Origin of the sequence: Actinophytocola xanthii (assembly GCF_001921205.1) — a bacterium.
Taxonomy (GTDB): Bacteria; Actinomycetota; Actinomycetes; order Mycobacteriales; family Pseudonocardiaceae; genus Actinophytocola; species Actinophytocola xanthii.
Window position 1 is genome coordinate 55,483 of record NZ_MSIE01000007.1, and the last position, 115,343, is coordinate 170,825.

Genomic DNA, 115,343 nt, shown 5'->3' on the forward strand with positions numbered 1-115,343 from the left:
CCGGTGGCGCTGGCCCAGCCGATCTCCACGTGCGTACCGGGCGAGACCGGCACGCCCGGGTAGCCGACCCACAGGTCGGCCGCGCCGATCTCCTCGTAGTCGAGCTTGGTGCAGACGTCCGCGGTGAGGAACTCCTTGCCCCAGGCCTCGCGCCGATGGGCGTTGTAGACCTTGCAGCCGGCCTGCTCGAAGTAGTCGATCAGCATGCTGATGCGGGACTGGGCGCTGTCGTCCATCACACCGGTCTTCTCGTCGACCAGGCCGTAGAACGGTCCGGCCACGAACACCGACCTGATGCCCTTCTGGGCGAGGAACTCGGCTGCGTCCTTGGACATGGGTGTCTCCTCTTGTTGTGGTTTACCGGTCACGCCGCGGAGTTGGCCGCGTCGGACACGAACTGGGGCCACCGGACGGCGACGAGGTCGCCGAAGACCGGCGGCAGGCCGCCGACGACGTCCGGGTCGAGCCGGGTGCGGTGGCGCAGCTGGCGCTGGAGCTCCAACAGTCCGACCACGGCCCGCCAGTACTCCGGGAGGTCCACATGGGACAGCGCCTCCGCGTCGAGTCGCAGCCGGTCGGTGCGCAGCAGCTCCTCGAGGCGCAGCACCTCCCGCACGTGCGGCCAGTTGTCCCCGGCCGGCATGCGGGGGAACGCCGGTGGCTCCTCCGCCGCGGCCTCCGCCTCGCGGAGGACCTCGTGCGCCCAACCCGCGTCGGACTCGTAGACGTGGAAGGACCCGACCTGGTGGGTGTAGGTGCCGACGGACAGGCCGAGCTGGCCGGCCAGCAGCTCGAGCATGAACGTGAACGAGAAGATGTCGCTCACCACGCCCCGGAACGCGTCGTTGGCCCGCATGAACCCCACGCAGTGCAGCGCGTTCTCGCGGATCATGAACTGCAGGGCGAGGGTGCAGGCCACGTCGATGTTGTCTGGGACGGTCAGCTCGTAGGCCTCGAAGATCTGGATCACCGCGCGCTTGCTGTCGGGGTCCTCGCGCAGGGTGCGGATGATGTTCTGCCACTGGTCGACCCGGCCCATGTGTCGGAAGACCCGCGGCCCGTACGCGGTGCCGTCGAGCGTGCGCCCGTTGGCCGAGTAGTTGGCGATGCTCGGCGCGTAGTACTTGATGAAGTCCAGGCTGTCGGAGCCGGCGAGGTACCAGAGGGCCTCGGCGAAGTTGAAGATGATGTTGGTGCGCCGGGACGGGACGGCGACGTGGCGTCGCACGGGGTCGGCGATGGTGAAGGTGACGCCGAGCCGCTCCCGGCTGAGGTTGCCCCGGGGGGAGTTGACGAACTCGGGCTCGTCGAAGGTGCGGCGCAGCTCGGCCAGGTACGCCGCCTGGAAATGGGGGTATGACTCAGGCATCGATGCCCTCCTCGAGTTCTTTCGCCCGCAGCGCACCCAGCAACCGGGACGGGGACAGCGGCAGACCGGTCAGATGGCGGTTCAGCTCGGGCATCGCGGAGGCGACCGCGGAGGCCACCGCGGCGCCCGCCGCGGCGATTCCGGCCTCGCCGATTCCCTTGACACCCAGCGGGTTCTCCTCCGCGGGGTGGTCGTTCGTGAGTAGCACGCGGACGTCGGGAACGTCCGCGGCCAGCGGCAGCAGGTAGCCGTCGAGACCGGCGGCGAGCGGGCGCGCCTGCGCGTCGTAGGCGATCTCCTCCAGCAGGGCACCGCCGACGCCCTGCACGACGCCGCCGGTGAGCTGCCCGACCACCAGCCGCTCCTCGATGAGGTTCCCCGCGTCGCAGAGGATGGTGAGCTCCTCCACGCGCACGGTGAGCAGCTCCGGGTCGACCGCGACCGTGCAGGCCAGCGCGCCGTAGGGGCAGGTGTGGTCGTCGTTGGTGAAGGTCCCCTCGACGACCGTGCCGCCCTCGGCCACCAGGCGCCCCGCGGCGGCGGCCACCGCGTTGCCGACCATCACCGCGCTGCGGCTGGCGAACGTGCCGAGACCGTCGCCACCGTCGTCGGTGTCACCGCAGCACACGTCGACCAGCGCGGGGTCGACGTCGAGCACGTCGGCGGCGACCCGTGCCCAGGCCGTCTGGTGGCCCTGGCCCGACGGCGCGGACGCGGTCTCGAGGCGGTACCGCCCGCCCGGCAACGCCGACAGCCGGACCCGCTCGGTGCCGCCGAGGCTGGACAGCTCGACGAACGGCACCACCGCCCGGCCCCGCCGCAACCCGTCCTCGACGGCCGCCGGCGCCGGCAGCGCGAGCACCCTGGCGAACGCCCCGCGGAAGTCGCCGGCCGGGTAGCGCACCGGCCCCTCGCCGAAGGTGCCCGCGTCGTACGGGAGGTCCTCCGGGCCGAGCAGGTTGCGCCGGCGCAGCTCCGCGGGGTCCAGGCCGACCCGCTCGGCGAGCAGGTCCAGCGCCCGCTCCCGGACGAAGTTCGCCTCGAACCGACCCGGTGCGCGCACGGTCCCGGACGGGGTCTTGTTGGTGAGCACGCAGTTCGCAGTGGCGTGGTAGGCGCCGAAGCGGTACGGGCCCGGGAACGTGGCGCTCGCCTCGTCCGCGACCAGAGTCGTCAGTGGACGGACGTAGGCGCCGGCGTCGCTGACCAGGTCCACCTCCGCGCCGAGGAGGCGGCCGTCGACAGCCGCGGCCAACCGGACGTGCCAGACCTGCTCGCGTGAGTGGTTGATGGCCACCAGATGCTCGTCGCGGTCCTCCACCCACTTGACCGGCCGGCCCAGCAGCGTCGCGGCGAGCGGGACGAGGACGTCCTCCGGGTAGAGCTCGCCCTTGACCCCGAACGCGCCGCCGACGTCGCTGGGCGCCATCCGGACCTTGTTCTCCCCCAGCCCGAGCGCCTTGGCCGTGGCAGCCCGGTTGGCCAGCGGGTGTTTCGTGGAACCCCAGACGGTCAGGCGCCCGCCCGACCAGCCGGCGAGCAACCGCCGCGGCTCCATGGGCAGGCCGGTCTGCCTCGGCACGGTGAACCGCTCGTCGAGCACGACGTCGGCCCCGTCGAACACCGCGGTGACCGGATCCCCCTGGGTGCGGGCGGCGACGACGTGCGGCGCGCCCTCGGTCCTGGCTTCCGTCCATACGGGACGCGGCGTGTAGTCGACCAGGACCAGCTCCGCGGCGTCCTCGGCGGTGCCGGGCGTCTCGGCGAGGACCAGCGCGATCGGCTGGCCGACGTAACGCACCTCGGTACGGGCCAGCGTCGGCTCGGCGATGCCCAGTACCTCCGGCAGGTACGCGGCGTCCTCGGGGAGGTCGGCCGCGGTCAGCACGGCGACCACCCGCGGGTGGGCCGCGGCGATCGAGGTGTCCACGGTGATCCCGGCGTGGCCGTGGGTCGAGCGCACGAACCGGGCCCACAGCTGACCGGGCAACCGCCGGTCGGCGACGAAGTCCCCCCGTCCGCCGAGCAACCGCGCGTCCTCGGCACGGCACAGGCGACCCGGGGTGCTCGGTCCGGCGGTCGCCGCGGCGGCGAGACCGGTGTAGCCGGTGCACCGGCAGGTGACCTCGGACAGGCCCACCCGCGGGGCGGTCGGGTCGACCTCGCCCATCACGAGGAGGAAGGCCGGACTGCAGAATCCACATTGGACCGCGTTGTGCTCGCTCATCGACCGTCGCTCGCCGTCGAGGGCCAGCCCGCGCGCGGTGTGCACCGAGCGGCCGTCGGCCTGGACGGCGAGCACCGCACAGGAACGAACCGCCTGCCCGTCCAGCCGTACCAGGCAGACGCCGCACGAACCCGTCTCGCAGCCGACGTTGACCGGTTCTCCGTTGTGACACAGGAAGTCCGCCAGCGAGGTACGCGGGGACGCCGAGGCGCCAACGGTTCTGCCGTCGACCGAACAGCGGATCTCCTTCACCGGCTGACACCGTCCTCTGCTCGGGCTCGTGTCATGGTCGAGAGAGGTTGCCTAGTCTCGGTGACATGACGCGTGCACTGCTGTACGACTTCGACGGCCTGCTGATCGACAGCGAGGTGGCGGGACTGCGGTCCTGGCACGCGCTCTACGAGTCGTTCGGCCAGACCCTGGACCGCGAGCACTGGCTCGGCGAGATCGCCGCCGGTCGCGGTCCCTGCATGCCGATCGCCCAGCTCGAGGAGGCGCTCGGCCGCGCCCTGGACTGGGAGGAGCTCGAGCCACGGCGCAGGACCCACCGCGACGAGCTGATCGTGGCCCGGCCCGGCGTGCGCGACCACCTCGCCCGTGCCGCCGAGCTCGGCCTCCGCTGCGCGATCGTGTCCAACGCGCCGGGCTGGTGGATCGACGAGCAGCTCGCCAACACCGGTCTGGACCGCGCGCACTTCGCGGTGGTCGTCTGCAAGGACGGCAAGCGTGCGGGCAAACCCGCTCCCGACGCCTACCTCGCCGCGCTGGACGCCCTGGGGCTGCGGGCCGAGGACGCGCTGGCCTTCGAGGACTCGCCGGTGGGCGTCGCGGCGGCGAAGGCCGCCGGGCTGCGCTGCGTGGCCGTGCCCAACGAGGTCACCGCCGAGCTGGCGCTGGACGCGGCCGACCAGGTGATCCCGTCGCTGGACGCGGTGACGCTCGACGAGTTGCTCGAGCATCACGGCTCCAGCACGATGCGGCCGACCGTCCCCCCGCCGGCCAACTCGGCCAGCACCCGGTCCGCGTCGGCCAGCGGGTAGCGCCCGGAGACGACCGCGCGGAGGTGGCCGTCGGCGAGCAGCCGGACGGCCTCCCGCGCGTCGTCCAGGGTGGCCCCGACCGACCCGCGGACGACGACCTCCTTGGTGACGATCCGGGAGACGTCGACCGGCGCCGGGCGGTCCGTGTACCCGATCAGCACCAGGCGACCCCCGGTGCGGAGCAGGTCCACACAGACCGCCGGGGTGCTCTCGTTACCGACCGTGTCGACCGCGACGTCCGCGCCGCGGCCGCTGGTCAGCTCGCGGACCGCCGCGGCGACGTCGACCGAGCCCAGCACGACGTCGGTGGCACCGACCTGCTTGGCCTTCTCGAGGCTCGCCTCGTGCACGTCGACCGCGATCACGCTCGCGCCGTCCAGGACCGCCGCCTGGGTCACGGCGAGCCCGATGCCGCCGACGCCCATCACCACCACGGTCTCGCCCGCCCGCACGCCGGCGACCCGCCGACCGGCGTGCAGGGCTGTGGTGCCGGAGCAGCCCATCACCGCGGCGTCGGCGTACCCCACCGAGTCCGGCAGCGGCACGCAGCAGCGCGCGGCGACCAGCATGTACTCGGCGTACCCGCCGTCGGTGTCGAAGCCGTACTTCGCCTTCGGGGCGGGGCAGAGGTTCTCCAGCCCGTCCGCGCAGGCCGGGCAGCGCCCGCACCCGTCGTAGTAGTAGACGAGCACCCGTGTTCCGAGTGCGATGTCCACATCGGACGCGACGGCGACGACGTCCCCGGCCACCTCGTGCCCGGGAACCAGCGGCAGTGGCGGGGAGCTGGGTACGGCGTCGCGCAGGTGCAGGTCGGTGTGGCAGACGCCGGCGGCCCGGACGGCCACCACCACCTGTCCGGGGCCCGGCTCCGGGCGCGGTCGCTCGCCCACCCGCAGCGGGGCGTGGGTGGCCTCGATCCAGGCGGCCCTCACGCCGCCGCCTCCTCGTCCCGGACCGTCCCCGGCCAGTCGACCTCGAGGTGCCAGGCCGAGTCGAACACGTCGACCTGGTGCTGGACGCTGCGCAGGTACAGCAGTTTCATCCGGGCCCGGCCCGCCTCGTCGGTGGCCCTGGCCCGGGCCTCCATCATGGCCGCGTGGGCCTCCGCCATCCGATGCACGGCACGCTGCACGTAGATGTCGGCCCATTTCTGGTAAGGGGCGGGGCCGTCGATCCGGACGCCCCGGAACCGCTCGCCGATGACCTTGGTGAACATCGCGCAGGGCAGCAGCGCCGATGCGATGTCGCCGATGTCGCCCTCCAGCGCGGTGCGCACCAGGTGGTTGGCGTACGCCTCCCGGGCGGGGGTGTACCTGCCGGGGTCGATCCGGAGCGTCTCGGTGTAGCCGAGCTCGTCGAGCAGCTCCTGCTTGGCCTGGATCTCGTTGAGCACCCAGACGTCGTCCAGCACCGTGGTCGCCGCCTTCGTCCACGCCGAGCCGGGCGGTGCCTTCGCGACGCCGAGAGCAAGCGTGCGATGTAGGTCCACAATGTACGGTGCGTCGTTGACCTGGAAGGAGACGAACTTCTCCACCGGTAGCTCGCCCGCTGCCATCGCCTCGATCCAGGGGTGGTGGCGGTAGGCGCGCCAGGCATCCGCGGCGCCCTGCTCGCACTCGGCGACGAAGGACTCGGTCATCGGCTCTCCTGTTCGGTTCGTCGGACGCTGTCGGCCACCCGCCGCGCCCGCCAGGACGCGACGCGCTCGCCGACCTCCGGATGTGCGGTGGCGATGATCTGCGCGGCCAGCAGGCCGGCGTTGACCCCGCCGTCGACGGCGACCGTGGCCACCGGGTAGCCGTTGGGCATCTGGACTGTCGAGTAGAGCGAGTCGACGCCGCCGAGCGGACCACCGCCCAGCGGCACGCCGATCACCGGCAACGTCGTGTACGCGGCCACCATCCCGGCGACGTGCGCGGCCTGCCCGGCGCCGCAGATCAGCACCGCGTACCCGCGGTCGGCGGCGGTCCTCGCGAACTCGGCGGTCTCGTCGGGTGTTCGGTGGGCCGACAGCACGTGGGTCGTCACCGGCACGCCGAGCTCGGTGAGGACCGCCGCCGCCTTGTCCATGCGGTCCGCGTAGACCCGGGAGGCCATCAGCACGCCCACGGTCGGCAGCCCCACGTCCGGCAGGCTCACGAGGCCGCTCCCACGGCGGTGGCCAGCGCGCGCCGGACCACCACGCGAACGAGGTGCGTGCGGTAGTCGGCGGAGGCGATCGCGTCCGCCGCGACCGGAACCGCGTCGGCGGCGAGGGCCGCCGCCCGCGCCAGGTCCCGGTCGTCCAGAGCCGTACCGACCAGGGTCTCGGCGACCACCTCGAGCCGGGAACCGTCGTGGCCGTGGACGAACGGCGCCACGTCGGCGCGGACGCAGGTGCCGTCCCGATCCCGCCGGACCCGGACCGCGACGCCGCCGATCGTGGCACCCACCGCGCGCCGGCCGACCTGGACGAAGGCGTGCCCGTCGCCGTGGTGCCAGGCCGGGAACTCCACGCCCGCGAGCAACGCCGGTCCGGCCAGCCCGCCGTTCGCGAACAGGTCGGCCGCGGGGCGGCGGTGTTCGCCCGCACCGTCGTGGACCACGGCCGTCGCGTCGAGCACCGCGCACACGGCCGCGAGCTGCGTTGCCGGATCGCCGTTGGCGACGATGCCCGCGACGGTCCCCCGCGCCCGGGTCTGGGCGGTGCCGACCTGGGTGAGCGCGTCCGCCAGCAGGGGGGAGCGACCACGGGCCCACCGCCGGAGCGTCTCCTGCCGGCAGGTCGCGCCGACGGCGACCCCGCGGTCGTTCTCGACGAGCGTGTCCAGCTCCCCGGCCGGGTTGATGTCCACGAGGTGCGCCGGTCGCCGTCGGCGGCGGCGCATGGCGGGCACCAGGGTCAGCCCGCCGGCCAGCACGACGGCGCCGGGCAACGCGCCGAGCAGTTCGACGGCCTCCCGGGCGGACCGCACCGCGTGGTACTCACAGGGCGCCGGCCACATGCCGACACCTCCCGGGACGGGGAATTCGCCTCGACAATTGGTGCGTTAGCGCACTCATCAAAGTGATCGCTCTCTTCGCTGAGATCAATTTCTTCCCGGAATAGAGTTTTACGGGAGATCGCTCAAACCCCCCTCAAGCACGACTCGACTTTTCGCCTACCAGTGGTAACGAAGATTTCCACGAAGATCACTTTTGCGCAGGTCACAGCCTTGTTGACAGCGGAGAACAGGAAGAATTCTCTTATCTCGTCGAGCGCCGGACGCGCACGAGGAGAACTATTTTTCGGTCACGATCATTTTGTGAATGTTAACGTGAACCATATTCTTCCGAAGTGGACAGGGCCGGACCCGCGCGTTCACCGGGAAACGAACACCGCGACGGTCCTGGCCGGCACGGCGAACGACCCGTCGGCGCGGTACTCGGACGTGCGCACGACCGGGTCCGCTCCCCCGGCCTGGACCGGGTGCAGCCGGTACCGGGCGCCGGCGAGGGCGGGAACCGCCTGGGTGGTCGCCCGGCCCGAGGCGTTGAGGACCACGACGACGCTCTCCCACCGGGGGTCCAGATCCGGACCGGTGCGGTCGTCGAGGTGCATGACGATCACGCCGGGCGTCTGGTCCGGTCCGCCGGTCGGGAAGCCCACCCGGCGCCGCACCAGCTCGGCCGACCCCAGCCGGAACAGCGGCGAGGAGAACCTGATGCGCAACAGGTCCACCGCCTGCCGGTGGGCGGTCCGCAGCTCCCGCTCCCCCGGCTCCAGTGCCGGGTCGGCCAGCAGCGGGCGCATGTAGGCCCACTTGGCGGCGTTCTCGCCGCGTGGCGGCAGGCCCGAGCCCCAGGTCGACTCGCGGTAGGTCCAGTCGATCCGGTTGAACCAGTCCCCGGAGTTGAAGCTGTTGCGGTCCAACGACTTCGACCGAAGCAGGTCGGTACCGGCATGCCAGAACGCCGGCCCCTGGGCGAGCGCGGCGGTGGCCAACGCGACCGTGTTGGCCCGCACCCGGTCCGACATCCCGGTGCCTCGCGGCAGCTTGTACTGCAGGACGTCGAACAGCGTCTCGTTGTCGTGGGCGTCCACGTGGGTGATGGTCTCGGCCGGGTCGGCGTAGCCGGCGGGCTGGCCGTTGTAGTCGACCTGGGCGCCGGTCACGAGCTCGCCCTCGCGGTCGACAAACCGGTAGTCACGCAGGTTGCCGGCCAGCCCCACCTTGATCTGGTCCTGGTGGAGCAGCAGCCGCGCACGCTGCCGCTCCGGCGTCCCGTTCACCTCCCTCGCCTCCCGCGCGACCGGGCGCGTCGTGCGCATGGCCGACCGGGGCGACGCGGTCGCCGTGACGCTCGCCCCGATCCAGCTCCAGGAGCTGATCCGCGACGGGGACCTAGGTACCCCTGTGCAGCGCCTGATCATCCTCCTCGTGGACTCCTGCTGACCGCCGCCTGCTCGGGCCCGACCGCGGGACCGACCGCGGAACCGGCTCCCCCGCCGCCACCCCAGGCGGCCCCGCCCTCCGCGCCGCCGGACCAGCCGGCCGCTCTCCCGCCGGCGTGCCCGCTGTTGCCCAAGCCGGAGGCCGAGGCGCTCGCCGGCACCCCGCTGGTCGACGGTGTCGAGTCCAACCCGGCGAGCCCGCAGTGCCTCTACGCGGGTCCCACCAGCGGCCCGGTCGCCCAGGTGGAGGTCTTCGTGGGCGACGGCGCGAAGAAGTTCCTCGACATCGACCGGGAGCACGCGCACGAGTTCACCGAGGTACCCGGCATCGGCGAGGAGGCACACGCCGAGGACAACGCGATCTTCGCCCGCGTCGGTCGGACCTGGTTCGCCGTGCGCCTGGTCCGACTCAACGATCCGGCGCGCAACGCACCCGCGCTCGTCACCGCCGCCACAGCCGTCGCGGGCCGGCTGTAGGAGGTCAGGCCCGGCCGGGCACGCGACCCACCCCGCCGTAGCCGAGCAGGCGGGCCGGGGAGGTCGACGCGCTGTTCTCGGGTCGCCACGCGTCGAGCAGCACCACGCCCGGCTCGACCAGCTCGGTGCCGGCGAACCAGCTCTCGATGGTGGCCCGGTCGCGCGGATGGACCTGCTCGTCGGCGGCCTCGTAGAGGCGCAGCAACCCGGCCAGCTGCTCGGCGGTCCGCGGGTCGGCCTCGTCCTGGCTCATGGTCGAGATGGCCAGGAGGCTCCCTGGCGGGCAGGCCTCGCGGTAGGTGCGGATCATGTCGGCCGGGCCGTGCTCGTCGCCGATGAACAGCATCAGGCCGGCGATCAGCAGGCCCACCGGGCGGTCGAAGTCGACCAAGCGGTTGACGTCGGGGTTCTCCAGGACCGAACGGGTGTCGCGGACGTCCGCCTCGACCACGGCGGTGTTCTCGTCCTCCGCGAGCAGCTCGCGGCCGTGGTGCACGGCGACCGGCTCGTAGTCCACGTACACCACCCGCGTCGCGGGGTCCACGCGCCGGGCGATCTCGTGCACGTTGCCCACGGTGGGAATCCCGGAGCCGAGGTCGAGGAACTGACGGATTCCCTGGTCCATCAGGTAGAGCACCACCCGGCGCAACCACGCGCGGTTGATCCGCGCGACGTGCCGCACCCAGGGTGCGACCTGCTCGACCTGGCCGGCCAGCAGCCGGTCCGGCTCGAAGTTGTTCACCCCGCCCAGGTAGTGGTCGTACATGCGAGCCGCGTTGGGCTTGTTTATGTCGATCCTGCCGAGGTTCATCGCCGGTTGCTGGGCCGTCACATGCTCTCCGATCGGGGTGGCGGGACGCGGCCGGCAGCATACTGCCCGAGCGGCCGAGCTCAGCCAGACTCCGCCGTCGGTGCCGCCGTCGGTGCCCCCGTCGGCGCCGGGGTCGGGCGCACGGACTCCGCCACGACCGTGCCGGCCAGCACCAGCGCCGCGACGGCGAGCTCCAGCCAGCCTCCCACCAGCAGGCCGGCGGGAACGCAGAGCCAGACCGCCGCCGCGGCGGCCAGCCGGGGCCAGGGCCAGCTCGGGGTGAGGCTGCGGCGGAACGCGGCCAGCCCCAGGAGGTAGCCGGTCAGGCCGATCGGCAGCAGCCAGGGCTCGAGGTCGTGCAGCGGCGAGCCGAGGTAGCTGACCGCCTTCTTCATGCCGACCGCGGCGACCGTGACGCCGGCGATCATCACCAGGTACGCGTACCCGAAGGAGAGCAGGGCGGCCAGCCCTCGGCGCCGCGCCGGCATCGCGTCCAGGGCGTGCTCGCCGGCCGCGTCCTCGTGGTCGAAGTACAGCCACCACATCGCCGCGCTCACCGCCAGCGCGAGCAGGGAGCCGACCACGACGGTGGTCACGCTCCCCTTCGCGGTCGCCGCGGCGCCGACGGCGATGATCGACTCACCGAGCAGGATGATCAACGCGAGCCCGTGGCGTTCCACGAAGTGGCCGGCGCCGACCACGAACCCGCTGATGCCCACGACGTGCGGGGTCGCGTAGTGCAGCACCACCACGGCCAGCGCCAGCCAGAGCCGGACGTCCGGCGGCAGGAACCCGGCGACGACCAGCACCGCCGCGCCGAGGAGGTTGAGCGGCCCCAGCCGCAGGATGGCCCCGCGCCCGGAGGTGCCGAGGAACCCGGCGGTGTGCACGACCACCACGACGAGGTAGGCGATCCCCAGGACGAGCCCGAACGGCCCCTCCTCGAAGTAGCGCGGCACCGCCAGCGACATGACGAAGTACGCGGCCATCCCGGCGAGCAGGAGCAGGCGGGGCCGGGTGCGGTCGAGGTCCAGCGCGTTGGTCAGCCAGGCGTAGCCGCCGTACATCCACCAGACCACGGCCAGCAGCACCGTGACCCGGGCGAGCCCGGTGCCGGTGGGCGCGGCCGTGAGCACGGCGGCGATCTGGGTGATCGCGAAGACGAAGACGAGGTCGAAGAACAGCTCGAGCGACCGGACCTTCTCGGCCGGCCCCGTCGGAACGCGGGTCGTCGTCACAGCGCGGTCCCTCTCCCGCTCACCCGGTCCGCCGGGTGCGGACCGCCTCACGTGACCGCCCGGCGGCCACGTGACTCCCCCCAACACCGCGACCGCCGACGATCTTCCCGCGGCACCGACGCGGTTCGCGACCACAGCGGTCCTCAGTGGTCACGCACACCGTAGGGCACGTCCGCACCGGCTCAGCCGCTGCCGAAGCAGACGAGGGGTGTCAGCGGCTCGGTGAGCGTGGCGTCGGCCAGGGCTCTGGCGGGGGCGGCCCCGCGGGCCAGGGCGCGGTGGTAGGCGGTCATCACGCCCACCGCGGCGTGGTCGTTCATGCGCGCCACGCTGGAGACCACGGTGCGGGTGCCGCTGTAGAGCAGGGCCGCGGTGAAGCCGAGCATCTCGTCGCCCGCGCGCACGACGGTCTTGCCCACGTCGCAGGACGCGAGGATCACGTGTTCGGGCGCGGCACCGAGCCGGTGGATGTCGTAGGCCAGCAGCGGTCCGTCGGCGAGGTCGAGCCGGGAGAACAGCACGCTGTCCTGCTCGTGGTGGCCGTGCGCGGCGAAGTGGGCGATGCCGCAGCCGTCGAGTGCCTTGATCGCCGACTCGACGGTGGCGTCCGCGCCGACCAGGGTCTCCCCCTCGGGGTAGATGCGGGCCAGCTGCTCGACCTCGTCCGCGGCGTGCTCGAGGTCGGGGCCGGCGACGAGGAGCGTGCCGGCGGGCGGCGCGAGCGCGGCGCGCCGGGCGGAGAGCCACACGGTCGCCGAGGGCGACACGGTCACCGGGCGGCCCCGCAGGTCCGGCAGCAGCGCCCACGGCACGCCCGACAGCGGTCCGGTCGGCACCACGACCAGGTCCTCGTCGCCCAGGCTCGGCCGCAGCGGCGCCAGCAGGTGCTCGGTCAGCACGCCCAGCTGGCGCCGGGCCGAGGTGCGCACCGCGGCGTCGAGCGGGGCCGGCAGCGCGCGACCGGACAGCACGTCCAGGTCGCTGCGCAACCGCATGATCGACTCGGTCACCGTGGGCAGGTCGCCGAGCGCGACGATCCGCGCGACCCGGTCGCCGGCCAGGAAGGCGTGGATCCGCGTGCCCACGGTGAAGAAGCTGACCAGTGCCGTGCCGGCCGCCGCGAGCTCGGCGCGGACCTCGGCCAGCTCGGCCTGGGCGTCGTGCTCGCCGGTGCCGCTGGTCTGCCAGCTCTGCGCGCGGATCTGGCGTTCCAGCTCCGCGCAGCGCCGTGCCGCCACCGGATCGCGGCGGCCCTCGAGCTCGCTGGCCCGCGCCACGCGGGACAGCTGCCGCAGCTCGGCGACGGCGTCGACGGTGGCCGGGTCGTCGGTGGGGTGCACGGCACGCGAGCGGAACGCCTGCGCCCGCGAGTGCTCCAGCCAGCGGAACACCGTCGCCGGCCGGCCCACGGCCAGCGCGGCGTCGAGCCCGGCCCTGGCGAGCTCGGCACCGAGGGTGGCCACGCCGGTCTGGAGGTCGATGCTGCCGAAGTGGCTGCGGTGCTCGGCGAGACGGACCAGTCCGGCCCGGGCGTGCCGGAAGGTGGCCGGGTGGTCGCCGCGGGCGCTCGCGATCCGGGCCCGGACGACGTGCCGCTGCAACCGGGTGTCCAGCCTGGACCGTCGACCGGGTTGTCGCCGGACCCGCTCGGCCGCCAGGTCGACCTGGCCACGGCTCAGGTGCGCGCGAGCGGCGAGCAGCTCGGCGGCCTCGGCGTCGTTGTCCAACCCCAGCGCGCGGAGTCGCTCGGCGAGCTCGCTGGCGGTGCCGGCGGCGGCGACCGCGCGCCGGCCGTCGGCGAACTCGGCACGCAGCCGGGTCAGCGCGGCGACCGCCGCCCAGGCCTCGTTGCGCCGCCGGCGGAACCGGCGCCGCGCCCGGGCCGCCCAGCGGGTTGCCGCGGCGTGGTCGCCGACCGCCAGGGCGATCTGCGCACGGGTCAGCTCGGCCTCGGCCTGCTCCTGGGTCATCCCCAGACCGGCGAACCCGGGCAGGGCGGCGTCGAGCACCTCGGCCGCGTCCACCGCGAGCCCGGCGGCGAGCAGGGCCCTGGCCTTCTCCACCGCGAGCACGACCAGCATCCCGTCCGCGTTCTCCGCGTACCCCTGCTCGGCCTGGTCGAAGGCACGCAGCGCCCCGGGGACGTCCCCGGCGAGCAGCAGGCAGGAACCGCGGCCGTGGAAGGACTTCGCCACCTGGACGGTCATCCCGAGCTCCCGGCTGAGCTGCTCGCTGCGGGCCAGGTCGGCCAGCGCCGGGCGCACCTGGCCGGCGATCTGGTGGATGAACGCCCTGTTCAGCAGGGTCCGCGCGAGCGCGACCCGCTCCCCCGCCCGCTCGAGCAGCGGCACCGCCGCGTCGAAGCTGCGCACCGCCTCCTCGACCCGCCCGGTCATGGTCAGCAGCAGACCGCGTTGGAGCAGCAGCACCCCCCGGTTGTGCTCGGCGATGAGCGCGCCGGTTCCGTCCAGCAGCGCGAACCCCCGGTCGCTGTTGCCGCACGCGACCTCGGCGGCGGCGAGCGAGCCGAGCAGGCGGAAGGTCAGCTCGCGGTGCTCCGGCCAGCGTCCCGCCGGCTCGGGCCAGCCGAGCAGGCGCAGGCCCGCCCGCAACGACCTGGCACCGAGCAGCGGTCGACCCCGGTTGAGCGCCTCGAGCCCACGCCGGTGCAGCTCGCGTGCGCGGGCTTCCACGGCCTCCTCGGCCGGCTCACGGGGCATTCGGCCAGTATCCGTGCGGCGTCCACGATGACCAACAACGTTTAGGGTGACAAACCCCCTTTTCCGATCTCGATCGGCGGCGTGACGACGCGGTGCGACCCGGCGACGTCGTGCACGACGAGCTGCGCCGGTCCCGCCGGCACCTCCGCCAGCGCGAACCGGCCGGCGTCGTCGCTCTCGGTCGACATGGCGCGGGTGGGGCAGCGCAGCTCGACCCGGTGGCACGCGCCGGGCGAGAGCCAGCCGTCGACCCTGGTGGTGCCGTCGACGCGGGTGTCGAGCGTGATCATGATCGTCAGGTTGTCGCTCTGGAACGTGACGAGCCGGGTGAACTCGTCCGACCGCGCCGCCACCAGCCGCGACTCCTCGACGAGCCGCGCGAGCTCGGCGTCGAGGAGGTCACAGCCGTCGAGGCCGGCGAGGTCGACCGCGAACCGCACCCGCTCGACGAGACCGTCCGGCATGGGGTCGGCCTTCTCCAACATCGTCCGCAGCGCGTCGAGCAGCTCCGTCGGCTCCTGGGCGTCCTCGGGGCTCACCGGGCCGCCTCCCCGCGAGCGACGCCGGTTCTCGCGTCGCGGCCCGACATCAACAACCGGCGTGGCATGGCGGGGACCAGTGCACCGGAGAAAGGTTCACGACGCCGGGTCGCAGGCCGTGCAGGCGTCGACGGCGAGACGGGCTCGCTCGCGCATCGCCTCCTGGCTGACCAGCCCCATCCGCAGCCGACCGGGGTCGGACTCCGCGTGCTCGACCAGGCGGTTGGCCAGTACCGCCGCGGCGTGTGGACCCGCGAACGAGGTGCCGTGCCACATGGCGAACCCGCTGCTGAAGTCGTCCGGGTCGAGCGACTCCCGGTCCAGCTCCCGGATGGCGTTGGCCGGCCCGGTGCTCCCCCGCATGGTGGGGAACGTGCTCACCACCGCGGCACCGGTCGCCCAGGCATGCACCCACGGCGCCTGGTTGCTGAAGAAGGCCTTGGTGCCGTTGGGGTTCAGCGCCCCCACGCTGATCACCGGCTGCCCGCCGCCGACCGGGGGGATGGTGGCGAGCGCGGCCGGGAAGAACGGGCGCGTGGTGGCGTCGTTGCCGGCCGCCGCGACGACCAGCACGCCGAGGTCGCTCAACGTGTGGAGGAGCCGGGCGAACTCGGTCGTCTCGGCCTCGTCGTCGAGCGTCTCGCAGTAGTAGCCGATGGAGATCGACAGCACGTCGACCATGTCGGCGGGGTCGCCCCCCGGTGCCTGCGCCGCCCGGACCTGCTCCACCAGCCGCTCGAGGGCGGCCAGCACGTCGCTCTCGTAGGCGACCCCGTCGCCGGCCATCACCCGGGCGACACCGACCTCGGCGTCCGGCGCGACCTGGCGGATGATGCCGGCGATGAACGTGCCGTGCCCGGTGTGCCGGTCGAGCTCGCCGGTCAGCGGGTTCGCCGGGACGTCGGCGTCCCAGTGGTCCTCGATGACCCTGGCCGCCGTGCCCGCGGCGCGGCTGCTCGCGGTGATGGCGTCCTGAACCTCCTTGAGGACGCGGATGAACCCGCCCGGCGGGAAGCCGGCGTCGCGGTCGGTCGCCCCGAACCACTCGTGCGGGGAGATCCCCGTGTCCAGCACGGCGACCACCGGCCGCCGGTCGAACCCGCCGCCGGGAACCAGCTGCCGCGGCGTCGGCGGCCGCAGGCCGACGCTGACCGGGACCGGTCCGCCGCGTGCCGACCGCAGGTAGGAGTCCCTGCCGAACAGGCCGTGGGAGTCCCAGGGTGCCGGGTCGATGCCGTGGGAGTCCCACGGCGCGGGGTCCAGGCCCAGGAACAGCAGGTGTTCCAGCGTCACCGGATCCGGCGCCTGGACGGTGCGGGCGAGTTCCGGGGCCGGTTCGGCGGCCGCCGCCTGCCGCAGGTGCCAGAGCGCGAACCAGGCGTCGACGGTCGCGGGCCGCGCCGGGTCGAGCGCCTCGAGCCGGGCCACCGGCCGGGGGTGCCCGTTGGACGGTCCCACCAGCCGCAGGTTGATGCCGGCGAGAACCCGGTCGATCGCGTCCCGGTCCGCGTCCACCGGTAAGCGCAGGACATCGGTGCGGTAACCGGTCGCCGTGGGGGCGGGACCGGTCACCTCGCACATCGGGTCCGTGCGCTTGAGGACCCGCGCACCATGTCTGGCCAGGAGTCTCCCCGGGACGTCGGGTACGTCGGTACCGAGACCTTCGTCGCGTGGGTTGCGCCGGACGTAGAAGTGCATTGGGACCTCCATGCGGGGGTGGACACACGGCTTCTCGAACTGGAGCCGGGCCAGAGCCGGCAGATACGTCCATCAACATCACGAGTCGGTAACGCCGTCCGGGCACTAGTCTCGTCGCGGGGGACGGAACGGAGGCGGGCGCACGTGAGCGACACCGATCCGCACATCCACGTCGAGCGGAACGTCGTCCAGGCGGGCGCCGACTTCCGCAACGCGATCACGTTGACGTTGGGCCTGGTGACCGACGCGCCGAGCACGGTCACCACCGGCTGCGGCCGCCATGTGCCCTACGCGATGACCTCCACCCGGCCGGAGAGCGTCACCTGCCTGCCGTGCCGGGAGCACGCCCACCAGGAGTACCTGAAGCTCGCCGACCAGATCGAGCGACTGAGCCGACCGCCCCAGGTCAACATCACCGCCGAGCAGGCGGCCCAGGCCGTCGCCCGGCTCCGGGAGCTCGCCGAAAGGTTCGCCGCGTAGCGCTGTTTCCCCTCGTCTGTGCGGGTACCCCTGCATGCGCGCGACGCGCGACGAGATGCAGGCAGGTACGGAGAAGAGACGTCATGACCGACACCGCTCAGCCGAAGAACCACGAACGGCCGCCGGAGAAGCCCACGTCCATGGACCGCGGATCCTGGTGGCAGGTGCTCAAACGCACCGCCAAGGAGTTCAACGAGGACAACCTGACCGACTGGGCCGCCGCCCTCACCTACTACGCGGTCCTGTCCATCTTCCCGGGTCTGCTGGTCGTCGTCTCCCTGCTCGGTCTCTTCGGCCAGGACACGGTCAACACCGTCATCAACGACCTCGGGTCGGCCGCTCCGGACGCGGTGCGCGACATCCTCGTCAACGCCACCCGCAACCTACAGAACTCCCAGGGCACCGCGGGTCTGCTGGCCATCGTCGGTCTGGCCGGCGGGCTCTGGTCGGCGTCCAACTACGTGGCCGGGTTCATGCGTGCCTCCAACGACATCTACGACGTCCCGGAAGGCCGGCCGATCTGGAAGACGTTGCCGATCAGGATCGGCGTCACGCTCGTGATCGCGATCCTGCTGACGGTGAGCGTGCTCATCGTGGTGCTGACCGGTGGCGTCGCCGAGTACGTCGGTGAGCTGATCGGCGCCGGCGAGACGTTCGTGACCATCTGGCAGTACGCGAAGTGGCCGGTCCTGGTGATCATCATCAGCCAGATCCTCGCCCTGCTGTACTGGGCCGCCCCCAACGCCAAGCAGGCCGGCGCACGCTGGGTCAGCCCCGGCGGGATCCTCGCCGTGGTCGTGTGGATCATCGCGTCGGCGGGTTTCGCCTTCTACGTCGCGAACTTCGGGTCCTACAACAAGACCTACGGCACCCTCGCCGGTGTGATCATCTTCCTGGTCTGGCTCTGGATCTCGAACATCGCGGTGCTCCTCGGTGCCGAGTTCGACGCCGAGATGCACCGCGGCCGGGCCATCGAGGCCGGTCACCCCGAGGAGAAGGAGCCGTTCGTCGGCCTGCGGGACGATCGCGCCCTCGACGAGGACGAGAAGAAGGCGACGTAACCGCCTTACGACTACCTGCGCGCCTCGGTCTCCGGAGCGGTGTCGGGGGCCGAGGCGGCGGGGGTCGGAACGGGGCGCAGGATCCCCGCGGTGCAGACGGCGAGCACACAGAAGGCCACGACCAGCAGGAACGCCACGTTCAGCGGCATCAGCTCGGTCATCGGACCGATGATCGCGGGTCCGGCCAGGATGCCGAGGTAGCCGAGGCCGGCGACGCGGGAGACGTTCGCTCCCGCGTTGGCCCGGTCGGCGTGCCCGGCGGCGCTGAACAGCTGCGGTACGGAGCCGGACAGCCCGATGCCGAACAACGTCCAGCCCGCCAGCGCCAGGGGAACCCAGGGGGCGAGCGAGGCCGTCAGCAGCCCGACGGCCGCGATCGCCGACCCGTACCGGACGACCGCGACCGGGCCGACCCGCCGGACCACCGGGTCGGTGATCAGGCGGCCCACAGTCATGGCGGCGGCGAACGCGCCGTAGGCGAACGCGGCGGTGGCCTCGGGCGCGTCGAGGACCGTGCTCAGGTGCAGCACGCTCCAGTCGTTCGCGACGCCTTCGGCGAGCATCAGCAGCACGGCGAGGCCGGCCATGGCCCAGATACGACCGGGCGTCCTGCGCCGGCCCCGCTTCGCGGGCCGCTCCCCCGGCGGCGCCGGTGCGCGGCGCAGCAGCGCGGGTGTCGCGGCGAGGGCGATCGCCACGGCGATCCCGCCGGTCGCGGCGAGCGTCGTCGCCGGGTCCCAGCCCCAGCTCAGCGTGCGGGCGCCGACCACCGCGGCGGCGAACCCGCCGATCGACCAGGCGGCGTGGAAGGCCGACATCACCGCCCGGCCGTAGCCGTGCTCCACCTCGACCGCGTGGGCGTTCATGCTGACGTCCAGGCAGCCGTTGCCGAAGCCGAGCACGAACAGCCCCGCGCCCAACGCGAGACCGTTCGTCGCCAGTCCGGGCAGGACCAGCGCGGACGAGCAGAAGACGGCGCTCAGCGGCACGACGAGGCGCGGTCCGAACCGGTCGGTGAGCGGACCCGCGAGCTGCATGCCGCCGAACGCGCCGCCGCCGAGGAGCAGCAGGAGCAGGCCGAGCGTGGCGTGGTCGACGCCAGTCCGCTGCTCGACGGCGGGGATGTGGACGAACCACATGCCGACGGCCAACCCGTTCAGGCCGAAGAACGCGAAGGTGGCCACGCGGGCCGCGCGAAGTCTCTCCACACTTCGAACATAACTTACGTTCGCTGCCTGGCACTACGAACACGACAGGTGTTCAATGTCATGGTGAGTACCGAGCGGCTGCGGCGGATCGCCGACGCGACCCGCGAGGCGGGCGAGATGACGGTGGCCCGGCTCGCCGAGCTGACCGGCACCTCGGAGATGACCATCCGGCGGGACCTGGAGGTGTTGGCCGCCCAGGGCGTGATCGAGCGGTACCGGGGCGGGGCCAGGAGCCTGCTGCTGCGTGGGGAGGAGCCGCCGTTCGCGCTCCGGGCGAACGAGGGCGTCAAGGCCAAGCGGCGGATCGCGCACGCGGTGGCCGACCTGCTCGCCGACGGCGAGTCGGTGGTACTGGACAGCGGGACGACATGCCTGGAGGTCGCACACGTCCTGCGCGACCGGCGGCTGACCGTGCTGCCGCTGTCCCTGCACGCGGCCAACGCCCTGGTGGGGGCGCCGGCGCTGACGCTGTTGTTCCCGGGCGGCGCGCCCCGACCGGGAGAGCTGGCGTTGACCGGGCCGCTCGCCGAGGCCTCGCTGGCGGCTCTGCGGTTCGACACCGCGGTCATCGGCTGCTGCGGGCTGACCCCGGCGCACGGGATCACCGGCTACGACCTGGCGGACGCGGCCGTCAAGCGGGCCGCCATGCGCTCGGCCGCGCGGGTCATCGCGGTCGCCGACGCGGCGAAGCTCACCCGGACCGCCCTCGCCGTGGTGGCTCCGGTGTCCGAACTGGACGTCGTGGTGACCGATACCGGGGCACCGGCCGACGCGGTGGCCGCGCTCGAGGCGGCCGGTGCGGTCGTGCGCCGGGTGTGACCGGCGGCTACCGGCTGAGCCCCGCGCTGACGGCGCGCGCGGCGTGGCGGACCGCGGCGCTGAGCGATCCGGGTCTACCGCCACCGACGGCGGCGGCGAGCATGGCGATGTCGCGCCCGGTCGGCGCCAGGACCGGAGTGCTGACGAACTCCATTCCGCGCGGTACGAGGCCGCCGGGGCTCAGCAGCAGCACGTCCTCCGCCCTGGTCAGGCTGGCCGCCGCGATCAGGTCGTCGTTCTGGCACCGGACGGTGAGCACGGCGCTGGTTCTCGTGGTCGCGGCGAGCTCGTTGAGCGGCCGGCGAACCGCGGTGAGCAGCTGGGGGTAGGGCTCCCAGGCCCTGGCGAGCCGGAAGACCCGCGAACCCACCCGGTACAGCCCCTCCGCGCGCGCCACGACGCCGAGCGCCTCCATCTGCCCCAGCAACCGGTGCGTCGTCGCCTTGGGGATACCGCAGGAATGTGCGATCCAGGTAATCCCAACTCCATCCGAATGGCTGGCAAGTGCATTCAACAGAGTGAATGACCTGCCAAGCACACTGCTTTCCAACTGCACCTGGTCCATGTCTTCGCACCTCCAGGGGTGGCGATCAGCCGAAGGAATATCTCGGGTCCATTCAGTGGAACAAACGGTTTTGAGACTCCGGCTCGGGCAGGACACTGCTCGACATGAGCAATATCAGGAACAAAGTAGCGGTTCTGGCCACGGTGGCCGCGACGCTCGTCGTCGGTTCACCCGCTGGATTCGCCGACATCGCCCCGAGGTCGTCCGCGGCCGCGGGCGGTCTGGTGCCGCAGCGGTTGGCGGGGGATTTCAACGGGGACGGTGTGGACGACGTCGCGGTCTGGCGGCCGAGCAACGGCACGTGGTACGTCCAGAACCAGTTCACCGTTTCCTGGGGTACTGCCGGTGACATTCCGGTGCCGGGGGACTACAACGGGGACAACATCACCGACATCGCGGTATGGCGACCCAGCAACGGCTACTGGTACGTCCGCAACCAGTCCACCACCCAATGGGGAGTCGGCGGCGACATTCCCGTACCCGGCGACTACAACGGGGACAACACCACCGACATCGCGGTATGGCGACCCAGCAACGGCTACTGGTACGTCCGCAACCAGTCCACCACCCAATGGGGAGTCGGCGGCGACATCCCCGTACCCGGCGACTACAACGGGGACAACACCACCGACCTCACCGTCTGGCGACCCAGCAACGGCTACTGGTACGTCCGCAACCAGTCCACCACCCAATGGGGAGTCGGCGGCGACATCCCCGTACCCGGCGACTTCAACGGGGACAACCGGACGGACCTGACCGTGTGGCGACCCAGCAACGGCTATTGGTGGGTCCGCGACCAGTTCACCACCCAGTGGGGCGTGGGGGGAGACGTCCCGGTCTAGCTTTGAGGACACTCTAGGGCGACGGACCGCCGGTGGGCCCAGGACGCCGTGGCCCACCGGCGGTGCGCGTCAGCGTTCGTTCGCCGTGCCGTCGGCGCCCTCGAACGCGGCGACCACGGCGGCGATCGCGTGCTGGAGGTCCGCGCCCGCGGCCCTGGCTGCGGCCGCGTAGGCCGCCGCGGCGGATCCCAACGGCTGGAGCCGCGGCCCGGGAGGTGCCGCGGCCACCTCGGTGCCGTTCCGGCCGGCGGTCCGCAGCACCCCGACGCTCTCGAGCTCGCGATAGGCGCGGGCGACCGTGCCGGGGGCGAGGCCGAGGTCGCGGGCGAGCTGTCGGACGGTGGGCAGCCGGGCGCCGACCGGGAGGCGCCCGGCGCCGACGAGCCACCGGAGCTGGTCGTGCACCTGACGCCAGGCCGCCAGCCCGCTGTCCGGGTCGACGGTGATCCGCGGCGCGACGTTCACGCGACCCGCGCGAGGTGGCCGGCGCGCCGCGGCGGCGTCGCCACCCAGACCCACGCCGGCCCCGCGACGACGAACAGCACGACGACGACGATCTCGCTCGCCGAGTCCACGACGAGGACCCAGCCCGGCGGCGGCAGCGGGTCGGGCCCGAACGACAGGCTGCTCAGCAGGCTCAACCGGTTGTTGGCCAGCACCACCAGGTGCGTCAGCAGACCGATCCCCGCCCCGACGACCACCCGGGCCGTCCTGGCTCGCAGGACGGTGTCCACCACCGGGTCGGCGACCGTCTGACGCCGCACGGCGAGCCGCACCACCCCGAGCACCGCGGCCAGGCACAGCACGGTCCCGGAGACGACGAGCCACCCCGGCGAGCTGCCGATCTCCGCCCGGACGTCGTCGGAGACGAACGAGGTCCAGCCGCCCGGTTGCGGGACACCGTTGGGCGGCAGCCCGGCCACGACCCGGTCGGCCCACGGCTGCGCGGCAAGACCGACGCCCGCGAGGACCAGGGCCAGTGCGGCCGCCCCGAGCAGCAGCGCCATCGGCCACCGGGGTACGAGGTCGCGCCAGCTCCGCCGGGCCAGCACGGCGACCCGCACACCACGGATCTGCCGCACCGCCGCCGCGGTCTCGGCCAGCAACAACGCCGCGACCAGCGACATGACCAGGCGGAACAGACCGGGTACCGCGATCGGCTCCCCGAACCAGCCGAACACCATGCCCACGGCCGGCGCCAGGACCAGGAACGTTCCGAGCCACAGCAGGCGCCGGACCAGCAGGTGCCGGGCCGCGACGTGACACTGCTCCGGGCTCGGGTCGGCGATCCCCCATCGCCGCAGGAGACGCTTCCCCACCCGGCACCTCCGAGTTTGTATCAATGCATTGATACAAACTATGCCAGCCGCCGGTGGCGATGGGAAGGCGAACGGCGCCCTGCCAACGGGCTGGGCCCCTGGCGCTACGCGAGCGCGTCGCGCAGGAAGGCGGTCTGGTCGGCGATGACCTCGTCCTGGGTGGGGCCGTAGTAGATCTCGAAGTGCGTGCCGGGATAGCGGCGCAGCTCGCCCCTCGGCGCCCGCGCCACCGCCGCCCGCAGGAAGTCGACTGGGATGTCCGTGTCGCCTTCGGTGGCGCAGACGAGAAGCGGCGCGGTGAGCCGCTCGAGGTGGCGACCGGGCTCGTAGCGGGCGAGGGAGAGCGCCGCGCGCGGGGTGAACTCGTTGCGCCACAGGACGTTCTCCAGGCCGGCGGCGTCGACAGCTCGCCGTGCCGAGGGGTCGGTGAACATGGCCCCGCTGCCGGGCTCGCCGACGACGGGCACCAGCAGCGGCGGCGCCCCGCGCCGTGCCCCGCGCGCGTCGCGGACCGCGGCGACGGTCAGCTTCACCGAGTTCCACCGCAGCGCGTGGCTTAGCCTGCGCCCCCACGGCCGGCCGTCGCCCAGCCACGGAACCTGCGCGACCACGGCGGCTACCGCGGGGTCCTCCGCGGCCACCGTCACGACATGGCCACCGCCCAACGACGACCCCCACAGCGCGATCCGCCGCTCGTCGACGGCCGCGTGCCCCCGCGCGTACCGGATGGCGGCGCGCCAGTCGTCCAGTTGTGCGGGGATGTCCAGCAGCTGCCGGGGCCGGCCCTCACTCGCCCCGAAGTAGCGGTAGTCGAACACCAAGGCCGCGAAACCGGCCTCGGCGAAGCGCTGGGCGCGGTACAGCAGGAACTCCATCGTCCCGGCGAAACCGTGTGCCATGACCACGCAGGACAGCGGTCCACCTGCCGGTGCGGGCGGCTCGTACAGGTAGCCGGCGCAGTCGACACCACCCGACCCGAACGCGACCTTCGTCCGTCGTACACCCTCGTCCACGCGCCCTCCCACCGTTACTTTACCAAGGGTCAACACACTAGCTGGATGACCGACCGGCGGTAAAGTGGGCTGGTGCCCGCCGCGGAGAAGCCATCGAGGGAGGACGTGCCCGGCCGGATCCTGGCCGCGGCACGGGAGCTGTTCGCGGCGGTGGGATACCGGGCGACGTCCATGCAGCGGGTCGCGGAGGCGGTGGGTATCACCAAACCCGGCCTCTACTACCACTTCCCGGCCAAGGACGAGATCCTCCGCCAGCTCACCGAGCCCCTGCTCGACGAGCTGGAGGCAGCCCTCGCCGACGCGGAGCGCCACCCCGACCCCGAGACCGTCCGGTGGCAGGCGCTCGAGGGCTACCTCGACGTCTGCATCCGGCACCGGGAGACCCTGCTGATGCTGGTCCGGGACATGTCGTTGCTGGTGGAAGCCCCGGTCGCGCACCGCTTCCGAAGCGCCGTGGCCCTGGCCAACGACCTCGTGGCCGGACCGACCCGGGACCTCGCCACCCGCGTGCGGGCAGCCCAGGCGGTAGCCGGCCTGGGTGACGCGGTCATCCTCTTCGCCGAGGAGGACCCCGGCGAGCTGCGCGAGCACGTCCTCGCCGGGGTCCGGGCACTGCTGGCACCGGCGCGTCCGGCCCCGCCGAGCGCGCCGGACCGGGGACGACCACGCGGCCGCCGAGGAGGCCGACCGCGACTGCTCGACCAGGAGCAGGTGGACCACATCCGGCGGCGCTACGCGACCGACGGGCACACCGTCGAGCACATCGCCCGGGAGCTCGGCGTGTCCCGCGCGACCGTGTACCGGTCCCTGAACTCCTCTTCTGAGACATAGATTTCAAAACATCGGGTCGACAAGCGACACCGAAAATTCCGCCACCTGATCTTCCTCGTCGACGCCCTGACCGCAACGAGCTTAGAGCGAACGACAGACCGAACCATCTACCAGGAAAAACACAGGTATGAATATTCCACCGGCGACCAATACTTCCGAAAGTTTACCGAAAGTCGTTGACAGCAGAGCGCAGTTGAACCAACACTGGCGGTACCGACAGGGCGCCTCACTGTCCATCGCTCGTGCCGCACGAGGAAGGACTCCGCGATGCGAAACACGTCACTGCTGCCGAAACGCGCACTCACGGGACTGGCCGTCGCCGCGATGGCCATGGCCGGTGCGGCCGCCCCGGCGGCGGGAGCCGCCGGGACACCCGGCGCGGCCTGCAACGGGTACGTCGGCCTCACCTTCGACGACGGCCCGTCCAACAACACCCCGGCCCTGCTCAGCGCGCTGCAGCAGAACGGGCTGCGGGCCACGATGTTCAACCAGGGCCAGTACGCGGCGTCCTATCCCCAGCACGTCCGCGCCCAGGTCAGCGCCGGTATGTGGGTCGCGAACCACAGCTACACCCACCCCCACCTGACCCAGCAGAGCCCGGCCCAGATCGAGTCGGAGATCACCCGCACCCAGCAGGCCATCGCCAACGCCGGCGGCGGCACGCCCAGGCTGTTCCGGCCCCCGTACGGCGAGACCAACTCCACCGTGCAGTCCATCGCCGCCCGGCACGGCCTGACCCAGATCATCTGGGACGTCGACTCCCAGGACTGGAACAACGCCAGCGTCGACGCGATCGTCGCGGCCAACGCCCGCCTCACCAACGGTCAGGTCATCCTCATGCACGAGTGGCCGGCGAACACGCGTGCCGCGATCCCGCGAATCGCGCAGGTACTGGCCAGCCGCAACCTGTGCGCGGGCATGATCTCGCCCCAGACCGGCCGGGCAGTCGCCCCGAGCTGAGCCGGCGAACCGCGGCCAGCGCCGGACGCGGTTCCACATGGACGGTGGTGGCCCCGTCGCGACACCGGGGCCACCACCTTCTCGATGTTTGCGCTCACATGATCGGCTCCGCTCCCGTGCTGAGCGATGGGCCACGGTTTCTCTTGCCACAGCCGTTCGGCAGCCGTCATAGTGTTAACGCTCACTCCGGTTTCACTTCCAACGACGCAAGGAGCCGGACATGCGTTGGCGTGCCCGGCGACGCTTCGCGCTCGCCGCCCTGACCGCGCTCGCCGCGACCGCCGTGCTGGTCGTGAACCCGCCTGGCGCCCAGGCCGCCGGCCCCGTTCCGCACTACGTGATGACGGCGTTCACCAACAGCAGCGAGTCGAACATGTACGTCTACGACTCCGCGAACGCCACGAACTTCAGCCTGGTCCGGGCCAACGCGTTCACCCCGCCGTCCGGGCTGATCCGCGACCCCAGCGTCATGCGCCACACCGACGGCTACTACTACGTCGTCTACACCACCGGCTGGACCGGTGACACCATCGGCTTCGCGCGCAGTGCCGACTACGTGACCTGGACGTTCCTGCGCAACGTGCGGGTAGGGCTGAACGGGGCGACCGGCAGCACCTGGGCCCCGGAGTGGTTCAGGGACAGCGACGGCAGCGTCCACGTCGTCTACTCGGCCTCCACCACGGGCACCGCCGGCCAGTTCCGCCCCCACCGGGTGACCGCGACCAGCGGCGACCTGTCCACCTGGTCCTCCCCCGTCGCGCTGGGCATACCGGCGAACTACATCGACAGCTTCCTGGTCAGGATCGGCGGGACCTACCACAACTTCCTCAAGAACGAGACCACCAAGTACATCGAGCACGCCACCGCGACCTCCCTCGACGGCCCGTGGACGTTCCGGGGCACCGGCAACTGGGCCGGCTGGGGCTCGGGCCTGGAAGGGCCGGCGGTCGTGCAGCTGCCGGACGGCCGGTGGCGTGTCTACTTCGACCAGTACGGGCAGCAACGGTACTACTACGCCGACAGCACCGACCTGTTCTCGTTCGGGGCCAAGGTCGAGCTTCCCGGTCTGTCCGGCACCGCGCGGCACTTCACCGTGCTGCGCGAGACCTCGGGCGACAGCACCACCGTGCCCACCGGGAACCGCTCCCTGCGGTCGGCCGATGTCGCCGAGGGCTACCTGCGCCACCGCGACTACCTGGCCTACGTCGAACCGGTCGGCACGGCGGCCGACCGGCAGGATGCCACGTTCACCGTCGTCGCCGGTCTGGCGAACGCGGCCTGTGTCTCGTTCCGCTCGCTGAACTTCCCCGACCGCTACCTGCGCCACTACGCCTTCCGCGGGCGGCTGGACGTGAACTCCGGCGACGCGACCTTCGCCAGGGACGCGACCTTCTGCGGCAGAGCGGGCCTGGCCGGCGGGGTGTCGTTCGAGTCCTACAGCCACCCCGGCCGGTACCTGCGCCATGTGGGTGGCGAGGTGCGTGTGGACCTGTACACGCCGGGATCCGCGTTCGCGGGAAGCGCGTCGTTCACCGTCACCGTGCCCCTCGCCCCCTGACTCTCCCGAAAGGACGGACGATGAGGACGATCCTCGCCCGCGTGGCGGCAGTGCTGGTGGTCGCACTGGCGGTGGCGCTCCCGACCCCGCCCGCTACGGCCTCGCCCGCTGCCAGGTACACCAACCCGATCGCGGAGCGGCGCGCCGATCCGCACATCGTCAAGCACACCGACGGGTACTACTACCTCACCGCGACCGTCCCCGAGTACGACCGGATCGTGCTGCGCAGGGCCACCACCATCCAGGGCCTGGCCTCGGCCCAGGAGACGGTGATCTGGCGCAGGCACACCAGTGGCGAGATGGCCGCGCACATCTGGGCGCCGGAGATCCACTTCATCAACGGCCGGTGGTACGTCTACTTCGCCGCGGGCCGCTCGGACGACGTCTGGCGGATCCGCATGTACGTCCTGGAGAGCTCGGCGGCGAACCCGCTCACCGGCTCGTGGGTCGAGCGCGGGCGGATCAGCACTCCCTGGGACACCTTCGCGCTCGACGCCTCGACCTTCGTCGTGGGCGGCGTGCGGTACCTGGTCTGGGCCCAGCAGGAGCCGGGGATCTCGACGAACTCCAACCTCTACCTCGCCCGGACGGGATCCACGCCGTGGACCATCACGGGGACGGTGACCAGGCTGTCGGTGCCAACGCTGGCCTGGGAGACCCGCGGGTACAAGGTGAACGAGGGCCCGAGCGTGATCCAGCGCGGCGGGCGCGTGTTCCTCACCTACTCCGCGAGCGCGACCGATGCCAACTACTGCCTGGGCATGCTCACCGCGTCGGCGAGCGCGGACCTGCTGAACGCGGGATCCTGGACGAAGAGCCAGAACCCCGTGTTCGCGTCCAACGACGCGACCGGCCAGTACGGACCCGGCCACAACTCGTTCACCGTGTCCGAGGACGGCCAGAGCGACATCCTCGTCTACCACGACCGCAACTACCGCGACATCAGCGGCGACCCCCTGAACGACCCGAACCGGCGGACGAGGGTGCAGAAGGTGTACTGGAACGCCGACGGCACGCCGAACTTCGGCATCCCGGTCCCGGACGGCCCGACACCCGTCCGGCTGCGCTCCTACGATCTGCCCGACCGTTTCGTCCGCCACTACGACTACCGCGCCCGGGTGGACGCCAACGTGAACCCGCTGGCGGACTCGCAGTTCCGGGTGGTGCCGGGGCTGACGGGTTCCGGGACCGTGTCGCTGGAGTCGGTCAACTTCCCCGGCCACTACCTGCGCCACCGCGACTTCGAACTGTGGGTCGACCGCGACGACGGCGGTGCGGTGTTCCGCGGGGACGCCAGTTTCGTCCAACGTCCGGGCCTGGCCAGCGCGTCCGGGGTGTCGTTCGAGGCGCAGAACTCGGCGGGCCGGTACATCCGGCATTCCGGCGGCATGCTGTCTCTCCAGCCGGTCACCGACGCGGCCGGCCAGGCAGCGGCTACGTTCGTCCTGGAGTAGCGGCGACAGGCGGTCCGCGAAAGTCCCCGCCCGGTGGGACGGTTGACGGTGTGGTGTTCACGCGCTTAGCTGCGATGTGCGGATCTCACGGTTGATCTCGGTCCTGCTGTTGCTCGCCGTGGCGCTGGGGGTGCCGGTGCCGGCCGGGGCGGTGGCTGGGGTAGGGCGGCCGGCGCTCGACCTCGACGGGATGACGATTCCGGAGCTGCAGGCGCTGATGGACCGGGGCCGGCTGTCCTCGGTCCGGCTCACGCGGGCCTACCTGGACCGGATCCGCACCGTCGACCGGAAGGTGCACGCGGTCCTCGCCCTCGATCCGACGGCGCTCGCGCAGGCGGCGGCCAGCGACCTACGCCGACGCACCGGGCACACCCGCGGTCCGCTGGACGGGATCCCGATCCTGCTCAAGGACAACATCGACACCCGCAGGCTCACCACGACGGCCGGCTCGCGGGCGTTGCTGGCGGCCCCGCCGCGCGCGGACGCGACGCTGGTCCGCAGGCTGCGCGCCGCCGGCGCGGTCATCCTCGGCAAGGCGAACCTCTCCGAGTGGGCCAACTTCCGCAGCACCAACGCGACCTCCGGCTGGTCTGGCGTCGGGCTCCAGACGAACAACCCCTACGTCCTGGACCGCAACCCGTGCGGGTCCTCGTCGGGCTCGGGGGCAGGGGTGGCGGCGGCACTGGCCCAGGTCGCGATCGGCACCGAGACCGACGGGTCGATCGTCTGCCCGGCCGGCGCCACCGGCGTCGTCGGTCACAAGCCCACGCTCGGGCTGGTCAGCCGCACCGGAATCGCGCCGATCTCGGCCGAGCAGGACACCGCCGGGCCCATGGCACGCAACGTCGTCGACGTGGCGATCACGCTCTCCGTGCTCCAGGGGCGCGACCCGGCGGACCCGGCCACCTCCGCCTCCCCCGACGACCAGCCGAGCGACTACGCCCGGCTGCTGCGACCCGGCGCGCTGCGCGGCGCGCGCATCGGCGTCTGGCGACAGGCCGGCGCCGACCCCGACGTCGACCGGATCGTCAGCCGGTCGGTCGCCACCCTGCGGTCCAGGGGAGCGACCGTGGTCGAGGTCGAGATCCCCTACCGCGAGGAGGTCAACGCGGCCGAGTTCCCCGCCCTGCTGACCGAGTTCGCCCGCGACCTGCCCGCCTACCTCGCCGGGCGGCCCGGCGTCCCGCACACGATCGCCGAGCTCGTCGAGTTCAACCGGCGGGACCCCGTCGAGCTGAGCCGGTTCGGCCAGGAGCTGTTCGAGCAGGCGTTGACCGCGCCCGGCACCGACGACCCGACCTACCAGCGGCAGCGGGCGACGGCCACCTCGCTGGCCCGGCGGTCCATCGACGAGACGATGGCCGCCCACGACCTGGACGCGATCGTCTCGCCCACCAACGGCCCGGCCTGGCGCACCACCTACGGCAGCGGCGACGAGGGTTTCCTGCTCTCCTCCTCCGGCCCGGCCGCCGTGTCCGGGTACCCCAACATCACCGTGCCCGCGGGCTACGCGGGTGAGCTGCCGATCGGCCTCTCGTTCTTCTCCGCGCGCTGGGCCGACGCCACCGTGCTCGCCCTGGCCGCCGCCTACGAGTCCGCCAACCCCGTGCGCCGCCCGCCGAGGTTCCTTCCGACCACCTGAGACCCTGTCCCCACCGACGTTGGGAGAGCCGTGCGTACCCCTGTCCTCCACGCCGCGCTCATCGCCACGGCCCTGGTCACCACCCTCGCCGCCACGCCGGCCAGCGCCCACCCGGGGCGCCTGCCGATCGTGTTCGTGCACGGCAACGCCGGCTCGGCCGCGCAGTTCGAGACGCAGTTCCAGCGGTTCGCCAGCAACGGGTACCCGACCGAGCTGATGTTCGCCTACGAGTACGACACCAGCGTGCCCGACAACACCGCGGCGGTCGCCGACCTGGAGCCGTTCGTCGACGACGTGCTCGCGCGCACCGGGGCGTCCGCCGTTCTGCTCGCCGCACACTCGCGGGGCACCGGGGTGAGCCAGGCCTACCTCGCCGACCCGGCCCACGCGAGGGAGGTCGCGAAGTACGTCAACCTCGACGGCCGGAGCGCCGCCGCCCCACCCGGTGGCGTGCCGACGCTCGCCGTCTGGGGTGAGTGGCAGTCGCCGCCGGACCCCGTTCTCGGCACGGTCGGCTTGGTCGAGGGCGCCCAGAACGTCTACAACAGACAGTTCGGTCACACCGAGACGGTGACCGCGGCGAAGACGTTCGTCGACATCTACCGCTTCTGGTTCGGCCGCTCCCCGGCCACGACGCGGGTCCTGCCCGAGCGGCGGATCGAGGTCGCCGGCCGGGTCGTGCTGTTCCAGCAGAACGCCGGCTATGCCGGGGCGCGGCTCGAGGTGTGGCCGGTCGACGCCGCCACCGGCCGGCGCCGCGGGCCCACCCCGGTAACCACCACCGTGATCGACGACGGCGGCGCCTTCGGCCCGCTGCGCGTCCGGCCCCACCAGGCCTACGAGTTCGCCGTCACCCGCGAGGACGGGTCGGTGGACCACTTCTACCAGCGCCCGTTCATCCGGGACGACTACTTCCTGCGCCTGAACACCGCCCGGCCCGGCACCGGCCTCGAGGCGTTCACCAAGCACGACCCTCGCCACGTGAACCTCACGATCGTGCGGGGGCGCGAGCTGTGGGGCGACCAGCCCGACAGCGACGTGCTGACCGTGGACACCCTCGGCGACGGCGTGCCGCCGCTGAACGTGCTCACTCCCGGGGTGGCGCCCAGGACGGGTCCTGGTGGCCCCGGCGGTAACACGGGCGAGGTCAACGCGCTGTTCCTGACCGACGTCGGCGCCCGCACCGCCACCGGCTACGCCGACCCCGACCAGCGCACCGACCTCGGCAAGAACCAGCTCTTCCCGTTCGACAACCTGACCTTCCTCGCCGCCGCGGACGTGTATGTAGCGGCCGACCCCGGCGCGCACCGGACCGTCCGCCTGGTCATGGTCCCCCGCGGCGACCGGCCGACGACGGTGCTCAACGTCCCCAACTGGCCCTCGGACACCCACCGCGTCTCGGTCGCCCTCCCGGACTGAGTGCACTACCGTCCACATCGGAGGAGAGGCCGATGGCCAGCACGGAACGGGTACCGGACTACGACATCACCAGGGCGGCGGGCTGCCCGCTCGACCCGGCCCCGGCCCTGCGGCAGGTCCCGGGCCCGCTGTCCCGGGTCCGGCTCTGGGACGGCAGCACCGCCTGGCTGGTGACCGGGCACGCCGAGCACCGGGCACTGCTCGCCGACCCCCGGGTCAGCGTCGACCGCACCCGGCCCGGCATGCCGAGGGTCACCGAGGGCGCCGACGGCGCGATGACCGACGCCGAGGCCAGGCGGATGGCGGAGCTGGCGAAGCAGCGGTCCGTCCCCGGGCTCAGCTTCATCCTCAAGGACGACCCCGAACATGCCCGCCTGCGGCGGATGGTCACCGGGGCGTTCTCGATCAGGCGGGTCGAGGCCATGCGGCCGGCCGTGCGGACGATCGTGGACCGGTTCCTGGACGAGCTGACCGCCGGCCCCAGACCCGTGGACCTGGTCGAGGCGTTCGCGCTCCCGGTGCCCTCGCTGGTGATCTGCGAGCTGCTCGGCGTTCCCTACACCGACCACGGGTTCTTCCAGGAGAACAGCACGACCATCATCAGCCGGAGCTCGACCGCCCTGCAGCGGTTCGAGGCGATGGGCAACCTGGGCGAGTACCTGGACGAGATGGTCGGTCGGCGACTCGTCGAGCCCGGCGGGGACCTGCTCTCCACGGTGGCCGAACGGGTCAGGACCGGTGAGCTGCCCCGCCAGGAGGCCGTCGGGATGGCCGTGCTGATGCTGTTCGCCGGGCACGAGACCACGGCCAACATGATCGCGCTCGGCACGCTGGCGTTGCTGGAGCACCCCGACCAGCTGGCCGTGCTGCGCGACACCGACGACCCGCGGCTGGTCGCGTCGGCGGTGGAGGAGCTGCTGCGCTACCTGACGATCACGCACGGCGGGCTGATGCGGGTGGCCGTCGCCGACCTCGAGCTGGCCGGCCAGCTGATCCGGGCGGGCGAGGGAATCATCGTGGTCAGCGAGACCGCCAACCGGGACCCCGCCGTCTTCCCCGACCCGGACCGGCTCGACCTGCGGCGCGACGCCCGCCAGCAGGTGGGCTTCGGGTACGGGCCGCACGCGTGTGTGGGCCAGCCCCTGGCCAGGATGGAGCTGCAGGTCGCCTACCCCGCCCTCCTCCGGCGCGTCCCCACCCTCCGGCTGGCCACCACGCTGGACCAGATCCCGTTCAAGCAGGACGGTTTCGTCTACGGCGTCCACCACCTGCCCGTGACCTGGTGAACCGGGTTCCAAGTGGACCGAACGAGCGGGGTCGCGCCGGGTAGGGTTCGGGAGACCCACCGGCGGACGGGAGGACGCACGTGACGACCACGAGGCCGGCCCCGGAGGAGCGAGCGGCACGCGTTCTGACCCACCTGGGCACCCGCGCGGGCGAGGTGACCAGGCCGTTGGTGCGGTGGGGGTTGATGCACGGTCTCCCACGGACCGCGCTGCGGCTCGCGGCCCGCCGGGGCGACCCCCAGGCACGGCTGTTCGTCGCGGCCGGTGCCTCTCCCACTCGGGCGATGGGCGGGCTCTTCGACGAGATCCGCGACCTCGGCCCGCTCCCCGGCGGCGTGTTCTCCCGCGTCACCGCCGACTACGCGGTCGTCCGCGAGGTGCTGACCAGCAACGACTTCCGTACCGGGGTAGGACCGGGAGGAGGGCTGTGGGGCCGGTTGGCGCGATGGTCGGCCGCGGACTTCCTGCACCCGGTGGCGCCGCCGTCGTTGCTCGTGACCGAGCCGCCGGACCACACCCGCTACCGCAAGCTGGTCACCCGCGTGTTCACCGTGCGCGCGGTGGAGAACCTGCGGGAACGGACCGAGCAGATCGCCAACGAGCTGCTCGACAGCCTCGACCCGACCGGCCCGGTCGACCTCGCCGCCACGTACTGCAGCCTCCTCCCGGTCACCGTGATCGCGGAGATCCTCGGGGTGCCGGCCGAACAGCGCACCCGCGTCCTGCGGCTGGGCTCGGCCGCCGCGCCCAGCCTGGACATGGGGCTGCCCTGGCGGCAGTTCCGCGCGGTGGAGAGCGCGTTGCGCGCGTTCGACAGCTGGCTGAGCGAACACCTCGACCAGCTCCGGACCAAGCCGGGCGACAACCTGCTCAGCCAGCTGGTCGCGGCCCGCGAGGACGGCGTCGGTCTCACCGACCTCGAACTGCGGGCAACGGCCGGCCTGGTGCTCGCGGCCGGCTTCGAGACCACGGTCAACCTGCTCGGCAACGGCACGGCCCTGCTGCACGACAACCCCGAGGAGCTGGCCGCGCTCCGAGCGGACCCGACCCTGTGGCCGAACGCGGTCGAGGAGATCCTCCGGGCGGACCCGCCGGTCATGCTCACCGGCAGGACGTGCGTACGCGCCACCGAGGTGGCCGGCGTCGCCGTGCCGGCGGGAACGTTGGTCACGACCATCCTCGCCGGCGCCAACCGCGACCCGGCGGTCTTCACCGAGCCCGCCCGCTTCGACGTGCGCCGCGGCAACGCCCGCGACCACATCTCGTTCTCCACTGGGCGGCACTACTGCCTGGGTGCCGCCCTGGCCAGAATGGAGGGCGAGGTGGGCCTGCGCACCCTCTTCGAGCGCTTCCCCGATTTGCGCCTCACCCCGGGCGCCACCTACCGCGACACCCGCATCCTGCGCGGCTACGAGCACCTACCCGCGATCCTCACCTAGTCGTCCTGCGGGTCGCAGTGCTCGCACCGGCACGCCCCGCTACTGCTGCTCCACCACGCCGAACATCTCGCAGACCGCGGTGTCGACGGCGGCGTCGAACAGGGGCCCGGTCCTCGGGTCGAGGTCTGTGGACAGGAGCAGGACGGCGCTCCGGCGGCCGGAGCGGTCCTGGTAGGCGATGCTGGTGTAGCCCGGGAAACTGCCCGAGTGGCCCCACACCGTGCCGCAGCGGGTGTCGACGAAGAAGATGCCCAGCCCGTATCCGCCGTCCCGTTCCTCGACGGGCACCGTGGTGAGCAGCTCACGGGTCAACGCCGGGGACAGCAGCCGCCCGGACAGCAGGGCACGGTAGAACCGGGCCAGGTCCGGGGCGGTGGACACCAGGGCGCCGGACGCCCCCGCGGCGCTCGGGTGCCAGCCGACCGTGTCGACGTAGCCGCCGCCGGTCAGCGCGGGTGGTCGGTAACCGTGCACGTGGCCGGGCCGCACGCGCGGGCTGGTCGCGAGGAAGGTGTCGGTCAGCCGCAGGGGGCGGGTGATCCGCTCGGCCACCAGCCGCGGCAGCGGCCGGCCCGTTGCCGCTTCCGCGATGAGGCCGACGAGCAGGTAGTTGGTGTTGCTGTAGGACCAGTCCGTGCCCGGCGGGAACGTCGGCGGGTGCGAGGTGGCCCAGGCGACCAGCTCCTCGGCCGACCACTCCCGGCCCGGGTCGGCGAGGAAGGCCGCGCGCCACGCGGGGTCGGCGGTGATGTCGAAGATTCCGCTGGTGTGGTTGAGCAGTTGTCGCACGGTGATCGCGGACCCGCCGGGAACGAGGCCGGGCAGCCAGCGCTCGACCGGGTCGGACAGCCGCAGCCGCCGCTCCCCCACCAGCTGCAGCACCACCGTCGCCACGAACGACTTGGTGATGCTCGCGACCCGGAAACCCCCGTCGGCGTGGATCGGGGTCGGCGGGTCGAGCACGGCGACGCCCCTGGCGACGGTCCGCACCCGCCGGCCGTCGTCGACCCTGGCCACCACGCCCGGCGCACCGGCGGCGACCAGCGCGTCGAGCGACCGGTTCAACGGGTCCCCGGAACCCCGAACTGGTGCGGCCGCCGCCGCGGACGGCGCGGCGGTCAGCGCCGCCGCCACCAGAACAACAAGCCACCTGCGCATCTGCCAGTCCCCCTCGTGTGCCGGTCGGTGCCCACAACACACCCCGGGACGGGCCAGGCGGACATCGGGGACCTCCCGGAGATGTCCCCGACCCGCGCCCTGGCCGCCCGCTCCGGCCCGGCCCGGCCCGCGCGAACACCTCCGCACACCCGCGTGACACCTGACACGTGAAGGTCCACTCAGCTCGTCGGGTGGAAGTCCGATGCTCACAGGCGGTCTAATCATCTGACGAGGAGCGAAATGTCCCTCCGTAACATCAGCGTCGGCAAGCGGCTGGGCGGTTCCTTCACCGTGCTCGTCGTCCTCATCGTGGTCGCGGCGAGTGTCGGGTGGTGGGGTACGCAGCGCCAGGCCGACGTCGAGGAGCGCATGGACCAGCTGCGCCTGGTCCAGGACGACCTGCAGGCGAGCCGCTACGACGCCGCCGACATCACCGGCTGGCAGGGCCTGGTCGTGGCCGACGCCGCCACCTACGGGCCCGACGCCGCACTCGGTTCCGAGGGCCACAACCGGCAGGGCGAGCTCGAGGCGAAAAAGACGCTGTACGCGAACCTGGAGAACGCCCACGTCACGTACATGACCGACGAGGAGCGGACCGAGTTCGAGAAGCTGCGCCCGGCCTGGGACGAGTGGTTCGAGTGGGACGACAAGGTCGTGGCGTGGCTCGCTGAGGGCACCCTCGCGGCCCGCACGCTCGCGCTGGACGCCATCAACGAGGGCGACGCGAGCGCTGCCTGGTCCACGGCACTGGAGGTCACCGAGAAGGTGACCACTTCGGTCGACGCGCGGATGGCCGTGCTCAAGGACGAGGCCAACTCCGTGCGCGCGGCCAGCCAACTGATGCTGCTCGCCGCGCTCGTGCTGGCCGTGCTGGCCGGCGTCGTACTCGCCGTGTGGGCCACCCGTTCGGTGGTCCGCCCGCTGGCGTCGGTGCGCCGCGCCCTGGAACGACTCGAGCAGGGTGACCTGACCGTCGAGGTCGGCCTGGACACCCGGGACGAGCTCGGCCAGGTGGGCCGGGCCGTGGACAACACCGTCGCGTCGCTGCGGGGCACGGTGTCCCGCCTGAGTGAGCACGCCGAGTCGCTGGCCACCTCTTCCGACGAGCTGTCCCGGGTCTCCTCCGGGATCGCCTCCTCCACCGAGGATGCCAACGCCCAGGCCGGCCGGGTCGCGGAGGCCGCCGCGCAGGTGTCGCGGAACGTGGAGACGGTCGCCAGTGGCGGCAACGAGATGGTGGCGGCCATCGGCGAGATCGCCAGCAATGCGGGCGAGGCGTCCGGGGTGGCCGCGCAGGCGGTCGCGGTGGCGGAGGCGACCAACGCCACGGTCACCAAGCTCGGCGTCTCGTCCTCGGAGATCGGCAGCGTGGTCCGCACCATCACCTCCATCGCCGAGCAGACCAACCTGCTCGCGCTGAACGCGACTATCGAGGCCGCCAGGGCGGGCGAGGCGGGCGCCGGGTTCGCGGTCGTGGCGGGCGAGGTCAAGGAGCTGGCCCAGGAGACCGCCCGGGCGACCGAGGACATCGTCGGGCGGGTGGAGGCCATCCAGGCCGACACCTCGAACGCGATCAACGCCATCGAGGAGATCGTCACGACCGTCAGCCGCATCAGCGACTACCAGATCGTCATCGCCGCCGCCGTGGAGGAGCAGACCGCCACGACGAACGAGATGAACCGCAACGTCGCCGAGGCGGCGGACGGCAGCCGCTCGATCGCCGAGAACATCGGCGGGGTCGCGGCCACCACCGACACCACGACCACGGCCGTGCGGCAGTGGCAACAGGCGGCCACCGAGCTGGCCGGGATGAGCGGTGAACTGCACGAGCTGGTTGGTGGGTTCCGGCTGTAGCAGGGTGATGACGTACGCCGCCGCTCCGTAGGGTGTCCGCCTGGCCCGCCAGCGGGCGGTGATCGGGGAGGAACACCAGCTCCTCGCGCCCGCCCTGCTCCGGTCGCACATGCTGTCCCTGCAGTACGGGCAGGTGCGCGCGGGCGAGACGACCAAGAAGGTCGGTGCGACCACCGGTGGGCTGATCGGCGCGTCGGGGTTTCGACTCCAGGTCCTATCCCGACGCTGGGTTGTCGAACGAACCCTGGCCTGGATCACCCGCCACCGCCGCTGCGCCCGCGACTACGAGGGACTCCCCCGCATACCACGGTTCGAAACAGGCTCTCAGCCGTAGTGGCGGCACTCCCCCGGCAGAACGCCCGCCAGCGCACGCTCCAACTCGGCCAGCACGACCGGCGCGGGCAGCGCCGGGTCGAGGTAGGTGTGCAGGCCGAGCCCCTCGACGAGGGCGAGCAGCCCCACCGCCGCCGACCGGGCGTCGGTCTCGGCGGGGACCTCCCCGCACTCCTTCCCGTTGGTGATGGCCTGGGCGAGCTGGTCGCGGATGGCGGCCTCGGTCCGGTTGCGCACGGCGGCGAGGTCGGGCAGGTCCACGGCGCGGGCGGCGAACGCGAACGCGACGCGCCACTCCGCGCGCCGCGCCTCGTCCAGCGGCAGTCGCTCGGCGAGGCTCTCCCGCAGCGCCAGGCGGATGCTGCCGCGGTGCGCGGCGAGCTCCTCCGCCCGGTGCAGAGCGCGCGCCAGCATCCGCTCGGTGACCCGGGTGTACGCGTACCGGAGCAGGTCGTCCTTGCTGGAGAAGTAGTGCTGCACCAGGCCGACCGACACGCCCGCCTCGGCCGCCGCCCTGGCCATCGTCACCCCCTCGAAGCCGCGCTCGGCGATCAGCCGTTCGACCGCGTCGGCCACCTGGCGGCGCCGCGCCAGGTGGTACTCCTCGGTGGCCATCGGTCACTCCAGGAACTCGACCAACAGGGGGCAATATTGTCATATTAGACGCAATATGATCATATTGCGCCATGTTCACTCGCTACCTGGGCGTCGCGCTGGTGCTGGGCGCCCTCCTGCTGGCCGGCGTGCCGGCCCAGGCCTCGACCACCCGGACCGACGTCGAGGCCTTCCTCGTGGAGCGCATGCGGGACATCGAGTCGCCCGGCCTGTCCTACGCCCTGGTCCAGCGGGACCGGGTCGTGCGCTCCGGCGCCTGGGGCACCGACGGGTTCGGCCGGCCGATGACCCCGCACACGCCGGTCGGGTTCGGCTCGGTGTCCAAGCCGGTGACCGCGACCGGCGTACTGCGCCTGGTCGACGCCGGCGTGGTCGGGCTCGACGACCCCGTCGTCCGCCACCTCCCCTGGTTCCGGCTCGCCGACCAGCGGGCCGCCGACCGGATCACGGTGCGCCACCTGCTGGAGCAGACCAGTGGCATCTCCGCTCGCGACGGGTACGACCGCTCGGACGTCGACGACAACGCACCGGGCGCGACCCGCCGCTGGGTCGAGAGCCTGGCCGAGGTGACGCCGACCGCCGCGCCGGGAGAGCGCCACCAGTACAGCCCGGCCAACGCGGTCGTCCTCGCCGCGCTGGTCGAGGAGACCACCGGGCTGTCCTTGCCGACGTACCTGCGGCGGGAGGTGTTCACGCCGCTGGACATGGCCGACACGATCGCCGACGCCCGCGACGCCGAGCGGATGCCGCCGGGGCACGAGTTCTACTTCGGCACCGTGCGCGACGCCGAGCGCACGTTCGACACCTCCGGCCTCGCCTACGGCTACCTCGGCGGCAGCGTCACCGACCTCGCCCACCTCGCCGTCCCGCTGCTGACCGACGGCCGCTACGGCGGCGGCCGGTTCCTGAGCGAGCGGCTCGTCGACGCCCTGCGGCGCGGTGGTCCCCCGGCCGCGGGCGGGCACTACCCGCTCGGCTGGCGGACCGGAACCCTCCGCCAGACCGACACGCCGATCGTCTGGCACGCCGGCGGGGCGCCGGGCTACCACAGCATCCTCATCACGGCGCCGACCGCCGGCTGGGCGATCGCCGTCCAGCAGAACGTCTACTCGCCGCTCCACGACGCGGCGCTGAACTCCGCCGCCTTCGGTGCGCTGGCCATCACCCTCGGTGGCGCCCCGGATCCGCTCCCCGAGGACCCCACGGAGACCGCGGCGCTCGTCGGACTGGTCGCGCTCACCCTGGCACTGGCCGCCGGGCTCGCCTGGCAGCTCCGCCGACTGGTCCGGCGACAACCCGCTCCCGCCCGCCGAGCACGAGCCAGGACGGCGCTGAGCACGGCCGCGTGGTGCGGGCTGGGCATCGTGTCCGCCCTCGCCGTCTGGCTGTGGCTGCCCGGCTCGTTCGACCTGCGCCTGCGGCACATCCTGCGGTTCATGCCCGACATCGGCCAGCTCGCGGTCACGGTGCTGGTGATCGGTCCGGCGCTGACCGCCGCGCGGCTTGCGGTACTGCTGGCCGAGACGCGCCGCCAAGGCGCAGCGCGGCGAGCGGGGGTGTGAAGAGGTGCCCGAGGGCTGTGCGGACGCGCCCTACCACCGTGTGGTGCCGGTGCGCGGGACGCAGGGGACGCGCTCCAGGTAGGCCTTGCGCAGCCCCTTCCCGGGCCCGGTGGGCCAGGGTCGCCACCGCCTCGGGCGTCATGCCGACCAGCGGCGCGACCTCGGCCGGCGACTCGTTCATCACCTCCAGGTGCCACAGGACGAACCGCCACCGCTCCGGCAGGGTCGCGAACGCGTCGTCCGCCAACGACGGGTGCGCTTCTCGGTCCATCGGAAGCCCCTCCCACTCCGATCGCCCTCGACCATGCATCTGCACGTGCATTATGTCGTGCAACTGCGTGACGAGTGTTACACGCTCCGAGATTTGTGGCGCGCCGAAAGCGGGATGTGGGTGAGGCCTCAGGTGACCTGGAGGCCGACGACGCACGTGTCGTCGTCGGTGTTGGAGGCGTTGCCGTGGAGCAGGGCATCGAGGCGGTCCTCGAGCGGACCCTCGTACTCGGCCGACTTCCGCAGCAGCCGGGCGACGCACTCGTCCCAGTGCGCGTCGCGGCGTTCGATCAGGCCGTCGGTGTACAGCAGGAGCGTGTCGTCCTGCTCCAGCCGCACCTGGTCCTCGGTGTAGGTCGCGTTCTCCGACGCGCCGAGCAGCACGCCCCGCAGGGCGGGCAACGCCATCGCGTCGTGCCCACGCACCAGGACCGGGGTGGGGTGCCCGGCGCGTGCCCAGCGCAGGACCCGCGTGTCCGGCTCGTAGATGCCGCAGACCGCGGTCGCGAAGATCCGGTCGGCGAGGTGGCGGGCGACGAGGTTCAACCAGGTCAACAGCTGTCCGGGCCCGGCGCCCGTGGCCGCGAGCCCGCGCAGGGCGTTGCGCAGGACCACCATCCCGGTGGCCGCGGTGATCCCGTGGCCGGCGATGTCGCCGACCGAGATGAGCACCTGCTTGGTCGGCAGCACCAACGCGTCGTACCAGTCGCCGCCGACCGAGTGGTGCTGCTCGGTGGGCCGGTAGCGCACGGCGATGCGGAGCCCGGACGCCTCGATCGAGGGCTGGGCCGGCATGATCGCCTGCTGGAGCTGGAGGGCCAGCCGGTTCTGTTCGGCGATGTGCTGCTCGCTGTGCGCGAGCTGGTCCCGGGTCGCCGACAGCGCGACCTCGGTCCAGTGCTGCGCGGAGATGTCCTGGTACACCCCGCGGACCATGAGCAGGTGGCCCGCCGCGTCGAGCACCGGTTCGGCGATGACCCGGATATGGCGCGTGATGCCGTTCGGGCGGACCAGGCGGAACGCGACCGAGCCCGAACGACGGCGGTGCAGGACCGTGCGCAGGAAGGACGTGATGGCCCTGGCGTCGTCGTCGTGGGCGTAGCGGGTCAGCTGGGCCAGCGGCACGGGGTCGGCCGTCGGCTCGAGCCCGTAGAGCGAGTACAGCTGCGCGCTCCAGGTGATCTCGCCGGTGGCGGTGTTCTCCTCGAAACCGCCGACCCGCCCCAGCCGCTGCGCGTGCTGGAGCAGCGTCGCCAACCGCGCCGCCTTGTCCTCGACCCGCCAGACCAGGAGCACGCCGTCGCCGTGGCGGCTGATGCTCACGCTCGCGACGACGGTCAGCGGCACCTGGTCCACCAGCTCGGTGAACCGCATCCGGTCGGCTCGGAAGGGCTCACCGGTGGCGTGGACGTGCTCCACCTTCTCGAACAGCTGCCCCGGCCCCGAGGCCATCGGATAGGCCTCCAGCAGCAGCGCACCGTTGATGAGCCCGCGGGGCCTGCCGGCCGGGTCGACGAACGCGGTGTTGGCGTGGTGGATCCGGAAGTCCATCAACGCGCCGGTCGCGCTCAGCTGGGGCCGCAGCACGAGGGCGGAGTCGAACAGCCCGTCGGCCAGGGTCACCAGATCGGCCACGTCCGGCCGGGAGCCCCCGGGACCGGTGCCCGTGCCACCGTCCAGGGTGTGCGAGCACAGCTCGGCCAGCGCCTCGAGCTGGCGCTGGACCTGGGGGGTCTGCGGCTCCAGCGGGTAGGGCCAGCACACCTCCAGCACGCCGAGCAGCCGCCCGCCGGTTCCCGCGGGGATGGCGACGCGCCCGCCGGACCGGCCGATCGAGGGCAGCCCCGAGCTCTGCAGGTCCTCCACCCAGACCGTCGCCCGTTCCGCCAGGGCCCGGCGGGCGAGGGTGGCCACCCCCGGCGGGACGTGCCGCCACCGGGTCGCCTCGTCGGGGGCGATACCGGCGAACCCGGCCAGGGACAGCGACGAGTCCGCGGCCGCGGCCCAGATCGCGACCGCACTCGCCCCGAGCGGAGCGACCGCGTGGGCCAGCATCGACTCGGCGACCCGCTGGGAGTCGCCGCCGGCGAGGACGGCGCTCTCCGCCGTGCGCAGCCGCACCGCGGTCGTCGGCGTCTCGCGGGCCGTCTGCATCATGAACTCGTCGACGACCTCGGTGATCCTGTCCCGGGCCGCCTGGTTGACCAGGTCGGCCGCAAGCTCGAGCGGCGTGATCCCGGCCTGCTCGGCGAGCGACCCCAGCTGTCGCGCGGCCTGCGCCGGCCCGAGGTGCAGCCGCTCGACCAGCACGCCCTTGGCCATCTCGATCAGTGCGCGACCCTCCGCGGCCGCGTGCGCCTCCGCGACCTCGCCGCGCAGCTTCTCCACGGTCGCGGCGAGCCGGGACAGCGTGGTGGCCGAGGGCGGTACCGGGGCGTCCGGCTCGGTCACCGTACCGGTCCCGGCGTTGGCCTCGGGGCCGTCGATCACTGGCCGAACCACCGCTTCACGCAGGCGACCAGGTGGTCGGCGTCGACCGGCTTGGTCACGTAGTCGTTCGCGCCGGACGCGAGGCTCTTCTCCCGGTCCCCCAGCATCGCCTTGGCGGTGACCGCGATGATCGGCAGCGACGCGTGCTCAGGCATCGCCCGGATGGCGGCGGTGGCGGCGTAACCGTCCATCTCCGGCATCATCACGTCCATCAGCACGAGGTCGATCTCCGGGTGCGCGGTGAGGGTCTCGATGCCCTCCCTGCCGTTCTCCGCGTGCAGGACGTGCACGCCGTGCAGCTCGAGGATGCTGCTCAGGGCGAAGAGGTTCCTGGCGTCGTCGTCGACGATCAGCACCGTGCGGCCCGCGAGCTTCCCGTCGATCTCCTGCGGGACCGGTCGGGGCGCCTCCTCGCGGCGGACCAGGGGCACCACGTCGCCGGGTGCCTTCGCGGCGAGGTGCAGCGCGATCCGCTCCCGCAGCTCGTCCAGGCTGGACAGCATCTCCAGGGGCTGGCTGCCGATCCTGGCCTGGAGCAGGCGCTCCTGCTCGGGGTCCACCCGCCGGCTGTTGTGGGCGAGGACCGGCACCGTGCGCAGGGCCGAGTCGCCGTCCATGGTCTCCAGGAGCTGCACCGCGGACTTGCCGAGGATGTCCAGCTCCAGCACGACGCAGTGGAACGCCTCGGCGGCGAGGGCCTCGGCTGCCTCCTGGGCACCCACGACCGACACGACCTGCACCGGACCCCGCGGGTCGTGGCTGCCCGCGACGTCGGCCGCGGCACTCTCCGCGACCAGCGAGAGCAGGCCCTGCGGCCGTTCCTCCACGACCAGCAGCCTGCGCCGCGGGGCCGAGCCGTCCTCGGCCGGGGTGCCCGCGGCCGAGTCCGACGCGGTGAGCTGCCCGTTGCCCGCGCCACGGGGCTCCTCGGCCTGGCCGCCGTCGGAGAAGTCCGGTCGCACGACCGGCAGGTAGAGGGTGAAGGTGCTGCCGGCGCCGAGCGCGCTGTCGGCGGTGATGGCACCGCCGAGCAGGTAGGCGATCTCCCGGCTGATCGACAGGCCGAGCCCGGTTCCGCCGTACTTGCGGCTGGTCGTGCCGTCCGCCTGCTGGAACGCACCGAAGATCGACTCCAGCTGGTGCTCGGCGATGCCGATACCGGTGTCGATGACGCGGAAGGCGATGGCCGGCCCGTGCCGCCGGACGGCCGCCGGGACCTCCTTCGGGGAGGCGGGCTCGATGTGCAGCTCCACCCCGCCGGTCTCGGTGAACTTCACCGCGTTGGACAGCAGGTTGCCCAGCACCTGCCGCAGCCGCGAGTCGTCGGTGACGATCTCGGTGGCGACGTCGGGAGCGGTCGTGACCGTGAAACCCAGGCTCTTCTGGGTCGTCATCGGGCGGAACGTGGCCTCCACGTAGTCCAGCAACCGGTGCAGCGGCACCTTCTCCGGGTTGATGTCCATCTTGCCGGCCTCGACCTTGGAGAGGTCGAGGATGTCGTTGATCAGCTGGAGCAGGTCGGACCCGGCGGAGTGGATGATGCCCGCGTACTCCACCTGCTTGGGGGTGAGGTTGCGGTTGGGGTTCTGCGCGAGCAGCTGGGCCAGGATCAGCAGGCTGTTGAGCGGGGTGCGCAGCTCGTGGCTCATGTTGGCCAGGAACTCCGACTTGTACTTGGAGGCCAGCGCGAGCTGCTGGGCTCGGGCCTCCAGCTCCTGCCGCGCCTGCTCGATCTCCAGGTTCTTGGTCTCGATGTCCCGGTTCTGGGTGGCCAGCAGCGCCGCCTTCTCCTCGAGCTCGGCGTTGGAGAGCTGGAGCTCCTCCTGCCTGGCCTGCAGCTCCTCGGACCGGGCCTGCAGCTCGGTGGCCAGCCGCTGGGACTCGACCAGGAGCTCGTCGGTCCGGGCGTTGGCGATGATCGTGTTGACGTTCACCCCCACCGTCTCCATCAGCTGCTCGAGGAAGTCGCGGTGGATGCTGGTGAACGGCTGCACCGAGGCCAGCTCGATCACCCCGAGCACCTGCTCCTCCACCACCATCGGGAGCAGGATCAGGTTGACCGGCGCGACCCGGCCGAGGCCGGAGGAGATCGTGAGGTAGTCGGCGGGGATGTCGCCGACCAGGATGGGCCGGCGGCTGCGCGCGGCCTGCCCGACCAGCGACTGGCCGAAGACGAACCGGGGTGCCGTGCCGACCGGGTCCGGGCTGCCGTAGGAGCCGATCAGCTTCAGCTCCGGCGTCTCCGAGGCGTCATCGGCCAGGTAGAACGCGCCGTACTGGGCCGAGACGAGCGGGGTCAGCTCATCCATGATCAGCTCGGCGACCACGCCGAGGTCGCGGCGCCCCTGCATCAGGCTGGAGATGTGGGCGAGGTTGGTCTTGAGCCAGTCCTGGTCCTGGTTGGCCTTGGTGGTCTCGCGCAGCGACTCCACCATCGAGTTGATGTTGTCCTTCAGCTCGGCCACCTCGCCGGAGGCCTCCACGGTGATCGACCGGGTGAGGTCGCCCTCGGCGACGGCGCTGGTCACCCCGGCGATGGCCCGGACCTGCCGGGTGAGGTTGCCGGCGAGCTCGTTCACGTTCTCGGTGAGGCGCTTCCAGGTGCCCGAGACACCCTCCACCTCGGCCTGCCCACCCAGCCGGCCCTCGCTGCCGACCTCGCGCGCCACGCGGGTGACCTCGGCGGCGAACGCGGAGAGCTGGTCGACCATCGTGTTGATCGTGGTCTTGAGGGCCAGGATCTCGCCGCGGGCGTCGACGTCGATCTTGCGCGTGAGGTCGCCCTGCGCGACCGCCGTGGTCACCTGGGCGATGTTGCGCACCTGGTTGGTCAGGTTGTTCGCCATCGAGTTGACGTTGTCGGTGAGGTCCTTCCAGGTCCCCGCCACGTTGGGCACCCTCGCCTGGCCGCCGAGGATGCCCTCGGTGCCCACCTCGCGCGCCACGCGCGTCACCTCGTCGGCGAACGCCGACAGCGTGTCCACCATCGTGTTGATCACACCGGCCAGGGCGGCCACCTCGCCCTTGGCCTCCACCGTGATCTTCTGGGACAGGTCGCCGCGCGCGACGGCGGTGGCGACCTGGGCGATCGACCGCACCTGGCCGGTGAGGTTGGACGCCATCACGTTGACGTTGTCGGTGAGGTCCTTCCACGTCCCGGACACGCCGCGCACTGTGGCCTGGCCGCCGAGGTTGCCCTCGGTGCCGACCTCGCGGGACACCCGGGTGACCTCGTCGGCGAAGGCCGAGAGCTGGTCGACCATCGTGTTGATGGTCTCCTTCAGCTCCAGGATCTCGCCCCGCGCGTCCACCCGGATCTTCTGGGTCATGTCGCCGCGGGCCACCGCCGTGGTCACCTGGGCGATCGAACGCACCTGGGCGGTCAGGTTGTCCGCCATGACGTTGACGGACTCGGTCAGATCCTTCCAGGTGCCGGAGACGCCCTTGACGTCGGCCTGACCACCCAACCGCCCCTCGGTGCCGACCTCCCGCGACACCCGGGTCACCTCGTCGGCGAACGACGAGAGCTGGTCGACCATCGTGTTGATGGTCTCCTTCAGCTCCAGGATCTCGCCCCGCGCGTCCACCCGGATCTTCTGCGTGAGGTCACCGCGGGCCACCGCCGTCGCGACCTGGGCGATCGAGCGCACCTGGGCGGTCAGGTTGCCGGCCATGAAGTTCACCGAGTCGGTCAGGTCGCGCCAGGTGCCCGAGACACCCTTCACGTCGGCCTGCCCGCCGAGGATGCCCTCGGTGCCGACCTCCCGCGACACCCGGGTGACCTCGTCGGCGAACGAGGACAGCTGGTCGACCATCGTGTTGACCGTGTTCTTCAGCTCGAGGATCTCGCCCCGCGCGGTCACGGTGATCTTCTGGGAGAGGTCGCCGCCCGCCACCGCCGTGGTGACCTGGGCGATGTTGCGAACCTGGTCGGTGAGGTTGCCGGCCATGAAGTTCACCGAGTCGGTCAGGTCGCGCCAGATGCCCGAGACACCCGTCACGTCGGCCTGCCCGCCGAGGAGGCCCTCGCTGCCGACCTCCCGGGCCACCCGGGTGACCTCGTCGGCGAAAGAGGACAGCTGGTCGACCATCGTGTTGATGGTCTCCTTCAGCTCCAGGAGCTCGCCCCGCGCGTCCACCCCGATCTTCTGCGTGAGGTCACCGCGGGCCACCGCCGTGGTGACCTGGGCGATGTTGCGAACCTGGTCGGTGAGGTTGCCGGCCATGAAGTTCACCGAGTCGGTCAGGTCGCGCCAGACGCCGGCGACGCCGGGCACCTGGGCCTGGCCGCCGAGTTGGCCCTCGCTGCCGACCTCCCTGGCCACCCGGGTGACCTCGTCGGCGAAAGAGGACAGCTGGTCGACCATCGTGTTGACGGTGTCCTTCAGCTCGAGGATCTCACCGCGGGCGTCCACGTCGATCTTCTGGGACAGGTCGCCCCGCGCCACCGCGGTGGCGACCTGGGCGATGTCGCGGACCTGGCTGGTGAGGTTGCCCGCCATCGCGTTCACCGAGTCGGTGAGGTCCGCCCAGGTGCCGGAGACGCCGGGCACCTCGGCCTGGCCGCCGAGCCGGCCCTCGCTGCCGACCTCCCGTGCGACCCGGGTCACCTCCGAGGTGAACAGCGACAGCTGGTCGACCATGCCGTTGAAGACCGTCGCGATCTCGCCGAGGATGCCGTCGGCCTCCTCGGGCAGCCGGGTGCGGAAGTCCCCGTCGCGTACCGCGGTCAACCCGGCCAGGAGCTGGCGCAGCTCGACCTGGTCCCCCACCACGACCCCGCCCACGAGATCGTCATGAGCGGGTCGACGAGCAACCTCTGCCGCCATGTCTGACACCTCGTACCCCATCCGCTCGTCCAGCTCGAACCACGCCCAGTGCAGCACCGGGGCTGGGGGAGCATAATCGCCGCGTTCGGCACACTCCGTGCAGCCAAGCATCACAGATGACCACGGCCATGTCGAAGACTCGAACGCCGAGCGGCGGAGCCGGTCGCCCACCTCCGACCCGCCCGTATGCTCCGGCCGCGTGCGGTATCTGACGGTGGACGACCTCACGGACGTCGAACGCCGCCTCGTCGACGCGGTGGCGAGCGGCGAACCGCTCGACCTCGTCGGACCGGACGAGGCGACCGACCCGGCGGCGAGGACCGGTTGGGGTCCGGAGCGCACCGTTCGCGGTGAGCTGGTGCGCCAGCTCCTGCTCGACCGGTTCGGCTGGACCGCCGGCGACCGGCCGGACCCGCGCGGGGTGCGGCTGCGGGGCGCTCGCCTGGCCGGCGGGCTCGACCTCGCGGAGGTCGAGTCCCGGTTGCCGCTGAGCCTGGTGGACTGCGTGGCCGAGGACACCGTCCGGCTCACCGGCAGCCGGCTGTCCGCGGTGGACCTCTCCGGCCTGGTGGGGACCAACGTCGTCGCCCGCGAGGCGACCATCGAACGGGCCATGCGGCTGGCCGGGGCCAGGCTGGAGTGCCGCAGTCCCGAGGGGACCCTCGACCTCGGCGGGACGCGGCTCGGGACCTGGCTCGACCTCGCCGGAAGCCACCTGGTCAACACCGACCCGGAGGGTGCCGTGTTCAACGGCAACGACCTGAGCACCGGGGCCGGGATCTTCCTCAGCCAGGGCTTCCGCGCCGAGGGCGGCGGACCGCTCGGCACCGTCCGGCTCTCCGGGGCGACGATCGGCGGCCAGGCCGTGCTCACCGGCGCGTCGCTGCGCAACGCGGCGGGGCCAGCCCTCGTCGCCGACTACCTGAGAACCCGCAGCAACCTGATGCTGGGCGGGGAGTTCCACGCGGAGGGGCGGTACGAGAGCGGCACCCTGCGCCTGCTGGGAGCCGACATCGGGGGCCGCCTCGTCGGCGACAACGGCCGGGTCGACGCGATCGACCCCGACCACCTCGCGGTGAACCTCGCGCAGACCCATGTGGCCGGGGACCTGTTCCTGCCCGCCGACTTCACCGACGGGCTGCTCCTGCTGACCGGCCTGACCTACGACGGGATGGCCCGCCGGGCGAGCCTGGGCCAGTGGCTGGACATGCTGGCGAACCGGACCCCGCACTACGCCAGCCAACCCTACTTCCAGCTGGCGAGCGCGCACCAGGCGGCGGGGCATGAGCGCGACGTGCGGCGGATCCACCTGGCCCGGCAGCGGGACCTGCTGCGGCGCGGCGACCTGGACTTCTGGGGTCGCCTCTGGCACCGGATCACTGGCCTCACCGTCGGCTACGGCTACCGGCCGGTGACCGCGCTGGTGTGGTGGACCGGCACCGTGGCGTTGTCCGTCCTGCTGATCACCGCGGTGGCCGGCCCGTCCGGCGCGGTCCAACGCTCGGCGGTCGGGGACGGTCGGCCGAGCGCCTGTTCGGCGGCGGAACAGGTCGGCCTCGCGCTCACGATGGCGACACCGCTGGTGAAGCCCGGCAGCCAGCAGCCCTGCCTGATCGACACGACCTCGCACGTCGGCCAGGTCGTGATCGCCGGGACCTGGGTCCTGCAGGCCCTCGGCTGGGCGTTCGTCACGTTGTTCGTCGCGGGCTTCACCGGGTTGGTGCGCAGGTCACCCTGAGGCGGCGCGGGTCCCGGCCGGGGCGGGCCGGTTGGGAAGGTGGACGGTCACGGTGGTGCCGGTGGGTAGGTTCGGGGTGATCGCGATGGTGCCGTGGTGGCGGATGACGATCGCGCGGGTCGTGGCGAGACCGAGGCCGGTACCCGGGACCTGGTGGTGCCGGGTGGCGGTGGTGCGGAAGAAGTAGTCGAACACCTTGCCCCGCTCGTCGGCCGGGATGCCGGCGCCGTTGTCGGCGACGGCGAGCCTGACGGTGTCAGGCCCGGCGCAGAGGCACACGTGGACGAGGCCGCCGTGGGGACTGTGCTTGACCGCGTTGGTGAGCAGGTTGTCGACCACCTGACGCAGCCGTGCGGCGTCGCCGAGGACGACGGGCCGGGCGTCGATCTCCAGGCTCAGCTCCACGTCGGCGGGGCGGGCCACCTCCGCCGCTGCCTGGTGGAGCAGGTCGGCCAGGTCGACCTGCTCCCTGGTCATCGGCTCGGTACTGGTCTGGAGGTCGACCAGGTCGAGCAGCCGGGTGATCACGTCGTGGAGCGTGGTCGCGTTGCGGCCGATGATCTCGATGATCTGGTTGACCAGCTCGGGAGGCGCGCCCGGGTCGGCCCGGAGCATGTCGGTATAGGAGATGATCGACGTCAACGGGGTGCGGATCTCGTGCCCGGCGAGCCCGAGGAAGGCCTGGCGGCTCTGGCTCAGCTCCTCGGCCAGGTGGTCCTGCTCGGAGTGGGCCAGGAACCGCCCGAGCTGCGCCGCGATGCCTTCCAGCAGCGCGGTCAGCAGCACCTCGTCGGTTTCGGGGGCGGCGGAGAAGCAGGCGAGCACGCCGACGGACTCCCGGTCACGCACCGGGACGGCGATGGCCGTGCGCAGCCCGGCGGCGGCATAGGCCCGCCGCGGCGCGCCGTCGCCGTCGGGTCGTGGGCCGTGCGGGGCGGAGAGGTCCGGTACCCAGAGCGGTTCGCCGGTTGCCCAGACCGTTCCGCTGATGCCCTCGCCGCGCGCCGCGGTGCCCGGCCCGGCGACCGACGGCAGGTGGGGTGCGCTCGACTGGGCGGCGAGCCGCAGGGGGCCAGTCTGGTCGGCCAGCCACAGCTCGGCGTGTGCCCACCGCAGCGCCGTGCGGACCGAGGTCAGGACCGTGACGCCCCGGTCCGCTGTCGGCTCGGGGTCGGTCAGGGCGTGGAACACCTCCATCGCGCAGGTGTAGAAGCGCTCGGCGCGGCGAACGGCGGTGACATCGTGCATCGCCACCACCGCACCCACGGGCGGGTCATCGGCTCCCGCCCGTCCACCGGCGCGGACCGGTCGGGCCTTGACCACGAAAGTCCGTTCCGCCCGCTCCGGCAGCCGGACGACGACCTCCCTGTCGTGCACCGGTTCCCCGTGCAGCGCCCGCCACAGGGCCGTCTCCCGGACCCGCAGCGGCGTCCCGTCGGAGCGGAACAGCGCTCCCTTGACCAGGTCCGCGAGACGGGTGGGCACGGCTCCTGGCGGATCCCCCAACAGCCGCCGGGCGGCCGGGTTGGACAGCACGACCGCCCCGTTGCTCAGGCACCCGAGGACCGCCGGGTCGAGGCTGTCCAGCAGAGCGGCGAGAAACGGCTCCCACAGGTCCAGGTCGGACTCCCCCTCCGTCCGGTACGAACGCGACGGGGCGCGGTCGGCCTGGCCGGTCGGGAGTGGACCGATGATCTGGCTGAGGCGGAGCAGCACGGAGAGCTCGGCGTCGGTCCATGAGCGCGGCCGGGTGTCCATGACCGACAGGGCGCCGAGCGGCTGGTCGTCGGTGCCACGCAGGGGAACACCGAGGAACGCGCGCACGCCGTGGTCGCGCGCCAGCCGGTGCCCCCGCAGGTCGGGGTCGGCCGTCATGTCCTCGCTGAACACGGGATGGTCGGCGCTCACCACGTACTTGCACACCGACCACGACAACGGCGCGTCAGAGCCCCGCACCAGCTCCGCGGGCAGGTTGTACACGCCGGCGAGGTGCTCGTGCTCGGCCCCGACCAGGGTCACGGTACCCATCGTGGCCTCCACCCACTGGGCGGCCACGCGGGCGATGGCGTCCAGGGGCATCGCGAGCGTCGCCAGTACCCGCGTCCCTCGCTCGACCGCCGCCGTGCGGCGCGGGCGGGCCAGCACGGCACGATCCTCGGTAGGCAACGTCCCTCCGCGGGTCTCGGGGAAAGGCTTGACCGAGAATCCCACGAACCGGACCGGATTTGCGGGAATCTCGCCGGCGAACCCGTTGGAGGAGGAAAGCCACCCGTTCGAGCTCATCACCCGGGTGGAGAAAACACGTGCCGCCCCCCTTCTGCCGTCACGCGTGCCCGGTCGGCAGCACCGACCCGTTCGAGACGACCCAGCACTACGCCTTGTCACACCGCTGCTGCGCGGAAAGCGCGCACCTCGCTGACCGCCTCGGCACGACCTGCGGCCGAGCGGGGAAACGGCTATCACTGACGACGGAACAGGTCGAGTTTCCGCAGTTCAGGGTGGGACAAGGAGCGAGACGGTGGGAGTGGCGGAGCCGCCCGCGAGCACGTCGCGGGCGGGTGCGAGAAGAACGTGGCGGCGGTGGACGGTGGGCCGGCTGTTGGCCCTCGGCTACACGTTCGCGATCGGTGGTCTGCTGATCGTCGGGTTGAGCTCCTACCTCCGTATCGAGGAGCTGCTCGAGGACCGTCAACCGGTGGACCGCACCTACGACGTCCTGGCCGAGATCTCCCAGTTGCGGCTGACGGTGCTGGAGGCCGAGCGGAGCCAGCGCGGGTTCCTCTTCAGCGGAGACGAGGGCCAGTTCAGCGCCTACCGGCTCGCCGTCGACACCGTCGACCGAACCGTGGCCTCGCTGGCCGACCTGACCTCCGAGAACCCGGACCACCAACGCACGCTGGGCCGGCTGCAGCCGCTGCTCGACGACAAGCGGGACGAGCTGGCGCAGCTGGTCGACCTGCGGCGCGACTCGACCGCGGCAGCCGTGCGGCGACTGCTCTCGCTGGACGGGAGCGCCGATGTCGGAGCACGCATCGACCAGGTGCTGGCCGACATGCGCGCCGAGGAGCGGCGGCTGCTGGACCGTCGCCAGGTGGTCAGCGCCAGCAGCGCCAACCAGACCCAGCACGTCGTCGTGACCACGCTGGCCGTCGCCATGCTCAGCGCCGTCGGTGCCTGGGTGGTGACCCGCAGGGTGACCGTGCCGGTCCGGCGGGTCACCGCGGCCGCGTGCCGGGTGGCCGCGGGGGACGCCACCGCGCGGGTCGAGGTGGCCGGCCCGGCCGAGATGGTGGAGATGGCGCTCGCGGTGAACGCCTCGACCGAGGCGATGGGCAGGGCCAGGGACCAGGCTGTCGCGGCGAGCCTGGCCAAGGCGACGTTCCTGGCCACCATGAGCCACGAGATCCGCACCCCGATGAACGCCGTGATCGGCATGACCGGCCTGCTGATGGACACCGACCTCGACCCCGAGCAGCGAGAGCTCGTGACGACGGTCCGCGACAGTGGCGAGGCACTGCTCGACATCATCAACGGCATCCTGGACTACTCGAAGATCGAGGCGGGGAAGCTACAGCTCGAGGACGCCTCGTTCGACATCGTCGAGTGTGTCGACAGCGCGCTGGCGCTGGTCTCCCTGCCCGCCGCGGAGAAGGGGCTCGAGCTCGTCGGACACGTCGACCCGAGCTGTCCCCAGGTGCTGCGCGGGGACGCGACGCGCTTCCGGCAGATCCTGGTCAACCTGCTCAGCAACGCGGTCAAGTTCACCGCGCGGGGCGAGGTGACCGTGACCGTCGACGCCGTCCCGGCACCAGGTGGGGGCGAGCAGGACGACGCTCTGCTGGTGCGGGCCACCGTGCGCGACACCGGGATCGGCATCTCCCACGAGCAGCTCGAGCACGTGTTCCGCTCGTTCAACCAGGCCGACACCTCGACCACCCGCCGCTACGGCGGCACCGGCCTCGGTCTGACGATCAGCCGCCAGCTCGCCCGGGCGATGGGTGGCGACCTTACGGTCAGCAGCGCGCCCGGCACGGGGTCGACGTTCACGTTCACCGCGGTCATGCACCGCGCCGCCGGCCACGACGTGGACGGTACGAGCAGGCCGGACATCACCCGCCTGTCGGGCCGCACTGCCCTGATCGTCGACGACAACGCCACGAACCGCCGGGTGCTGCGGGCCGAGCTGAGCAAGTGGGGGATGCGCTGCGAGGACGTCGACTCGGCTGCGGCGGCGTTGGCCCTGGTTCGTTCCGGCAGCCGCTTCGACGTCGCCGTCCTGGACATGCAGATGCCCGAGACGAACGGACTGCAGCTGGGCATCCAGCTTCGCCAGCTGCCCTCCGTGGCCACCATGCCGCTGGTGCTGCTGAGCAGCATGACCGCACGGCCCGACCCGCTCGACTCCCGGATCTTCGATGCGATGCTGGCCAAACCGGCGCGCGTGAACACCTTGCTGACCACGCTGATCGGCGTGCTCTCCACCCACCCCGCCCGCACCGTCGAGCCGGCCGCACCCCCGCGGCCCGAGCCGGGGCAGAGCGCCCGGCTGCGCATCCTGCTGGCCGAGGACAACCCGGTGAACCAGAAGGTCGCCCAGCTCATGTTGGGCAGGCTCGGCCACCGGGTGGACGTCGTCGGCAACGGCCACGAAGCGGTCGCCGCGGCCCGCCGCGGCGGGTACGACGTCGTGCTGATGGACGTCCAGATGCCCGAGCTCGACGGCCTCGCCGCCACCCGCGTCATCCGCCAGGAGCTGACGGTCGACCGCCAGCCGTACATCATCGCGATGACCGCGAGCGCGCTCGTCCAGGACCGCACCGCGTGCGAGGCCGCCGGCATGGACGACTACCTCTCCAAACCCGTCCGCGCGAGCGACCTCGCCGCGGCGCTCGCCCCCCTGCGCCCCGTCCAGTCCGGCGGCGCATGAGCCCCACGACCGTGTAGGTCACCGCGGAGGGCGCGGTTACGGCGAGACCGGGATCCGGGTCTCCACCGGGGACTCCGGGTCGAGGATGTAGTGCTCGGTCACCGTGGCCCGGTAGAGGCGCAGGCGTGCGTCGCCGCTGACGCGCTCGAGGCCCCACTCGCCGAGCCCGGCGCGCACCGAGACGCGGGAGTACACGGCCAGCTCGCGCTCGAGGTCGGCTTCCGGTACCTGGGCCGCGGTCGCCATCAGGTACACCGCCTGCCCCTCGTTGGGCCGCACCGTCGAGTCGAACACGACGATCGACACCGTCGGGCGCGCCGCCAGGTTCCGGGAGTGTCGCGCCGAGGGCGGGGACACCCAGTACAGCGTGTGGTAGTCCTCGGTCGCGAACCACACCGGGCAGGCCCAGGGCGTTCCGGACGCGTCGGCGGTCGCGAGCGTCATGAACGAGTTCTCGTCGAGAATCGCACGGGCGATGTCAGCCTCGGTCATCTGCCCAGCGTAGGAGGTTCCGAGGGCGTCCAGCCCAGCGCGGGGCCCAGCGCCGTCGCCATGTCGGTGAGGACCTGCTCGTAGTCCTCGGGGTCGAACGTGAACGGCAGCGCGAACGCCACCTCCTCGACCTCGCGGAACGCCGCGTGCGAGTCGAGCCGCTCGGCGATCTCGGCGGAGGACCCGACGAGGTCCGGCGAGAACATCAGCCGAGCCGGTCCCTGCGGCGACTCCGTGCGCGGCAGCCGCTCGCGCGCGTAGTCGGCGTACTTCGCGCGCTGCGCGGGCGAGGCGCTGTCGGTCGGGACGACCACGAGCCCCTGGGAGACCCGGGCCCGCTCACCGTCGGGGTGCGCGTCCCGGAACGCGCGCAGGTGCGACAGCTGGATCTGGGCGAAATCCTCCGACTCCTCGGCCTTGACCACGCTGCTGGTCAGGAAGTTCATCCCGTTCTCGCCCGCCCACCTGGCCGACCGCAGGCTCGCGCCGCCGTACCACAGGCGGCCGCCGAGACCGGGCGAGTGCGGCTGGACCCGGTCGGAGAACACCTCGAAGCCCTCGGTACCGCTGAACTCGGTCGCCGGGCGGCCGCGGACGAGGTCGAGCAGCCGCCGCACGCGGCCGTAGCCGAAGTCCTCGGCCTCCCCGGAGTCGGGGTACAGGGCCTGCCTGACCCGCTCGTAGTGCATCGGCGGTCCCACGCTGACGCCCGGGTTCAGCCGACCGCCGGAGAGAATGTCCACTGTGGCCAGATCTTCGGCGAGCCGCAGCGGGTTCTCCCAGCCCAGCGGGATGACCGCGGTTCCCAGCTCGATGCGCCGGGTCCGCTGCGAGGCGGCCGCCAGGACCGCCACCGGCGACGAGATGCCGAACTGCAGGTGCCGGTGCCGGACCCACGCGCTGTCGAACCCCAGCCGCTCCCCCAGCTCGATCATCTCCAGCGTCGACTCGTGACCCCGGGCCGGATCGTCCTCATCGAACAGTCCGATCGTCAGGAAGCCGAGCTTGCGCAAAGGTCTCGAGTCCGACACGGCGCGAGCGTACGCCCGCCGGGAGAGCGTGGCCGGACCGTCCACATGATGGGCGGAGGCCCCTGCGAGACTGGGCGCCGGTTGCGGGCGGCTGGACGAGGGGGCGGTGGATGCCGGAGGACGGCGGGGCCGTGGCGGGGCTGACGGCCGCGGTGGCGGCGGTGTGGGCGGACGTCCTGCGGGTCGCGGAGGTCGGGGACGACGACGAGTTCTCCGCGCTCGGCGGGGACGTGCGCACCGCGTCGCGGGTGGTCGCGTTGACCAACCAGTGGCTGGGGGCGAACCTCACGCTGCGGCAGCTCTTCCTGCACCGGACGCCGGCCCGGCTGGCCGCGGCGCTGCACGCCGAGGGGGTGCGGGTGCGCGAGGTCGGCCCGAGCGCCGCCGGCGCGCCGGCGGGTGAGTGGGAGCGGTTCTGGGACAGCACCTACCGCTTCTCCGCGCGGCGGCGGGACGGCTTCAACACCGCGGGGTGGTACGACCGGCGGGCGCTCGGGGCGATGCCGGAGGCGCACATGCGGGAGTGGGTGGGGACCACCGCCGAGCGCCTGCGCTCGCTGCGCCCGCGGCACGTGCTCGAGATCGGCTGCGGCCTGGGGCTGATCATGATGCCGATGCTCGAGCACGTCGAGCGGTACGAGGGGACCGACATCTCCACCGAGGCCGTGCGGGGCCTCCGCGAGCACCTCGCCGGCCATCCGCACGGGGCGCGCGCCGCCGTGCGCCGGGGCGACGCGCTCGAGGTCGCCGCCGGCACGAGCGGGGAGCACGACCTGGTGCTGCTGAACTCGGTCGTGCAGTACTTCCCGGACCTGGCCCACCTCGAGGAGGTGGTCGCCGGGCTGACCCGCGGCGACGGCGTGGTGTTCCTCGGCGACCTCCTGCACCGGGGCCTGCACCGGCCCATGCACGTGGCCCAGGTCGTCGAGCAGTTCCCGGACAGCGCGCCGGTGCGGCGCGTCCGGACCGCCACGGAGGTGTCGCTCGCCGGCGACGCGCCGCTGCTGGTCGGGCCGGACGAGCTTCGGCGCCTCGTCGCCAGGGCGGCGCCGGGCTGGGACTGCGACCTGCTGGTCCGCCGCGGTACCCACCGCACCGAGATGAACCGCTTCCGCTTCGACGCGGTGCTCTCCCGCGGCCGGCACCCGAATTCCGACGCACCGGTGCGGCCGCTGAGCTGGCCGGGAAACCCGGGCGGCGTGGCCGAGGTCCTGGCGACCCTGGTGCGCCCGGACGACGAGCGGGTGGTGATCCGCTCGGTGCCCGACGCCCGCACCCACGCCTGTGTGCGGCTGACCCGGGCGCTCGACGAGGCACCGGAGGACCTCCCGCTGGCGGAACTGCGGGACGGTCTGGCGCCGGCGGCCGCGGTCGACCCGGAAACGCTGTGGGAGACCGGGCACCGGCTGGGACACGGGGTCGCGGTGGCACCCGCGCGCGAGCCCGGGCTGGTGGACGTCGCGCTGCTGCGCGGCGGCGACGACTGGGCGGCGGCGGCGCTGCTGCGGGCCCCGGGCCCGGGCGGCGAGGACTGCTAGCTTGCTGCCATGTCGCTGGGGATCGAGACGGTCGACGACGCGCCGACCGACCTGCTGACGGGCGAGTGCCGGTTCAGCGCGGCCGGTCTCGCGCCGCGGCGGCTGCTCTCCTGCGCCGCCGACGCCCGGTGGCACACCCGGTGGACGGTCGCCAGATCGGCCGGGCGGGTGGTGGGCGCGGTCACCAGCCACCGGCCGCGCACCACCCGGTTCGTCAACGGCCCCTACGACCTCGCCGCGATGGCCGCCTCGCTCGGCGGCGCGGTTCCGGACGACCCGCGCCGGTGGGTGTTCGTCGGCGGGTGTCGCGAGCTGGCGGCCGGGGTGGTGACCGCCGCGGCGCTGCCCGACCACGAGGCGGCGGAGGTCCGCGGGGCCCTGGCCCACCACGTGTTCACCGAGGCCGAGTCGGCCGGCGACTACCCGGCCGCCCTGTACGTGCCCGACGCCGAGGTGGGCGCGTTCACCGCCCGGCTCGCCGGCCGGGTCACCACCCGCGAGCTCGGCGCGGCCGCCGAGCTCGTGCTGACCGGGACCAGCGAGGAGGAGCACCTGGCGGCCCTGCGTCCCTCGGAGCGCGAGCGGTACCGCCGCGACCGGCGGCGGTTCGCCGCCCTCGGCTACGCGGCGGCCTGCGTGCCGGCGCAGGACGTGCTGGCCGAGGCCGCGCCGCTGGTGTGCGCGGTCAAGGCGCGGCACGGCGTGGCCGACCACCCCCGGCTGTGCGAGTACCGCCTGCGGGAGTGGGTCGCCACCCTCGGCGCCGAGAACTGCCACGCCTCCGTGGTGCGCGACGGCGACGGCCGCCTAGTCGCGGTGTACTTCCTGGCACTGCACGGGCGGACGGTGGAGGGGTACGAGATCGGCCTCGTCGAGCCGCTGGAGGGACGGGAGTTCGCCTACCTGCAGGCGATGATCCACGGCCCGGTCGAGTTCGCCTTCTCCCGCGGCGCCCGCCGCATCGACCTGGGCCTGGACTCCAGCACCGTCAAACAGCGCCGCGGCGCGGTCATCACCAGCACCTGGGCGGTCAGCCCCGCGTGAGCACCGGAGCGGGCGGGGTACCGAAGAAATCGTTGCGTCACCGGGTAATGCTCGATGTGCCGGGCTTCGCGCCCTACCTCGCGGCACGGGCGCTCGCGATGTTCGGCTCCACCATGGCCCCGGTGGCGATGGCCTTCGCCGTGCTGGACGTGACCGGGTCGGCGTCGTCGCTGGGCTTGGTGCTCGCCGCCCAGACCGCCCCCCAGATCCTGTTCCTGCTGGTGGGTGGCGCGGTGGGCGACCGGGCACCGCGCAGGCGGGTCCTGCTCGCCAGCAACCTGGTCATGAGCCTGTGCCAGGGCGGGACGGCGGCGCTGTTCGTGCTCGGCCAGGCGGACCTGGCGCTGGTGATGGCACTGCAGGCGGTCTGGGGCACGGCGCGGGCGTTCTTCATGCCGGCGAACACCGGCGTGGTGCCCGACCTCGTGCCGGCAGAACGGATCCAGGACGCGACGGCGCTGGTGACGCTGAGCCGCAGCATCGCCTCCATCGGCGGGCCGGCGGCCGCCGGCGCGTTGCTGCTGGTGTGGAACCCCGGCTACGTGGTGCTCGGCGACGCACTGCTCTTCCTGGCCGCCACTGCGCTGCTGGCGAGGTTGCCGCGGCTGCGGCGTCCGGAGAAGCCGACGGAGTCGCTGCGCCGGTCGCTGGCCGAGGGGTGGCGGGAGTTCGCCAGCCGGAGCTGGGTCTGGTCGATGGTCGGGAGCTTTGGGCTGTACCAGGGCCTGGTCCTGCCGGCCATCTTCGTGGTCGGCCCGGTACTGGCCGACCAGGACGGCGGCATGGGCGCGGCCGCGTGGGGGGCCGTGCTCTCCGTTCGCGGGGTGGGCTCGGTGCTCGGCGGGCTGCTGCTGTTCTGGTGGCGGCCGGCGCGACCACTGCTGGTCGCCACGGTTCTGGTCGCTCTGGAGTCGTTGTTCCTGCTGGCCTTGGCCATGACCGACCAGGTGGCGCCCGTGGCGGCGGTGGCGTTGGCCGGCGCGGCCGGGGTGACGATGGCCGACGCCCTGTGGGTCAGCACGATGCAGCGCGAGATCCCCGCCGACGCGCTGTCCAGGGTCAGCTCCTACGACTGGTTGGGATCGCTGGCGCTGAACCCGGTGGGCATGGCGGTCACCGGCGTGCTCGTCGGAGTCGTTGGGCCCCAAGCCATCCTGGTCTTCGCGGTGGTGGCGAACCTCGCCGTGCGCGGCGCCGTGCTGCTCGTGCCGGGGGTGCGGCGGATGCCCGGCGCCAGCCCGGCTCGCCAGTGATCCACCTACTGTCGAACTCGAACGAGAATAACTCTCAATCCGGAAATCGCGAGAAAGTCTAGTCTTTCGTGCGAGGTGTGAGATCAATAGCATGCCGGGTGGCGTACCGGCCCTCGCACCGCCTCCGCGAGTGCGACTCCTTGCCATTGGGGGAAACCGCGTGACACCTGAGTCGATCATTCGAACTCACTGGTGTGCGGTGCTCGGCGTGTCCGAGGCCGATCCGGAGGACAGGTTCTTCGAGCTGGGCGGGCACTCCCTGCTGGCGATCGAGCTCATCCAGCGGATCGAGGACGACCTGGGGGTGCCGATCCCGGTGGACCCGCTGTTCACCGACGGCTCCCTGGGTGCGCTGCTCGCGGCCTCCGAGGAGGCGATGGCCCGGTGAAAGCCCGGGTCGGGGTGGTGCTCTCGCCCAGGGGCGCCGCCACGGTACGGGACATCCTGCTCGCCGCGGGCGAGGACATCGAGGTCGTCGCGTTGCTGCGCCCCGAGGTCCGGCTGGGGTGGCCGGGTTTCGCCGGTCTCGTGGAACGCCTGTTCGGCAGGCTCGTCGAGGTGGACGAGGACCACCTCGACGTGCCCGGTGGTCCGCTCCGCGGGGTGGTGACCTTCGCCGACGCCGAGCTCGAGCTGGCCGCGGCCATCGGGCGGCACCTGGGCGTCCGGCACCGCCGGGCGGAACCGGCCGACAAGCTCCTCCAGCGCCGCAGGCTCCACGACGCCGGCCTGAGCGCGGTCACCGCGCGTCCGCTGGCCGGTCCGGAGGACCTCTCCGCCGCCCGGGCCGAGCTCGGCCTCCCGTTCGTCGTCAAACCCCGCCGCGGCGCGGGCGGTGCGCACGTGGTGGTCGTCGACTCGGAACGGCGGTGCGCGGAGGTACAGCGGTCCTGGAGCCACGGCGTCGCGCGCTACGCGGAGGGGTTCATCCCCACCGCCACGTCGGCGCCGCGGTCCTGGCGGGCCGACTACGTCTCGGTCGAGGTGCAGAGCGTCGGCGGACACCACGAGGTGATCACGCTGTTCGGCAAGCTCCCCGTGGTCACCCGGGAGGGGCAGATCGCCACGACCGGGGACCTGCTGCCCTGCGGGCTCTCCCCCGAGCTGCGCGGTCGGGTCGAGGACCTGGTCCTCGCGGCACACCGTGCGCTGGAGCTCGACGACGGCGTGAGCCATACCGAGGTCAAGCTCGGCGCGGCCGGACCCGAGGTCATCGAGGTCAACTGTCGCGTCGGCGGGCACCTGAGCCGGCTGCTGAACCGGCGGCACGGCTTCGACCTGGTGCGCCAGGCGCTCCTGGTCACCGCGGGCCTGGCGCCGCGCCCGCTGCCGGTCGAGGCCGGCACGCGCGCGGTGGCGGGGATGTTCGTGCCGTTCGCCTCCGTCGAGGGACCGGTGCGCTCGCGGGTGTCGCCGGCCGAGCTGCGTGCCGCGGGCGCGGCGGCCGTGGACGAGCTGGCCCGGGAGGGAGCGCCGCGGTCGTACACCGACGGCATCGCCTGCAACGTGGTGCTCGACCGCGAGGACGAGGACGAGCTCCGCCGCACGGCGGCCGGGCTCCTCGCCCGGGTGGGTGAGCTGTTCGCCGCGGACGGGATCGGCCGGCACGACTGGACCGAGGACATGATCGAACTGCTCGCCGTCGGCGAAGGGACACCCGTGCCAGGCAGGGGACGATGAGAGCCGAGGAACTGGGCGCGGTGCTGCTCGACGCCCTGCGCGGGAAGGCGGCCGGCAAACCGGTCAGCACCGCGCGGTCCTGGGCGCAGAACGGCGGCACCTCGCTGGAGGCCTACGCCGCGGTCATGCGGATCGAGCAGGAGCTCGGGCTCGTCGTCCCGGTCGCCCGGGTCCTCGGTCCGCTGCCGCTGACCGAGGTCATCGAGCAGGCCCTGACCACCCCCGCACCCGAGGCGAGCCGCCTCCCCGCGTCCGGCGGGACGGTGCCGGCGACCGCCTCCCAGCGGCGGCACTGGCGGCACGCCCAGGGCGAGGGGTCGGCGGCGTTCCTCAACATGGGCCACGCCCTGTTCTGCCGCCGCGACTTCGACCCCGACCGGGCCGAGGCGGCATTCCGCGCGGTCGTGGCGCGGCACGAGGCACTGCGCAACCGCTACGTCCTCGACCGGGCGGGAACGCTCCTGCTCGAGGAGGTGGCGGACTGGCCGGAACGGGCGAGCTTCACCCGCCACCCGCGGTCGTCCTCGGTCGAGCGGGCGACCGAGCTGGTTCGGGCCGACGTCGCCCGCCCCTTCCCGCTGGGCCAGGAGCCGCCCGTGCGCGGTGGCTGCGTGCCGCTCGACGACGACACGGAAGACGCCACGGCCGGCGCGGCGATCGTGTACTTCTGCGTCCACCACATCACCGCCGACGGCTGGTCGGTGGACCTGCTGGCCGGAGACTTTCTCGCCCTCTACGCCGGCACGCCGGAGCTGCCCGCCGCCACACCGTTCAGTCACTACGCCGCCGCCCTGGACGCCCGCGCCAGGGCCGGCGTCTACGCGGAGGACGTCGACTACTGGCGGGCCAAGTTCGCCCGCGTCTCCCCCGACTTCACCATCGCCGCCCAGGACGGCGAGGCCGCCGGCCAGCGGGCGGCCTCCGCCAGGCTCGCCTGGGACGGGCCCGGTGAGGCGGAGGCGGTCCGGGCCGCGGCCCGGGCGCTGGGCGTCACCACCTACAGCCTGCTGCTGTCCGCGCTGCTGGCCGCGGCCCACGTCCTGTCCGGCGCCGAGGACGTGGTGGTGATGAGCGGTGTCGCCAACCGCAACCGCGCCGACCACCGGGACACCGTCGGCCTGTTCACCAACCAGATCTTCTTCGTCGGGCACTTCCCCGACGACGCAACGGCGAGCGAGACCGTCGGCGACCACGTGCGGCGGGTGCACGCCGACGTGGTGGAGAGCCTCGCCCGCTCGGAGCTGCCGGTCGAGGTCGTGCTCGACGAGCTGGGCGCCTACGCGGCGGCCCGGACCCTGGCCCCCTACGCCAACATCCTGTTCCAGGCCGCCCAGGCGCCGATCGACCCGCCGGCCATCAGGGACGGCTCATGGCGGGCCCACCCGTTGGGCACCGGCAGCATCAAGCGCCACTGCAACCTCCACCTGGTCGACACCCCCACCGAGCTGGCACTCGACCTCGCCTACAGCATCGCGCTGGTCGGCGAGCGGGACGCGACCCGGTTGCTGCGGGCGGTGCGGGCGGCCGTGGACCATGTCCAGCGCGCGGTGGCCTCGCCGGTGGCGGAGCTGGTCGCGACGGTTCGGGACGCCGTGCAGCGGCGGGAGACCGCACCGACCGTCTTCACCCTCGACTACCCGGGGGCCCGGGCCGAGCCGGCACTGGCACCCGTGCTCCGGGAGCGCTTCGGCGGCCTCGCCGTCGTCGAGCTCCCGGTGCCGAGGAGCCTGGCGGAGCGGGAGATCGAGGACTGCCGGCGGCGGTGCGGCGAGCTGGTGCGGCGAGCGGAGGGGCCGGCGCTCGTCGTCGCGTACTGCTCGGCCGCGGCCTGGGGCCACCACCTCGTCGCCGAGCTCGGTGAGACGGCGGTTCTGCTGACCGTGTCCGGCACCGTTGCGACCGAACGGAGCTGGGTCGAGGAGTTCGCCGTCCTCGTGCGACGGTTCGACGAGGGTATCGATCTGTCTACTGTGGAACAAAAGGTAGTTGCCGGCAGCCCGGCCGAGCGCCGCGCCGCGGCCGAGGACGTGCTGGCCGAGATGCGCCGGCTGCTGACCTCGGCGATGACGCGCCGCTTCGGCGACCCGCTGGGCCGGGTGGCGCGGGAGACCATGGAGGTCCAGCTGTCCTGGCTCGCCTACCTCGGCTGCTGCGTGGCCCTCGGTCCCCCGCCGGGCCGGGGGCACACCGAGGAGCTGCACCTGTCCGGCACGCTGGCCGACGCGGCCGAGGAGCTCGAGGACGGGCTGGCGCCGCTGCTCGAGCGGCTGGGCCACCCCGCCACCGCGGGGGCCGAGGCCCGGTGAGTGCGGACGGCTTCGTCCGGCGCACCCTGCTCGCGCACCAGCGGCAGTGCCAGCGGTGCCGCGAGCCGCGTCCGGTGATCCGGCAGGTGTTCGAGGACCTGCTGGACCAGGCCAGGGGCACCGCGTTCGGGCGCGACCACGGGCTCGACCGGGTGCGGACGCTCGCCGACCTCAAGGCGGCGGTCCCGGTGCGCGACTACGAGTCCTTCCGCGGCTACGTGGACCGGATCCGCGGCGGCGAGGGCGCCGTGCTCACCGCGAGCGACCCGTACGCGTTGCTCGCCACCTCGGGCACGACGGGCAGGCCGAAGCACATCCCCACCACCCGGCACTGGCGCAACCGCTACCGCGGGCCGGCGCTGTACGCCCAGTGGGGTCTCTACTTCCAGCGGCTCGGGCTGGACCGGTACCGCCCGGGCCACGTGCTGGACATGTCCTGGGAGCGCCCCACCGGACACGGCCCCTGGTCGGCCGGCCGGGACCTGCCCGTCTACAGCATCACCAAGAGACCGGCCTCGGTCGGCCCACGGGACTGGACACCGCCCTGGTACGGGGAGCGGTGGTTCACCGACCCGGGCGACCTGTCGCTCTACCGCAAGCTCCGGCTGCGGGCCGGCTCGGACGTCCGGCTGGTGGTCGCGGTCAACCCGTCCCGCATCACCGCGCTGGGTGAGCTGCTCAACGACGAGCTCGAGCAGCTGCTGGCGGACCTGCGCGACGGCACGGTGCTGGGGGTGCGCGACGCGCAGCTCGGCGCGAACCGGCTGACCGCGGCCCGACTCGAGGCGGCACGCGCCTTTGGCGGCCGGGTGACGCTGGTGGACCTGTGGCCCAGGCTCTCGCTCGTCGTGTGCTGGAACTCGGCCTCGGCGCGGTACTACCGCGGCTGGCTGGACCGGGTCGCCCCCGGCGTGCCGCTGATCCCGTTCAGCGCCACCGGGACCGAGGGGATCGTCACGCTTCCCGTGGACTCGCACACCTGTGCCGGACCGCTCGCGGTCGACCAGGGGCTGTTCGAGTTCGTCCCGGCCGACCCCGCCGAGCCCGCCGCGCCCCTGCCGCCGGACGTGCCGACGCTGAACCCCGACGAGTTGGTGAACGGGCGGACCTATCGGCTGATCATGAGCCAGGCCAACGGCCTCTACCGGTACGACACCGGCGACATCTACCGGGTGGTCGGCCGGGTCGGGCGGCTCCCCCGCCTGGACTTCGAGGGCCGCGGCGGCTCGGTCACCTCGTTCACCGGGGAGAAGCTCAGCGAGTCCGACGTGCACGCCGCGATCCGCTCTGTCCTGGGAACCTCCGCTGTGACAAGCGGCTTCTCGGTGATCCCGCTGTGGGGCCGGCCACCGGGCTACGCGCTGGTGATGGAGTGGGACGCGGGCACCGGCGCCGCCAGCGACGTGTTCTGCGCCCGGGTGGACGCCGAGCTGAGCCGGGTCAACCCGGAGTACGCCGACAAGCGGCGCTCCGGGCGGCTCGCCCCGCTGCGGGCGATGGTGGTCCGGCCCGGCACCTACCGCAGGCTCGCGGAACGCCACGTCGCACGCGGCAGCTCGGCGACGCAGGTCAAACACCGCTGGCTGCACCCGGACAACTCCCTCCTGCAGGACGTGCAGGACCTCGGCTCGGCGCGCACTCCGGAATGCTCAAGGGGACAGACATGACCGCTTCGACCACCCACGTCCAGGACTTCGATCGCGACGGCTTCGCCGTGGTGCGCGGTGTGCTCCGCGAGGAGGACTTCACCGACGTCCGGGAGGAGTACGCCGCGCTGCTGACCGAACGGGCCGCGCAGTGGCGGCGCGACGGCCTGCTCACCGGCGGCGAGGAGCTCGCCGGTGAGCCGTTCGAGGAGCACCTGGTCGGGCTCGCGGCGCTGCCCGGCTTCGACCCGAGCCTGCTCAGCGAGCTCGACATCACGCTGCCGCACATGCCGTTCACCTCGCTCCAGCCGACCAGCAAGGTCCACACCGGACCAGCCGTCCTCGGCCTGCTGCGCAACGAACGCGTGCTCGACGTGGTGGCGGAGCTGGTCGGGAACGAGATCTCGGCCAGTCCCAACCAACACGTGCGCCTCAAGCTGCCAGCGCCGGCGGCCGGCCGGTTCGGTGCGCGCCGCGGGGAAACCCTCTACGCGCCCACGCTCTGGCACCAGGACGCGATGACGCAGATCCCGCAGTCCGACGGGACCACGATGGTGACCTGCTGGATCCCGCTGATGGACGTGGACACCGAGCACGGCTGCCTGCTGGTCGTGCCCCGCGCGCACCAGGAGGAGCGGCTGCTCCCCTGGCCGATGGACCAGGGCACCGTGCGCGAGCTGGAAGCGAAGGCGGTGCCGGTCCCGGTGGCCAAGGGCGATCTCGTCCTGCTGCACAAGCGGACCCCGCACGGGTCGACGGTGAACCGCTCCGACCGGCTCCGGTGGAGCTTCGACTTCCGCTACTACCCTTCGCACGAGCCGTCGGACCGCCCGTGGTTCCCGTCGGTCGTCGCGCGCAGCGCCTCCTCCCCCGACCTGGCGGCGACCGACGCGACGCACTGGCGCGAGCGGTGGGACGCGGCGCGGACGATGTTCGTCACCTCCGGCCAGATGATCCCGGGCCGCCGGGAGTTCTCCCAGCTGGTCGCCGACTCACTGATCAACCGGTGGGAGGCGGGCGACTTCCCGCGGCTCCCCGACGCCCCCGTCGGTGCCGGTGCCTGACCGGACCGCCGCGCACCCGGCCGGGCCGGTGCGCGCCGACCTGGTCCGCGACGGGGTGGCGCTGGCCATGCACACCTGGGACGACGGCCGGGCCGACCTGGCCGGCCTGTTCTACGTGCACGGGCTGCAGAGCCACGCGGGTTGGCTGTTCGAGACCGGCCCCGCACTGCTCGACCGCGGGGTGCGGCTGGTCGCGCTCGACCGGCGCGGGTCCGGCCGCAGCGGCGGCCCGCGCGGCCACCTCCCGGACTCGCGTACCGTGCTCGACGACTACGCGGCGGCGCTGTCGGGGCTGGCCGACGCCGGGCCGCTCGCCCTGCTCGGCCAGAGCTTTGGCGCGAGCCTGGTCGCCGCGCTCGTCGCCACCCGGCGCGTGCCCGCGACCACACCGGTGGTGCTCTGCGCACCGGCGCTGGGCCAGCAGCGGGCGCGGCTGGACGAGCCGAGCCGCGAGCGGGTGCGCCGGAGCCGGGGACGGGAGTACTCGGCGGTGGCGCTCGAGGACGAGCAGTACACGACGCTGCCCGGCTACCTGCGGATGATGGCGAACGACGCGCTCATGGTCCGGTCGGTCACCACCTCGTTCCGAGCTGCCATGGTCGAGGTCGAGGACCGGTACCTGGGCGAGGGCCCGGACCCGTGGGAGCGTCACCCGGTACACGTCGCGCTCCCGGAGCGGGACTCGATCGTCGACCTGACGGCGTCGCTGGCCGTGCTCGACACGCTCGCGCCGCATGCCGAGGTCCGCTCCTTTCCCGCACCGTCCCACTATCTCGAGTTCACCGAGGCCCGGGAGTCCTACTGGGACTGGCTGGCCGAGGTCGTCCTGGCGGGTGCCCGGTGCTGACCCTCGAGCTGCACGAGGCTCGGATCCCCATGGGCCGCACGTTCCGCCACGCCGCCAGCAGCCGCGCCGCCTCGGCGTCGGTGCTCGTCGCCGTGCGCGACCAGGACATCGTCGGGTGGGGCGAGGCCGCGCCGCGGGAGTACGTCACCGGGGAGTCGGTGCAGTCCGTCGTGGACGTTCTCGCCGGTCTGCCGCGGCCGGGGCGGCTGGCCGAGCTGCTCCGGTGCCCGCCGGAGGAGGCGTTGCCGGCGTTGGCCGGCCTGCGGCTGGCCGAGACGCTGGGGGCGCCGGCGGCGGCCGCCGGGCTGGAGACCGCGCTGTTCGACCTCGTCTGCCGACGGCACGGCGTCACGGGTTTCGACGGACTGGACCAGGCCGGCTTCGGCGACCTCCTCACCCCGGCACCGGCCGCGGTGCGCGTGGCGACCGTGCTCGACCTCGACCGGGACCCGGTGGAGCACCTGAACGCGCTCCCCGAGGCCGACCGGCGGCTGGTCCCGCACGTGAAGCTCAAGGCGGGGCCGGACGTGGCGGCCGCGCTCACGCTGGTGAGCCGGGTTCGGGAGCTGCTCCCGGTCGCGACCACGCTGTCCGTCGACGCCAACGGCGCCTGGGCGGCGGACGCGGCGTCGGCGCTGGCCGCCCGGCTCGTCGAGGCCGGGCTGTCCTGGGTGGAGGAACCGCTCGCGCCGCGCCGCTGGGCGAAGCTGGCCGAGCTGAGGCGCTCCGGGCTGTCGGTGATGCTGGACGAGTCGTTCGCCGGCGAGCGCGACCTCGAGGCGTGCCTGCGCCACGCGTCCGCGGACCTGCTGAACCTGCGCGTCTCCAAGTGCGGTGGCCCGCTGCGGCTGCTGGCGCTGGCCAGAGCCGCCCGTGCCGGCGGCCTCGGCGTCCAGGTCGGCGTCCAGGTCGGCGAGGTCGGTCCACTGTGGGCGGTCGGACGCCTGGTGGCGACCGCGTTGCGCGGGCCGGTGGCGGTGGAGGGCGGGCGGCAGGACGAGTGGTTCCCGTCCGAGCTGACCCGGCCGGCCTACCGGGTGGACCGGCGGGCCTCGCTTGCGCCGCCGCTGACCGGCCAGGGCATCGGGCTCGAGCCCACCCGGGAGCTGCTGGACCGGTGCGTGCCGCGCGCGGTGCTGCGGCTGGACCGGGTGAAGGCCTCATGAGCGGCCGGCGGGCCTGGGTCACCGGGGCGGCGTCGGGGATCGGGGCGGGCGTCGCCCGCCGCCTCACCGACCTGGGTGTCGAGGTGGTCCGGATCGACCACGACGGGGAACGGCTCGAGGCGACCGGGCGCGACCTGCCCATCGGCGCCGAAGCCGTGCGGCTCGACGTCACCGCGACCGGTGCCGTGGTCGAGCACGTCGCCGGGCTCGACCGGGACCGGCTGCCGGACATTCTGGTCAACTGCGTCGGCGGGGACACCCGACGCATCCCCCTGACCGACCTGACCGAGCGGGACCTCACCGAGGCGATGACCGCCAACGTGCTGGGCTGCTTCACGCTCACCCGGCTGTGCGTGCCGGCCATGTGCGAGCGGCGCTGGGGACGGGTGGTCAACCTGGCCTCGATCGCCGGTCGCACCTACTCGATCTTCAGCAACGCCGCGTACGTCGCCGCCAAGGCCGCCGTGATCGGCTACACCAAGCAGTGCGCCTACGAGCTGGCGTCGAGCGGGGTCACGGTCAACGCCGTGGCACACGGTCCGATCGCGACCGAGCGGCTGCTCGCCGCGCGGCGGGAGATGGACCCGCGGCGCCGGGAGGACCTGATGCGCCGGCTCCCGATGGGCCGGTACGGGACGGTGGACGAGGCCGTCGGTGCGGTCGTGCACCTGTGCGGTGAGGAGGCCGGGTACACCACCGGCTGCGTCGTGGACGTGAACGGAGGCCTGCACATCGCATGAGCGATCTCGAGGACAAGGTCGTGATGGTCACGGGGGCGGGCAGCGGGATCGGCCGCGCCGCGGTAGCCGCGTTCGCCGCCGCCGGCGCGCTCGTCGTCGCGGCGGGCCGGCGGCTCGACCCGCTGCGCGAATCGCTCGCTCTCGCCGGGCTCGACCCGGCTCGCGGGGCGGTCGTGGCCTGCGACGTCACCGAGGAGGACAGCGTCGAGGCCGCCGTCGGCACCGCCGTCGCGACGTTCGGGCGGCTGGACGCCGCGTTGAACACCGCCGGCACCTTCGGGCCCTCGGCCCCGCTGACGCAGGCCCGGTACACCGACGCCGCCGCCGTCGTCGCGGTCAACCTCATGGGCATGTGGTCCTGCCTCAAGCACCAGGCGCGGGCCATGGCCGAGACCGGCGGCGGGTCCATCGTCACGACCGGGTCGGTGTCCTCGTTCCTCGGGCACTCCGGCAGCCCGATGTACGCGGCGACCAAGCACGCCGTGGTCGGGCTGACCAAGGCCGCGGCACTCCAGCTGGCGCCGCTGGGGATCCGGGTGAACGCGGTCTGCCCGGGGTCGACCGACACCCCCATGCTGCGCGAGCTCTACCCGTCCGACGAGCAGCTGCGGGCGCGGGCCAGGCGCGCCCCGCTCGGCCGGATCGGAGAACCGGCGGAGGTGGCGGCCGCGGCCGTATGGCTGGCCGGACCGCTGTCCGGCTACGTGACCGGGCAGGCGTTGGCCGTCGACGGGGGCGTGACCGCGGGCACCGCGGCTCCCGTGGCCGCGCCGCCGGTGCGATGAAAACCGAACTGACGCGAGAAAGGAAGTCGATGGGCGCGACCCTCTACCACAAGGTCTTCGACCTGCACACGGTGCGCGACTACGGCGACGGACGGTGCCAGCTGTTCGTCGGGCTGCACCTGGTCCACGAGGCCACCAGTCCGCAGGCGTTCGCCATGCTGCGCGAACGCGGGTTGGGGGTGGCGATGCCGGAGCGGAACGTGGCGACGGCCGACCACGTCATCCCGACCGACACGATCGCGCGCCCGTTCCTCGACCAGCTCGGCGAGGACATGCTGAGCCGGCTGGAGGACAACACCCGGGACTTCGGGCTCCGCTTCCTGTCGCCGGAGAGCGGCGAGTACGGCATCGTCCACGTGATCGGGCCGGAGCAGGGCCTCACCCAGCCGGGCATGACGATCGCCTGCGGCGACTCCCACACCTCGACCCACGGCGCTTTCGGCGCCGTCGCGCTCGGTATCGGCACCTCGCAGGTCCGCGACGTGCTGGCGACCCAGACCGTGACCATGAACCGGCTGCGGGTCCGGCGAATCCAGATCGACGGGGCGCTGCGGCCCGGGGTGACCGCCAAGGACGTCATCCTGCACGTGATCCATGAGTTGGGGGTGGTCGGCGGGGTGGGCTACGCCTACGAGTTCGCCGGCGAGGTCGTCGAGGCCATGTCCATGGACGAGCGCATGACCATCTGCAACATGGCGGTCGAGGGCGGCGCGCGCTGCGGTTACGTGAACCCGGACGAGACGACGTTCGAGTACCTGCGCGGCCGGCCGGCGGCGCCGAGCGGCGAGGCCTGGGACCGCGCCGTCGCGTGGTGGCGCTCGATCGCCTCGGACCCGGACGCGGTCTACGACGACGTGGTGGTGATGCGGGGAGCCGACATCCGGCCGATGGTGACCTGGGGCATCAACCCCGGCCACTCGGTGCCGATCGACGGCCGGCTGCCCGAGCTCGACGACGTCCCGCCCGAGGTCGCCGCCTCCTACGCCGAGGCCTACGAGTACATGGGGATGCGGTCGGGCACCTCGCTGCGCGACTACCCGATCAACGTGGCGTTCATCGGCTCCTGCACCAACGGCCGCCTGTCCGACTTCCTCGAGGTCGCCGACGCGCTCACGCGGAGCGGGGCGCGCGTCTCGCCGGGCGTGCGGGCGCTGGCCGTCCCCGGTTCGAACGCCGTGCGCGAGGAGCTGGTGCGCCGGGGGGTGGACAAGGTGCTGGAGGAGGCGGGTTTCGAGTTCCGCCTCGCCGGCTGCTCGATGTGCCTGGCGATGAACCCGGACAAGCTGGTGGGCAGGGAGCTGTCCGCCTCCTCGTCCAACCGCAACTTCAAGGGACGGCAGGGGTTCGCCGACCGGGCGCACGATGATCATGTCCCCGCTCGCGGTGGCCGCCGCCGCGGTCAACGGCTCGGTCTGCGACCCCTCCACCGTGTTCGGCACCGCCGACGCCACCCTCGTGTCCTGAAAGGAGCACCCGTGACCAGCACACTCGACCAGCGCATCCGGTCGGTCTCGGGGACGACCGTCGTCCTCGAGGGCAACGACATCGACACCGACCGGATCATCCCCGCGCGGTTCCTCAAGCACCTGACCTTCGACGCGCTCGGCCAGCACGTGTTCGAGGACGACCGCAAGCAGGACCTCGCGCGCGGGGTCACCCACCCCTTCGACGACCCGGCGCGCTCGGCCGCCACGGTCCTGCTGACCGCCAGGAACTTCGGCTGCGGCTCCTCCCGCGAGCACGCCGCGCAGGCGCTGTACCGGTGGGGCGTCCGGGCGGTGGTCGGCGAAAGCTTCGGCGAGATCTTCCGCGGCAACTGCGGCACGATCGGGCTGCCCTGCCTGACGCTGTCCGGGGCCGACGCGGAGGCGGCCAGGGCGATCGGTGCGGCCGACCCGACCGCGCCGGCCGAGGTCGACCTGGAGCGCGGCGTGTTCCGCATCGGCGAGCGGGAGCTCCCGGCGGAGATCTCCCCCTCGCTGCGCGACGCGTTCGTGAACGGCACCTGGGACACGCTCACCGAGCTGCGCAGGACTGCCGGCGACGTGGCCGGGGTCGCGGCGCGGCTGCCGTACCTGAGCGGGTTCCGGACCGGGTGAGCACTCGACCGCCCCGCGTTCTCGTCGGCACCGACCGGGTGCTCGACGAGCTGCTGGACGAGGTTGCCGGGGAGCTGGCCGCGCGGGGCCACGAGGTGGTCCGCGCGGCCGAGCCGCTGCTGGCGGGGGACGGGGAGCTGGACGGGGAGCTGGACGCTGTCCTGGTGACCTCCCGCACCCCGGTCGGGCCGGGCTTCCTGGACCGGCATCCCGAGCTGCGAGGGGTGGCGTTCGCCTCGAGCGGGGTCAACTCGATCGACGTCGCCGACGCGACCCGGCGCGGGGTGATGGTGGCCAACGGGGCGACCCCGGACAACCACGGCAGCATGGCCGAGGCGACGATCATGCTGGCGCTGGCCCTGCGCCTGCGGCTGGCCGACCGCCTGGCGGCCCTGGCCGAGCGCCGCGCGCGTCCTCGACCGGCCGAGCTGGACAGCCGCCGGCTGGCCGGGGCCACGGTGGGGCTCCTCGGGTTCGGCCGGATCGCCAGGGAGGTGTGCGTCCGGCTCACCGGCTGGGGTGTCGGTGCGATCCTGTGCCACACCAGGACACCGCGGCCGGCCGAGTGGCCCCAGGTGCGCTTCCTCGACCTGGACGCCTGTGTGTCCGGGGTGGACGTGCTGAGCGTCCACCTGCCGCTCACCGGGGCGACTCGGGGGCTGCTCGGCCGGGAGCGCCTGCGGCGGATGCGACCCGGCGCCGTGCTGATCAACACCTCGCGGGGCGGAATCGTCGACGAGGTCGCGCTGGCGGAAGCGTTGCGGGACGGCCGGATCGCCGGGGCGGCGATCGACACGTTCGAGGTCGAGCCGCTCCCCCGGGCGAGCCCTCTGCGGGACTGTCCCACCGCCCTGCTGACCGACCACGTCGTCGGGCACACCGTGGAGATGTACCGGTCGCTGGTCCCGGCCGCGGTGGAGAACGTCGAGCGGATGGCGCGCGGCGAGCGCCCGCCGTACCTGGTCAACCCGGAGGTCCTCGCGCGTGCACGCACCTGAATGGCAGTCGGCCAGGCGGCTGGACCACCTGGTGGTGTCGACGGCCCGCCGTCACCCCGAGGCTGTCGCGCTCGAGACGCCGGGCGAGCTCCCGCTCACCTACCGCGCGCTGGTCGAGGAGGTGGAGCGGGCGGCCCGGTTCGTCGCCTCGGCGGTTGGGACCGTACCGGCCAGGATCGGCCTGGTCGGGGCCAAGTGCGCGCGAACCTATGTCGCCTACCTTGCTGTCCTGCGGCTCGGAGCGACGGTCGTGCCGATCAGCGGGGCTGCGCCGGCCGACCGGATCCGGGCGATCGCGACGGCGGCGGGGCTGTCCCTGGTGCTCACCGACAGGGTCGGCGGCGCGGTGGCCGAGCTCACCGCGGCGGAGGATCCGACGGTCCTGGAGGTCGCAGCCCTGGGCGGAGTGGACGACCTGCCGTCGGTGGACCCGGTCCCGACGGAGCCGACCGCGTACATCCTGTTCACCTCGGGCAGTACCGGACGTCCCAAGGGCGTGCCGGTGACCCACGCCGCCGCGCTGGCCTTCGTCGAGCACAACATCGCGCGGTACGGCACCGGGCCTGGCGACCGGATGACCCAGGTGTTCGACCTCGCGTTCGACGTGTCGGTCTACGACATGTTCGTCGCCTGGGGTTCGGGCGCGACGTTGGTGGCGCCCGGCCCGATGGACCTGGTGCACCCGGCCCGCTGGGTGAACGAGCTGTCGATCACTCACTGGGCCTCGGTGCCGTCCGTGGTGTCCGCCGCCGTCGGCCTGCGGGAGCTCGAGCCGGGCTGCATGCCGTCGCTGCGGCTGAGCCTGTTCCTCGGCGAGCAGCTGACCCTCGAGCAGGCGCTGGCGTGGCAGCGCGCGACACCCCACGGGCGGGTGGAGAACGCCTACGGACCCACCGAGCTGACGGTGTTCGTGAGCGCCTACCGGCTGGACGAGGACGTCGAGTCCTGGCCGGAGACCTCGAACCGGACAGTCCCGATCGGACGCGTCTACGACCATCTGGACTCCGTCGTCGTCGCCGACGGGCGGGAGGCCGACGAGGGTGAGCTGTGCGTCCGGGGCCCGCAGCGGTTCGCCGGGTACCTCGACGGGCGCGACGACGCCGGTCGCTTCCTCGCCGGAGCGGACGGCCGGTTCACGCCTGTTGCCGGCCGGTCACCGTCCGCACAGGACTGGTACCGGACCGGCGATCTGGTGCGGCGCGGACCGGATGGCGTGCTCGTCCACCTGGGCCGGCTCGACGCCCAGGTCAAGATCCGCGGCTACCGCGTCGAGCTGGCCGAGATCGAAGGCGCCCTGCGCCGCCACCCGGCCGTCACCGACGCGATGGTGCTCGCGGTCCCCGGTCGCGTCGGCAGCCTCGAGCTGGTGGCGTTCTACCTCGGCGAGCCGACCGAGGCGCGCGAGCTGCGGGCCTCCCTGGCCCGCAGGCTCCCCACCTACATGGTGCCGACGCGGTTCGTCCACAAGGGCGCGTTCCCGCTCACCGGCAACGGCAAGGTGGACCGGCGGCGTCTTCCCGACAGCTAGCCTGCCGCCTGCCGCGGCAACGCGGTCGGATCCGGCACCGACCGTGCTGCCGCGGCGGGGGTCAGGACGCCGTGTCGCCCCCGGAGATCACCAGGTCACTCATGTCGATCGGGCGGTCGATCTCACCCGCCTGCTGCAGCATGTCTGCGACCCGCTGGAGTCGGACCTTGTCCACGTTGGTCGGGTACACGGGCAGCGTCATCAGGCTGGCGATGGACTCGTCGACGCCCAGGTACTGGACGGCGATCTTCTCGGCCTTGGTCCGGTCCCGACGGACGTCGTTCACGGCCCGGCTCAGCGCACGCTGGAACGCGGCGATGGTCTTCGGGTTCTCCTGGGTGAACTTCTCCGTCGCCACGTAACCCGACCACGGGAAGTCCGCCGTCGGACCGCTGAACGGGTCGAACAGCGGGATCGCGCCCTTCAGCATGGCGCTCTGGATGTACGGCTCGGCGATACCGGCGGCGTCGACCTCGCCCTTGGCCAGCGCGTCGGGCATCTTCGCGATCTCCATCGACACGAACTGCACGGACGCCGGGTCGATGCCCCGCATCTGCAGCTGCACACCGAGCGTGAGCTCGGTGATACCGCGCTTGGAGGAGTTGGCGACCTTCTTGCCCGCAAGGTCGTTGACCGACCGCAGCGGGCTGTCCCCGGGCACGACGATCTGGATCAGACCAGGCGTGGTCAGCACCGCCTCGGCGACGACCTTCAGCCGAGCGCCGTCCAGCTGCTCGTTGATCGGCGGGGGGTAGCTGGACATGCCAATGTCGATCTTGTTCTCCATGACGTTGGCGAGGTTGACCGAGCCCTTCTCGCCGAACTTCATGTCGACCTTGAGGCCCTCGTCCTCGAAGTAGCCGTTGTCCCTGGCGAGCAGGATCGGGATCGAGTCGGTCAGCTTCAGTCCGCCGACGCGAAGGGAGGTCTTCTCTGGTGCTTGTGCTGGGTCTTTGTCCGCTGTGGAGTCCCCGAACATGCCGCAGGCGGTGAGCGCGGGCAGCAGGGCTGTGATGACGACGAGAGCTAACTTACGCCGCGCCAGAGACATCGATTTCATGATCGCCGGACCTCGTGGGTTGGTAGTTTTCGGCCTGGTCAGGTTCGCACGGAACTTCCGAAAAGACCGCATTGGCGCGCCGTTGACGCGACGGCGCGCCAATGCGGGGTGAAACGTGAAACGTCAGGTCACGACGACGCTTCGGCGAACTCGTTGGTGAAGGTCTTCGAGACGTCGAGCTCTGCCTCGGCGACCTCCGGGTTGGACAGCTTCAGGACCTCGGCGACGGCCTCGGCGCCCTCCGTCTCGATGAGACCGTCCTGAGAGTACGCGTCCTTCGCACCCTCGAGGGCGGCCACGTAGGTCTCGGGGTCGTCGCCCCCGTACTCCTTGGGCATCTTGTCCGCGATCTCCTGGGCGGAGTGCTGCTCGATCCAGTCCAGCGCGCGAATGATCGCCTTGGCCATCTTGCCGGCCGTCTCGGAGTTCTCCTCGACCCAGTCGGCGTTCGAGTACAGCACCGCCGACGGGTAGCTGGTGACGTCGAACACCTCCTTGACGCCCTCCTCGGTCCTGGTGTCCGCGAGGACCTTGACCTTGCCGGCGCCGGCACGCTTGTCCAGCAGCGAGTAGGACGGCTCGAGCAGGACCGCCGCGTCGACCTGTCCGTTCTCGACCGCGGCCAGGGCGCTGGCGTCGCCGCCGATGCCGTGCACCGACGCCGCGTCCGGCTCGAGGCCGTTGCCCTTGAGCAGGTACTTGAGGAAGAAGTCGGTGGAGGACCCCGGCGCGGTGACCCCGACCTTCTTGCCCTTGAGGTCCTTGACCGAGGCAATGCCCTTCGCCTGCGGGGAGACCGCGAGTACCATCGACGGGTACCGCAGCATCGCCACGAACGCCTTCAGGTCGCGGTTCTTCGCCTGCATCTGGATGGTGTGCTCGTAGAACCCGTTCACCACGTCGACGCTGCCGCCCTGCAGCGCCTGGAGAGCCTTGGACCCACCCTGCAGGTCGTTGAACGTGACGTCGACTCCTTCCTCGTCGAAGTAGCCGAGCTCGTCGGCCAGGGTCGTCGGCAGGTAGACCATCAGCGCCTTGCCGCCGACGCCGATGGTGACCTCGGCCTTCGCCCCGCTGTCACCACTCGACGAGTCCTCCGCACCCTCGGCGCAGGCCGCGAGCGGAAGTGCCAGCGCGACGGTGGCGGCGAGCGCGAGCAGCTTGCGGCTCGTGCGGACCGGTCTGTACATGTAGTTCTTCCTCCGTTGTTAGATTGCCCCATCCGGCTTCCACCGCAGTAAGAAGCGTTCGACGCGGTGGACGACCAGATCAATGACGAGCACGACAGCGGCCAGCACGACCATGCCGGCGAACACACCTGTCGTGTCGAAAACCCCCTCAGCCTCCGAGATGAGATACCCCATCCCCTCGGAGGCGCCGAGATACTCGCCGACGACCGCGCCGACGATCGCGAACCCCACGCTGACGTGCAGGCTGGAGAAGATCCAGGTCAGGGCGCTCGGCAGGAAGACGTGCCGGAGCATCTGCCCTTCCTTGGCGCCGAGGATGCGCGCGTTGTTCACCAGAACCGCTGACACCTCGCGCACACCCTGGTAAGTGTTGAAGAAGACGATGAAGAACACGAGGGTGACCCCGAAGACCACCTTGGACCAGATACCGAGCCCGAACCACAGCAGGAAGATCGGCGCCAGCACGACCCTGGGCAGCGAGTTGAGCATCTTGATGTACGGATCGAAGATCTCGGCCAGGAGCTGCCACCTGGCGAGCACGAACCCGACTACCAGGCCGAGGACCGAACCGATGACCAACGCGAGCAGCGCCTCGGTAAGCGTGATCAGCAGGTGGTCGAAGATGTCGCCGTCGGACACCCAGTCGCCGATCTGCTCGGCGATGTCGGAGGGACGGGGGAAGAAGAACGCGTCCATGACGTCGGCGCGGACCAGGATCTCCCACGTGCCGATCCCGACTACGGCGATGGCCACCTGAGCGATGCGGACGACCAGGCTCCTCCGACGGGCCGCGCTCCTGCGTCGAGCGCGGGCCGTGGTCCGCTCATCTCCGTCGGTCGGCAGTGTTCGCGGTGGTGCGCTCATAGCCCTTCATCACCTCTTCCCTCAGGTCGGCCCAGATGCGCGCGTAGATCTCGGTGAACTCGGGACGCGTGCGCAGGTCCATGAGATTGCGCGGACGGGGCAGGTCGATGGGGTACCGCCCCACGATGTGGCTCGCCGGACCCGCCGACAGCAGCACGACCTCGTCCGACAGCGAGACCGCCTCGTCCAGGTCGTGGGTTACGAAGATCACGGTCTTGCCCGACCCCGTCCACAGGTCGAGCAGCTCGTTCTCCATGATCTGCCGGGTCTGCACGTCCAGCGCGCTGAACGGCTCGTCCATCAGCAGGATGTCGGGGTCGACGAGCCAGGTCTGCGCCACGGCGGCGCGCTTGCGCATACCGCCGGAGAGCTGGTGTGGGTAGGCCCGCTCGAAACCGGACAGCCCGACGCGCCAGATCCACTCGCGCGCCCGCTCCTCGCGCTCGGCCTTGCCGACCCCGCGCAGCTGTAGCCCGAAGGCGACGTTGTCCAGCACGTTCTTCCACGGCAGCAGCGCTTCCTGCTGGAACAGGTACCCGACGCGGTCGTTGAGCCCGCGCAGCGGCTGACCGTCGATCAGGACCTGGCCACCGGTCGGCGCGACCAGGCCGGCGACCGCGTTGAGCAGGGTGGACTTGCCGCAGCCAGTGGGCCCGGCGACAGACAGGAAGGTGCCGGCCTCCACCTGGAGGTGGATGTCGGACACGGCGGTGTAGTCCCCACCGTCATTGGTGGGAAAAGATACGACGACATCGGCAAGTTCGACCATCGCGGTACCGGGCGGCAACGCAACCTCCTAGAGTGGATGCGCCGAACCCTACCGAACGTGTCCATAGTGTTTGATTGCCCTACAGGACAAACAAACGAGGACAAACGTGAAGATCATTCACGTTTGTCCTCGTGCGACAACCCAGGTGGACGGTCCGACGCCGCCTCAGGAAAGCGACGGGGACACATCCGACGAGAGCCGACGGAGGGCGGTCACTCCGGCAGCGCGTAGGCGCCGGCCTTGATGTCCTCGAGGAGCGTCGGGCCGGTGGGCGCCCAGTCGAGCAGCTCGCGGGTGCGGGTACTGGACGCGACGATGTCCATGCCGAAGAAGCGCGCGATCCAACCGAAGTGCTCTGGCGCGTCCTCCTGCGACACCGACGCGGTCGGCAGACCCAGCCGCTCACCGAGCGCGCCCGCGATCTCCCGGGACGGGATCCCGGTCTCGGCCACCGCGTGCAGTCGCGCGCCCGCCGGGGCCTCGGTCAGCGCGAGCCGGACCAGCCGCGCGGCGTCGGAGCGGTGCACGGCCGCCCACCGGGTCGAGCCGTCGCCGATGTAGCCGACCACGCCCCGCTGCCCGGCGATCGCGGCCAGCGCGGCGACGAAGCCGCTGTCGCCGGTCCCGTGCACCGTGGGCGCGAAGCGCAGAACCACCGGGCGGACCCCGCGGTCGGCGTACTCCAGGGCGAGGTTCTCGCTGCCGCCACGCAGTGCGTCCGCCCCGTGGAACGGCGACGGGTCGTCCTCGGTCACGGGCCGCCCGACGACCGCCGACGCCAACCCGGAGGCGATCAGGAACGGACGCCCGCTGCCCTCGAGCGTGTCGAGCATCCGGCGGACGGCGGCGTGCTCGGTGCGGCCGGCGGCCGCGTAGTTGGCGAAGTCGTGGTTGAAGGCGAGGTGGACGACGCCGTCGGCGTCCGCCGCCCCGGCGGCGAGGCTGTCGAGGTCCTCGAGGCTGCCCCGGTGCGGGGTGGCGCCCTTGGCCTCGAGCGCGGCGGCCGAGGCGTCGGAGCGGGCGAGGCCGACGACCTCGTGGCCGTTCGCGAGGAACTCGTCGGTGACGGCCGAGCCGATCCAGCCGGAGGCACCGGTGACGAAGAGACGCATGTGGCTTCCTTCGATGATGATTCTGAGGTCAATGTCAGTTACTGACATCAACGCTAGCACGAGCATGTCAGTCACTGTCATCACTACACTTCCGGCATGGGTCGCTGGGAGCCGGACGCACGAGGGCGGATGCTGCGCGCCGCGGTGGAGCTCTTCGCCGAGCGGGGCTTCGAGCAGACCACCGCCGGTGACATCGCCGAGCGCGCCGGAGTGACCGAACGCACGTTCTTCCGGCACTTCGCGGACAAGCGCGAGGTCCTCTTCGACGGCTCGGAGACCATGGTGCGGACGACCTACGACGCGATCCTGGCGGCGCCGGCGGACCTCTCGCCGCTCGACGCCGCCCTGGCCGGGGTGGTCGCCGGCGGCGGCCTGCTGGAGGACCGCCACGACCACGCCGCACGCCGCGCCCGGATCGTCGCGGCCAACCCGAGCCTGCGGGAGCGGGAGCTGCTCAAGCTCGCGGCCATGACCGAGAAGACGGCGGAGGCGTTGCGCCGGCGCGGGGTCGGCGAGCCCACGGCCGACCTCGCCGCCCACAGCGCGGTCACCGTCTTCCAGGTCGCCGTCGCCGCGTGGGTCTCGACCGAGCGGCCGCCGACCCTAGCCACCCACATCGCGCAGGCCGCCGCCGCCCTGCGGTCCCTTGGCTGAGCCGGCTGGTGTCGGGTCAGCGCAGGCGGTAGGCGCGCACGATCGTCTGGTCGACGCTGTTCCCGGCGGTGTCCACCGCCCTGGCCCGGAGCGAGACGTGCCCCGTCGGCGGGTGGCGCAGCACCACGAGGCCGCTGTCGCCGGACAGCGTGACCGGGGCCCGCTGCCAGCTGGCGCCGTCGTCGAAGGAGGCGTCCACGGTCAGCGACCGCACCCCGGCCCGCACCGAGCCGGGGTTGCGCTGGACGGTCACCGTCACCGGGTGGAGGCGGCCGCCGGGTGCGGTGTTGGCCTCGTCCAGCCCCGCGTCGAACCGGACGACCTGAAGCGGCAACGGGGTCGTGCGGCCCGGGACGGGACCGGCGTGGCGGAACGCCCACTCCGCGCTGATCCGGGTGGACAGGTCGGTGTGGCCACGGATCGCCTCGGTGCGGAGCCGGTAGTCACCGGCCGGCGGCGTTCCCTCGACGAAGCACTCGGCCGGCCGGTCGGACTCGCAGACCGGCTGCCCGTCGCGGTAGCCGACCGTGTGCGCGCGATCCACCGCCGAGGAGCCCCAGACGTCGGCACCCGCGCTGTACAGCGGCACCCGGACGCCCAGGGCGCCGGGGTAGGCCACGGCCCACTCCACCAGGGACTCCGGGCCGGGCAGCGCCGGGCCGAACACCCCGCCGCCGTTCCACACCTCGCGGTACCGGTGGCCGGCCCGGTACGCCCGCGCGAGCACGGTCTGCCACCAGCGCGGCGGGTCCGGCGAGGGCGTCGTCTGCGGCGACAGCTCGAGCTGCCAGGACGTGTCCCGGGTGGTGAACAGCTCGGTGCGGACACCGGGCAGCCGGACGGGCAGCGACGGCGCGAGCGTGGACACGTTCGGCAGCCGGGTGTAGGTCGCGACGGCGAACTTCCCGCCCGACCGCTCGTCCTCCTGCGGCCGGTTGACCGTGTGCACCGTGGCCAGTTCGGCGTCCCGGACCCGCCGGGTCCCGGTGTACGCCCGGCCCGGGGTGAACCAGGCCAGGGAGTAGGAGTAGGGCGAGTCGGTGACCGCACCGTCCGCATCGGGTACGGCCAGCGTGAACTGCGCCGAGCCGACGAACCGGTCGGCGGGCGCGTCCGGACCGGTCTGGCCGGTGCCGACGTCCGCGAAGTCGTCGAAGAGGACGACCGGGACGCGGACGGTGCCCTTCCCGGTCAGCATCGAGGCACCGACCATGCCCTGGACCAGGCGGGCGTCCGGGCGCTCCACGGTCACGTCGACCGGCCGGGTGGTACGCGCGTCGAGGACGACCGTCGTGTCTCCGTTGAGACGCAGCCACGGCCTGGTCAGCCGGTCGGTCCGCTCCCCGGCGTGCACCGCGCTCTGCAGGAGGTAGTCCCCGCCGGGCAGTTCGACGCGCGCCGTGCCGCTCGGCTCGGACACCGTCGTGGTCGTCCCGTTCTCGTAGTCGGCGACGAACAGGTCGTTGTCGGCCGCGGGTGCGCCGTCGCGGCCGAGCATCACGACCGTGAGCTCGTAACTGGTCGCCGCCGCGGCCGAACCCGTCCCGGCGAGCACACCGCCGGTGACCGTCGTGCACAGGACCGTCGCGACCAGACGCGTCCGTCGGCGCCTCACCGGGTCGGCCCGCCCGGTCGGACCGGCCTCTGGTCCTCGGCGGAGACCGGTACGCACGGCAGCACCGGGCCCTCGACGACGGCCACCTCGATCGCGGACAGGCTCTGCCGCCCCGCCGTGGCGATCACCAGCGTCTCGCCCGAGGCGAAGTCCGCCGGCCGGAGCGTGAAGGAGGCCGAGCCGCCCGAGTAGTCGGCGCGGTGGTCCCCTTCACCGCCGGAATCACCGCCGGGACCACCGCCGCCCGAGCCGCCGGCCATCGCGCCGGCCGCGGCCTCGGCGTAGCGGGGCTGGCGGCACACCTGGCCGTCCGGCAGATAGTCCACCTCGGCCGGGATGCCGAGCTCGGCCAGCCGCCGCTCGAGCCCCTGGGCGTCGCTGACCTGCCTGATCTCCACTCGGATGGTGCCGTCCTCCTGCCGGGCGACGGCGTAGGCGCTGTCGCCGCCGAGAACAGAGGGCAGCACCACCGCGGCCGCGGCGCCCAGCGCCGTCGCGCCGACGGCGAGTGCCAGCCGCGGCCTCCAGCGGACCGGTCGGACCGGAACGGCCCGCGGCTGCTCCACTTCGGCCGGTGCCGCCGCGGCACGCTCCGCGACGATCTCCCGCAGGGCGACGAGCAGCCGGTCCTCGAACCGTTCGCGCTGGTCGGTGTTCACGGCAGAACCTCCGTCGGTGTCGCGATTCCCGTTGTGGCGGGGGTGAGCCGGTGGCGCAACTGCCGCCGCGCGCGGTGCAGCCGGACCCGCGCGTTGCTCGCCCGGATCCCGAGCACCCGCGCGGCGTCGCTGACCGGCAGCCCGTCCAGCGCGACCAGCTCCAGTACCGCCCGCTCCCCCTCCGGGAGCTGGTCCATGGCCTCGTACAGCCGCCGGGCGTGGGACTCCGCGTCGATCCGCGCCTCCAGCTCGGCGAGGTCGTCCTCGTCGAGCAACGCCCGGCCGGCCAGCCGCCCGGCCGCCCGGAGCCCGCGTGCGCTGCGCCGCCGGTCGGCGGCCAGCACGTTGCGGGCCACCCCGAACAGCCAGCGCGCGGGGTCACCCAGCTCCGGGCGGTAGCCCTCGGCGGAGTCGATCACCGCCACGAACACGTCGGCCGTCAGGTCGGCCGCGAGGTGGGGGTCACCCACCCGGCGGGCGATGAACCGCTGCACCGCCTCCACGTGCTCCCGGTAGAACACCTCGAACGCCCCCGCCTCGCGCGCGATGCGCCTCAGGTCGCCACCTTCCGATGTCCTCCTCATCCGTTCACCCGTCCCACCCCTGTCCGCGTCGGTGACCTCACGACAGCTCTTGGTCGGAGCGGGGCGGGACGTTACAACGGCGCGCTCCGGCTCGACTGCCCACAGTCGCGGTCGGGAGTGGACGGTGTGACGCCACCGCGCTCGCTGTCCCGGCTCGGGTTAGCCTGGCCTCGTGAGCAGGGATGACTCCGCCCGTGGGCGAGCCGCGGCGGCTCGAACGGACGTGCTCACCTTCGGCTGCGGCCCGATCGGGGCACGGGGCGACGCCGGGCGGACGGAGTCGCTGGCCGCGCTGCGCACGGCGTGGGAGGGCGGCATCCGGCACTTCGACACGTCGCCGAGCTACGGCGACGGCGCCGGCGAGCGACTGCTCGGCGACGCGCTGCGCGGGCTCCCCCGCGACCAGATGAGCGTCTCGACCAAGGTCGGCCGGACCCGTTCGGCCGCGCAGACCCAGCACGGCGCGGCAGCGGTGCGCTCCAGCGTGCACGGCAGCCTGTCCCGGTTGGGGCTCAACCGCCTGGACACGGTGTACGTGCACGAGCCGGACGACCGCCTCGACGTCGCGGTCAACGAGGCCTTCCCCGCGCTGGAGCAGCTCAAGGCGTCCGGTGTGGTCGGAGCGGTTGGCGTGGCCACCACCGCGCCCGAGACCGCGCGGTGGCTCGTCGAGCTGGGGGTGGTCGACGTGGTGATGATCGCGAACGCCTGGAGCCTCACCCGCCGCAACGCGGCGAACCTGCTTACCGAGTGCGGTGCGGCCGGGGTGGACGTGGTCGTCGCCGCGCCGTTCGACTCGGGTCTGCTGGCCCGCGACGAGCCGAACCGCGACGGCCGGTACCTGCACGGCCCGGTGCCCGACCGGGTGCTGGACCGGGTGCGCACGATGGCCCGCCTCTGCCACGACCACCGGGTGCGGCTGCCGCAGGCGGCGCTGCACTTCCCGCTGCGTCACAAGGCGGTGCGCCAGGTGGTGGCCGGCATGCGGTCGCCGGCGCAGGTGCGGGAGAACCTCGCGCTGCTGGCCACCCCGGTACCCGAGGTGCTCTGGCCGGCACTGGACCAGGTGGCCAGGTCCCGGTAGCCGCCCAGCACCGTCGGTGCGCGCGGGTAGCGTTCCGGTCGTGGACGCTCGGGAACGGATCCAGGAACTCGCCGACCAGGTCGTGGTGCTGCGCGACGCGTACTACCGGGGCTCGCCGCTGGTGGCGGACGCGGAGTACGACGCGATCGAGGACGAGCTGCGCGGGCTGGTCGAGGCCCACCCGGAGCTCGCGCCGGAGCCGAACCCGCTGGAGCAGGTCGGCGCGCCGGCGGTGCTGCACGCGCCGGTCCGGCACTCGCGGCCGATGCTGTCGCTGGAGAAGGCCACCCGCCCCGAGCAGGTCGCGGCCTTCTTCGACCGCTTCCCCGGCCAGCCGGTGGTGGTGATGCCCAAGCTCGACGGGCTGTCGCTGGCGCTGGTCTACGAGGACGGGCGGTTGGCCCGCGCCGTCACCCGCGGCGACGGGACGACCGGCGACGACGTGACGGTCCTGGTCCGGGCCCTGGTCGACGGGGTGCCGGAACGGGTCGAGGCGCCGGGCCGGGTCGAGGTACGCGGCGAGGCGGTGATGCTGCGCTCCACGTTCGCCGCCTACAACACAGCCCACCCCGACCGGCCGCTGATCAACCCCCGCGGTGCCGCCGCCGGCACCCTGCGCGCCAAGGATCCGGCCACGGTCGCCGAACGCCGCCTGCGGTTCTTCGCCTTCGACCTGGACACCTCCTCCGGTGGCGCCGAGACCGACCTGGCCGAGGGGCTGCTCACCCTGGGGTTCACCGCCGCCGAGATGCGACACTGCGCCGACGCCGACGCCGCCCAGACCGTCATCGCGACGATCGAGGCGCGGCGCAACGACCTCGACTACGACCTCGACGGCGCCGTCCTGCGGCTCGCCAACCGCGACGCCTTCGCCGCCGCCGGCACCCGGTCGAGCTCGCCCCGGGGGGCGCTGGCGTTCAAGTTCGCCGCCGAGGAGAAGACGACCGTGCTCGCCGACGTGCGCTGGGACGTCGGCAAGACCGGCAAGATCGCCCCCGTGGCGCGGCTCGAGCCGGTCTTCGTGGGCGGCACGACGGTCACCCGCGCGACCCTCGCCAACCAGGAGGTCATCCGGGCCCGCGGCATCCGCATCGGCGACACGGTGCTGGTGCGCCGTGCCGGCGACGTGATCCCGTTCGTCGCCGGGGTCCTCGACCCGGCCCGACGCACCGGCAGCGAGCGGGAGATCGTCCCGCCGAGTACCTGCCCGTCCTGCGCGCAACCGCTGACCGAACAGGGCAACAGCCGGGAGCTGTTCTGCACCAACGTCTCCTGCCCGGCGCAGACCGTCCGCCGCCTCATCCACTGGGCCTCAAGGGCCGCCGCGGACATCGAGGCGGTCGGTCCTGTGTGGATCGAGCGGCTGGCCGAGGCCGGGATCCTCGAGCGCCCGTCGGACTTCTACACGCTCACCGCCGAGCGGTTACTGGAGTTCGACCGCATCGGCGAGGTCTCCGCCACCCGGATGATCGAGTCGATCCAGGCCAGCCGCCGGGTCGGTCTCCGCCGAGCCCTGATCGGGCTGGCGATCCCCATGGCCTCCGAGGGCACGGCGAGCCGGCTCTGCCGCGCCGGCTTCACCAGCCTCGAGGAGGTCGCCGACGCCGGCGAGGACCGCCTGGTCGCCGTCGAGGACATCGGCCCGAAGGTCGCCGCCTCGCTGACCGAGCACCTCACGCGCCTGCGCCCCGAGCTGGCCAGGCTCCGCGAGCACGGCGTGTCCCTCGACGTGCGCGAGGAGGACCTCCCGCCCGTCGTCGCCGCCGACGCCCCCCTGGCGGGCAGGACCGTGGTCGTGACCGGCACCATCAACGACCCCCGCTCGGGTGAGAAGGTGCCGCGCCCCACGTTCCAACGCCTCTGCGAGAAGGCGGGCGCCACCACCGCGTCCTCGGTCTCGGCCAACACCGACCTCCTCATCACCGGCACCGACGTGGGCGCCAGCAAGCTGGCCAAGGCCGAGAAGCACGAGGTCCAGGTGGTCGACCAGAACGAGATCTGGACCCAACTCATCGCCGCCGGCCTGGCCTGAGCCCTCGGCCGGACCCGCCGGCGTCCCGGCCGGTGGGGCCGATCGTGTCGCGCGGGGCGTCGCGTCGCCGCCACCCACGTACCGAACCGACGTGGCACCCGGAGGCCGAGGTGCCTCAGCCCGTCTCCCCCGACGGGCCGAGGCCGATCACCGGGTTCGCGTCACCACTGATGCGCGACGTCCACGACGATCCTGTTCGGCACGGTGAGGACCCGGTACGGCAGCCGCGCGCGGACTCCCAGTCCTACCGAGGACGTGCCGTGGTGCGTGCCGGCCCAGGCGACCTGCCGGAAGGTCGCGAACCCGGTCGCGTCGACCAGCTCGGCCGGGTCGTCGAACACGTAGGTCGGCCGGTAGTCGTCGTCGTCGTGTGCGCGGGCGTGGACCGACACCTGCAGCCGGGCTCCGCCGCGCACCGGAACGACGGCCCCGCTGCCCTCGGCCGACACCGAGTCCACATAGGACACCCAATGCCCGTCGGCCGGACCGCGGAAGTCGAAGACCAACCGGTCGAAGCACTCGTGTCGCCCGGCTCGGATCCCGACCAGGTCGGCGGTCGCCGTCGGGTAGGCGGACTTCGCACCCGACCCCCAGCTCACCGCGCAGGAGCGGTCCCGCTGGGCCGCCGCCGTGCCGGGAGTGAGCCCGACCAGGACGACCAGCGCCGCCACCAGTGCGACAGTTCGAACCATCATGTGTTCCCCCGAAATCTCCGTACAACTCGGACACCATGAGGACGTGTCGAGCCCGGGAAGGGTTGCGCGGCTCAGGACGTGGCCGCGTCCGGGCCGGTGTGGAACCACGTCAGCGACTCGTCGATGATCTCGGGTGGGACGGTGTGCCCTCCGTCGAACTCGCGGTACTCGACCTCGTATCCGGACCGGCGCAGGGCCGGGACCAGGCGGCGGCTGCACCGGTCGATCGGCAGCACCCTGTCGTCCGTGCCGTGGCTGACAAACAGCGCGGGACGCCCGACCGAGGCGGCCGGAGCGGCGAAACCCGGCGAGTACGCCAGCACGTGCCCGAACAGGTCACCGTTGGAGATCCCCACCGACAACGCGTAGGACGCGCCGTCGGAGAAGCCGCCGATCGCCAGGCGGTCGAGGTCGACCGGGCACCGGGTCAGGGCCAGCCGCAGCGCGTCATCGAGGAACTCGACGTCCGTACCGAAGCCGCGGTCGACGATGAGGTCCCACGTGTGGCCGCGGGAGTCCGGCGCCAGGAGGAGCACCCCGTGCCGTTCGGCCGCCGCCACGAGCAGGTGCACCAGCTGCGCACCCGTGCCGCCGGCGCCGTGCAGGGCCACCACCAACGGCAACGGCTCGCCCGGGCCCGCGGACCCGGGCACGTGCAGCAGCCCGTCCCGACCCTCCCCCAACCCGAGCGGTGAGGTCCCCATCGGGGCCGAGAACGCCGCGGCGGGCGTCGCCCGGAGGTCGAGGCGTGCGCTGTCGTCGCGGCCCCGTCGCATCCGCCTCAACGTAGGCCCACGGATCCGGGTCCACAACCGGACCGGCGAGCCGCGGTGGTCAGGGCCGGTCCACCGTGAGCAGCAGCGGTGTGGTGACCCCCTCCCGCGCGCTCAGGTCGGCGAGGAAGGCACCCAGCCAGCCGAGCGCGTCCAGCGACCACTCGGCGAGCGTGCCGTGGAAGGTCGCCCGGTGCCCGGCCGGGCCGTACCAGAGGCGGTCGTCGAACGGGGGCGAGGCGGCCAGCGACGCATGGTCGTCGGCGGAGTGCGAGTCACACGCGAACACCTCCTGGTCGAGCCGGCCCACCCACTCCCGCAACCGCGCGGCCACCGCCGGGACGGCCGGGGAACGACCGCTGTCCAGAGTGACCCGTACCGGAGTCCGCGCTCTCCCGTCGCCGCCGAACCAGCCCGCGGTCAGCAGCGACGGCGCCAGTGCCGGCTCAGGACGCGACGAGACGTCCAGACCCTGCACCGGGACCAGCACCTGCACCGCGTCCAGCTCCAGCTTCCCCAGGCGCGCCACCACCTCCTCGACGCAGCGCAGGAACGGCTGCACCGGCAGCGGCCGTTCGGCGGGCACCGGTTCGGCACCGACCTGGAACCAGGCGACCGGGGCGGCGCCGGCGGCAGCGGGACGGTCCCGCCCGGCGTCGTTCATGCCCCACAGGCCGGCGGCCCCGGTCGGTCGCTCCTCGTACCCCGCCGCGCTCCGACGCACGACCCAGCCGATGTCGTCGAGCCAGCGCATGGCGAGCGAGCGCTGGTGGAACAGGGAGTACGCGTCCTGGTCCTGCCACGGATGCGACGCGAACCCGCCGTACACCGCGGCGAACAGGGTGCCCACGGGGCTGCGGACCCCGGGCGCGAGACCGGGACGCGCATCGTCGCTGTCAGCGCTCATTCAGACTCCTCCGCCGGCGGCCAAGGCTACAGCGGCAAGATCGTCGACTTCGCCTGTGCCGTCGACCGCTCGGGGGTCACTTCCGCTACAGTAGTTATGCGCATAACAGTTATGCGCATAACTAATGGAGGAGTCCATGGAGCTCGAGCAGGCCTACCGCCTCAACCAGGCCATTCGACTGCTGAGCCTGCGCCATCGGGCCAGGGCCGCAACGCTGCTGGCCCCGCTCGGCCTGCACACCGGGCAGGAGGTCCTGCTGCTCGAGCTCAGCCGCTCGGGGCCGATGATCCAGGCCCAGCTCAGCGACCTGCTCGGCTGCGAGCCACCGAGCGTCACCCTGATGACCCGCAAGCTCGAGGCATCCGGTCACCTGCGCCGCTCCCCCGCGCCCGACGACCGACGGGCCAGCGTGGTCGAGCTGACCGACAGCGGCCGGGCACTCGCCGCCGAGGTCAGGCAGCTGTGGCGGGCGCTGGCCGAGGAGACGGTCGCCGGGCTGCCCGAGGAGACGGTGGACAAGCTGCCCGCGCTCCTCAACACCCTGACCGGCAACGTGGACCCGAGGCACGCTCGGCGCCGGCAGGCGTCGGCGCGACCGGCGTTCATCGAGGAGCACCTCGAGCGGATCGTGCGCACCGGCACCACCGATGGCGTCACGATGAACGGCAGCCCCACCGTGCTGCTCACCTACCGTGGCGCCAGGACCGGCAGGACGTGGAAGACCCCGCTGATGCGGGTCGAGCACGAGGGACGCTACGCGGCTGTCGCCTCCAAGGGCGGCGCACCGACCAACCCGCTGTGGTACGCCGGCCTGCTCGCGCACCCGGCGGTCCAGCTCCAGGACGGCACGCTCACCCGCGACTACCTGGCGCGCGAGGTGTTCGGGGAGGAGAAGGCGCTCTGGTGGCGGCGCGCGGTCGAGGCCTACCCGGGATTCGCCGAGTACCAACGAAAGATCGAGCGCCAGATCCCCGTCCTCGTCCTCGAACCGGTCAGCGCCGAGAGCTGGGGCGCATCCTAGACCTATTGACATGGAACGCTGTTTCAGATGCACTTCCGCGCGGCCCTTTCACCTGCCGGAAGGTGTGATCGATGAGGATCAGCGTCCTGGTGACCGTCGTACTCGGGTTGTTGCTCGCGCTCGCGCCGCCGGCCGCCGCCGCGCCGGTCGCCCAGGTCGTGGTGCCCGGCGGCCCGTGCGGCGACGCCGACCTCGGCGTCGACTGCGAGGCCTACTTCCCCGACCTGGTCAGGGATCCGAAGGGCGACGCCGACGACCTGCTGATGGTGTACCGGTGGTCCAGCGAGCACACCCGCAAGCCGAGCCAGCTCCGCATGATGCGCAGCCGCGACGGCGGTGCCACCTGGACGCAGGCCACGCCCTTCGTCGTCGCCGACTCGACCGGGGTCGACTTCCGCGACCCGTCGCTGACCGCCATGCGCGGCGGACGGCTGCTGCTCTCGTACTTCACCACGACCTCGACCGGCTCGGTCCTCGCCACCGAGGTCCGCCGGCGCGACGCCGACAACACCGCGTTCTCCGCGCCCGCACGGGTCTGGTCGAGCACCCTGCCCAGTCCCGTGACCTCGGCCAAGATCGTCGAGATGACCAACGGGCAGTTGCTGATCCCGTTGTACGGCACCCCGTCCGCCGGCGGACCGCACCACGCCGTCGTCGTCGCGAGTGTGGACGGCGGCGTGACCTGGGACGGGCGGGTCACCGGCCGGCAGAAGACGATCGCGTCGGGTTCGCTGTGGTACCAGGAGCCGGCGATCACCGAGGTCGCGCCCGGACACGTACGCGCGCTGATCCGGGTCGCCACGACGAGCCCGTCGGTGTCGGGCAACGCGGTACAGAGCGACTCGTACGACAACACCTACATGAACACCTGGTCCAACCCGTCCTCGCTCGGCGTCCCCATGCACGGCCCGGAACTGCTCGCGGTACCCGGCACAACCTACGTGCCCTACCTGTGGAGCCAGCCGAACGCGTCCAGTGGCGCCACCAACCGCCCGACCGTGATCGCGGTCCGGCGCGGACAGGTTCCCTGGGCGGACACCCCGCGGCACACGCTGTACAACCCCGGCACCACCAACGACTCCGGCTACCCCGGCACGGTCGCGCTCGACGCCAGCCGGCTGGTGACCGTGGTCTACGACAACGCCCGCCGCGCCGCCCTCGTCCTGCGCTACCCGCTCTCCGACGTCGACTGAGGAGCACGCATGTCCCGCGTCACCACCTTCGCGAGTGCCGCGCTCGGCTTCGGCACGGCGGTCGTGCTGCTGGCCACCGCGAGTGGCTCTGCGGCGCCCGGGGCGCCGAGCGCGGTGAACCCGCTGCCCACCGGGGACGGCGCCGCGCCATCCGCCTACGCCTCTGCCACTGGTCCACTGTGGAACGTGCTGAACTGGGGGCCGGGTCCGCGGGCGGCCAATCCGTCCGCGTTCGCCATGGACACCGTCGTCGACGGGCGGACCGAGCAGCAGGTCCTCGTCTCCTCGTCCGCGAACGACGACGTCGCCAGCGCCGACTCGGTCAACAACATGTCGACCTCGCTCGACTCCGGACTGTCGTTCCTGACCACCCAGCGGAACGCGCCGACCGGTGCGTTCAACATGGTGCGACTGGACGACGGCTCGCTGCTGTCGATCGACTTCATCCCCGAGTGGCGCGACGAGGCGCACAGCGGGATCAACCTGAAGGTGTGGCGCTCCACGGACGCCGGCGCCACGTGGAAGCTGACCAGGGCGCCGTTCACCCCGCCGCCCGGCAAGGTGCTCGGCGGCAACCGAGGGCTGCGCGTGCACCGGGAGGCACTCCTGCTCCCCGACGGGACGATCATCGTGCCGGCCTACCTCGCCTACGTCGGCGAGCGGCAGGCCAGCATCGTCCTCCAGTCCACCGACCGGGGCAGGACCTGGACCCAGCGGGGGCAGATCCCCGCGCCGCTGGCCACCAACGAGGTCGGCTGGACCTTCACGACCGACGACCGCCTGCTCGCGGTGATGCGCACGGCCGAGACCCCGGCCCGGCTGCGGACGAGCTCCTCGAGCGACCAGGGTCGGACCTGGACCCAGGCCGAACCGCTGGTCGGCCCGGACGGGGCGCAGGTCGTGGGCATCAGCCCGCACCTCGTGCTGCAGCCCAACGGGGTGCTGCTGCTGGCGACCGGCCGCCCGGACGGCCGGGTGTACGTGAGCCACGACGGCACCGGACGCGCCTGGGACGAGCAACGGCTGGTGCTCTCGCGGTACCCCTCGGAGACGGGGAACGGCCGGTACGACGGCACGAGCGGGAACAACTCGATCGTGAGCGTGGACTCCGACCGGAGCGTGTTCTTTGGCGACTACTGCGCGGTGTGGGGGTGCAAGGCGTACCACGAGCAGTACGGGATCTACGCGTCCTACGTCAGCGCGGTCACCCCGGGCACGGGCAAGATCGACCTGGAGACCAAGGTCCGCACCGGGACCGCGACGCTGACCGGCGACTTCGCCGGACGGGACCGGCGGTTCCCCGAGCAGCGGCCGGAGGGGGCCATCGACGGCAGCTCACGGAAGCACTCCGCGGCTGTGCTCGCGAAGCGGCGGGGGACGCCGGCGATGGTCGTGTCGTTGGACCGGGAGTACCCGGTCGAGCGGATCGGCCTGATGCTCGGCGACGGCCGGCCCTCGTCGGCCACCGTCTCGCTGTCCGCCGACGGTCGCGAGTGGACGCCGGTCGTGCGTGCGGACGGGGTGCGCGACCACGCGATGCGCTACACCGAGCTCACCCCGCGGCGGGCGAGGTACGTGCGGGTCGAGGCACCGTCGGGGACGCGGGTGACGGAGCTGGAGGTGTACGCGGCCGGTCTGCAGACGTTCGAGAACGACCTCGAGTACGCGGTGCCGCGCGGGTTCGTCGAGGCTCGCAACACGACGGTGTCCGACCAGGAGCTGCGGGGCGCGGACAGCCGCGCGTCGCTGCGCCTGTTCGACAAGTTCCTCGACGACAACGCGACGGCCACCGCGGTGGCACCGGACGTCGAGCGCCAGGTGCTCGCGTTCACCTGGGCCACCAACGACTTCCGCGGCCCGTTCACGTTCTCCGTGGGTGGCCACCGGGAAGGCAGGCGGGTCGAGCCGTGGCGATTCCGCCTCCAGCCCGGGGCCACCCAGACCCTCGAGGTGTTCGAGGGCGGCGCCTGGAAGCCACTGGGCACCCTGGCGAAACCCATCCCGACCAACACGTGGACCCCGTTCGTCGTGGACGCCACGACAACCTCGGCCACCGTCCGGATCGGCGACCAGGAGCTCACCGCAGCCGCACCCGCGCAGGCCGCGGACACCCTGTCCGGCACGACGTTCACCACCGGCGACCCGGTCAGCTACGGCATGACGTTCTTCGTCGACGACCTGACGATCGGCGAGGGGTAGGTGGTCATCAGGACGTGGCTGCCAGTTCGGTGAGGACGGTGTCGAACCGCTCGACCAGCTCCAGGGCGGTGCCGAGCGACGCGGCACCGGACAGCACCGGCCACACCCGCCCGGCATTGACCGCGGGCAGCTGGGCCCACAGCGCGTTGCCGGTCAGCGGCTTGTTGTCCGGCGCCTCGGTCAACCCGTCCGGACCGGACGGGACCAGCAGCCCGCCGCTCTCGGCGAGCACCGGGATCCGCTCCATCGCGAACTCCTGCGTCGGCTCCGGCTGGGACACCGACGGCTCCGCGAGCTTCGCTCCACAGTCGACCAGCACCTTCGTGTCGGTCCACTTCTCCCCCAGCGTCCAGAACGTGGTGTCCGACGCCGCGTGGGCGAAGGTGAACGTGTACCTGCCCAGCACGTCCGCGTGCCTGGTCCTGATCTCCGCGCACGCGGACTCGTACTCGGCCAGCAACGCGTCCGCCTCCGCGGTGCGGCCCAGCACCTCGCCCAGCCGGGTCGCGACCTCGGTCAGCGACAGCTGCTGGAAGCTGATCGCCTGGCGGGCGGGTCGCGTCCGCGTTGCCCGATCCCCCGCCGTCGTGGTCGCCACACCGCCGCCCAAGTCGCCTCGTCCGCGCCCAACCAAGGCCAGCCTAAGCAAAGGTGGTCCTCGCACCCCCTGAGCAATGAACTTCTCCCCCCGTGCAACTCACGGCCCTCCCGGCGCCCGGCGCTTCCTAGGGTGCGATCGACACACCCGAACAGAACTTCCGAGGGGACAAGCAGAAACATGCGGAACAACCTGCTCACGGCGGCCGTCCTGGTCGCCGGCACGCTCACCGTCCTGGCGTCACCGGCGAGCGCGAGCGAGGGCCCGGGCTCCCTGTGCACGACGGTCGACCCGACCCCGGTCTACGCCAACCGCGACTTCACCGGCTACCTGTTCACGCTCAGCCCGGGCCGCGGCTTCCGCGCCCACAGCGGCTGGGGCGTGGACTCGACGCTGCTGGGCGCCTACGGCCACGGCGCGGAACGCCCGGACCGCGACGGCTACGTCCGCGGTCACCACCTGCGCGGCTGCTGAACACCCGGCACGAGGACGAGGGCGTCAAGGGCCACCTCCCGCCGGAGGTGGCCCTGATCGTCTCGGGCGACTGCTCGGCCCGCTCCCCCGCTGGACGCCGTCCGCCAGCCGGTGCGCGGGTCAGCGGCGGGCCAGCCGGCGTTCCGCGCCGGAGCCGTAGTCCAGCTCGTAGTAGACGAAGACCGTCGGTTCCTCCGCCACGACCAGCTCGCCGTCCACCTCGATCGAGGGGGCGTCCCGGACGAGGTCCTTGGGGTAGCGCACCCGCACCGCCTTCGGCGTGACGGTGGCGCCGAGCGCGGGGACGAACACGAGACGCTGGCGACCGAACATGCCGACCTTCACCGTCAGGAAGCTCGGCTGGTCGGTGATGGTGTCGACGTACACGGCGTCCAACGACCCGATCGACTTGTCGGCCGGGTCGACGACCTTCAGGCCGATCCAGTCACGGAGGTTCTCAGCGGGGAACATGCGGTCTGCTTACCCGGCCTCCACCTGCACAAACGTTTCAGTCCGAGCGGTGCGGCCCCGGCCAGGCCTGGCTCGACATGGTCCGCGTGCGCACGACCCTGCCAGCGGCCCAGATCACCAACGCGTCGCTGTCCCGGTCGTCGACCGTCTCGACCCCGCCGCGACGACCCGGCCGGAGTGCTGGACGAGTGAGGACCGGCCTCAGCGCGGCAGGTCGCCGATCCCGGGTGCGGAGAGGTGGTGGACCCGGTAGGTGGTCCCGTCCTCGCCCTCGGGGGCACGCCCGAGCAACCGCAAGACCACGGCCTCCCACCGGACGGTGTCGACCGCCCAGGCGACGCTGTGCGTACCCGGCTCCGCCGCGGCCGCCCGGGCGAGGTCGTCGACCCTGTCCGCCTCCCGCTGCGGGTCGAGATCCGGCCCGAACGGCACGCTGGTCCTGACCGCGTGGCTGGGCGCGTCCCCGATGCCGTCTCCCGGCCGGAAGCGGCCGCCGACCCAGGTGCGGACGACCGGACGGCCGAAGTCGCGGACGATGCCGCCGAACCCCTGGCCCTCCCAGTGGAACGCGGCCATCGCGGCCGGGTCGTTCCACAGGTAGAACGGCGCGTAGGCGTTCACGGGCTCCCCGTCCGCGATGTCGCGCACCAGGTAGGCCTTCAGCCCCAGCCCGGCCCGACCGTCCAGAGCGGACCCGCGCTCGGCGACCCGACGGCGGATGACGCCCATGTCGTAGTCGGCCGGCAGGCCGATCTCGTACTGGGCGGCGATCATCTCGGCCTCCGACGGGCAGCGCTCACGTCCTCCTCCCGCCGCCCGAGGAGGCACCACCGCCGGAGCTGGAGCCGCCGGCACCACCGGCACCGCCCTGCGGGTTGACCGGGTGCCAGGCCGGCCACGGGCCACCCTGGTTGGCGTAGCCGGGGTCGCGGGGGTCCCAGTAGCTGCGGTGGGCGCCGTTGTGCGGACCGGGGTCGGCGAACCGGGGCTCGCTGGCACCGCTCGCGTTGGACCGGCCCCGGTCCTCGATGCCGTGGTAGGTGCCGGTCTGCCGGTTGTGGTCGATGTTGGTGTCCCGCGGGTTGCGCATGCCGTTGTTGTTCCAGTGGGCGCTGGCCGACGGCTGGTGCCCGAGCACGCCGTTGCTGTGGCCCTGGATCGTACCGGTCTGCCGGCCGCTCGGCGAGCTCGCGCGGAAGCGCCGCCGCTCGTTCATCAGCCACCGGCGTTCCTCGGTGCGGTTGCGGAACCGGGGCGGTGGCGAGACCGCGGCCCGCCGCCAGTGCGGCAGCATGTTCGTGTGCGAGTGGGACGGGTTGTCGTACCCGGCGGCGTGCCGCCGGCTCGCGCTGCCGTAGCGACCGCCGCTGGCCCCCTGCTGGTAGGTCGTCCCGCCCGGTGACTGCTCCCGCCGCGGCGGGCGGCCGCGGCCGGGACCGCTGCCCGCGCCGCGTCCACTGCGGCAGCTCTGCGAGGTCAGCCCCAGCGGGTCGGCGAAGGCGTGCGGGTTGTGCACATAGGCATGCGGGTCCGGGCCGCCGGTCAGGCCGATCGGGTCGGGGCTGAGGTAACGGGCCAGCGTCGGGTCGTAGTAGCGGTGGTAGTTGTAGTGCAGGCCGGTCTCCGCGTCGAAGTACTGGCCCTGGAAGCGCAACGGCGTCGCGCCCGCACCGCCGGACTCCTCGACCATCACCCCGTACAGGCTCATCCGGGCGAACCACTCGATGCCACCCTGGTCGTTGACCAACTCCGCCGGCGCGCCCGAGGCGTCGGCGACGATCGCCGAGAACCGCTCGCCCTGGCGTTGCAGCAGGGGGCGGTAGGACTCCGGCTCGTAGTCCCACACGGTGATCTCGGTGCCGCCCGGCCCGAACCGGGCCTGCTCGACCAGCACGTCGTCGTCCCAGGTGAACTCGACGCGCTCCAGTACCGCGACCCCGTCCGCGGCGACGTGCTCCTTGCGCACCCGGCGGCCCAGCGGGTCGTAGGTGTAGCGCCAGGTCGTGCCGGAGGGCGTGTGGACCGCGACCAGCCGGTCCTTCGGCCCCCAGGTGAAGCGCCAGACCCGGGAGCCGCCGTGGTCGCGGGAGACCATCCGCCCGCACTCGTCGTAGGTGTAGCGGACTCGCCCCGCGAGCGTGACGACCGAGCCGGGGCCGGACCGCGTTCCCACCCGGTCCTCCCCGGCCGGAGCCGGCCAGGCGGCCTCGGCCAGGCGGCCCGCGGCGTCGTAGGCGTACCGCTCGGTCCACCGCTGGGCGGCGACCGACGTGACCCGGCCCCGCACGTCCAGGCCGAACGTCCGGGGGCCGGTCAGCCGGTCGTCCACATGGGTCGGCAGGCCGTCCGGCCGGTAGCGGTAGGACCGCTCCTGACCGAGCAGCCCCGCCGCCGTCACCACCATCTGCCCGGCCACTAGGCCGGCGGGGGTCCACGAGTGGAGCACGGAGGCACCCGACCCGAGCGTGCGGCGGATCTCCCGGCCGGCGAGGTCGTACTCGAACCGCATGCTCCGGCCGGCGGCGTGCACCGCGGCCGGGTTGCCGGCCGCGTCGTACTCCCAGACGCTCTCCGCCCCGGAGGGGGTGCGCCGACGAACCCGCCGACCGGCCCGGTCGTACTCGGAGTGGACAGTGCGGCCGTTGACCGTCTCGGCGCGCACCCGGCCGACCGCGTCCCGCGCGTACTCCACCCGGGTGGTCCCGTCGTCCATGATCAGCAGGTGGCCGACGTCGCTGTAGGTGTACCGGGTGCGCTGGGCGCCGGTGACCTCCTCGACGACATTGCCGAGCACGTCCCGGTGCAGGGTGACGGTCTCGCCCGCCCGGTTGCGCACCTCGGTCAGCTGGCCCGCGGCGTCGTACCGGTAGTCGATCGTGGCGCCGCCGAAGTCGGTCTCCCGCACCAGGTTGCCGGCGGCGTCGTACTCGTAGCGCCAGACCAGGCCCTGCTCGTTAAACACCGCGACCATGCGCAGCTCGGTGTCGTAGGCGAACTCGATCCGGCTGCCGTCCGGGTTGACCTGGGCCGCGGGGAGGTCGAAGTGCGTCACCTCGGAACGGGTGACCGCGGCGGCGGCGTCGGTGTGCTCCCGGTTGTTGCCCTCGCCGTCGAACAGCCACCGCTCCACCGACCCGTCGGCACGGCGGTGCCAGGCGAGCGCACCCTCGACGGTGTAGCCGAATCGCTCGACCGCACCCATCGGGTCTGTCACCGCGACCAGCCGACCGAACTGGTCGTGCTCGTAGGCGGTCACCGCGCCGCGGGGGTCGGTCACGGTGACCGGCAGCCCCGAACCGTCGGACACCACGGCCAGCGTCACGCCGGCGGGATCGGTGACCGACGCGAGGTGGCCCCACTCGTCGTAGGTGTAGGCGGTGGTGGCACCGTCCGGGTCGACCACCGCCGTCACGTTGCCGCGCTCGTCGTACTCCCAGCGGGTCTCCACCCCCGGGGCCTCGACCAGGTGCACCGGCAGGCCGAACTCGTTGCGCGCGATGAGCACCTCGGCGCCGTCGGGACGCGCGATCGCGACCACGTTGCCCAGCTCGTCGTGGCGGTAGCGGGTCTCGCGGCCGAGCGGGTCGGTCTCCCGGAGCAGCCGGTCCCGCTCGTCCCACTCGAACTCGGTCACCGCGCCGAGGGGGTCGACCTCCCGGACCACCTGGCCGTACTGGTTCATGTGGAAGGTGGTTCGGTGGCCGAGCGAGTCGGTGGAGTGGGTGACCCGGTTCGCCTCGTCGTACTCCATCGTCCCGGTGAGACAGCCGCCCGCACCCTCAGTGCGCACCACGCGCCCGGCGTCGTCGTAGACGTAGCGGTACCACTCGCCGTTGCGGTCGGCCCAGCCGACGATCCGACCGGCGTCGTCGTAGGTGAACCGGAACGGGAGACCGGAGCCGTTCGTGACCTCGGTCAGCCGGCGGCCGGTGTAGCCGTAGCGGACCAGCTCCAGCTCACTGCCGTCGGCGGCCACCGTGGACAACCGGGTGACCAGGCCGTCCTCTGTGGTCAGCCGGAGCCGGTAGCCGCCGCTGTGCCGGACCTCGGTCGGCACGCCCTCGTCGTCGCGCTCGAAGACGATGTGGTCGCCGTTGCGGTCGCTGATCGACTGGATCGGGAGCACCCCGGTGCCCGAGCCGAAGAACAGCAGCCGTGCCCGTTCCCGGTCCTCCAGGACGAAACCGCCCTCCGGCTCCTCGGTCAGCCGGCGTGCCGGGCCGCGTTCGGCACTCACCCACGCCCCGTCCCGCGGCCGGGGGAAGACCTGGATGGTGCCGTCCGCGGCGGCGAAGCTCACCTGGTCGGCGTGCACCTCGAGCCGCTGGTCCACAGTGGACATCCAGCTGGTGCCGAACCAGCGACCCGTGCGGTAGGACGAGAAGTACGCCCGTTCGAAGACCAACGGCAACGCGCCGAGGAACTCCGCGTCGACCTCGTGCATCACCATCTGCCCGGTCGAGACGTCGATCGGGTCCTTCTCACAGCGGAGGTTGTCGATCGACCGCGGGTTCGGCCCCTGGTCCCGCAGCGAGTCCCCGGACCTTGGCTTGGGCCCGGCGTCGGGACCCGACCTCGGGTTGCCGTTCGGCGATCCGCCGCTAGGCGCGGTGGTCCCGTCGCCGCCGGGCTTCGGTTCCGGCTTCGGGTCCGGCTTGGGTTGGGGCGTGGCGTCGGGGCCGCCCCGGGCGCCGGAGGGCGTGGTGCCGCCGCCGCCGGGTGAGTCGATGCCCTTCGGGGTGGAGTCGATGTCCTTGGGCTTGGGCGCGGGACCGGGCTTGGTGTCCTTGATCTTCTTCAGCGCCTTGGCGGCGTCGTCGAAGAGGTCACCGGCCCGCTTGAGCAGCGGCACCAGGTTCTTCATCGCCTGCACCAGGCGCTTGACGATGCTGGCGATCTGCGAGGCGACCTGGGCGACCTTGGCGATGACCTTGGGCACGACCCAGACCAGACCGATACCGAGGGTGAACACGACCTGCAACGCCCAGCTGATCAGGCTGCCGACGAGGTCGGCGATGATGTCCCGGACCAGGCTGCGCACCGCGGCGACCACCTCACCCGCGGTCGCGATGCCGCTGGCGGCGCCGTCGGCGCCCTGCTGGGCGGCGTTGATGAGGCTGACGGTGTCGTCGGTGCGCTGCCGGTAGGCATCGGCGGCAGTGCCCTGCCAGCTCGCGGTGTCGCTGGTGACCATGCCGGCCAGGTCCTCGCCGACGGCGCCGAGCTCCTTCGCGACGTTCTTCCACGTCTCGGAGTGCGCCTTGATCTCCGCCGGGTCCCCGGCGAGGCCGTCCAGCGCCTCCTTGAGCGGGCCGACGTGCTCGATCAGCCAGCCGACGCCGTTGGCGAGGATCGCCGCGAACGGGTCCAGCGCCATGCCGAGCACCTCGAGCGCGGTGCCGACCGAGCCGAGCGCCACCGAGGCCCAGTCGCCGCTCTCGATGGCCTTCTTGAGATCGGCGCCGGCCTCCAGGAGGGGCATGCCGGAGTAGGCCTTGGTCTCGTCCTTGGCCTCGGCCACCAACGGGTTCACCACGGCGCGTTGTCCTCGTCATCCTCGGGGGGCGTGCGGTCCTGGTGCTGGGCCGCCGGTGGCGGCGGCGCCTCCTCGTCCTCCTCGTCGTCCATGCGGGGGAACCTGGTCCGCAGGGCGTCGAGCATCTCCGTCCTGGTCTGCGGGTCCTCCTCGCCGAGGTGGCCGCTCATCACCTCGCTGACCCGGTCGGCGATGCCGGACTGGGCCCGCCGCATGGTGTCCAGGATCTGCGCGGCCAGCTCCTCCGGCGGCATCGTCCGGACCTTGTTCCCCAGCTCCAGGGCGGTGACGTTGCCGTCGGCGCCGACGGTCACCCGCACGACGCCGCCGGGACCCGACGCGGTGAGCCGCAGCTGCTCGGTCTCCGCCTGGGCGGCCTGGTAGCGCTGCGCCTTCTCGGTGAAGCCCTGGGCCCACCGGTCGATCCCGGCCATCACCTCGTCCGGGTCGCGGGACAGTCCGCTGAACGCCGTCACATCAGTCTCCTGTCAGGTTCTGGCGGGTGGGCCGGGGAGCCCGGGCGGGTGCCTCCAGCGTCTTGCCGTAGACGGTCGCGTGGGCGGTGTCGGTGTCGGTGTAGGACGTGGCCGTGCTGCGGATGTTGCCCGCGGAGGTGCGCACCCCCTCGGCAGCGGCGTCGATCGCCTCCATCGCCTTCTGCTCCATCGGGTTCACGAAGGGCGGCACGAACTGGCAGATCAGCCCGTAGGCGCTGTCGGACATGCTGACCGTCCTGGCCGCGTCGGCCGCCGTGGTCAACCGGTCCGACAGGCCATCCAGGTGGCTCGCGTGCGCGGTCAGGTCCTCGGGGACGACCTCGAAGGCGGAGCTCATGCCTACTTCCAATCCTGTTTGTTCTGCCAGTCACCGATCACCGGCGGATGCACCACGGCGTCCGGCGCGAACAGCTCCGACTCGCCCTCGAGGTACTCCGCGAACCGGTACTCCCTGTCCTCCGCGCCCTGGCTGCCGGCGCCGCCCATGCCGCCCATCGGGGCGCCACCCGCGTTCCCGCCCCGTGCGCCGGCCGCACCACCGCCGCCGGCCGCTCCGCCGGGGCCGACTCCGCCGGGCATCGCGCCCACGGTGCCGCCGGCGCCGCCCGGGCCGCCGCTGCCCATCGGGCCGAACCCCCCACCGCGACCGGCACCGGCACCACCCGGCGCACCGCCCACGGAGCTACCCGAGGCGGAGCCGCCGCCCGGGATGTTCGGCACGCCGCCCGGGCCCCCGCCGGGGCCGAAGCCGCCCTTGCCAACTCCCAGCGGGCCGCCACCGGGCGCGTTGCCACCCGGGATGTTCGGCACGCCGCCCGGACCGAAGCCGCGGCCGTCACGCGGACCGCCACCGCCGTCGAGCGGACCGCTCCCCGGGATCCTGGCGCCGCCGGGGATGTCCGGTATGGACTGCCGGTCCCGGGGGTTCGGCGGGCTCGGCATCCTGGTCGTCCGCTCCGTGTCCCGCCCGGCGGGAGAGGTGCCGGAGAACGCGGTCGGCCCGAAGCCGCCGCCGGGGAGGTTCCCCCCGCCGCCTGGCACGCCGCTGGGAACCGTCGCGCCGCGGGGGATGTCGGGGACGTTCGGCGTGGCGGACGGGCTGTTGGGGGTGAAGCCGGCAGAGACGGTCGAGCCCGGCACGCCGCCGCCGGAGAGGGAGGTCTGCGGGATCTCCGGCACGGCCGGCCTGCCCTGACCGCCGGCGCCGCCACCGAAGCCGTCACCGCCAGGGCTCGCGCCACCGCCTGGGATCGGGCCACCGCCGGGGGTTCCGCCACCGCCGGGGATGTCGGGAACACTCTGGCGCGCGGCGAGGTCCGCGGAACCACCCGGGCCTCCCCCACCGGGAACGCCACCACCCGGAACGCCACCACCCGGAATGCCGCCACCCGGGACGCCACCGCCGGGAACTCCCCCACCGGGAACTCCGCCGCCGGGGATGTCGGGCACCGGCCCGGCACCCGGGGCGCCCTGACCGCCCGGTCCCCCGGCGCCGCCGCGCAGGTCCGGAACGACGGCGGTCTGGGCGGCGAAGGTGTTGGGGCTCGCGGACAGGGCCTCGCGCCGCAGCCCCTCCGTACCGGCCGGCGCGGCGTCGTCGAGTTGTCGACTGACGGCGTCGAGCCGTTCGCCGGCCATCATCGGCCTGACCGACCTCATCGGCGTCGCGCTGGGCAGCGCGGGTGGCGCGGTGAACTTCGGGGTGGTGACAGCCGAGGCGATGGTCTCGTCGAACCGCGTCATCACCTGGGCGGCCTGGTCCCGCGCCGCCTTCGACCGGTTGAAGGTGTCCATCTCGGCGGAGAACTGCATCGCGAACTGGACCGGGTTGGTGATCCCGGCCAGCCGGGCGTTGGCCTCCGCCGCCGAGAACGGCACCGGCGGGTTGGTCGCCATGACCTTCTGCGTCTCGTTGAGCGTCTGCGAGTGGATCTCCTGCTGGCGCCCGGCGAGCACCGCGCCCTCGGAGGTGGTGCCCAGCCACTTCGCCACCTCGGCGAGGTGCCTGCGCGCGGAGTCGCCGGCCTCGCCCTCCCAGTTGGACAGGCTGTCCTTGATCGCCGCGCCGAACGCCTTCTGGTGCCCGGACAGGTCGTTGCCCAGCCGCACCCACTCCTCGCTGGTCACGGCGACCGCCGACGAGTCGGCGTTGGTGCCGATGACCGCGGCCATCTGCTCGTGGGAGGCGTTCTCCCACATCGTCCTGGGTGCCTCGCCGGGGGCGCGCATCTCCATCTCGTCGGCGAGGCCGGCCCGCTCGGCCTCGATCCGCCCCTGGTAGGACGACTGGATCAGGTCGTCCTTGAACGGGCCGAACAGCTGGTCCAAGAAGCCGCCCGGCGGGCCGGTGACCTGGTCGATCACCGAGGTCACCTCGTTGCGGATCTCGTCGCCGGACTTGTGGTCACCGGTGATCGGGCCTACGTAGAACGTCGACGACGAGTCCGCCGTGACGTCGTAGTGCGGGCTGTCCGGGTCGTAGTCCGGGCTGTTCGGGTCGGACACAGCACGGGTCCGCTCGTCGAGCGTCGTCATGGGGCTCATTCCTCGCCGGAGATGCTGGTGAACTTCTGGCGGTTCCCTTCCTCGGTCTCCTGGTAGGTGCGCTTGGCGAGCTCGATCGCCTCCACGTAGGTGGGGAACTCCGCCCGCGCCGCCTGGAGCTGGGTGAGCAGCCCCTCCTCGTCGGCGGCGGTGCGCACCATGTGGTGGGAGACCCACCGGGCAGCCGGGCTCTCGCTCATCGGCGGGCTGTGCCGGAGCTTCTCCAGCTCGGCCCACCGGGCCTCGAGGGTCTGGATCGTCGACTCCAGGGCCTCGATCATGCGGTTGCCGGTGTTGTCGTCCACGGCGAAGCCGCCGCTGACCGCCATCTCCTTCAGCTCTCGGCCGGACAACCTCGGCAGCGCCGGGGTGGCTCGCAGCGCGGGTGTCATGAGGGCCGGCTCCGCCGGCACGGCACGTTCGAACTCAGGCAACGGATGTCCTTAGTAGACGCTGGAAATCACTTCTTGGACCGCGGTCTGGACCTCTGCCGCTCCGGCGGGCTGGTAGGTGGCGACAGTGGTGCCGTCCGCCTCGGTGGTGGTCCGCACCAGGTACCGGCCCTGCTCGGTGTCGACCCAGCCCAGGGGCGGCACGGACCGGCGTTCGCCGCTGCGGCGTAGCCCGCTGGCGGCCAGGAACCCGACTCCGAGTCGCTGGCCGGCCATGATCTCGCCGAGCTTCTCGGCATCGCTGCGCCCGGACGGGCGGCGCCTCGGCCCGTCGCCGACCATGCCGATCACCAGGTTGCCGAACGCGTCGGTCTCCTCGGCGTCGGCCTCCTCCTCGGCCAGGCGCCGTGCGGCCATCGCGGACACGGCGCGAGCCGGACGGTGCGCGACGGTCAGGGTGCCCTGCGGCGCGGCCGGCGCCGCGGGCAGGAACGTGGAGATCCGCCGGACCAGGTCCTCGTCGGGAAACAGCGAGAAGCGCAGGGCGTCGCTGCCGTGCTCCTGGGTGACGCCGACCGCCTGTGCGCCGTCGGACATCGCCAGCATGGCGATGTCCTCCTCGCGCTCGGTCCGCCCGCTCACCGAGACCGACACCTGGTGGTCGTTGAACAGCTCGAGCGCGGTCTGGACCAACGGGTGCAGCCTGCCGCCCACCGACAGGCCGCGTCGCTCCAGTTCGTCGTGCACCAGCACGCCGAGCCGCACGAACCGCACCGGGTCGATGGTGCTGTTGCGGATCCGCAACGGAAACCTGCGCACGTCGGCGTTCATCGCCCTACCGACGACCGTCGCCTCGACGCTGTCCAGCGTGAACTCGAACCGGTCAGCCATCCCCTGCCCTGTCACCCCTCGTCTCCCGCCCTCCGCGCACATGGTGCACAGCCGCGCCGGCGCCGGAGCGCGCCACGCTGGATGGCTGCCCGAAAGTCCCTCGAACCGTGCCCGGATCCCCCCGACCGTAGACTTCCGCTGTGGCACCGAGGGTCGGTCTGAGGGTCGATGTCGCCGTGCACGCGTCGGACCGGGTCACCGCGCTGGGCGCGGTCAGCATGCTGGCGGCGGACCCGCACCTCCGGGTGCTCGACGAGGCCGACCGCACCCGGGCCGAGGTCGTCGTCGTGGTCGCGCCGACCCCCGGCGAGGAGGTGTTCGACTGGCTGCGCGAGCTCGGCCGGTCCCGGGCCGGCACACCGCCGCCGCGCTGCGTGCTGGTGACCGACGATTTCCGGGCGGTCGGCCTGGTGCCGGCCATCGAGTGCGGGATCGCCGCGATCCTGCCCCGCCGCGACACCACCGGCGCGGAGCTGGTGCGGACCGTGCGCGCGGTCAGCAAGGGCGCGGCGTCGCTGCCGCCGGCCATGCAGGGCGCCCTGCTGGACCACCTGGACCGGATGCGGCGCGAGGTGCTCGAACCGAACGGGCTGACGATGTCCGGCGTCACGGCACGGGAACGCGACGTGCTCCGGCTGCTTGCCGAGGGACACGGCCTCGAGGAGATCGCCACCGAGCTCGGTTACGCGGAGCGCACGGTGAAGAACGTGCTCTACGGGCTGATGACCCGGCTCGGCCTGAGCACCCGGGCGCAGGCCGTCGCGTTCGCCCTGCGTACCGGCGTGATCTGAGCGTAGAGAGTTCGTGAAGTCCGGGACGCCAGAATGTGGACCATGGAACCGGTGCACGTGGCGATCGAGGCCGCGGACACGTTCACCGCGGTAGGACTGGCCAACCGGCTCGCCTCCCGGCCCGAGGTCCGGGTCGTCGACCGGACACGGCTGTCCGGACGGGGTGTCCTGGTCGTCGCCGCGGACCATGACTCCTTTGGGGAAAGCGCATTCCTCGCCGACCCCGGCCTGCCCAAGGTCCTGGTGACCGACTTCCTGACCGAAGAGGACCTGCGGGCCGCGGTGGAGGTCCGCGTCGTGTCGGTGCTCTCCCGCGCCGACGCGGCCGGCGACCGCTTCGTGGCCGAGCTGCTGGCCGTCGCCGCCGGCGAGGGCACGATGCCGGCCGAGGCGTTCGACCGGCTGCTCGACCAGGCCCGTCGCGCGACCCTGTCGCGGCCGCGGTTGAGCGACCGGGAGGTCGAGGTACTGCGGCTGATGGCCGATGGCTGGGACACCGCCGACATGGCCAGCCGGCTGTGCTACTCCGAGCGCACCGTCAAGAACGTCATCTACTCGCTCACGAGCAGGTTGAAACTGCGCAGCCGTCCGCACGCGGTGGCGTTCGCGATGCGGGCCGGGCTGATCTGACCCGGACCAGCTCGCCGTCGCGGGCGAGCACAGCGTCCCGCAGCTTCCCGAACCTGCCGCCGCCCTCGCCGGGCGGACAGGTGCCGACCAGCAGCAGCGGCAGCAGCCGTGTCGCGACGGCCAGCTGGTGCCACAGCAGCAGGCTCGCGTCGTCGGCGTGCTGTAGGTCGTCGACGACCAGCACCAGCGGGGCTGTCGCGCAGAGTGCGTCGACCCGCTCGAGCAGCTCCTTCCTGGTGGCGGGCGCGGGCGCGCCCAGCGCCTCGGCGACCACGCCCAGCGGCGGCCGCGGTCGCCCGGCGACGGCCCAGGCCACGTGGCAGCCGAGCCGACCCGCCCCACCCAGCACCTCGGCGAGCAGCGCGGACTTCCCGCTCCCCGGCTCGCCCTCGACGAGCACCGCGCGGCCCCGCCCGACCAGCACCCCGTCCAGGTAGCCCCGCAACCGGGCCGCGTCGCGCTCCGCGACCGGCCCCGGGTCCGCGGCCCGGGCGGGGACCACCGCCAGCAGCTCACGCTCCCGCGCGGGTTCGTGCGGGAGGTCCGCCGGCTCCGGGGCGGTGGCCAGCAGGCGCTGGTGCAGCGCGCGAACGGCGGCGCCGGGCTCGGCGCCGAGCTCCGCCCGGAAGTAGGCCCGCATCCGCGCGATGACGTGCAGCGCCTCCGCGTGTCGACCGCCGCGGTAGAGGGCGGTGACCAGCAGCACCCAGGCCGACTCACGCAGCGGAGCCGCTGCGACCAGGGCGGTGAGCTCGAGGACCGGCTCGGCGTGTTCGCCCAGCGCGAGCCGGGCGCGGGCGCGCTCCTCGACCGCCGAGTGTCGCTCGTCGGTGAACCGGGTGCGCTGCCGCTCGGCGAACGGGCCGGGCACCCCGGCGAACGGCTCACCCCGCCAGAGCGCCAGCGCGTCGTCGAGCAGTTCCACCGTGGCCCGGTGCTCGCCGGCCCGCGCCCGTTCGGCGGCCCGTTCGCGGAGCTCGGCGAACGTGCGGAGGTCGAGGTGGTCCAGCCGCAGGCGGTAGCCCTGCGGTTCGGAGACCAGCACCTCGCCGGGCGACCAGCGGGGCCTACCCGGCTCCAGCACCCGACGCAGGCCGGATACGTAGGTGTGCAGGCTCCCCGCCGCGCTCGCGGGCGGCGAGGTGCCCCAGACAGCCTCGACCAGCTCACCACGCGGGACCACCTGCCCGGCCCGGGTCGCGAGGACGGCGAACACCGCGCGTTGCCGTGCCGGGCCAAGCGTGACCGGCTCGTCCCCGAGCCAGGCGCGGGGGTCGCCGAGCAGCTCGACCCGCAGCGCGCCGTCGGTCACCGTCGAGGCCCGAGCGTGATCGTGGTTGCTCGGGTCGCGGCCGCCCACAGCGGCTCCAGCTCGCGCCGAAGGGCCGGCCGGGACGCGGTGACGACCAGCAGCGGACGCTCGGCGGTAGCGGGCAGCAGGCGCCGCAGCACGAGCAGGCTCAGCGGGTCCGCCCACTGAAGCTGGTCGACGACGACGACCAAGGGCCCGTCCGCGCACAGCTCGTGGACCAGCTCGACCGCGCCCTCGACGGCGGCCGCGACGGTGTCCCGGTCGAGCCGCTCCGGCTCCACCTGGCGGGCGAGCGCGGCGAGCGCGGCCCGGCGCGGGTCGGGTGACAGGGCCGTCACGTCGAGACCGTCCAGCACGGTGTGCAGCGGGACCTGCTGCCCCAGCTCGTCGGCCACGCTCCAGGCGAGCTGACAGCCCGGCGTCTCGGCGAGGCCCTCGGCCAGCAGCGCCGACTTGCCCGCGCCCGGCGGCCCCTCGATCCGCACGACGCCCCCGGTGCCGGCGGCGACGGCGCCGGCCGCGGCGCGGAGCAGGGCCACCTGCTCCCCCCGCCCGGTGAACCCGCGCGGCCGGTCCGGGCGGGACCGGACGGCCAACGGGATCGGCCGGGCGGGTCCCGTCGGCTCGTCGCGGGTCCAGCGCAGCGCGGGGTCGTCCCGGAGGATCTCGCCGTACAGCGCGCTGGGGCCGGGCCCCGGCTCGGTGCCGAGCTGCTCGACCGTGGCCGAGCGCAGCCGATGGAAGACGTCGATCGCGTCCCCCCGCCGGTCGGCGAGGTACAGCGCGTGCATCAGCAGCGAGTGCGACTCCTCCCGCAGCGGGTGCGAGCGGCACAGCCGGTCCAGCTCGTCGATGACCGCGTACCGCGCGCCCGCGTTCACCATCAACCGCGCCCTCCGCTCGACGGCACCGAGACGCAGCTCGGCGAGCCGGGTGCGCTGCCAGGACGCGTGCGGGCCGGAGACGCCGTCGAGCGCCTCGCCCCGCCAGAGCTCGAGCGCGGAGTCCAGCGCGGCGAGCTCACCGGCCACATCGCGCCCCCGCTGCCGCTCCCGGGCGCGCTCACGCAGCACCCGGAAGCGCTCGACGTCCAGGGCGCAGCCGGACAGCGCCAGCCGGTAGCCCGACCCGGTCGAGACGAGCACCTCCCCCGTCGAGCGCCGGGCCCATCGCGGCTCCAGCCTCTTGCGCAGGGCGGAGATGTGCGTGTGGATGCCGCCGTACGCACTCGCCGGGGCGGTCTCCCCCCAGACGGCGTCGACCAGCTCGCCCTTGGTGACCAGCTGGTTCGCCCGCATCGCGAGCACGGACAGGACGGCCTTGCGCTGCCCGGAGCCGAGCTCGAGCTCCCCCGCGGTCCCCCAGGCCCGGACGGGACCGAGCAGGGAGATCCGCAGCGGGGCGTCCCGCTGGGGCGTAGCGGCGATCATGTCCATGGTTTTCTGTGGGGCCTGCTTCGAGTTGCTTCGGTTCTCCTGGGAAGACGTGCGAGTTTATGTTGGGTTGCTCTCGGAGGGCAACGCGGGTGGAACGTTGCGTGAGTGCTCCTCGTCGACTCCGCGGACGCGACCGCTGGCGGTCCGCGCCGTCACCGCCAGCCGCCGTGGCCCCCACACACGGCGACGGACGCCCTCCTGGCGCGGAGGGCGTCCGTCGGCGGGCTGCGGCGGGATCAGCTGTAGGAGACGGAGAAATTGTTGGTGACGAAGTCCATTCCGCCGGGCGAGGACGTGATCTCATAGCCGAACTGCACGTATCCGACGTTCACGTTGCCGATCCAGCCGTTGTTTCGCAGCCACTCGAGGACGGCCCTGATGTCGACCGTGCCGGAGCTCGTGTTGCCCTGGCGCAGGAACGAGAAGACCTGGAAAGAACCGTTGACGCCGCGGTAGATGTCCCAGCTGTGACCACCGGTCGAGGCGGTCGTCTGGTAGGAGCCGATCGGTCCGACCGGTCCCGTCCTGTTGACCCACAGCATGATCTCGTAGGCGTTGTTGTCCAGCCAGATGTCGTAGGTGCTCGCGTAGGCACCACCGGAGGGAACCCTGGTGTTGAACGTGCTGGACAGGCTGCGCAGCGAGCTGAGCTGCCGGTTGATGTTCCTGGTCGCGTTGGGGTAGGACTTCACGCCGCCGGTGTTGGGGTGGTTGGCCCACACGCCCCAGTTGCTCGCCGAGTTGGCCCAGATCGTCTGCGGTCCGGCTCCGCTGCCCCAGATGTTGTTGTAGAGGATGTAGTCGCCGGTGGTCCATGTGCCCCACTGGTCCGACGACTCCCAGACCGCGGCGTGGGCGACCGCCCCGCCGGCGACGAGCGCCACGGCGGAGAAGAATGCCGTCACCGCGAGACGTGCTGACCTGATCACGGGTCACACTCCCTGTCGTCAAGTATTTGTCGAATCAGATATCGAAGCGCTTCGACGACCCATTCGACACGTCGATCGTGGAATTGCGGGTGTCGCTCCAGAATAGAAGTCAGACGACTACGTGGCAAACGTCCGTATGTGGACTATTCAGACCGTCAGCGGTTGTCGCGGCGGGAGGAGCTGTCGCTCGTCCGGGCCGGCCGGTTGGCCCAGGAGTCGATGACGACGATCAGGATCGAGAGGACGATCAGGACCACACCCAGCAGCGCGATCTCGCTCCAGAAGAACAGCCCCGCCACGATCAGCAACGGCACCACCGCGAACGCGCAGAACGGGTCGACGCGCCCGAAGTGCTGCTGCTTCTGCTCCGAGGAGCTTTCGTACCGTGTCGCGATGGTCCTGCCCACCCGTCGTCCGTGCTGTGTCGGGTACCCCCGAGGAGAGCCGCGAGCAGCATAGCCGCCCCGTCACTCGGATGGCTTACGTGCCCGCCCAACGCCTCATCCCGGCCCCCGCGGTGCCGATAGTCGGGATGGAGGTGGCTCCGGAGTGCGAGGTCGGTGATGGATCGGGTCGGGCACGCGTCGCGCCGCGGCACGTCCATGGGGACGTCGTCGTGAGATCGCGGTGGTTGGCGCGCTCGGCCGGCTTCGCCGTGGCGTACGCGGTCGCCGTCGGGTTCGGCCGCCTGACCGTGATGGACGCCACCAGCCTGAGCCTGGTGTGGCCCGCCGCGGGGATCGGCGCGTTGTGGTTCTGGTTTCAGCGCCGCTCACCGGTGCGCTGGGTCGACGCCGCGGCCCTCGCCGTCATCACCCTGGTCCTCAACACCGCCACCGGTGCCCCGGCCGGGCTGGCGATGGTGTTCGTTGGCGCCAACCTGGCCCAGATGCTCGTCTTCACCCACCTCCTGGCCCGCTGGCGGCCCCACCTCGCCGACCCCGGGGTGGACGGCCCACGGTTCGGCACGACCGGCGACCTCTGGGCGCTGCTCGCGGCCAGTGCGGTCAGCACAGCCTGCGGCGCGGTGGTCGGTCCGGTCGGGGTGTGGCTCGCCTCCGGCGACTACTCGCCGATGAGCGTGGCGGTCTGGCTCGCACGCAACATCGCGGCCGTGCTGACGATCGGCGCCGTCGGTCTCCGCCTCGCAGACGTCCTCCGACGCCGCCCCGACCACACCCCGGGCGGCACCCCGAGGAGGGCACCGGTGGCCCGGGCGGCCGAGTACGCGGCCGTGGTCCTGTGCTCCGCTCTCGCCTACGTGGTCGCGTTCGCCCTCGCCGGTGGGCTGCCGCTGGCGTTCCTGCTGCTCGCGTTGACCGTGTGGGCGGCGGTGCGCCTACCCACGACGTTCGTCGTCCTGCACACCCTGGCCACCGGGACCACGGCCGTCCTGTTCACCCTGGCCGGCACCGGACCGTTCGCGCTGATCACCGACGACGCCACCCGCGTCCTCATCGCCCAGGCCTTCGTCATCGTCGTCGCCACGATCGGCCTGGCGCTGGCGCTGAGCCGCGACGAACGCGCGGCTCTGGTCCGCGCGCTCGAAGCCGAGACCGCCGCCGCCCGCCACCAGGCCGACCTGATGTCGACCATCGTGAACTCCATGGCCGACGGTCTCGCGGTGGTCGACGCCGACGGGCACGTCCTCCTGCGCAACCCCGCCGCGGACGAGCTCCTCGGCGGACATGCCGGGTCGGAGTACCAGATCACCGACCCCGTCTACTACGGGTTCTTCCACCCCGACGGCACCCCGGTCACCGTAGGGGAGCTCCCCTACGTCCGCACGCTCACCACCGCGCGGCCACACGACCTGGACATCCTCGTCCGCAACCCCAGCGTGCCGCAGGGGCGGATCGTCCACGCCACCGCGACCCCGCTTCCGCGCCGCGCCAGCCACGACGACGGACGCCGCGCGGTCGCGCTCTTCCACGACGTCACGGCCGAACGGCGCCACCGCGACGAGCTCGCCACGTTCGCCGGCGTCGTCGCACACGACCTGCTCAACCCGGTCACCACCATCCAGGGCTGGGTCGACCTCACGACCGACATGCTCGACGACGCGCCGCCGGCACCCGTGATCCTCGACATCGAGGACGGCCTCGAGCGCATCCGGCACGCGGCCAACCGCATGTCCCGGTTCATCAACGACCTCCTCGCCTACACCACCGCGCGCGACACCGCCCTCATCCCCGCCCCGCTCGACCTCCAGGCACTGTTCGCCGACATCGCCGCCGCCCGCATGGACGCGGCGATCGCGAGCAGGACACCGATCCCCCGCTTCGACATCGGCCCGCTCCCCCGCATCCAGGCCGACCCGGTCCTGATGCGACAGCTCGCCGACAACCTGGTCAGCAACGCCGTCAAGTACACCGCGCCCGGCACCACCCCCCACATCACGATCCACACCACCGAGGACACCGCGCCCGGCACCGTCGCGATCCAGGTCACCGACAACGGCATCGGCATCCCCGACGGCCAGCACGACGCCATCTTCACCAACTTCCACCGCGCCCACGCCAACACGACCTACGCCGGCACCGGCCTCGGGCTCGCGATCTGCAGACGCATCGCCGAGCGCCACGGCGGCACGATCACCGCCGCCGCCGACCCCTGCGGCGGCTCACGCTTCACGATCACCCTTCCCGCCGTTGCGCCGGTCCGTTCCGAGCACGGCCGCGCGTCCTAGGCACGTCTGGTGGATCTCCGGCCGCGCGGTCCGCGCCCGGATGGCCCCTGGCGGCGTTGTCGCATCGCCCGAGTACAACCCGGTACGAGGCCGACGCTCCGCCTTGCCAGGAACCACCCGGATCACGAACCGCATCGACCAAGCCCCACCAAACGCGCCCCAGCGGACCGGTGATGGGCCACCAGCTCGTGCTGGGCGTGCCCGGAGGGGCCGGCCGGGTGCGGGTGGATGGTGGCCCGGTCCAGCCGGGGTAGTGCGTGGATCAGCCGGTGCTCGGCGTCGTGTGCGATGGCGTGCGCGTCGACCACGCTCAGCGTCGGGTCCACCTCGATGTCGGCCTCGGCGGTGAGGCTGTGCCCGACCCAGCGCAGGCGGACCCAGCCGACCGCACGCACACCGCGCGTGTCCCGCAGGGTCCACTCCGCCCGGTCGACGAGAGCGGGGTCGACCGCGTCCAGCAGCCGCGCGCAGACCTCGCCGGCCGCTCCCCACAGGACAGTCGCGATCGCCGCCGCGATCGCGAGACCCACCACCGGATCCGCCCACTGCCAGCCCAGGCCGGCACCACCCGCCGCGGCCACCACCGCCAGGCTGGTGAAGCCGTCGGTCCGCGCGTGCAGCCCGTCCGCGACCAGCGCGGCCGAGCCGATCCGCCGGCCGACCGTGATGCGGTAGCGGGCGACGAGCTCGTTGCCGGCGAACCCGACCAACCCCGCCACCGCGACCAGGCCGACGTGGGTCATCTCCCGCGGGTCGACCAGCCGGTCGACCGCCTGCCAGGCGGCGAGCCCGGCCGAGGACGCGATCACCACCACGATCACCAGCCCGGCGAGGTCCTCCGCCCGCCCCAGCCCGTAGGTGAACCGTCGGGTCGCCGCCCGCCGGCCCAGCAGGAACGCGATCCCCAGCGGGACAGCGGTCAGCGCGTCGGCGACGTTGTGCAGCGTGTCGCCCAGCAACGCGACGGAGCCGGTCAGCCCGACCAGCACGCCCTGCACGACGGCCGTGACCGTCAACACCGCGAACGAGATCCACAGCGCACGCATGCCCCGTCGACTGGCCTCCAGCGCGTCGTCGGTCAGCCCGGCCGGGTCGTGGCTGTGCGGCGTCACCGCGTGCCGGACGGCGCCCCAGAGCCGCCGCGCCCAGCCCCCGTGTCCGTGGCCGTTCCCGTGGCCGTGCCCATGACCGTGTCCCGCGTTCGCCATCACCGCGCCTCCCACCGCGCCTCCCACCGCGCCTCCCACCGCGCCTACGTCCGGCACGCTACGGACGAGGCGGGCATGCGACAACGCCGTCACAGCCAGCCGGTGGCAACAGCCTGTCGGTGGTGTCTCACCCGACCGGCTCGGCCGGCTTCCCGCCCCCGCGACGACGCCCGGCCAGCCCGATGGCGACGTCGAGGAGCAGGAACGCGAGCAGGCTCCACCCGAGCAGGGGCACGGCCCACCCGAGGGCGACCAGCACCGGGATGCCGACGACGAGCAGGACCGGCGGCAGGTGCCGCCACGCGCCGCGGTCCGGCGGATCGCCTACCGGCCGGCGCCGGTCGGCGCGGGTGGGCCTGCGCTGCCACCACATCCGGTAGCCCCACCCGATCACGCCCAGCAGCCCGACCGCGGTCAGGGCGAGCACGACCTGGTTCACGGGTCCGAACAGGACACCCATATGCGCCTGGACACCGAGGGTGGAAAGGCGCGCCAGCAGGGGTTGGTCGGCGAACCGGACGTGGTCGGTGACCGTGCCGGTGCCCGGGTCGACCGCCACGACGTCCTGGCGAACCGGCCACACGTCGTCGGCCTGAGCGACGGTCCACGCCTCGCCGGCACCGGCCGCCGGGGTGATCTCCACCGGGCCGTCCAGCCCCGCCGACCGCGCGGCCGCCAGCACGGTGTCCACCTCGGACAGGGCGGACTCCTCGGCCGCGCCGGCATCCCCGTCCGCGTGTCCCTCGTGGCCGGTGGACAGTTTCGTGTCGGGCTCGGCGCTGGTCGCGTCGAGCTGCTCCTGCAGCAGGTCGAACCGGGCGCCGGCGTAGGTGGACCAGGTGAGGCCGGTCGCCGAGAGGATGAGCAGCACGACGGCGAGCCACAGGCCGGTACTGGCGTGCCAGCTACGGGTCCGGCGCACCCCCACCGAGGCGGACAGCTCCGGGTGGAGCATCCGGCGCACCCGGCGGCGGCCCCGCTGGCGACCCCACCACAGCACGACACCGCCGAGCACGAGCACCCACAGCCAACTCGCCGCGAGCTCGGTGTAGAGCCGCCCAACCTCGCCCAGGTGCAGGTTCCGGTGCAGGTCGTCGAGCCACGTCGTGAGCGGCGTCGACCCGAACCAGGTCGTCAGCTGCCCCCGCACCTGCCTGGTGTAGGGGTCGACGAAGGCCGTGCGGTCCCGGTCGGCCAGCTCCGGTACGGCGAACACCACCCTCGTCGTGGCGTCGGCCGAGCCGGGCGGGACGACGAGGGTCACCGTCCCGTCCGGTACAGCCGCCCGCGCCGCCTCGACCTGTTCGGCGAGAGGGACGGTGGCCGCCCCCACCGCCGGCACGTGGAGCTGGTCGCCGTAGGCGATCTGGTCGAGCTGCGGGGCGATGGTGTAGGCAAGCCCGGTCAGCGCCGCGACCACCAGGAACGGCGCGACCAGCACGCCCGCGTAGAAGTGCAGGCGGCGCACCAGGGGCGCGAGCGAGCGCACCGACCGGTCGCCCTTGCCGGTCGGTGCGGCCGGATCCGCCTGCGGGGTTTCGGCGGTCGTTGACATGGCTCTCCAGGATTCGTCCACACGGCGACATCCGTCGTCGAGGAACTGGTCGGCTCGACCGGCGCGCGAGTTCCCGGCAGCGCCGAAAACCCCTCAGCCGGCGTCGTCGCGGCGGCGCTCGTCGGTGCGCAGCGCGTCGAGGTCGTCGCGGGCGCGGGCGACCCGGGAGCGGATGGTGCCGACCGGGCAACCGCAGACCTCCCCCGCCTCCGCGTAGGACAGGCCGAGGAGCTGGGTCAGCACCAGTGCCTCGCGGCGCTCGGGGTCGAGCTGGCCGAGGAGCACGTTGAGCTCCACCAGGTCCTCGAAACCCGCGGCGGCACGGTGGGCGGCCGCCTGCCGGCGGTCCGCGGCGTCGGCCCAGTCCACCGAGTGCGTCGTCCTCGGCCGTGACCGCGCGGCGCGGACGTGGTCCACCACCGCCCGCCGCGCGATCGACAACAACCAGGTCCGCGCGGTCGAGCGGCCGGCGAACCGGGCGAGGCTCGGAATCGCCCGCAGGTAGGTCTCCTGGGTGAGGTCGTCGGCCAGACCGACCCCGGCCAGGTGTGCGACCA

Annotated in this window: 96 protein-coding genes (2 of these 96 only partly in view); 44 read left to right on the forward strand and 52 right to left on the reverse strand. The window is 72.7% G+C overall.

Translation table 11 applies throughout. The annotated features are described in order from the left end of the window. The 3 genes in view from BU204_RS05750 to BU204_RS05760 are tightly spaced (at most 29 nt apart) and all read right to left on the reverse strand, a layout consistent with a single transcriptional unit that may run on beyond the window. Window positions 1–335, reverse strand: partial view of a TIR domain-containing protein gene (locus tag BU204_RS05750; protein ID WP_198942779.1) — the 5' portion only. The gene continues 175 nt to the left of window position 1, outside the view; only the first 335 of its 510 coding nucleotides appear in the window; the start codon lies at window positions 333–335; the stop codon falls past the left edge of the window. 29 nt (window positions 336–364) lie between these two features. After that, window positions 365–1,369 carry a thymidylate synthase gene (locus tag BU204_RS05755; RefSeq protein ID WP_075124496.1) on the reverse strand — a complete coding sequence of 335 codons (1,005 nt, stop codon included), beginning with the start codon at window positions 1,367–1,369 and terminating at the stop codon, window positions 365–367. Then, window positions 1,362–3,848 (reverse strand): molybdopterin-dependent oxidoreductase, encoded by a 2,487-nt coding sequence (locus BU204_RS05760; RefSeq protein WP_083661018.1) that lies wholly within the window; start codon window positions 3,846–3,848, stop codon window positions 1,362–1,364. Before BU204_RS05760 ends, BU204_RS05755 begins: the two co-directional genes overlap by 8 nt. Window positions 3,849–3,913: 65 nt before the next feature. Between BU204_RS05760 and BU204_RS05765 the strand changes: the two genes are divergently transcribed. Next, a complete protein-coding gene (locus BU204_RS05765) occupies window positions 3,914–4,636 on the forward strand; it encodes an HAD family hydrolase (RefSeq protein ID WP_075124497.1) in 723 nt (240 codons plus the stop codon). Here the strand turns inward: BU204_RS05765 and BU204_RS05770 are convergent. The 5 genes from BU204_RS05770 to BU204_RS05790 all read right to left on the reverse strand — a co-directional run bounded on the left by BU204_RS05770 (window position 4,555) and on the right by BU204_RS05790 (window position 8,927). Then, window positions 4,555–5,568, reverse strand: a complete 1,014-nt coding sequence (locus BU204_RS05770; RefSeq protein ID WP_075124498.1) for an alcohol dehydrogenase catalytic domain-containing protein — start codon at window positions 5,566–5,568, stop codon at window positions 4,555–4,557. The two genes, BU204_RS05765 and BU204_RS05770, sit on opposite strands and share 82 nt — an antisense overlap. Then, entirely contained in the window at window positions 5,565–6,275 is a 711-nt protein-coding gene (locus BU204_RS05775) for a TenA family protein (protein WP_075124499.1), read from the reverse strand. Before BU204_RS05775 ends, BU204_RS05770 begins: the two co-directional genes overlap by 4 nt. Then, window positions 6,272–6,775 carry a 5-(carboxyamino)imidazole ribonucleotide mutase gene (gene purE, locus BU204_RS05780; RefSeq protein WP_198942780.1) on the reverse strand — a complete coding sequence of 168 codons (504 nt, stop codon included), beginning with the start codon at window positions 6,773–6,775 and terminating at the stop codon, window positions 6,272–6,274. The genes BU204_RS05775 and purE overlap by 4 nt, the downstream gene beginning before the upstream one ends. Then, window positions 6,772–7,620, reverse strand: coding sequence for an FAD binding domain-containing protein (locus BU204_RS05785; RefSeq protein WP_075124500.1), 849 nt, complete (start codon window positions 7,618–7,620; stop codon window positions 6,772–6,774). The genes purE and BU204_RS05785 overlap by 4 nt, the downstream gene beginning before the upstream one ends. Window positions 7,621–7,976: 356 nt before the next feature. Beyond that, the gene (locus BU204_RS05790; RefSeq protein WP_198942781.1) at window positions 7,977–8,927 is read right to left on the reverse strand and encodes an alpha-1,6-glucosidase domain-containing protein; all 951 of its coding nucleotides are present in this window, start codon (window positions 8,925–8,927) and stop codon (window positions 7,977–7,979) included. Between BU204_RS05790 and BU204_RS41830 the strand changes: the two genes are divergently transcribed. Then, window positions 8,926–9,051 carry a hypothetical protein gene (locus BU204_RS41830; RefSeq protein WP_269844628.1) on the forward strand — a complete coding sequence of 42 codons (126 nt, stop codon included), beginning with the start codon at window positions 8,926–8,928 and terminating at the stop codon, window positions 9,049–9,051. The genes BU204_RS05790 and BU204_RS41830 overlap by 2 nt on opposite strands. 125 nt (window positions 9,052–9,176) lie before the next feature. Further along, window positions 9,177–9,527 carry a hypothetical protein gene (locus BU204_RS05795; RefSeq protein ID WP_083661021.1) on the forward strand — a complete coding sequence of 117 codons (351 nt, stop codon included), beginning with the start codon at window positions 9,177–9,179 and terminating at the stop codon, window positions 9,525–9,527. A 4-nt stretch (window positions 9,528–9,531) separates the two neighbouring features. Here BU204_RS05795 and BU204_RS05800 read toward each other — a convergent pair whose 3' ends face one another. The 5 genes from BU204_RS05800 to BU204_RS05820 form a co-directional block, all read right to left on the reverse strand. Then, window positions 9,532–10,359, reverse strand: a complete 828-nt coding sequence (locus BU204_RS05800) for an SAM-dependent methyltransferase (protein WP_083661022.1) — start codon at window positions 10,357–10,359, stop codon at window positions 9,532–9,534. Between the two features lie 59 nt (window positions 10,360–10,418). Continuing rightward, window positions 10,419–11,576 (reverse strand): low temperature requirement protein A, encoded by a 1,158-nt coding sequence (locus BU204_RS05805; RefSeq protein WP_075124502.1) that lies wholly within the window; start codon window positions 11,574–11,576, stop codon window positions 10,419–10,421. 182 nt (window positions 11,577–11,758) lie between these two features. After that, window positions 11,759–14,296, reverse strand: a complete 2,538-nt coding sequence (locus tag BU204_RS05810; protein ID WP_075124503.1) for a CHAT domain-containing protein — start codon at window positions 14,294–14,296, stop codon at window positions 11,759–11,761. Window positions 14,297–14,337: 41 nt separating this feature from the next. Further along, on the reverse strand, window positions 14,338–14,835 hold the full coding sequence (locus BU204_RS05815; protein WP_075124504.1) for a hypothetical protein: 498 nt from the start codon (window positions 14,833–14,835) through the stop codon (window positions 14,338–14,340). Window positions 14,836–14,931: 96 nt separating this feature from the next. After that, on the reverse strand, window positions 14,932–16,533 hold the full coding sequence (locus BU204_RS05820; protein WP_075124505.1) for a S8/S53 family peptidase: 1,602 nt from the start codon (window positions 16,531–16,533) through the stop codon (window positions 14,932–14,934). Between the two features lie 144 nt (window positions 16,534–16,677). Between BU204_RS05820 and BU204_RS05825 the strand changes: the two genes are divergently transcribed. Together BU204_RS05825 and BU204_RS05830 are read left to right on the forward strand one after the other, a co-directional pair. Continuing rightward, window positions 16,678–17,013 carry a hypothetical protein gene (locus BU204_RS05825; protein WP_075124506.1) on the forward strand — a complete coding sequence of 112 codons (336 nt, stop codon included), beginning with the start codon at window positions 16,678–16,680 and terminating at the stop codon, window positions 17,011–17,013. Between the two features lie 83 nt (window positions 17,014–17,096). Then, complete coding sequence (locus tag BU204_RS05830; RefSeq protein WP_075124507.1) at window positions 17,097–18,074, forward strand: YihY/virulence factor BrkB family protein; 978 nt, start codon at window positions 17,097–17,099, stop codon at window positions 18,072–18,074. 11 nt (window positions 18,075–18,085) lie between these two features. On the opposite strand, the gene BU204_RS05835 is transcribed toward BU204_RS05830, so the two are convergent. Beyond that, entirely contained in the window at window positions 18,086–19,282 is a 1,197-nt protein-coding gene (locus BU204_RS05835) for an MFS transporter (protein WP_075124508.1), read from the reverse strand. 60 nt (window positions 19,283–19,342) lie between these two features. Between BU204_RS05835 and BU204_RS05840 the strand changes: the two genes are divergently transcribed. Then, window positions 19,343–20,101, forward strand: a complete 759-nt coding sequence (locus tag BU204_RS05840; protein ID WP_075124509.1) for a DeoR/GlpR family DNA-binding transcription regulator — start codon at window positions 19,343–19,345, stop codon at window positions 20,099–20,101. Between the two features lie 7 nt (window positions 20,102–20,108). Here BU204_RS05840 and BU204_RS05845 read toward each other — a convergent pair whose 3' ends face one another. Beyond that, entirely contained in the window at window positions 20,109–20,666 is a 558-nt protein-coding gene (locus BU204_RS05845; RefSeq protein WP_075124510.1) for a helix-turn-helix domain-containing protein, read from the reverse strand. A gap of 104 nt (window positions 20,667–20,770) precedes the next feature. Here BU204_RS05845 and BU204_RS05850 point away from each other — a divergent pair, with 104 nt between their 5' ends. Continuing rightward, entirely contained in the window at window positions 20,771–21,508 is a 738-nt protein-coding gene (locus BU204_RS05850; protein WP_143229324.1) for an FG-GAP repeat domain-containing protein, read from the forward strand. Window positions 21,509–21,577: 69 nt separating this feature from the next. On the opposite strand, the gene BU204_RS41080 is transcribed toward BU204_RS05850, so the two are convergent. The 3 genes from BU204_RS41080 to BU204_RS05865 form a co-directional block, all read right to left on the reverse strand. After that, window positions 21,578–21,973: a GntR family transcriptional regulator gene (locus BU204_RS41080; protein ID WP_075124615.1), complete on the reverse strand. Its 396-nt coding sequence runs from the start codon at window positions 21,971–21,973 to the stop codon at window positions 21,578–21,580. Beyond that, entirely contained in the window at window positions 21,970–22,827 is an 858-nt protein-coding gene (locus BU204_RS05860) for a hypothetical protein (RefSeq protein WP_083661024.1), read from the reverse strand. The genes BU204_RS41080 and BU204_RS05860 overlap by 4 nt, the downstream gene beginning before the upstream one ends. 104 nt (window positions 22,828–22,931) lie before the next feature. Continuing rightward, a complete protein-coding gene (locus BU204_RS05865) occupies window positions 22,932–23,840 on the reverse strand; it encodes an alpha/beta hydrolase (RefSeq protein WP_075124512.1) in 909 nt (302 codons plus the stop codon). Between the two features lie 72 nt (window positions 23,841–23,912). Between BU204_RS05865 and BU204_RS05870 the strand changes: the two genes are divergently transcribed. The 8 genes from BU204_RS05870 to BU204_RS05905 all read left to right on the forward strand — a co-directional run bounded on the left by BU204_RS05870 (window position 23,913) and on the right by BU204_RS05905 (window position 34,429). Further along, window positions 23,913–24,671, forward strand: coding sequence for a TetR family transcriptional regulator (locus BU204_RS05870; RefSeq protein ID WP_075124513.1), 759 nt, complete (start codon window positions 23,913–23,915; stop codon window positions 24,669–24,671). Between the two features lie 267 nt (window positions 24,672–24,938). Further along, window positions 24,939–25,631: a polysaccharide deacetylase family protein gene (locus BU204_RS05875; protein ID WP_075124514.1), complete on the forward strand. Its 693-nt coding sequence runs from the start codon at window positions 24,939–24,941 to the stop codon at window positions 25,629–25,631. A 220-nt stretch (window positions 25,632–25,851) separates the two neighbouring features. After that, on the forward strand, window positions 25,852–27,189 hold the full coding sequence (locus BU204_RS05880; RefSeq protein WP_075124515.1) for a glycoside hydrolase family 43 protein: 1,338 nt from the start codon (window positions 25,852–25,854) through the stop codon (window positions 27,187–27,189). A 20-nt stretch (window positions 27,190–27,209) separates the two neighbouring features. After that, window positions 27,210–28,643, forward strand: coding sequence for a family 43 glycosylhydrolase (locus tag BU204_RS05885; protein ID WP_083661025.1), 1,434 nt, complete (start codon window positions 27,210–27,212; stop codon window positions 28,641–28,643). Between the two features lie 82 nt (window positions 28,644–28,725). Beyond that, a complete protein-coding gene (locus BU204_RS05890; protein ID WP_075124618.1) occupies window positions 28,726–30,285 on the forward strand; it encodes an amidase in 1,560 nt (519 codons plus the stop codon). A 30-nt stretch (window positions 30,286–30,315) separates the two neighbouring features. Beyond that, window positions 30,316–31,704, forward strand: coding sequence for a hypothetical protein (locus tag BU204_RS05895; RefSeq protein ID WP_083661026.1), 1,389 nt, complete (start codon window positions 30,316–30,318; stop codon window positions 31,702–31,704). Between the two features lie 32 nt (window positions 31,705–31,736). Continuing rightward, the gene (locus tag BU204_RS05900) at window positions 31,737–32,990 is read left to right on the forward strand and encodes a cytochrome P450 (protein WP_075124516.1); all 1,254 of its coding nucleotides are present in this window, start codon (window positions 31,737–31,739) and stop codon (window positions 32,988–32,990) included. A 185-nt stretch (window positions 32,991–33,175) separates the two neighbouring features. Further along, the gene (locus BU204_RS05905; RefSeq protein ID WP_083661051.1) at window positions 33,176–34,429 is read left to right on the forward strand and encodes a cytochrome P450; all 1,254 of its coding nucleotides are present in this window, start codon (window positions 33,176–33,178) and stop codon (window positions 34,427–34,429) included. Window positions 34,430–34,468: 39 nt separating this feature from the next. Here the strand turns inward: BU204_RS05905 and BU204_RS05910 are convergent, their stop codons facing one another. Next, window positions 34,469–35,587, reverse strand: a complete 1,119-nt coding sequence (locus BU204_RS05910; RefSeq protein ID WP_075124517.1) for a serine hydrolase domain-containing protein — start codon at window positions 35,585–35,587, stop codon at window positions 34,469–34,471. 240 nt (window positions 35,588–35,827) lie between these two features. Between BU204_RS05910 and BU204_RS05915 the strand changes: the two genes are divergently transcribed. Next, window positions 35,828–37,441: a methyl-accepting chemotaxis protein gene (locus BU204_RS05915; RefSeq protein WP_075124518.1), complete on the forward strand. Its 1,614-nt coding sequence runs from the start codon at window positions 35,828–35,830 to the stop codon at window positions 37,439–37,441. 324 nt (window positions 37,442–37,765) lie between these two features. Here BU204_RS05915 and BU204_RS05925 read toward each other — a convergent pair whose 3' ends face one another. Beyond that, window positions 37,766–38,389 (reverse strand): TetR/AcrR family transcriptional regulator, encoded by a 624-nt coding sequence (locus tag BU204_RS05925; RefSeq protein ID WP_075124519.1) that lies wholly within the window; start codon window positions 38,387–38,389, stop codon window positions 37,766–37,768. Between the two features lie 71 nt (window positions 38,390–38,460). Here BU204_RS05925 and BU204_RS05930 point away from each other — a divergent pair, with 71 nt between their 5' ends. Further along, window positions 38,461–39,951, forward strand: a complete 1,491-nt coding sequence (locus tag BU204_RS05930; RefSeq protein WP_075124520.1) for a serine hydrolase domain-containing protein — start codon at window positions 38,461–38,463, stop codon at window positions 39,949–39,951. A gap of 399 nt (window positions 39,952–40,350) precedes the next feature. Here BU204_RS05930 and BU204_RS05935 read toward each other — a convergent pair whose 3' ends face one another. After that, entirely contained in the window at window positions 40,351–42,711 is a 2,361-nt protein-coding gene (locus BU204_RS05935) for a SpoIIE family protein phosphatase (RefSeq protein WP_233159391.1), read from the reverse strand. Then, entirely contained in the window at window positions 42,708–47,540 is a 4,833-nt protein-coding gene (locus tag BU204_RS05940; protein WP_158073403.1) for a HAMP domain-containing protein, read from the reverse strand. Before BU204_RS05940 ends, BU204_RS05935 begins: the two co-directional genes overlap by 4 nt. Before the next feature lie 199 nt (window positions 47,541–47,739). Between BU204_RS05940 and BU204_RS05945 the strand changes: the two genes are divergently transcribed. After that, complete coding sequence (locus tag BU204_RS05945) at window positions 47,740–49,278, forward strand: pentapeptide repeat-containing protein (RefSeq protein ID WP_075124521.1); 1,539 nt, start codon at window positions 47,740–47,742, stop codon at window positions 49,276–49,278. Here BU204_RS05945 and BU204_RS05950 read toward each other — a convergent pair. Beyond that, window positions 49,270–51,444: a sensor histidine kinase gene (locus tag BU204_RS05950; RefSeq protein WP_075124623.1), complete on the reverse strand. Its 2,175-nt coding sequence runs from the start codon at window positions 51,442–51,444 to the stop codon at window positions 49,270–49,272. The genes BU204_RS05945 and BU204_RS05950 overlap by 9 nt on opposite strands. 352 nt (window positions 51,445–51,796) lie before the next feature. On the opposite strand from BU204_RS05950, the gene BU204_RS05955 reads away from it, so the two are divergent. Continuing rightward, window positions 51,797–54,205, forward strand: coding sequence for a hybrid sensor histidine kinase/response regulator (locus BU204_RS05955; RefSeq protein WP_083661031.1), 2,409 nt, complete (start codon window positions 51,797–51,799; stop codon window positions 54,203–54,205). A gap of 36 nt (window positions 54,206–54,241) precedes the next feature. On the opposite strand, the gene BU204_RS05960 is transcribed toward BU204_RS05955, so the two are convergent. Both BU204_RS05960 and BU204_RS05965 read right to left on the reverse strand, forming a co-directional pair. Beyond that, entirely contained in the window at window positions 54,242–54,697 is a 456-nt protein-coding gene (locus tag BU204_RS05960) for a pyridoxamine 5'-phosphate oxidase family protein (RefSeq protein ID WP_075124523.1), read from the reverse strand. Beyond that, on the reverse strand, window positions 54,694–55,728 hold the full coding sequence (locus tag BU204_RS05965; protein ID WP_075124524.1) for an LLM class flavin-dependent oxidoreductase: 1,035 nt from the start codon (window positions 55,726–55,728) through the stop codon (window positions 54,694–54,696). The genes BU204_RS05960 and BU204_RS05965 overlap by 4 nt, the downstream gene beginning before the upstream one ends. 131 nt (window positions 55,729–55,859) lie before the next feature. Between BU204_RS05965 and BU204_RS05970 the strand changes: the two genes are divergently transcribed. The 15 genes from BU204_RS05970 to BU204_RS06045 all read left to right on the forward strand — a co-directional run bounded on the left by BU204_RS05970 (window position 55,860) and on the right by BU204_RS06045 (window position 74,422). Further along, a complete protein-coding gene (locus tag BU204_RS05970; protein ID WP_158073404.1) occupies window positions 55,860–57,266 on the forward strand; it encodes a class I SAM-dependent methyltransferase in 1,407 nt (468 codons plus the stop codon). A 9-nt stretch (window positions 57,267–57,275) separates the two neighbouring features. Continuing rightward, window positions 57,276–58,310, forward strand: coding sequence for a GNAT family N-acetyltransferase (locus tag BU204_RS05975; RefSeq protein WP_075124526.1), 1,035 nt, complete (start codon window positions 57,276–57,278; stop codon window positions 58,308–58,310). 47 nt (window positions 58,311–58,357) lie between these two features. Next, the gene (locus tag BU204_RS05980; RefSeq protein WP_075124527.1) at window positions 58,358–59,563 is read left to right on the forward strand and encodes an MFS transporter; all 1,206 of its coding nucleotides are present in this window, start codon (window positions 58,358–58,360) and stop codon (window positions 59,561–59,563) included. A gap of 91 nt (window positions 59,564–59,654) precedes the next feature. After that, window positions 59,655–59,951 (forward strand): acyl carrier protein, encoded by a 297-nt coding sequence (locus BU204_RS41835; RefSeq protein ID WP_083661032.1) that lies wholly within the window; start codon window positions 59,655–59,657, stop codon window positions 59,949–59,951. Continuing rightward, window positions 59,948–61,243 carry an ATP-grasp domain-containing protein gene (locus BU204_RS05990; RefSeq protein ID WP_075124529.1) on the forward strand — a complete coding sequence of 432 codons (1,296 nt, stop codon included), beginning with the start codon at window positions 59,948–59,950 and terminating at the stop codon, window positions 61,241–61,243. Before BU204_RS41835 ends, BU204_RS05990 begins: the two co-directional genes overlap by 4 nt. Beyond that, window positions 61,240–63,549: a condensation domain-containing protein gene (locus BU204_RS05995; RefSeq protein ID WP_075124530.1), complete on the forward strand. Its 2,310-nt coding sequence runs from the start codon at window positions 61,240–61,242 to the stop codon at window positions 63,547–63,549. Before BU204_RS05990 ends, BU204_RS05995 begins: the two co-directional genes overlap by 4 nt. Further along, entirely contained in the window at window positions 63,546–65,216 is a 1,671-nt protein-coding gene (locus BU204_RS06000; RefSeq protein ID WP_075124531.1) for a GH3 auxin-responsive promoter family protein, read from the forward strand. Before BU204_RS05995 ends, BU204_RS06000 begins: the two co-directional genes overlap by 4 nt. Next, window positions 65,213–66,259 carry a phytanoyl-CoA dioxygenase family protein gene (locus BU204_RS06005; RefSeq protein ID WP_075124532.1) on the forward strand — a complete coding sequence of 349 codons (1,047 nt, stop codon included), beginning with the start codon at window positions 65,213–65,215 and terminating at the stop codon, window positions 66,257–66,259. The genes BU204_RS06000 and BU204_RS06005 overlap by 4 nt, the downstream gene beginning before the upstream one ends. After that, window positions 66,252–67,106: an alpha/beta hydrolase gene (locus tag BU204_RS06010; RefSeq protein WP_143229325.1), complete on the forward strand. Its 855-nt coding sequence runs from the start codon at window positions 66,252–66,254 to the stop codon at window positions 67,104–67,106. The genes BU204_RS06005 and BU204_RS06010 overlap by 8 nt, the downstream gene beginning before the upstream one ends. After that, on the forward strand, window positions 67,100–68,272 hold the full coding sequence (locus tag BU204_RS06015) for an enolase C-terminal domain-like protein (protein ID WP_075124534.1): 1,173 nt from the start codon (window positions 67,100–67,102) through the stop codon (window positions 68,270–68,272). Before BU204_RS06010 ends, BU204_RS06015 begins: the two co-directional genes overlap by 7 nt. After that, the gene (locus BU204_RS06020) at window positions 68,269–69,012 is read left to right on the forward strand and encodes an SDR family NAD(P)-dependent oxidoreductase (RefSeq protein WP_075124535.1); all 744 of its coding nucleotides are present in this window, start codon (window positions 68,269–68,271) and stop codon (window positions 69,010–69,012) included. The genes BU204_RS06015 and BU204_RS06020 overlap by 4 nt, the downstream gene beginning before the upstream one ends. Continuing rightward, entirely contained in the window at window positions 69,009–69,797 is a 789-nt protein-coding gene (locus BU204_RS06025; protein WP_075124536.1) for an SDR family NAD(P)-dependent oxidoreductase, read from the forward strand. Before BU204_RS06020 ends, BU204_RS06025 begins: the two co-directional genes overlap by 4 nt. A 29-nt stretch (window positions 69,798–69,826) precedes the next feature. Then, window positions 69,827–71,896: a 3-isopropylmalate dehydratase large subunit gene (locus BU204_RS06030; protein ID WP_332888570.1), complete on the forward strand. Its 2,070-nt coding sequence runs from the start codon at window positions 69,827–69,829 to the stop codon at window positions 71,894–71,896. Then, complete coding sequence (locus tag BU204_RS06040; protein WP_075124538.1) at window positions 71,893–72,894, forward strand: NAD(P)-dependent oxidoreductase; 1,002 nt, start codon at window positions 71,893–71,895, stop codon at window positions 72,892–72,894. The genes BU204_RS06030 and BU204_RS06040 overlap by 4 nt, the downstream gene beginning before the upstream one ends. Then, the gene (locus BU204_RS06045) at window positions 72,881–74,422 is read left to right on the forward strand and encodes an amino acid adenylation domain-containing protein (RefSeq protein WP_233159407.1); all 1,542 of its coding nucleotides are present in this window, start codon (window positions 72,881–72,883) and stop codon (window positions 74,420–74,422) included. The genes BU204_RS06040 and BU204_RS06045 overlap by 14 nt, the downstream gene beginning before the upstream one ends. Window positions 74,423–74,483: 61 nt before the next feature. Here the strand turns inward: BU204_RS06045 and BU204_RS06050 are convergent, their stop codons facing one another. The 5 genes from BU204_RS06050 to BU204_RS06070 form a co-directional block, all read right to left on the reverse strand. Further along, window positions 74,484–75,473 (reverse strand): ABC transporter substrate-binding protein, encoded by a 990-nt coding sequence (locus BU204_RS06050; RefSeq protein WP_075124539.1) that lies wholly within the window; start codon window positions 75,471–75,473, stop codon window positions 74,484–74,486. A 137-nt stretch (window positions 75,474–75,610) separates the two neighbouring features. Next, window positions 75,611–76,672 carry an ABC transporter substrate-binding protein gene (locus BU204_RS06055; RefSeq protein ID WP_083661036.1) on the reverse strand — a complete coding sequence of 354 codons (1,062 nt, stop codon included), beginning with the start codon at window positions 76,670–76,672 and terminating at the stop codon, window positions 75,611–75,613. Between the two features lie 18 nt (window positions 76,673–76,690). Then, window positions 76,691–77,425, reverse strand: a complete 735-nt coding sequence (locus BU204_RS06060) for an ABC transporter permease (protein WP_198942782.1) — start codon at window positions 77,423–77,425, stop codon at window positions 76,691–76,693. Between the two features lie 70 nt (window positions 77,426–77,495). After that, window positions 77,496–78,323, reverse strand: a complete 828-nt coding sequence (locus tag BU204_RS06065; protein WP_233159417.1) for an ABC transporter ATP-binding protein — start codon at window positions 78,321–78,323, stop codon at window positions 77,496–77,498. Between the two features lie 194 nt (window positions 78,324–78,517). Further along, window positions 78,518–79,417 (reverse strand): SDR family oxidoreductase, encoded by a 900-nt coding sequence (locus tag BU204_RS06070; protein ID WP_075124541.1) that lies wholly within the window; start codon window positions 79,415–79,417, stop codon window positions 78,518–78,520. Between the two features lie 96 nt (window positions 79,418–79,513). Here BU204_RS06070 and BU204_RS06075 point away from each other — a divergent pair, with 96 nt between their 5' ends. Further along, window positions 79,514–80,071 (forward strand): TetR/AcrR family transcriptional regulator, encoded by a 558-nt coding sequence (locus BU204_RS06075; RefSeq protein ID WP_075124542.1) that lies wholly within the window; start codon window positions 79,514–79,516, stop codon window positions 80,069–80,071. A gap of 16 nt (window positions 80,072–80,087) precedes the next feature. Here the strand turns inward: BU204_RS06075 and BU204_RS06080 are convergent, their stop codons facing one another. The 3 genes from BU204_RS06080 to BU204_RS06090 are packed head-to-tail and all read right to left on the reverse strand — an operon-like array spanning window position 80,088 to window position 82,929. Next, window positions 80,088–81,686 (reverse strand): hypothetical protein, encoded by a 1,599-nt coding sequence (locus tag BU204_RS06080; RefSeq protein ID WP_075124543.1) that lies wholly within the window; start codon window positions 81,684–81,686, stop codon window positions 80,088–80,090. Then, window positions 81,683–82,345 (reverse strand): hypothetical protein, encoded by a 663-nt coding sequence (locus BU204_RS06085; protein ID WP_075124544.1) that lies wholly within the window; start codon window positions 82,343–82,345, stop codon window positions 81,683–81,685. The genes BU204_RS06080 and BU204_RS06085 overlap by 4 nt, the downstream gene beginning before the upstream one ends. Further along, window positions 82,342–82,929, reverse strand: coding sequence for an RNA polymerase sigma factor (locus tag BU204_RS06090; RefSeq protein ID WP_075124545.1), 588 nt, complete (start codon window positions 82,927–82,929; stop codon window positions 82,342–82,344). Before BU204_RS06090 ends, BU204_RS06085 begins: the two co-directional genes overlap by 4 nt. Window positions 82,930–83,101: 172 nt before the next feature. Between BU204_RS06090 and BU204_RS06095 the strand changes: the two genes are divergently transcribed. Continuing rightward, window positions 83,102–84,013: an aldo/keto reductase gene (locus tag BU204_RS06095; protein ID WP_075124546.1), complete on the forward strand. Its 912-nt coding sequence runs from the start codon at window positions 83,102–83,104 to the stop codon at window positions 84,011–84,013. 40 nt (window positions 84,014–84,053) lie between these two features. Then, window positions 84,054–86,045: an NAD-dependent DNA ligase LigA gene (gene ligA, locus BU204_RS06100; RefSeq protein ID WP_075124547.1), complete on the forward strand. Its 1,992-nt coding sequence runs from the start codon at window positions 84,054–84,056 to the stop codon at window positions 86,043–86,045. 161 nt (window positions 86,046–86,206) lie between these two features. Here ligA and BU204_RS06105 read toward each other — a convergent pair whose 3' ends face one another. The 3 genes from BU204_RS06105 to BU204_RS06115 form a co-directional block, all read right to left on the reverse strand. Next, window positions 86,207–86,740, reverse strand: a complete 534-nt coding sequence (locus BU204_RS06105; RefSeq protein ID WP_233159419.1) for an AMIN-like domain-containing (lipo)protein — start codon at window positions 86,738–86,740, stop codon at window positions 86,207–86,209. A gap of 71 nt (window positions 86,741–86,811) precedes the next feature. After that, window positions 86,812–87,516 (reverse strand): alpha/beta hydrolase, encoded by a 705-nt coding sequence (locus BU204_RS06110; protein ID WP_075124548.1) that lies wholly within the window; start codon window positions 87,514–87,516, stop codon window positions 86,812–86,814. Between the two features lie 58 nt (window positions 87,517–87,574). Next, window positions 87,575–88,420, reverse strand: a complete 846-nt coding sequence (locus tag BU204_RS06115) for a hypothetical protein (RefSeq protein ID WP_075124549.1) — start codon at window positions 88,418–88,420, stop codon at window positions 87,575–87,577. A gap of 136 nt (window positions 88,421–88,556) precedes the next feature. Between BU204_RS06115 and BU204_RS42145 the strand changes: the two genes are divergently transcribed. From BU204_RS42145 to BU204_RS06130, 3 genes are all read left to right on the forward strand, one after another. Beyond that, window positions 88,557–89,441, forward strand: a complete 885-nt coding sequence (locus BU204_RS42145) for a nitroreductase/quinone reductase family protein (RefSeq protein WP_075124550.1) — start codon at window positions 88,557–88,559, stop codon at window positions 89,439–89,441. Between the two features lie 71 nt (window positions 89,442–89,512). Then, window positions 89,513–90,634: a sialidase family protein gene (locus BU204_RS06125; RefSeq protein WP_075124551.1), complete on the forward strand. Its 1,122-nt coding sequence runs from the start codon at window positions 89,513–89,515 to the stop codon at window positions 90,632–90,634. 9 nt (window positions 90,635–90,643) lie between these two features. Then, complete coding sequence (locus tag BU204_RS06130) at window positions 90,644–92,833, forward strand: exo-alpha-sialidase (RefSeq protein ID WP_075124552.1); 2,190 nt, start codon at window positions 90,644–90,646, stop codon at window positions 92,831–92,833. Window positions 92,834–92,840: 7 nt separating this feature from the next. Here BU204_RS06130 and BU204_RS06135 read toward each other — a convergent pair whose 3' ends face one another. Then, window positions 92,841–93,443: an ABC transporter substrate-binding protein gene (locus BU204_RS06135; RefSeq protein WP_075124553.1), complete on the reverse strand. Its 603-nt coding sequence runs from the start codon at window positions 93,441–93,443 to the stop codon at window positions 92,841–92,843. A gap of 168 nt (window positions 93,444–93,611) precedes the next feature. Here BU204_RS06135 and BU204_RS06140 point away from each other — a divergent pair, with 168 nt between their 5' ends. Further along, window positions 93,612–93,905: a hypothetical protein gene (locus BU204_RS06140; RefSeq protein WP_075124554.1), complete on the forward strand. Its 294-nt coding sequence runs from the start codon at window positions 93,612–93,614 to the stop codon at window positions 93,903–93,905. Between the two features lie 120 nt (window positions 93,906–94,025). On the opposite strand, the gene BU204_RS06145 is transcribed toward BU204_RS06140, so the two are convergent. The 8 genes from BU204_RS06145 to BU204_RS06180 all read right to left on the reverse strand — a co-directional run bounded on the left by BU204_RS06145 (window position 94,026) and on the right by BU204_RS06180 (window position 104,236). Continuing rightward, entirely contained in the window at window positions 94,026–94,376 is a 351-nt protein-coding gene (locus BU204_RS06145) for a PRC-barrel domain-containing protein (RefSeq protein WP_075124555.1), read from the reverse strand. 201 nt (window positions 94,377–94,577) lie between these two features. Next, window positions 94,578–95,150 (reverse strand): DUF4865 family protein, encoded by a 573-nt coding sequence (locus BU204_RS06150; protein WP_075124556.1) that lies wholly within the window; start codon window positions 95,148–95,150, stop codon window positions 94,578–94,580. 22 nt (window positions 95,151–95,172) lie between these two features. Then, a complete protein-coding gene (locus BU204_RS06155; protein ID WP_075124557.1) occupies window positions 95,173–99,912 on the reverse strand; it encodes an RHS repeat-associated core domain-containing protein in 4,740 nt (1,579 codons plus the stop codon). Continuing rightward, window positions 99,906–100,346: a YbaB/EbfC family nucleoid-associated protein gene (locus BU204_RS06160; RefSeq protein ID WP_075124628.1), complete on the reverse strand. Its 441-nt coding sequence runs from the start codon at window positions 100,344–100,346 to the stop codon at window positions 99,906–99,908. The genes BU204_RS06155 and BU204_RS06160 overlap by 7 nt, the downstream gene beginning before the upstream one ends. Before the next feature lie 43 nt (window positions 100,347–100,389). Then, on the reverse strand, window positions 100,390–100,746 hold the full coding sequence (locus tag BU204_RS06165) for a type VII secretion target (RefSeq protein ID WP_075124558.1): 357 nt from the start codon (window positions 100,744–100,746) through the stop codon (window positions 100,390–100,392). A gap of 2 nt (window positions 100,747–100,748) precedes the next feature. Beyond that, window positions 100,749–102,944: a hypothetical protein gene (locus BU204_RS06170; protein ID WP_075124559.1), complete on the reverse strand. Its 2,196-nt coding sequence runs from the start codon at window positions 102,942–102,944 to the stop codon at window positions 100,749–100,751. A gap of 5 nt (window positions 102,945–102,949) precedes the next feature. Then, window positions 102,950–103,387, reverse strand: a complete 438-nt coding sequence (locus tag BU204_RS06175) for a hypothetical protein (RefSeq protein ID WP_332888571.1) — start codon at window positions 103,385–103,387, stop codon at window positions 102,950–102,952. Between the two features lie 9 nt (window positions 103,388–103,396). Beyond that, entirely contained in the window at window positions 103,397–104,236 is an 840-nt protein-coding gene (locus BU204_RS06180) for an ESX secretion-associated protein EspG (protein ID WP_075124560.1), read from the reverse strand. Between the two features lie 140 nt (window positions 104,237–104,376). On the opposite strand from BU204_RS06180, the gene BU204_RS06185 reads away from it, so the two are divergent. Next, on the forward strand, window positions 104,377–105,027 hold the full coding sequence (locus tag BU204_RS06185; RefSeq protein ID WP_233159421.1) for a helix-turn-helix transcriptional regulator: 651 nt from the start codon (window positions 104,377–104,379) through the stop codon (window positions 105,025–105,027). A gap of 42 nt (window positions 105,028–105,069) precedes the next feature. Then, window positions 105,070–105,657 (forward strand): helix-turn-helix transcriptional regulator, encoded by a 588-nt coding sequence (locus BU204_RS06190; RefSeq protein WP_075124561.1) that lies wholly within the window; start codon window positions 105,070–105,072, stop codon window positions 105,655–105,657. On the opposite strand, the gene BU204_RS06195 is transcribed toward BU204_RS06190, so the two are convergent. From BU204_RS06195 to BU204_RS06210, 4 genes are all read right to left on the reverse strand, one after another. Next, a complete protein-coding gene (locus BU204_RS06195) occupies window positions 105,587–106,969 on the reverse strand; it encodes an AfsR/SARP family transcriptional regulator (RefSeq protein WP_158073406.1) in 1,383 nt (460 codons plus the stop codon). The genes BU204_RS06190 and BU204_RS06195 overlap by 71 nt on opposite strands. Then, window positions 106,966–108,399: a BTAD domain-containing putative transcriptional regulator gene (locus BU204_RS06200; RefSeq protein WP_158073407.1), complete on the reverse strand. Its 1,434-nt coding sequence runs from the start codon at window positions 108,397–108,399 to the stop codon at window positions 106,966–106,968. The genes BU204_RS06195 and BU204_RS06200 overlap by 4 nt, the downstream gene beginning before the upstream one ends. A gap of 242 nt (window positions 108,400–108,641) precedes the next feature. Next, window positions 108,642–109,334 (reverse strand): GH12 family glycosyl hydrolase domain-containing protein, encoded by a 693-nt coding sequence (locus BU204_RS06205; protein ID WP_075124564.1) that lies wholly within the window; start codon window positions 109,332–109,334, stop codon window positions 108,642–108,644. Between the two features lie 155 nt (window positions 109,335–109,489). Then, the gene (locus BU204_RS06210) at window positions 109,490–109,741 is read right to left on the reverse strand and encodes a hypothetical protein (RefSeq protein ID WP_075124565.1); all 252 of its coding nucleotides are present in this window, start codon (window positions 109,739–109,741) and stop codon (window positions 109,490–109,492) included. Window positions 109,742–109,950: 209 nt separating this feature from the next. On the opposite strand from BU204_RS06210, the gene BU204_RS06215 reads away from it, so the two are divergent. Continuing rightward, window positions 109,951–112,023 (forward strand): ATP-binding protein, encoded by a 2,073-nt coding sequence (locus tag BU204_RS06215; protein ID WP_075124631.1) that lies wholly within the window; start codon window positions 109,951–109,953, stop codon window positions 112,021–112,023. 122 nt (window positions 112,024–112,145) lie between these two features. On the opposite strand, the gene BU204_RS06220 is transcribed toward BU204_RS06215, so the two are convergent. The 3 genes from BU204_RS06220 to sigC form a co-directional block, all read right to left on the reverse strand. Beyond that, window positions 112,146–113,231, reverse strand: a complete 1,086-nt coding sequence (locus BU204_RS06220; protein ID WP_075124632.1) for a cation diffusion facilitator family transporter — start codon at window positions 113,229–113,231, stop codon at window positions 112,146–112,148. A gap of 127 nt (window positions 113,232–113,358) precedes the next feature. Next, window positions 113,359–114,786, reverse strand: coding sequence for a PepSY-associated TM helix domain-containing protein (locus BU204_RS06225; protein WP_075124566.1), 1,428 nt, complete (start codon window positions 114,784–114,786; stop codon window positions 113,359–113,361). Between the two features lie 93 nt (window positions 114,787–114,879). Beyond that, on the reverse strand, window positions 114,880–115,343 hold the 3' portion of the coding sequence (gene sigC, locus BU204_RS06230) for an RNA polymerase sigma factor SigC (protein WP_075124567.1). 115 nt of this gene lie beyond the right edge of the window; 464 of the gene's 579 nt are visible here — the last part of the coding sequence; its start codon lies beyond the right edge, outside the window; it ends in the stop codon at window positions 114,880–114,882.

Bases quoted from the DNA above. Each gene is read 5' to 3' on its own strand.
- BU204_RS06145 (WP_075124555.1), bottom strand. From the start codon at position 94,376: ATGTTCCCCGCTGAGAACCTCCGTGACTGGATCGGCCTGAAGGTCGTC.
- BU204_RS06200 (WP_158073407.1), bottom strand. From the start codon at position 108,399: ATGATCGCCGCTACGCCCCAGCGGGACGCCCCGCTGCGGATCTCCCTG.
- BU204_RS06005 (WP_075124532.1), top strand. From the start codon at position 65,213: ATGACCGCTTCGACCACCCACGTCCAGGACTTCGATCGCGACGGCTTC.
- BU204_RS06030 (WP_332888570.1), top strand. From the start codon at position 69,827: ATGGGCGCGACCCTCTACCACAAGGTCTTCGACCTGCACACGGTGCGC.
- BU204_RS05845 (WP_075124510.1), bottom strand. From the start codon at position 20,666: ATGGACCAGGTGCAGTTGGAAAGCAGTGTGCTTGGCAGGTCATTCACT.
- BU204_RS05900 (WP_075124516.1), top strand. From the start codon at position 31,737: ATGGCCAGCACGGAACGGGTACCGGACTACGACATCACCAGGGCGGCG.
- BU204_RS05765 (WP_075124497.1), top strand. From the start codon at position 3,914: ATGACGCGTGCACTGCTGTACGACTTCGACGGCCTGCTGATCGACAGC.
- BU204_RS06115 (WP_075124549.1), bottom strand. From the start codon at position 88,420: ATGAGCGCTGACAGCGACGATGCGCGTCCCGGTCTCGCGCCCGGGGTC.
- BU204_RS06190 (WP_075124561.1), top strand. From the start codon at position 105,070: ATGGAACCGGTGCACGTGGCGATCGAGGCCGCGGACACGTTCACCGCG.
- BU204_RS06225 (WP_075124566.1), bottom strand. From the start codon at position 114,786: ATGTCAACGACCGCCGAAACCCCGCAGGCGGATCCGGCCGCACCGACC.
- BU204_RS05910 (WP_075124517.1), bottom strand. From the start codon at position 35,587: ATGCGCAGGTGGCTTGTTGTTCTGGTGGCGGCGGCGCTGACCGCCGCG.
- BU204_RS06140 (WP_075124554.1), top strand. From the start codon at position 93,612: ATGCGGAACAACCTGCTCACGGCGGCCGTCCTGGTCGCCGGCACGCTC.
- BU204_RS06025 (WP_075124536.1), top strand. From the start codon at position 69,009: ATGAGCGATCTCGAGGACAAGGTCGTGATGGTCACGGGGGCGGGCAGC.
- BU204_RS05810 (WP_075124503.1), bottom strand. From the start codon at position 14,296: ATGCCCCGTGAGCCGGCCGAGGAGGCCGTGGAAGCCCGCGCACGCGAG.
- BU204_RS05820 (WP_075124505.1), bottom strand. From the start codon at position 16,533: ATGCACTTCTACGTCCGGCGCAACCCACGCGACGAAGGTCTCGGTACC.
- BU204_RS05880 (WP_075124515.1), top strand. From the start codon at position 25,852: ATGCGTTGGCGTGCCCGGCGACGCTTCGCGCTCGCCGCCCTGACCGCG.
- BU204_RS05915 (WP_075124518.1), top strand. From the start codon at position 35,828: ATGTCCCTCCGTAACATCAGCGTCGGCAAGCGGCTGGGCGGTTCCTTC.
- BU204_RS06150 (WP_075124556.1), bottom strand. From the start codon at position 95,150: ATGATCGCCGCCCAGTACGAGATCGGCCTGCCGGCCGACTACGACATG.
- BU204_RS05830 (WP_075124507.1), top strand. From the start codon at position 17,097: ATGACCGACACCGCTCAGCCGAAGAACCACGAACGGCCGCCGGAGAAG.
- BU204_RS05875 (WP_075124514.1), top strand. From the start codon at position 24,939: ATGCGAAACACGTCACTGCTGCCGAAACGCGCACTCACGGGACTGGCC.
- BU204_RS41830 (WP_269844628.1), top strand. From the start codon at position 8,926: ATGGCCGACCGGGGCGACGCGGTCGCCGTGACGCTCGCCCCGATCCAG.
- BU204_RS05905 (WP_083661051.1), top strand. From the start codon at position 33,176: ATGCACGGTCTCCCACGGACCGCGCTGCGGCTCGCGGCCCGCCGGGGC.
- BU204_RS06220 (WP_075124632.1), bottom strand. From the start codon at position 113,231: ATGGCGAACGCGGGACACGGTCATGGGCACGGCCACGGGAACGGCCAC.
- BU204_RS06170 (WP_075124559.1), bottom strand. From the start codon at position 102,944: ATGACGACGCTCGACGAGCGGACCCGTGCTGTGTCCGACCCGAACAGC.
- BU204_RS06055 (WP_083661036.1), bottom strand. From the start codon at position 76,672: ATGTACAGACCGGTCCGCACGAGCCGCAAGCTGCTCGCGCTCGCCGCC.
- BU204_RS06020 (WP_075124535.1), top strand. From the start codon at position 68,269: ATGAGCGGCCGGCGGGCCTGGGTCACCGGGGCGGCGTCGGGGATCGGG.
- BU204_RS06110 (WP_075124548.1), bottom strand. From the start codon at position 87,516: ATGCGACGGGGCCGCGACGACAGCGCACGCCTCGACCTCCGGGCGACG.
- BU204_RS05940 (WP_158073403.1), bottom strand. From the start codon at position 47,540: ATGGCGGCAGAGGTTGCTCGTCGACCCGCTCATGACGATCTCGTGGGC.
- BU204_RS06125 (WP_075124551.1), top strand. From the start codon at position 89,513: ATGAGGATCAGCGTCCTGGTGACCGTCGTACTCGGGTTGTTGCTCGCG.
- BU204_RS05930 (WP_075124520.1), top strand. From the start codon at position 38,461: ATGTTCACTCGCTACCTGGGCGTCGCGCTGGTGCTGGGCGCCCTCCTG.
- BU204_RS06105 (WP_233159419.1), bottom strand. From the start codon at position 86,740: ATGATGGTTCGAACTGTCGCACTGGTGGCGGCGCTGGTCGTCCTGGTC.
- BU204_RS05980 (WP_075124527.1), top strand. From the start codon at position 58,358: ATGCTCGATGTGCCGGGCTTCGCGCCCTACCTCGCGGCACGGGCGCTC.
- BU204_RS06090 (WP_075124545.1), bottom strand. From the start codon at position 82,929: ATGAGGAGGACATCGGAAGGTGGCGACCTGAGGCGCATCGCGCGCGAG.
- BU204_RS06075 (WP_075124542.1), top strand. From the start codon at position 79,514: ATGGGTCGCTGGGAGCCGGACGCACGAGGGCGGATGCTGCGCGCCGCG.
- BU204_RS05790 (WP_198942781.1), bottom strand. From the start codon at position 8,927: ATGCGCACGACGCGCCCGGTCGCGCGGGAGGCGAGGGAGGTGAACGGG.
- BU204_RS42145 (WP_075124550.1), top strand. From the start codon at position 88,557: ATGGAGCTCGAGCAGGCCTACCGCCTCAACCAGGCCATTCGACTGCTG.
- BU204_RS05775 (WP_075124499.1), bottom strand. From the start codon at position 6,275: ATGACCGAGTCCTTCGTCGCCGAGTGCGAGCAGGGCGCCGCGGATGCC.
- BU204_RS06160 (WP_075124628.1), bottom strand. From the start codon at position 100,346: ATGGCCGGGATCGACCGGTGGGCCCAGGGCTTCACCGAGAAGGCGCAG.
- BU204_RS06050 (WP_075124539.1), bottom strand. From the start codon at position 75,473: ATGTCTCTGGCGCGGCGTAAGTTAGCTCTCGTCGTCATCACAGCCCTG.
- BU204_RS05785 (WP_075124500.1), bottom strand. From the start codon at position 7,620: ATGTGGCCGGCGCCCTGTGAGTACCACGCGGTGCGGTCCGCCCGGGAG.
- BU204_RS05755 (WP_075124496.1), bottom strand. From the start codon at position 1,369: ATGCCTGAGTCATACCCCCATTTCCAGGCGGCGTACCTGGCCGAGCTG.
- BU204_RS05840 (WP_075124509.1), top strand. From the start codon at position 19,343: ATGGTGAGTACCGAGCGGCTGCGGCGGATCGCCGACGCGACCCGCGAG.
- BU204_RS06180 (WP_075124560.1), bottom strand. From the start codon at position 104,236: ATGGCTGACCGGTTCGAGTTCACGCTGGACAGCGTCGAGGCGACGGTC.
- BU204_RS05975 (WP_075124526.1), top strand. From the start codon at position 57,276: ATGTCGCTGGGGATCGAGACGGTCGACGACGCGCCGACCGACCTGCTG.
- BU204_RS05925 (WP_075124519.1), bottom strand. From the start codon at position 38,389: ATGGCCACCGAGGAGTACCACCTGGCGCGGCGCCGCCAGGTGGCCGAC.
- BU204_RS06165 (WP_075124558.1), bottom strand. From the start codon at position 100,746: ATGAGCTCCGCCTTCGAGGTCGTCCCCGAGGACCTGACCGCGCACGCG.
- BU204_RS05885 (WP_083661025.1), top strand. From the start codon at position 27,210: ATGAGGACGATCCTCGCCCGCGTGGCGGCAGTGCTGGTGGTCGCACTG.
- BU204_RS41835 (WP_083661032.1), top strand. From the start codon at position 59,655: ATGCCGGGTGGCGTACCGGCCCTCGCACCGCCTCCGCGAGTGCGACTC.
- BU204_RS05995 (WP_075124530.1), top strand. From the start codon at position 61,240: ATGAGAGCCGAGGAACTGGGCGCGGTGCTGCTCGACGCCCTGCGCGGG.
- BU204_RS05960 (WP_075124523.1), bottom strand. From the start codon at position 54,697: ATGACCGAGGCTGACATCGCCCGTGCGATTCTCGACGAGAACTCGTTC.
- BU204_RS06070 (WP_075124541.1), bottom strand. From the start codon at position 79,417: ATGCGTCTCTTCGTCACCGGTGCCTCCGGCTGGATCGGCTCGGCCGTC.
- BU204_RS06130 (WP_075124552.1), top strand. From the start codon at position 90,644: ATGTCCCGCGTCACCACCTTCGCGAGTGCCGCGCTCGGCTTCGGCACG.
- BU204_RS05850 (WP_143229324.1), top strand. From the start codon at position 20,771: ATGAGCAATATCAGGAACAAAGTAGCGGTTCTGGCCACGGTGGCCGCG.